The sequence below is a fragment of the Nonomuraea sp. NPDC050540 genome, from assembly GCF_044457485.1.
Taxonomy (GTDB): domain Bacteria; phylum Actinomycetota; class Actinomycetes; order Streptosporangiales; family Streptosporangiaceae; genus Nonomuraea.
This window is the reverse complement of the sequence record NZ_JBITHA010000008.1, coordinates 226,505-338,065: the sequence shown is the minus strand read 5'-3', so window position 1 is coordinate 338,065 and position 111,561 is coordinate 226,505. Positions and strand designations below refer to the sequence as shown.

The following is a 111,561-nucleotide window of genomic DNA, read 5'->3' as shown; positions in this document are numbered from 1 at the left end:
CCAGGGCTTCGCGAAGCTGCCCGTCACGTGGAATAGCGTTCGACGCTGACCGTCCTGGTCCCAGCCCGGTGCAGGACGGCGAAGGCGCCCTTGCGCAGGTGGACGTCGACACCGCTGAGCGCGGAGATCAGGTGCGGCAGCACCTTCCCGTGGCTGCAGGCGGCGGCGGGCACGGTGATGCCGTTCACCAGCGCGGGCGTCTTGTCGGCGTCCTGGTGCCGCTCGCTGAGCAGCGGATCGGTCGCGATGGCGGTGGAGAAGGCCTCCATCGTCTGCACGCAGCGCAGGCTCGGCGAGCTGAGCAGCACCTCGGGGCGGTAGGCGGGCAGCACCTGGGCGAGCGTGACCGCCTGGACGTAGCCCTCCGCCTCCAGCGGGCGCAGGTCGTCGTCGCCCTTCCAGTTCTGCCGGGATCCAGCGGCGCCATGCCGTACCAGGACAAGGGGGACGGTGCGCAGGGGCACGGCGGTCAGCGCGTGCAGGAGGCCGCCGTCCCAGGAGTAGGTGAGGCGGGTGCGCGCCTCGGCGATCGGCATCCACTCCAGGGCGTCGACCTCGTCATTCGGTACGAACGGCACTTCGTCGGCCACCTGGGCGGCCCAGTAGTCGACGCGTTTCAGCCGGCCCTTGAACAGGTATTGGATCGGCGGCAGGGCGCGGCCCAGCTGCGCGGTGATGCCCGTCTCCTCGCGCACCTCGCGGACCGCGGCGGCGATCATGTGCTCGCCGGTCTTCAGCTTGCCTTTGGGGAAGGTCCAGTCGTTGTAACGATCACGGTGGATCAGCGCCACTTCGGGGTTCTCCGCGTCGCCCCGCCACACCACGGCGCCGGCGGCCCGGAAGATCTCAGTCATCAACGGTTCTCCAGCGGCGGGTGCCGATGAGGTGGGTCTGCAGGTCTTCACCCTGGTGCCGGACCCAGGTGCCGTCGGCCTTCAGCCACCACGCGTTGGTGGTGTCGGCCATGGCCAGGTCCATCAGCTCGATGAGGTACGCCTTGTGCTGCTGCCCGGTCACCTTGACCAGGGCCTCGACCCGGCGGTCCAGGTTGCGGCGCATGAGGTCGGCGCTGCCCACCCACACCTCGGGACGGCGGCCGAGCCCGAACTCGTAGACCCGCGAGTGCTCCAGGAACCGGCCGAGGATGGAGCGTACGCGGATGTTCTCCGACAGGTCGGGGATGCCCGGACGCAGGATGCAGATGCCGCGTACCCACAGGTCCACCGGCACGCCCGCGCGCGAGGCCCGGTAGAGGGCGTCGATCAGGGGCTCGTCGACCAGCGAGTTCGTCTTGATCCGGATCCTGGCGGGGCGCCCGGCCTGCTGGTGGGCGATCTCCCGCTCGATCCTGGCCAGCAGGCCGCCACGCAGCGAGTGCGGGGCGACCAGCAGGCGGCGGTAGGCGGAGTGGTTGGAGTAGCCGGTCAGGTGGATGAACAGGTCCGTGACGTCCTCGCCGACCAGCGGGTCGGAGGTCAGGAGGCCGAAGTCCTCGTAGTGCCTGGCGGTCTTGGGGTTGTAGTTGCCGGTTCCGATGTGGCAGTAGCGGCGCAGCTCTCCGGACGGCTCCTGCCGTACGACGAGGGCGAGTTTGCAGTGGGTCTTCAGGCCCACGACGCCGTAGACCACGTGACAGCCGGCGCGCTCCAGCTTGCGGGCCCAGGAGATGTTGGCGTGCTCGTCGAAGCGGGCCTTGATCTCCACGACCACGACGACCTGCTTGCCGGCCTCGGCCGCGTCGATGAGCGCGTCAACGATGGGCGAGTCGCCGCTGGTGCGGTAGAGGGTCTGCTTGATCGCCAGGACGCGCGGGTCGGCCGCCGCCTCCTCGATGAAACGCTGCACGCTGGTGGCGAAGGAGTCGTAGGGGTGGTGCAGGAGCACGTCGCGCTCGCGCAGCACGGAGAAGACGTCGTCATCGGCGTGTACGGCTTCCGCCGGCACGAACGGCCGGTAGCTGAGCTCGCCGCGGTCCAGGTCGGCGATGGCGTGCAGGCCGGTCAGGTCGAGCGGCCCGGCGACGCGGTAGATCTCGTGCGGCGCCACGCCCAGTTCCTCGACGAGCAGGTCGAGCACCTCGGCGGTGATCGTGTCCTCGACCTCCAGCCGGACCGGCGGGCCGAAGCGGCGCTTGAGCAGTTCCTTCTCCAACGCCTGCATGAGGTTCTCGGTGACGTCCTCGTCGACGTCGAGGTCCTCGTTGCGGGTGACGCGGAAGACGTGGTGCTGGACGATCTCCATGCCCTTGAACAACTGGCCGAGATGGGCGGCGATCACATCCTCAAGCGGGACGAAGCGATCCTTCGAGGCGGTGACGAACCTCGGCAACTGGGACGGGACCTTGACCCGGGCGAAGACCGTGTGACCGTTGGTCGGATTCCGCACCACGACGGCAAGGTTGAGGCTCAGGCCGGAAATATAGGGAAAAGGGTGGGCGGGGTCCACCGCCAGCGGGGTGAGCACGGGGCGGATGCGTTCGCGGAACAGCTTGCGCAGCTCGGTGCGTTCCTCGCGGCCCAGGTCGTCCCAGCGGACGATCTCGATACCCTCGCCGGCGAGCTGCGGGCTGATCCGCTCGTGGAAGCCCGCCGCATGCCGTTTGGCCAGGTCGCCGGCGATCGTGGCGATCCGGGCCAGTTCTTCGCGGGGCTTCAGGCCGCTCTTGGTCCGCAGCAGCAGGCCGGTGGCCATACGCCGCTTGAGACCCGCCACGCGTACCCGGAAGAACTCATCCAGGTTGCTCGCGAAGATCGCGAGGAAGCGCACCCGCTCCAGAAGGGGCAGCGAGTCGTCTTCGGCCAGTTCCAGCACCCGTTGGTTGAACTGAAGCCAGCTCTCCTCACGGTTGAGGAACCGCTCCTGGGGCAAGGGCAAGTCGTTTCCTGGGTGCAACGGTTCCGCGGACATATGAGCAATATGCCCTGTTTGATTGAACAGAACGTTAACGACGTCTCAACGGCTTACTCTGACTGGTCGCCCTGGCCCAATTTGGCCGCCCGCTCCGCCAGCCGCGCCTCGCGCTGACGCAGCTTGTCCTCCCGTTCACGTGCCTTCTCCGCTTCCTTGAGCAGCCGTTCACGCTCCTTGAGCTCGCGCAGCCTGGCCTTCTCCGCCTCCTTCAGCTCGCGCTGACGGAGCTTCTCGGCCTCCTTGGCCTCGCGCTCGCGCTGCTTCTCCAGCTCGCGCAGCTCCTTCTCGCTGGCCCGCGGCGGTGCGGTGACCGCGAGATCGGCGCCCTCGCGGGTGGCGGCGGTGATGCGCGGCTGGGGGTTGAGCCCGGTCAGGCCGTTCCAGGCCAGGTTGACCAGGTGCGCGGCGACCTCCTCGCGCCCCGGCTTGCGCACGTCGAGCCACCACTGGCCGGTGAGTGCCACCATGCCGACCAGCATCTGCGCGTACATGGGGGCGAGCTTCGGGTCGTAGCCCCGGCCGGCGAACTCGTCGGCGAGCACGTCCTCCACCTGGCTGGCGATCTCGCTGATCAGGCTGGCGAACGTGCCCGTGCCCGAGGCGGCGTGGGAGTCGCGCACCAGGATGCGGAACCCCTCGCTGCTCTCCTCGATGTACTGCAGCAGCGCCAGCGCCGCCCGCTCCAGCTTGATCAGGGAGTGGGACGCCGACAGGCCCGAGGTGATCATGCCCAGGAGCTTCTGCATCTCCCGGTCCACGACGACCGCGTAGACGCCCTCCTTGCCGCCGAAGTGCTCGTACACGACCGGCTTGGAGACCTGGGCGGTGGCCGCGATCTCCTCGATAGAGGTCCCGTCGAACCCCTTCTCGGCGAAGAGCGTGCGGCTGATGCGAATCAGCTGCTCTCGGCGTTCTCTTCCTGACATGCGTCTGCGAGATCGGGGTTCGGTGGTCACATTCTCCATAATTGCAGTGCCCGCCGACACAGCGGTCGCCTCAGGCAATGCGCTTCGCCGCCAGGCGCTCGGGGGTCGGCCAGCGTACGTCGTGGACCCAGCCCAGCTTCTCGAAGATCCGGATCAGGCCGGCGCTGAGGTCGATCTGCCCCTTGAGCGCGCCGTGACGGGCGCAGGTGGGGTCCGAATGGTGCAGGTTGTGCCACGACTCGCCGAAGGACGGGATCGCCAGCCACCAGACGTTGCGCGACTTGTCGCGTACCTGGAACTCCTCCTCGCCGAACACGTGGCAGATGGAGTTGATCGACCAGGTGACGTGGTGCAGCAGGCCGATACGGACCAGCGAGCCCCAGAACAGCGCGGTCAGCGCGCCCTGCCAGGACCAGGTGAGCAGGCCGCCGAGGATACCCGGCAGGAAGATCGAGGTGACGGCCAGCGCCCCGAACCACTTGTGCAGCTTGACAACGTCGTCGTCCTTGACCAGGTCGGGGGCGAACTTCTCCCGGTTGGTCCGCTCCGCGTCGAACATCCAGCCCATGTGGGCGTAGAGCAGGCCCTTCGTCAGCGACTTGAAGCCGGGGCCGAAGCGCCACGGCGAGTGCGGGTCGCCTTCCTTGTCGGAGAACTTGTGGTGCTTGCGGTGGGTGGCCACCCAGTCGAGCACGGACATCTCGAGCGACAGGCTGCCCGCGATGCCGAGCGCGATCTTCAGCGGGCGCTTGGCCTTGAACGAGCCGTGGGTGAAGTAGCGGTGCAGGCCGACGGTGACGCCGAGGCCGGAGACGATGTAGAAGACGAAGGCGATCGCCACGTCCGTCCAGCCGAGCCCCCACCCCCACGCGAACGGCACCGCGGCCGCGATGGCGACCAGCGGCAGGCCCACCACCAGGCCGAAGGTCAGAAGCTCGACCTTGGTCCTGGGCTCCGGATCGGCGTCCGGCTTGGGACCGGGAGCGGAACGCTCGGCAACAACGGTCATGGGCTACCTCTCACGACGTGTATGGGGAGAATGTCCTGGCTACGCAAACGTAACCTACGCTGTCGTAAGTAAGGAAGCCCTAAGACTGTCTATTTACCTTCGGGAGCCGACCGATACGAGGAGTCCCGCAGGCGCAACGACGAGGGCCTTGGCGCGAGGGGCCGGAGCGGACCGACTCTGAAGCGGCACAACCCCGAGACGGTCCGTCACAACCCGGGCGACGACTATCATGGGTGCCTGCGTGTCGACGTTCGCCGCTCGATCTGGCTCTATCGCGAGATTGAAGGCTGGGCTCGGGGGTCGATGCTGGATCACGTCGCGGGTCCAGATCTCGCTATCCTTGGGTCTGATCACGAAGTTCGGTAAACGGACAAAAGCCCAATCCCGGGTCGTCTAGGGGCAAGACCGCAGATTTTGGTTCTGCTAACGGAGGTTCGAATCCTCCCCCGGGAGCAGCACTGACCAGGTTCGACGCCCCCGCGGTGGGCGGGATGAAGCATGTGTGGCACAGGCAGGTATCCTCAGCGTGTCGGGAGGGTAGCGGTGCGGTAGCCGTACCAGCAGCCCTGATCCGTCCAGCCACAGGGAGCCTCAGTCCGTGAGTGTGCCGCGCCCGGCAGCCGTCATCGTCCTCGCCGCAGGCGAGGGCACCCGGATGAAGAGCCAGACCCCGAAAGTCCTCCACGAGGTGTGCGGCCGCGCCTTGGTCGACCACATGCTCGCGGCCGCCCGCGACCTGAAACCCGAGCGGCTGATCGTCGTCATCGGCCATGCGCGCGAGCGCGTCGGCGCCCATCTCGCCGAGACCAGCCCTGACGCGCGCGCCGTCGTGCAGCGTGAGCAGCGCGGGACCGGCCACGCCGTCCGCACGGTGCTGGAGGAGACGGGCACGATCAATGGCACGGTCCTGGTCACGTACGGCGACGTGCCGCTGCTGCGCACCGAGACGCTCGCCGCGCTGCTCGCCAAGCACGCCGACGACGGCAACGCCGTCACCGTGCTGACCGCGCGGGTGCCCGACCCGACCGGGTACGGGCGGATCGTCCGCGACGAGTCCGGCGCCGTTCTGCAGATCGTCGAGCACAAGGACGCCACCGGCGACCAGCGCGCCATCGACGAGATGAACTCCGGCATCTACGCCTTCGACGGCCTCCTACTGGCCGACGCGGTCAAGCGGGTGTCGACGGACAACGCGCAGGGCGAGGAGTACCTCACCGACGTGCTGTCGATCCTGCGCGAGGACGGCCACCGCGTCGGCGCGCACGTCGCCGCCGACTACGTCGAGGTCGAGGGCGTCAACGACCGCGTGCAGCTGGCGTTCGTGCGCAAGGTGCTCAACCAGCGCGTGCTCGAATCCCACATGCGCGGCGGCGTCACCGTCGTCGACCCCGCCTCCACCTGGGTCGACGTCCAGGTACGGCTGGCGCCCGACACCGTGATCCACCCCGGGACCCAACTCCACGGCGAGACCGTCGTGGGGGAGGGCGCCGAGATCGGCCCGGCCACCACGCTCACCGACACCACCGTCGGCCCCGGCGCCGTCGTGCGCAACGCGGTCTGCGACAGCGCCGAGATCGGCCCCGACGCCAGCGTCGGCCCGTACGCCTACCTGCGCCCCGGCACCGTCCTCGGCCGCAAGTCCAAGGCCGGGACGTTCGTGGAGATGAAGAACACCCAGGTCGGCGAACGTTCCAAGGTGCCGCACCTGTCGTACGCGGGCGATGCCACGATCGGCGACGACGTGAACATCGGCGCAGCGGTGATCTTCGTCAACTACGACGGCGTGAACAAACATCGCACCACCGTGCGCGACGGCGCGTTCGTGGGGTGTGACAGCATGCTCGTCGCCCCGGTGACGGTCGGAGACGGCGCCTACACGGCTGCCGGGTCCGTCATCGACGGCGACGTGCCACCCGGAGCGATCGGGGTGGCGAGAGCGCGGCAGCGCAACATCGAGAAATGGGTCTTGCGCAGGCGCGCGGGCACGAAATCGGCCGCGGCCGCCGAAAGGGCGCTGGCCGAGCAAGAGCAGCGGGAGAGTGGCACGTGACCAGCATCAAGCAGCCAGGTGAGAAAGAGCTGATGCTCTTCTCCGGCCGGGCCTACCCGGAGCTGGCAGAGGAAGTGGCCAACAACGTCGGCGTGTCGCTCACCCCGACCAAGCTCCACGACTTCGCCAACGGCGAGATCTACGCCCGCTACCTGGAGTCGGTACGCGGCTGCGACGCCTTCGTCATCCAGAGCCACACCGCGCCCATCAACAAGTGGATCATGGAACAGCTCATCATGGTCGACGCGCTGAAGCGGGCCTCCGCCAAGCGCATCACCGTGGTCATGCCGTTCTTCGGCTACGCCCGCCAGGACAAGAAGGGCCGCGGCCGCGAGCCGATCACCGCCCGCCTGATGGCCGACATGTTCAAGACCGCGGGCGCCGACCGGCTGATGTCGATCGACCTGCACACCTCGCAGATCCAGGGCTTCTTCGACGGCCCGGTGGACCACCTGTTCGCCATGCCCGTCCTTGAGCGCTACCTCAAGGACAAGCTCGACCTGGAGAACACCACGATCGTCTCGCCCGACACGGGCCGCGTGCGGCTGTCGGAGCGCTGGGCGGACACGCTCGGCACCCCGATGGCCTTCATCCACAAGCGCCGCGACCTCGACGTGGCCAACCAGGTGAAGGTCAACGAGGTGGTCGGCAAGGTGCGCGGCCGTACCTGTGTGCTGATCGACGACATGATCGACACGGCCGGCACCATCTGCAAGGCCGCCGACGCCCTCTACGAGCAGGGGGCCACCGACGTGATCGTGGCGGCCACCCACGCCGTCTTCTCCGACCCGGCCGTCGACCGGCTGAAGAACTCGCGCATCTCCGAGGTCATCGTGACCAACACGCTGCCGCTGCGCGAGCACCAGCTCTTCGACAAGCTGACCGTGCTGTCCATCGCCCCGCTGATCGCCCGCGCGATCACCGAGGTCTTCAGCGACGGCAGCGTCACGAGCCTGTTCGAGGGCGACTCCTAGGCACGGCAGGTGAGGTCGGCTGCGGGCAGGACGCCGTCGCGGAAGTAGGTGTTGACCGCCTCCTCCACGCAGGCGTTCCGCAGCCGGCCCAGGATCCCGTGCATGCGCACGTCCCGCAGCGTGACCAGCCGCGAGCCCGACATGGCCCGCCGCAGCGCCACCCCTTCCTGGTAGACGGTCCTGGTGTCCTGCGTGGCCTGCACGATCAGCGCGGGCACGTCGTTGCGCACCACGGTCCGCGGCTCCAGCGGCGTCCGCCAGAAGGCGCACGCCGTGATGTTGTTCGCATAGGCCCCGAACACCGGCTGCGTGGCCCGGCTGCGCCGGATGTCGCGCCAGTGCCGTTCCGGATTCCGCGGCGCGGCCGTGTCACCGCAGATCACCGCCCCCTGGCTGGAGAGGTCCTGCGGCTCGCCGTTGAGGTGCAGGCGCAGTTCCTGGTCGAAGTCAGCCGTCGGCTGGACGGGCTTGCCCTCGGCCGCGTCGGCGATCTGCCGGACCCGCGCCGCCAGGTGGCCGTTGTAGCGGGCGTCCTGCAGCAGCGTGAACAGCGTCATCGGCAGGAACCGCGCGTCCAGCCGGTGCGTGCCGATCCGGATGGGCGACCTGGCCGCCTGCCTGACCAGGCCCTCGACCCGGGCCCTCACCTGCGCGCCGGTCGTGCCGAGGCCGTAGTCGGCGTCGCGGGCCGCGGTCCAGGCGGCCCAGTCGTCGAGCGCGGCCTCGTTGACCGGCCCCTGCTTCCTGATCGACTCGGCCATGTAGGAAGCGGGATCGACCGCGCTGTCCAGCACGATCCGGTCGGCGCGCCGCGGGAACATCTGCGTGTAGACCGCGCCGAGGTAGGTGCCGTAGGAGAAGCCCAGGTAGGAGGTCTTGGCCTCGCCGAGGGCGCCGCGGATGACGTCCATGTCGCGCGCGGTGTTGCGGGTGGTGATGTGGGCGATCCGGTCACCCTCCTTCTGTTCGCACCGCCGCGCGAGATCTTCCTGAGTCCGTACGGCGTCGCGGAAGTCCCGCCTGGTGAGCCCGGCCGACCAGAGCATGTGCCCGACGGGCCAGTCGCAGTCGATCGCCGCGCTGCGCCCGACGCCCCGCGGGTCCATGCCGATCAGGTCGTAGCGTGAGGCGACCTCGGGGGTCAGGCCGCCGCGCACGTACAGCATGAAGTGCAGTCCCGCCCCGCCCGGCCCGCCGGGGTTGGAGAGCATGATCCCGCGCCGCCGCGCGGTGTCGCTCGCCTTGATCCTGGAGATCGCGATCTTGAGGGTACGGCCCTGCGGCGCGGAGTAGTCCAAAGGCACCTCGACCTGGGCGCACTGGGCGCCCGCCTGGTCCAGGGCGGTGTCTGCGCAGGCGGTCCACGTGACCTCCTGCCCGTAGAAGCGGCCGAGGGTGTCGTCGGCGTGGGAGACGCCGGTCAGCGTCCCGGTTCCCACCGCGAGCGCGGCGAGCACAGCAGCTACCCGTTTCATTCATCGTCCTCAGATAGGGGATTTCGGGCACGCCGATGCCGGCCTCGCGCACCCTGAAGGAACATGAGCAACCGTAGTTGACTAATTTCGCCTTAGTCAACCTCAGTTGCTAATGCCGCGCACGATCGCGTCGGTGAGCGCCCTCGCCTCCCTCGCGGGCGAGAACAGCGTGGGGCAGGCCAGCCAGGTGGCCGCGGTGCCGTTGGCCGAGGTGATGATCGCGAGCGCCGCGGTGTCCGGGCTGACGCCGGGCCGCAGCTCGGCGGTGCTCAGCAGCCCGGACAGCTGCCGCCGCCAGCCCTCCATGACGACCTGCTTGTCGTGCAGGCCCTTCTCCAGCTCGGGCACGCCCTCGGCGCTGCGCATCGACAGCGCGTAGACCTGGCGGAACGTCGTGTCCTCCTCCAGTGCGGTGAAGAACGCCACGAGGAAGCCGCCGACCCGCTCGACGGGCGGTTCCGGGCCGTCGAGCCTGCTCCAGACGGGCGTCGCCGACTCGGCCCACAGCTCGTTGATCGCCGCCAGGCAGAGCGTGGCCTTGTCGGTGAAGTGGTGGTAGAGGGCGCCGCGGGTGAGTCCCGCCCGCGCGGCGATGCCGTTCAGCGTCGCCGTCGCGAAGCCGCGTTCGGCGAACTCCGCCAGGGCCGCGACCAGCAGGGATCGGCGGGTTTCCGCGGCCTCCTCGGCGGTTCTGCGCATGACGCCCAGATTCTCATACGTGTCGGCATGTATGCTCGCTCTAATGATACGTGCTGACATGTATGTAAAGGGGCCACGATGCTGCAGTTCCGCGACGTCAAGGTGTTCGACGGGGAGAAGCTCCTCCCGTCCACGCACGTCACCATCGACGAGGGCCTGATCGCCGCGATCGGGCCGGTCGAGGCGCCGGGAGCGGTTGTCGTCGAGGGCCGCGGCGCGACGCTGCTGCCCGGCCTGATCGACGCGCACGCCCACGTCTTCCCCGGCGACCTGGAGCAGGCCGCGGCGTTCGGGGTCACGACCGTGCTCGACATGATGGCCGACCCCGTCGGGATCGCGAAGCTCCGCGGCGCCCGCGACGGGGCGGACCTGCGCACGGCCGGCACCGCGGCCACGGTCCCCGCCGGCTATGGCTGGTACCTCGTCGAGATGGGGCTCCTGCCGCCCTTCCCCACGCTCACCGGACCCGAGCAGGCGGCCGCCTTCGTCGCCGACAGAATCGCCGAGGGGTCCGACTACCTCAAGATCATGCTCGACGACGGCTCGACCGCGGGACTGCCGACCCCGACGCTGACCGGCGAGACCCTGCGCGCGCTCGTCGCCGCCGCGCACGACCACGGCGCCCTGGCCGTCGTCCACGCGCTGAACGCCGGCTCCGCCCGGCTGGCCGCCGAGGCCGGGGCCGACGTGCTCGGGCACCTGTTCGTGGACGCGCCGGACCCCGAGCTCGCCCATGAACTGGCCGACCGGGGGACCGTGGTCATCCCTACGCTGGCCGTACTGGGAGAGCTGTTCGGCGAGCCGCGCGGCGGGCGGCTCGCCGCGGACCCCCGCGTCGCGCCCCACCTGGGCGAAGGGGCGCGGCGGATGCTCACCATGGGGCCCGTGCCGCTCGGCGAGGGCGCGCGGCACGACGTCACCGTGGCCACGCGTACCCTGGCGCGGCTGCTCGACGCCGGCGTCACCGTGCTGGCGGGCTCGGACGCCTCCAACGTCGGAACCGCCCACGGAGCCACACTCCACGACGAACTACGCCGGCTCGTGGCGGCGGGGATGACCCCGGGCCGGGCCCTGACCGCCGCCACCGCGGCGCCCGCCCGCTGCTTCGGCCTCGCCGACCGGGGCAGGATCGCGCCGGGGTTCCGCGCCGACCTGCTCCTGGTCGACGGCGACCCGACGGCCGACATCGACCGCACCCTCGACATCCTCGGCGTCTGGCGCGGCGGCAGGCGGCTGATGCGGGGCCCGGATGCGGGTAGGCTGTGAGGGTTGCGCTCGTAACGCCTCCCGCTAGGGCGGGTCAGGGGGAGCGCAGAGAAACTCCGCCAACGTGCATCCCTAGGAGATGTCGTGTCTGAAGTACGTATCGCCGCTGAGGCTCGCACCGAGTTCGGCAAGGGCGCCGCCCGCAAGATCCGCCGCGCCGACAAGGTGCCCGCCGTCCTCTACGGCCACGGCATCGACCCCAAGCACCTCACGCTGCCCGGCCACGAGGTCCTGCTCGCCCTGCGCACCGCCAACGTCCTGATCCACCTCAAGGGCGACGGCGTCGACGAGCTGGCCCTGCCCAAGGGCGTCCAGCGCGACCCGATCAGGGGCTTCGTCGAGCACCTCGACCTGCTCCTGGTCAAGCGCGGCGAGAAGGTCACCGTCGAGATCCCCGTCACCACCGTCGGTGACGTCGACTCCGAGGGCATCCTCGACCAGCAGCTCATGAGCATCGGCGTCGAGGCCGAGGCCACCCACATCCCCACCGGCATCGAGGTCGACGTCGAGGGCTTCGCGGTCGGTCGCGTCGTCACCGCCGCCGACCTGGTCGTGCCGCAGGGCTCCTCGCTGGCCGCCGACCCGGAGACCGTCGTCCTCCAGGTCATCGCCAAGCCGACCGAGACCGCCGACGAGGACGAGGCCGCCGAGGGCGAGACCGCCGCCGTCACCGAGGCCGCCGAGGGCGAGAGCGCCGAGTAACACCCACGTTCACCGCACGGGGCGGCCGGGATCATCCGGCTGCCCCGTCGTGGTGTTCTCGTAGAGTTACGGCAGGCCGCCACGTGAGCAAGGAGTCGCTTTGGACCGCTGGCTGATCGTCGGGCTGGGCAACCCCGGCGACGAATACGCGGGAAACCGGCACAACGCCGGATTCATGGTGCTCGACGAGCTGGCCGCCCGCGCGGGGGGCAAGTTCAAGGCGCACAAGAGCCGCTCCGCCGTCCTGGAGACGCGGCCGGCGATCCTGGCCAAGCCCCTCACCTACATGAACCTCTCCGGCGGCCCCGCCAAACTCCTGGCCGACTTCTACAAGGTCGCCCCCGAGCGGATGATCGTCGTGCACGACGAGCTGGACGTCCCCTACGGGGCGCTGCGCGCAAAGCTGGGCGGCGGCGACAACGGCCACAACGGGCTCAAGTCCATCACCAAGGTCTTCGGCACCCGCGACTACCTGCGGGTCCGCTTCGGCATCGGCCGCCCGCCCGGCCGCATGGACCCGGCCGCGTACGTGCTCAAGGACTTCGCCACCGCCGAGCGCAAGGACCTCGCCTTCCTCGTCGACCGCGCCGCTGACGTGGTGGAGTCGCTCATGGAACGCGGCCTCGACGTCACCCAGAACGAGTTCCACCGGTCAGACCTCAACATTTCCGGCCCTCCACGCTGATCACCACGTAAGGCCGTTCGCGATCCGGCCGACGTTGCCCGCCGCTACTATCTGGTGACCATTCGTTGACGGTCGGTCACGGGGAGGCGCGGCGTGAGCAAGGGCGAGGTGCTGATGGCCGTCGTCCGTGCGCATCCTGAGCTCGTCTGGCAGGCCGCCCCCGGCGTGCCCGGCTGGGTCCGCGCCTACCGGGTACGGGCCCTGGTGGCCGATCTGGGCGGCGCGGGCGCGGGCGCGGCGCTGGCCTTCTTCGCCCGCTTCGGCGAGCTGACCCCCTACGCCGCGCCGTACCTGCTGCTGAGCGCGGCCCTGCCGCTGGCCTGGGTCTGCGCGAACGCGCTCAACCGCGCCTACGAGCCGCGCATGTTCGGCGTCGGGCCCGAGGAGTTCCAGCGCGTCGTGCGCTGCGGCCTCGCGCTGACCGCCGCCACCGCCATCGTCGCCTACCTCACCAAGACCGACGTCGCGCGCGGCTACGTCGTGCTCGCCCTGCCCCTCACCACCCTGCTCACCCTCATCTTCCGGTACTGCTTGCGCCGCGCCCTGCACCGGCGCAGAGCGCGTGGCGAGTGCATGCGCCGCGTCGTCGCCGTCGGGCACCGCGCCTCGATCGCCGAGCTCGTCGAGCGCTTCCGGCGCGAGCGCTACCACGGCATGGAGGTGGTGGCCGCCTGCCTGCCCGAGGACGCGCCGGGCGACGACGTGGCGGGGGTGCCGGTGGCGGGCGGGTTCAGTGACGCGCCGCTCGTGGTGGAGCAGTCGGGGGCCGACTCCGTCGCCGTGCTCGCCTGCCCCGAGATGGACGGCGTGGCCCTGCGGCGGCTGGCCTGGCGGCTGGAGCGCACCCACACCGAACTGGTCGTCGCGCCCGCGCTCATGGAGGTCGCCGGGCCGCGCACCACCATCCGCCCGGCGGCCGGGCTGGCATTGCTGCACGTCGAGCATCCGGAGCTGGCAGGGGCGAGGCAACTGGTGAAGAACGTCTTCGACCGGGTCGTGGCCGCCTCGCTGCTGGTGGCGCTGTCGCCGTTGCTGGCAGGGCTGGCGGTGGCCGTACGGGCGAGCAGTTCCGGGCCCGCGCTGTTCAGGCAGACGCGCGTCGGCCGCGACGGCACGCTGTTCACGATCGTGAAGTTCCGCACCATGCGGCTGGGCGCCGAGCACCAGAAGCTCACGCTCGTCAGCGACGCCGACGGAGTGCTGTTCAAGGTGCGCAACGACCCGCGCGTGACCTCGCTGGGCGCGCTGATGCGTCGGCACTCGCTCGACGAGTTGCCGCAGCTGATCAACGTGGTGTGCGGGCACATGTCGCTCGTCGGCCCTCGCCCGCCGCTGCCCGAGGAGGTCGAGCGCTACGGCGACGACGTCCGGCGGCGGCTGCTGGTGCGACCGGGGCTGACGGGGCTGTGGCAGGTGAGCGGCAGGTCTGATCTGTCGTGGGAGGAATCCGTCCGCCTCGACCTGCGTTACGTTGAGAACTGGTCCCTCATGCTGGATCTCCAGATCCTGTGGAAGACTTGGTCGGCCGTCGCCCGCGGGCAAGGAGCTTACTGATGACGATTCGCGACGACCACGCCCTCGCCTCCGATCTCGCCGACGAGGCGGGACGGCGGCTGCTGGAGATCCGCGAGCGCGAAGGGTTCGGCGAGGCGCCGGCGCTGCGCAAAGCCGGTGACCGGGGCGCCCACCTCTATCTGATGGAGGCGCTGGCGCGGCTGCGGCCGAGCGACGGCGTGCTGTCGGAGGAGGCCACGCGCGAGGAGCGGGAGGACCCGCGCAGGCAGCGTACCGAGCGGGTGTGGATCGTCGACCCGCTCGACGGCACCCGCGAGTTCGCCGAGGAGGGCCGCGCCGACTGGGCCGTCCACGTGGCGCTGTGGGAGCGCGGGGCGCTGGCCGCGGGCGCGGTGGCGCTGCCCGCGCAGGGGCGCACGCTCACCACCGGTGAGCCGCCGAAGCTGCCCGCCTATGACAAGGGCAGGTTCAGGATCGCCGTCAGCCGTACCAGGCCGCCGGAGTTCGTGCAAAGACTTGCCTATCTCGTCGGGGCCGATCTGGTGCCCATCGGCTCGGCCGGAGCGAAGATCTCCGCGGTGCTCACCGGAGACGTCGAGGCCTACGTTCACGCAGGCGGACAGTACGAGTGGGACTCCGCCGCGCCGGTCGCCGTCGCCCAGGCCGCGGGCGCCCACGCCAGCCGGATCGACGGCTCGAAGCTGACCTACAACCAGGTCGACCCCTCACTACCGGATATCCTTGTTTCCCTACCTGAGCTGGCGCCAACGTTGCTCGCCGGAATTCGGGACCTGCACCGCTGACACCACGCCGGAGGAAGCCCCATGCTCCAGCGCGACTACACCACGTCGCAGCTAGACGTTCTCGAGGCCGAGGCCATTCACATCATGCGTGAAGTGGCCGCCGAGTTCGAGCGTCCCTGTTTGCTCTTCTCCGGCGGCAAAGACTCGATCGTCATGCTCCGCATCGCCGAGAAGGCCTTCTGGCCCGCGCCACTGCCCTTCCCGCTGATGCACGTCGACACCGGGCACAACTTCGACGAGGTCATCGAGTACCGCGACCGCAGGGCCGCCGAACTCGGCGCCCGCCTGGTCGTCGCCAGCGTGCAGGCGTCGATCGACGCCGGCCGGGTCAGCGAGGAGACCGGGCGGCGCGCCTCGCGCAACCGCCTGCAGACCACGACGCTGCTCGACGCGATCGAGGAGCACGAGTTCGACGCGGTCTTCGGCGGTGCCCGCCGCGACGAGGAGAAGGCCAGGGCTAAGGAGCGCGTCTTCTCCTTCCGCGACGACTTCGGCCAGTGGGACCCCAAGAACCAGCGCCCCGAGCTGTGGAACCTCTACAACTCCCGCATCCGCAAGGGCGAGCACATCCGGGTCTTCCCGCTGTCCAACTGGACCGAGCTCGACATCTGGGACTACATCCGCCGCGAGGGCATCGAGATCCCCTCGATCTACTACGCCCACACCCGCAAGGTGTTCGAGCGTGACGGCATGCTGCTGCCCGACGCGCCCGTCGTGTCGCGCGGAGAGGACGAGCCGCTGTTCGAGGCCGTCGTGCGCTATCGCACCGTCGGCGACATGACCTGCACCGGCGCCGTCCAGTCGGCCGCCGCCACGGTCGAGGAAATCATCGAGGAGATCGCGGCCACCCGCATCACCGAGCGCGGCGCCACCAGGGCCGACGACCGCGCCTCAGAAGCCGCAATGGAAGACCGCAAGCGCGAGGGCTACTTCTAAGATGGACATTCTTCGTTTCGCCACCGCCGGCTCCGTCGATGACGGAAAGTCCACCCTCATCGGGCGCCTGCTCTTCGACTCCAAAGCGATCTTCGAGGACCAGCTGGAGGCGGTCGAGCGCACCTCGCGCGACCGCGGCACCGAGTACACCGACCTGTCGCTGCTCACCGACGGCCTGCGGGCCGAGCGCGAGCAGGGCATCACCATCGACGTCGCCTACCGCTACTTCGCGACCCCGCGGCGCAAGTTCATCATCGCCGACACCCCGGGCCACATCCAGTACACCCGGAACATGGTCACCGGCGCCTCCACCGCCGACCTGGCCATCATCCTCATCGACGCCCGCAAGGGCGTGCTGGAGCAGTCGCGCCGCCACGCGTTCCTGACCACGCTGCTGCGGGTGCCGCACCTGGTGCTCGCGGTCAACAAGATGGACCTGGTCGACTACTCGGAGGAGCGCTTCGAGGAGATCCGCGAGGAGTTCACCTCCTTCGCCTCCAAGCTCAACGTGGCCGACCTGACCTTCATCCCGATCTCCGCGCTCCACGGCGACAACGTGGTGTCCCGTTCGGAGAGCATGCCCTGGTACCACGGCAGCTCGCTTCTCCACCACCTGGAGAACGTGCACATCGCCTCCGACCGGAACCTGGTCGACGTGCGCTTCCCGGTCCAGTACGTCATCCGGCCGCACAAGACCGAGTTCCACGACTACCGCGGCTACGCGGGCCAGGTGGCCGGCGGCGTCCTGAAGCCGGGCGACGAAGTGCTCCACCTGCCCTCCGGCCTGACCAGCAGGATCGCCTCCATCGACACCTACGACGGGCCCGTCGAGGAGGCGTTCCCGCCCATGTCGGTGACGCTGCGCCTGGAAGACGAGATCGACATCTCGCGCGGCGACATGATCTGCCGGCCCAACAACCAGCCGAGCGCCGCGCAGGAACTGGAGGCGATGGTCTGCTGGATGACCGACGCCACCAAGCTCGCGCCCCGCTCCAAGCTGGTCATCAAGCACACCACCCGCACCGCGCGGGCGATGGTGCGCGAGCTGCACTACCGGCTCGACGTCAACACGCTCCACCGCGACGAGACCGCGACCGGGCTCGGCCTGAACGAGATCGGGCGGGTGTCACTGCGGGTGACGCAGCCGCTGTTCGTGGACGACTACGCGCGCAACCGGGCGACCGGCGGCTTCATCCTGGTCGACGAGACCACCAACACCACGGTAGGCGCCGGCATGGTCATCGAATCCCGCTGACCCCGGTCACCTCCGTCTGCGCCTGAGCAGGCCGTACGCGGTGCGGAGGGCGGCGATTCCGGCCGCCCCCACCGCGCCGACCAGGGGTTCGCGTTCCTCCAGGGCGCTCGGCCCCACGTCCGGCAGGGCGGGGCCGGGCTCCCCGGCCCGTGCCGCCTCCAGTTGCGCCGCGAACGCCAGTCCCAGGAACAGCGCGATCGAGCTCAGGAACGCCCACAGCAGCAGCGCCATCACCGTGGTCAGCGGGCCGTAGGTGCTGCCGAACGTGCCGCTCCTGTCGGTGTAGAGGGCCAGGGCGAGCGTGAACGAGGTCCACAACACCAGCGTCACCAGCGCCCCGAACGCCAGCCACGTGTGGCCGGGCTGCCGCCGCCTGGGCGCCGCCCGGAACAGCACCGACGTGGACACCAGCGCCAGCAGGAACCCCACCGGCCAGCGCACCACGTCGAACGCCAGATGTTGCCCGGCGCTCCAGTCCCACACCTGTGCCAGCGCGCCACCGATGGCCGCGCCGCCGACCATGGCCACGAAGCCGGTCACCATGAGGGCGCCGGCGGTCAGGGCCAGGATGACGGCTCTGCCGTACTTGCGGGGGAAGGGTCTGTCGCGCTCCATGCCGTAGATGCGGTTGGCGCCGCGCTCGACCTGCGCCATCGTGGACGTGAGCGAGATCAGTGAGGTGGCCAGGCCGAGCCACAGGGCCAGCGCGTCGCGCCGCGAGCCGCCGCCGAGGACGTCGATGACCGAGGCGCCCCCTTCACCCGGCGCGAGGCGGCTGAGGGAGAGCTGGAGGACCTGGCCGAGTTGTTCCTGGTGGGTGACGGAGCTGAGGCCGACCAGGGCGATGGCGCCCGGGATGATCGACAGGCACATCTGGAACGCCAGGGCTCTGGAGTGGCTCATGCCGTCGCCGTACCGGAACCGGACGAACGAGTCATGGGCCAGGCGGCGCATGCCGTACTCGCGCAGGGTGGTCCACGCATGATCGGCGGAAAGCTCCATCGTGCGTGTTTGGGGTACTAATGTCGCGGATCCCACGCCGCACAGCTAACCACCGTGGGGGAGTCCTCGGCGACTTCGAACGTCAGGTAGATCATTTGGGCTTTCGGTGACTGCGCGATTACTCCGCGCTACTGTCTCCCACGTTCCGTATTCACGAGGTTAGGTCCCTGTCCGTGACTGACCGTTCGCCCGCCCCCGGGGTGATCTTCCTGGGCGGCCTTGGCCGCAGTGGCACCACGCTGCTGGAGCGGTTGCTCGGCGAGTCGCCGGGCGTGACCGCGCTGGGCGAGGTGGCCCATCTGTGGGCCAGAGGGGTGCTCGCGGGGGAGCCGTGCGGGTGCGGGGCGGGGTTCGCGGCGTGCGACTTCTGGCGGCGGGTGGGGGAGCGGGCGTTCGGCGGATGGTCGCCGATGCTGGCCGAGCGGGTCCTGGGGCTGCGCGACCGCGTCGACCGGACCAGGCGCATTCCGCGCATGGGGCATCGCGACCTTGACGAGTACGTGCGCGCCTACCGCCGCGTCTACACGGCCGCGGCCTCGGTGGCCGGGTCCCGGCTGGTGATCGACTCCAGCAAGCACGCCTCGCTGGCGTGGTGCCTGGCCGCTGGGGGCGTGGACGTGCACGTCGTCCAGGTGGTGCGCGACCCGCGGGCGGTGGCCCATTCGTGGCGGCGCGGCGTCGAACGTCCCGAGGACGGGCGGCCCATGACCCGCTGGGGCCCGATCCGCACCTCCCTTCACTGGACCGCCCAGAACCTCGCGCTCGACCTGCTGGCGCGGCGCGGGGTGCCGCTCACCCGGGTCCGCTACGAAGACCTGCTCGCCGACCCGCGCGCGACCCTCACCGGCCTCGCCTCCCGCCTCGGCCTCGACCCTGTCTTCCCGCACCTGGACGGCTCGCTCGCGACCCTGGGTCCGGCCCATACGGCGTCGGGCAACCCGATGCGGTTCACCATCGGCCCGGTCAGGCTGATCCGGGACGACGCGTGGAACACCGGCCTGCCCCGCCGCCACCGCGCCCTGGTCGCAGCCCTGACCAAACCCCTCATGCGCCGGTACGGCTACCGCCCCGGAGGCGCTGAGTCCGGCGATCTGAACGGCGGCGTCCCGATGCGGGGCGGGGAGGAGGCGGCGTGAGCGCGTCCATCGGCGTGGTGATCCCCACCCGGGGCAACCGGCCCGAGCAGTTGCGGGCGGCGACCAAAGCGGCTCTCGACCAGGTGTACCCCGGAACCATCGACCTGGTCATCGTGGTCGACGGGGCGTCACCGGAGAAGGTGGCGGAACAGGTGGCCGACGTGATCGCGCCCCGCGATGCCACGGCCGGGCACCACCGGGTCCGCGTGCTGCCCAACCGGCTCAGCCCCGGCCTGCCCGGCGCCCGCAACACCGGCATCGCCGCCTGCGACACCGACCTGATCGCCTTCTGCGACGACGACGACATGTGGCTGCCCGGCAAGCTCGCCGCCCAGGCACGCCGGTTGGAGCCGGGGGCCGAGTTCGCCTCCTGCGCCATCGAGATCGCGTACGGCTCCCGCCGCGTACCCCGGCTCGCCGGAACCGACCGCGTCACCAAGGCCGACCTGATCCGGTCGCGGATGGTGATGGTGCACAGCTCGACGTTCCTGTTCCGGCGCGGGGCGCTGTGGGTCGACGAGAGCGCACCCGGCGGCCAGAACGAGGACTGGGACCTCGCCCTGCGCGCCGCCGGGCGGCAGCCGATCGTCCACGTCGACCGGCCGCTCGTCCGGGTCGCCTGGGGCGCCTCCCACTACGTCGCCCGCTGGGCCGACCGCATCGCCGGGCTGGAGTGGATGCTCGCCCGGCACCCCGAACTGGCCGTGGATCCGCGCGGCGCGGCGCGGATCTACGGTCAACTCGCCTTCCACAACGCCGCACTGGGGCGGCGCCGGGAGGCTGGACGCTGGGCGCTGCGTACCTTCGCCGCCCGGATCGGCGAGCCACGCGCACCGATCGCGCTCGCCGTGGCCGCCGGGCTGATCCCGGCCTCGGCGGTCCTATCCCTGCTGCACCATCGGGGGCACGGCATTTGACCACCCGAGATCTCACCCACCCCACCTCCCCGGACCCCGGTCCCCCGGAGCCAACCCCGACTGCCTCAACCCCCGGCCTGGATCTCGCGGACGTGCGCCCTCCCACACTTCCCCGCCAACGCACCGAACATCCACCACCCATCCCCCAGACGGCCCCCCAGCACCCCGTTAGCGACCCGCCTACAGCTCGGGTCGACTCCCTGCGGCCCGTCGGCGATCTGTCCACGGCTCAGGCAGATTCCCCGCGGCCCGCCGGCGGCCCGCCCACGGCCCAGGCCGACTCTCAGTGGCCCGCTGGCGACTTGCCTGCGGCTCAGGCCGACTCCCTGCGGCCCGCGGGCGATCTGTCCACGGCTCAGGCCGACTCCCTGCGGCCCGCGGGCGACCTGCCCACGGCTCAGGGCGATCCCCGGCGTCCCGCCGGCGGGAGTGTCCACGATCCGGTCGTCCCGGTGGCCCGTGCCGTGAACACGGGGCTCGGTGGCGACGGCCCTCACCCGGGCACCGCCCCCCACCCGAGCGCCCCCCACACGGGCGACGGGGCCCGTGGTGGGGATGTGGCTTCGGGGGGTGGCAGGCATCGGGGTGGTCCGCATGTGGTTCCGAGGGTGGGCCGGGGTGGTCAGGAGATGCCCGTCGGGGCGTTGGAGGTGCTTCGGCGGGTCAAGGGAAGCGAGAGCGCGCGGCCGTACGAGAGGGAACGGCATGTCTGCACGCCCTCCACGGCCGACAGGGCCGGGCGGGTGGTCGTCGGTGGGGTGGCGGTTGATCCGCTGACCGAGCGGCAGGTCGTGGAGCGGGTGGCGGCCGAGCTGGCGGCCGGGCGGGGCGGGCACATCATCACCCCGAATGTGGACATCTGCCGAACTGTCGCCAAGGACGAGGCGCTGCGTCGGCTCGTGCGTGAGGCCGAGGTCGTGGTGGCCGACGGGATGCCGCTCGTGTGGGCGTCGCGGCTCATCGGCGTGGCGTTGCCCGAACGGGTGACCGGGGCGGATCTGATCTGGTCGCTCAGCAAGATGGCGGCGCGGAAGGGGTTCTCGATCTACCTGCTGGGCGGGCCGCCAGGCGTGGCACGCCAGGCGGGGGAAGAGCTCAGTAGCTGCCATCCCCGGTTGAACGTCTGCGGGTACGATGCGCCGCCGTTCGACTTCGACGTGACCGCTCAAGGACGGGCCGGGGTGCGGGCGCGGGTGGTGGCGGCCGGGCCGAAGCTGGTGTTCGTGGGCCTCGGCTTTCCCAAGCAGGATCTGCTGATCGAGGAACTGCGGCCGGAACTGCCCGGCGCGTGGTTCGTGGGCTGCGGGTCGGCGATCGCGTTCGCGGCGGGAACGGTTCACCGTGCGCCGGACTGGATGCAGAGCCTGGGCCTGGAGTGGCTCTACCGGCTGACGAGCGAACCGGGACGGCTGGCGAAGCGGTACCTGGTGGACGACCTGCCCTTCGCCGCCCGGTTGCTGGGTGGATGCCTGGTCCACTACCTCAGGCGCCGCGCGAGGTGAAGTGACGGACGCGGCTCATCTCCTCGGAGGTGAGGCCGCGGGTGGCGTTGTGGAGGGCTTGGCGGGAGTTCATGGGGCGGTACGCGGTCCTGGACAGACCCGTCCAGGCGAAGCCCCGCTCGGCGGTGCCCTCCGTGAGGCAGGCGCGGGTGATGCGGTGTCCGGCGGCCGGGGTCCAGGTCAGGTTGGCGTAGGAGTACAGGGCGCGGAAGCCGTTCACGGGGTCGGCGGCCAGTTTGTCGTAGGAGACCTGGAGGACGTCCGGGGTCTTGTCGAGGACGGCCCGGGTGACCCGCCACAGGGCGGCGGCCTTGGCCAGGTGGTCCTGGGAGCCGATCAGGGGGCGTAGGTCCTCCACCTCGGGGTGGTCGCGGACCAGTAGTGGCTGTTCGAGCAGTTCGTGGAAGTAGACGGTCCAGCTGAGCCGCCGCCAGCTGGCCGCGAACGCGACCGGGTCGCGGACGAGCGCGATGACCCGGCAGCCGAGCCTCCTGGCGAACCAGCCGGCCGACAGCACGGCGAACGGGTCGTCCAGCAGCGCGCGTCTGCCGGTCAGGCGGCCGTGGGTGAAGGCGGCGCCGTACCGGATCATTCTGGCCAGGTCGTACGGCGAGTGGTTCGCGCGCAGCTCGGCCAGGAACCGGTAGCGCAGGCGGACGGTGTCGCGGAAGGCGGGCAGCCAGTCGGCGGCGTTGTCATCGCAGATGTACTGGAACCGGTGGGTAACGCTGGCGCGCAGCACACCGGGGGAGCGGCCGGGCGGGTGCTGCGGGTTGAGCGGCTCGTTGACATAGACGAGTTCGCCGGAGGCGGCCAGCATCTTGCCGACCCAGCTCGTCCCACTGCGAGGCAGCCCGGTGACCAGGATCGGAGTCATGCGGCGGCCCACAGAGCGGCAGGGGGCAGCCCGGTGCTCGGGCTCGGAGTCATGTGGAGTCCCGCGGGGCGGCAGGGGGCAGTCCGGTGCTCGGGCTCGGAGTCATGTGGAGTCCCGCGGGGCGGCTCGGGGTGGTCCGGGGATGGGGTTCGGAGTCATGTGGTGGCCCAGGTTCGGGGGCGTAGGGCGGTCAGGCTGTGGCGGCCGAAGGGGTGCAGGCCGTAGCGGCGGTGGAGTTGCCAGAGCGGGAGCAGGTTCTTGACGATCACACCGCCGGACCAGCCGAGCACCGCGCCGACGGCCCCGTGTGACGGGATCAACGCCAGGTCGAGCGCGAGCGTGCAGGCGACGGCGGCGACCAGGTTGAGGAGGCTTGAGGTGGTGTGTCCGGCGGCGGTGAGCACCACGTCGACCATGCCGCACGCGGTGGCCAGCATCATCGTCGCCGACAGGATCAGCGCCACGGGTACGGCCGCGCCGTACTCCTGGCCGAAGATCCGCAGCAGCCACGGCGCGATGGCCGCGTAACCGAGCCAGACGGGCCAGGTCAGCAGCACCAGCCACATGGTCGTGGCCTGGTAGAGCTCGCGGGCGCGCACCAGGTCGCCGCGGGCGAGCGCCTGGATGAGCCGGGGCTGCGCGGCCTGGGCGAGGCCCTGGTTGGCGAGCTGGCCGATGACCTTGAACCGGGTGGCGGCGGTGTAGACGGCGGCGGGGGCGGGCCCGGCCAGCGCCGCGACGACCACGATGTCGAGCCGCTGGAAGATCGCCTGGATGGCGCCGGCCGCCGACCGCGGCGCGGTGTAGCGCCACAGGTCGTGCCCGGTCCCGGGCAGGTAGGGGGTGCGCGGCAGCCGCCCGCGCAGGCTGAACCCCGCCAGCGCCAGCACCACCGGGTACGGCACCGCCCAAGCCGCCAGCAACCACCCTTCCGGCGAGCCTCCTGCCCAGCCCGCCGGCAACCACCCCTCCGGCAACCACCCTCCCGCCGAGCCTCCCGCCCAGCCCGCCAGGGCTGATCCTTCCGGTGAGTCCCCGGCCAAGGCGTCTGGTGAACCCGTGGGCAACCACCCGCGTGTCCACGCCAGGCAGACCGCGGCCACGAGGACGAGCTGGGCGACCGGCAGCAGGATGCCGTCGTACAGGACGGTCGGCCGCATCACGCCGAACCCGCGCGTGGCCGCCAGCAGGATGTCCGCGGCCACCATGACGGGCAGGACCAGCGCGACCATCCCCAGCTGTGGATAAAGAAGAGCACCGGCGACCGACGCCAGCACCACCCCCGGCACCAACGCCGCCCTGACATATCCGGAAATGCCGCGATATTCAAAGGTCTTCGCCCGCGCGATGAAGAAGATCAGCCCGTTGCCCGCGTCCAGCTTGGCCACCCCGGCGACCATCAGCGCCAGCGCCACCGCGGTGAAGAACGACCCGGCCACCGACACCTCGAAGGCCCTGGTCACCAGCACCACGAGCACGAACTGCGCCACCGCTCCCGCGGCCGCCCCGGTGAGTCCCGCCACGCCGCCCCTGGCCACCCGGCGCAGCGACGCCCGCCGTACCCCGGTCACCGGCGCCATGACGGATCACCGCCCAGCCATCGCACGAGCTGCTGGTCGTAGACCTCGAAGTGGTCGCGCAATGTCTGCCGCAGCGACTCCGCGACCGGTTTGGGGAGCGGACGCCCGTTGTGCCGCTCGAACACAGGATCGCCCAGGCGCGGGACTCCCAGGAACTCCAGCACCCGGTCATAGATCCGCTCGGGCGTGTGGAAGAACCGGTGGCTGTCGATCACCAGGATGCGCTCCTGCCCGAACAGCGGCTCCAGCCGGTCGAGCTGCTCGGCGTAGCGGCCGCGGGCAAGGTAGGCGTGGTGGCGGTGGGAGTGGTGGACGGCCTCCGGCCGGCCGCGCAGCAGTTCCTCGGCGCCGGCCAGCCGTTTGTCCTCCAGCTCCACCGCGTACTCGAAGTGCGACTCCGTCTCGAACCCGCGTGCCAGCTCGTGCGCGTGAGCCGAGCAGGCCCGTTCCACGGGGTCGCGCACGAGCACGATCAGCTTCACCTCCGGCAGGTCTCGGGCGATGCGCTCACCGGCCAGCGGATGGAACAGGTAGTACGGCGACGACTCGAACGCCAGCGGCCGGTGCCCGTGCTTGCGCGCCAGCAGCGCCGCGCCCACCTTCAGCGGAAAGTGGCCCTGGTACCAGGACAGGCCGCGCGCGTAGTCGACGTCGAAGTAGTGCACGCCCTTGTGCAGCACCGGCTTGAGCAGCAGCGGATGCTGCGCCAGCGCGCGGTAGAGCGAGGTGGTGCCGCACCGCTGCGCGCCGACGATGAGAAACGACGGCAGGATCCGCCCGGCCGAGGTGAATCTGCCCGTGGTCCGCGAGACGGCGAGCACCGATTGCTTCATCGCGTTCATGTGAGCAGCTCCTGGGAGTCGACGAGCGGGTTGAGCCAGGTGCTCGGCGGGCCGAGCGGCTCGTGGCCGTCGGCGGCGTGCCGGTCGGCCAGCGCGATCAGGTAGAACAGGGCGGTCTGCCTGGCGACGGCGGAGCTCAGCCCGAGCGGCGCCAGCACGCCGACGGCCTGGGCCAGGCAGGCGCGGGCGGCGGTGGGCGCGTCCATCCTGCGCAGCGCGCGCTGGAAGAGGTGGTGAAGCGCGTCGAAGCCGTACGGCACGCCGATCGAGTACCGCTCCCAGTCCCAGACCAGCAGGCGGCCGTCGGCCGACGGGCAGATGTTCCACGGTGAGAGGTCGCCGTGCCAGGCGTGCTCGGCGCCGCCGGTGGCGGCGATCTCCTTGACCGCCCGCGCCAGCAACGTCGCCGGCACCCGGCCCCGGCCGGTGACCGGCAGCGGTGACAGCGCCAGCACCGACAGGTCGCGCCAGCGGGCGTGGTGGAGGACGGTCGGCGGCTGGATCGTCTTCAGCGGCAGGTCGGCCAGCCGCTGGAGCGCGGCGGCCTCGTTGGCGATCAGTTCCTGGGCACGTGGGGTATCGCCGATCTTGACGAAGGCGATCCGCCCGGACTCGGTGTGCGCCTCCAGGATCGGCTTGCGGTTGGCGCGCCTGGCCGGCCGTACGTGCAGGACGGTCTCGACCCGGACGCCGAAGACCTCGCTGAGGTACTCCGAGATCGACCCCTCGACCGCGACCATCACCTTGGGCCCGAGTGCGGCGTGCCACCACCGGCGCGGCGCCAGTCGCCGGGGCAGCAGCGCGTGCGGCAGCAGACTGTACGGCTGAGGCGACCCGTGACCGGGAAACAGCACCCTGACGGTCTGGCCCAGATAGCGCAGCCGGATCTTCGCGTCGTTCATGTCGTGTTCCTCCACAGGAGGGCGAAGGAGATGAGGTAGAGGCTGAGCGGCGTGACCAGGCCGTCGTAGACGAACATGTAGAACAGCACCAGCAGCATCACCAGCACCCCGGCCAGCCCGACGGGGCTGCGGTCGCGCCAGTGACGGCGCACCGCGCCGGCGAAGAAGGCCACGTAGAGGACGGCGCCGGTGACGCCCTGGGTGATGAGCAGCAGCCAGAGCTGCCCGTCGCTGCCCAGCGGCGGATGGCCGCAGCCGGCGCACCAGTCGGTCTTGCCGGTGGTGATCGTGCGGTGGTTGCCGGTGGCGTTGCGGGTGTTGCCGAAGCCGATCACCGGGGAGTGGGCGGCGGCCTCGATCGTCGCCGAGACGGTGAACGCCCGGATGTCGTTGGAATGCGGGTTGTCGAGGCGTTGAATGACCAGCGGGGCCAGTGGGCTCAGCGCGAAGACCAGCGCGCCGGCGGCGGCGATCGCGCAGACGGTGAGCCTCGTCCGGCCGCCGACCCGGACCACGAGGTAGAGGGCGGCCAGGCCGAGGCCGATCCACAGGCCGCGGTTGAGCGAGTACACGACGGGGACGGCGGCCAGGCAGATCAGCACCACGGCCGCCGCCTTGCGGTGCCGCCCGCCGTACACCCACCAGCCGACCACGAACCAGACCAGCAGGATCGACAGGTTGCTGCCCCAGGCGTTGGCCCATTCGAAGGGGGCCTCGGGGCGGGGCAGGCCGTAGCCGAGCACCTTCTGCGTCTGGGCGGCGGTGGGGTGGATGAGGTTCTGCACGAAGGAGTTGTCGGCGATCCAGCCGGGCAGCACGAGCTCGACCGGTGAGGTGTAGGCGAACTTCGGGAACAGGACGCCGAGCAGCCCGCCGGCCACCGTCCAGACGAACAGCACGCCCAGCATCCGCACCAGCCGCAGCTGCGACAGCTCCTGTTTCGTGAGGTTTCCCAGGTAGAGGACGACGACGAACAGGGAGGCGTAGAGCGCGAACCGCATGCCGTAGCCGATCAGCCGCCCGGGCCCGAGGCCGCCGTAGGTGCCGGGCGGCGCCTCGGCCAGCGCCAGCCCGCTGACCAGGTAGCCGGCCAGCAGCAGTACCCACAGCCCCGCGCCGCGCGGCAGCCTGATGGGCCGGCGCCGCCACAGGATGACCGCCATCGGCACCGCCATCACCACGACCGACAGGCCGCCGAAACCCAGGGCCCACCACACGGGGTAGCCGACGAGGAGCGCGGCGATCGGCCACGCCGGATCCTTCACGGCTTGGCGCCCGGGGTGTCGGTGACGGCGGGCATGGGGGTGGTCTCGGGCTCGGGCGCGGGCGCGGGGACGACGAGCTTGTCGAGGGTCTGCGACAGCTTCGGCAGCGCCCTGGACTTCTCCGGCGGTGCCGGGAGGTCGCCCGTGCAGGTCACAGCGCCGATGATCGGCACGTCGTGCCTGCTCAGATGGCGTACGGCCGCCGCGACGTCCGCGGCCGCGGCCTTGCGCAACGTGATCAGGAGGATCGCCGCGTCGGTCTTGGCCAGGTCGCCCACGTCCTCGCCGCTGAGCACCGACAGCCGGGCACGGGCGGACAGCGGGGCGGCCAGGGCGTGCGCGCCGGGACCGGGCGGGACCACCCTGACCAGCAGCCGCTTGCCGGGGCATGCCGCGACCACCGAGGAGGCCAGGTCGTGGAGCGTGCCCTTGTCCAGGACCTTGACCTGATCGGACAGGTCGGCCAGGACGGCGACCCCGGTCAGCCGCTCGACGTCGGCGGCGCGGCGCAGCCGGGTGTCGAGCCGGTCGCGGCCGTAGGCGGCGGCGGAACCAGTCAGCAGGCCGAGCATGAGGCCGGCGCCGAGATACAGCGGCAGGCTGGGCGCGCTGGGCGCGGTCGGCGTGGCCGCCTCGCTGATCACCGTGCCCGGTGTGATGGCCACCGTCTTCAGGCTGTCGTACTTCATCGTCAGGCTGAGGGCCTGCCGGTTGAGCACGGTCTGCCGGTGGGTGGCGACGGCGTGGCCGGCGGTGCCCCTGCGCAGCTTGGTCACCTGCTCGGCGGTGTCGCCGAGGGCGGAGTTGACCTGTTTGAGCTTGGCCAGGAGCGCCTTCTGCTGGGCGGCGAGCGCGGTCTGCGCGGATTCGGTGCGATGGGTCAGGTACGCCTGGCCGTAGGCCCGCGACTGCGCGACGGCTGTCCGCGGGTCCGCCGCGGTGACCGCGATCGCCAGCACCGACGAGTTGGGCGGCACGCTCACCTCGGCCGGCTCGGCCACCGGGATCCTGAGCGCCGTCGCCGTCATGGCCGCCACGACGGCCGACTGCGCGATCCGCGCCTCGGTGTCGAGGTTGAGCGCCTCGCGCTGGCGGCTGGTGACCTGGTTGTTCTGCTCCTGGACGCCGACCGGGGCGACCAGCACCTCGGTGGTCGCGGTGTAGGCGGGTGGCAGGAGCCTCCAGAGGCCGAGCGCGGCGGCGACCGCGGCCAGCATGCAGCCGGCGAAGAGCAGCTTGCGCCTGCGGAGCAGCGACAGGTGCTCCGCCAGGTCCGTGCCGGAGCTACGGGCCTGGACGGCCGGCGGCGGGCTCATGGAAGTGTTTACCCCGTGCTTCCGATCGGCGACTCTGCGTCACTATAGGGCGCGCGGATATTGCCCCGTTTGAATACGGAAGATTTTCTCCGGTACGGCTCCGCCATCCGCCCGGAAATGTCCCAAGATAATAGGGAAATGCCACTCAAAATCGGGCGAAAGGAATTGGCGGCGGAGTGTATTCCGCGGTGACTGATCGGCGCTCTCGGCAAGCTCGGTTCCCCGAGTGTACCTGCGATTTCCCGCGCATCGAACCACCTCAGCCGTGGAAAGCCGGGAAGGTGGCACTGGCTGAAAGTGTCGCCCAGCCGTGGCAAAGTTGCAACGTTGTTTTACCCCGGGGTGGGGGTCCCGGGAGGAAGGACAAAGGGGTCGACGTGTTTCAACGGGGAATTCTTACTAAAAGCCGAAAAATCGGAATGAGGGTGCTGCTGATCGGCGCCCTCCTGCCGGTCGCGGCCTGCAGCGGCGCCGAGGGCGTACGCGATCCGGGCCCGGCCGACGCCGCCCTGGTCGACGGAAGACTGGGCATCGAAAGGTCGCCGGCCTGCGCGGTCACGGCCAAGCTCATCCCGTCGTGCGGCGCCTGGTGGGGCATGGCGCCCGAGATCTTCACCGGGCTGCCGGTCGGCAGGGCCGTACACAGGGCGGAGGAGCGGATGGGCGCGACCGCCGACATCGTGCACGTCTACCACCGGGGGAAGGAGTTGTTCCCCACGGACAAGGAGATCGAGCTCGCCCGAGACCCCCTCCAACCACGCATGCTGCTCATCAACTGGAAGCCCTCGTTCGAGCACACGTGGGCCGAGATCGCCGACGGCGCGCTCGACCGCCGGATCGACCGGCTGGCGGCGCACGTCCGCGACACGTTCCCTGAGCGCTTCTTCCTCACGATCCACCACGAACCGGAGAACGACGTCGTGCCCTCGGCGGGCTCCGGCATGCAGGCGGCCGACTACGCCGCCATGTACCGGCACGTGGTGCTCCGGCTGCGGGAGAAGGGCGTGAAGAACGCCATCACCGTCATGACCTACATGGGCGCGCCCAACTGGGCCGCCAAGTCCTGGTTCCAGAACCTGTACCCGGGTGACGACGTCGTCGACTGGGTCGCCATGGACCCCTACGCCGACGACAACGTCCGCGACCTGGCCGGGCTGGTCAACAAGACCCGCAAGGACTACCCCGGCTGGCCGGGCTTCTACCGCTGGATGCAGTGGCGCTTTCCCGGCAAACCCATCATGGTCGCCGAATGGGGCGTCTTCGAGCGCTGGAGCGACCGCGCGTTCAAACGCGCCTTCTACGAGTCGGTCCGGGCCCAGATCAAGCACTATCCGCAGATCAGGGCGCTGGTCTACTTCGACTCCCCGAAGGCGCCGCGCGGCGACACGCGCTTCGACACCACGGCGGAGGGCCGCCGTGCCTTCACCGACCTGGCCCGCGACCCCTACTTCCGCTCCACCCGGGTTCCGCGCCCCTGAACGTCAGCGGATCCAGCGCCCGGCGCGCAGAGTGTCCAGCACCCGCGACACCGCCGCCTCGATCGAGAGGTGCGTGGTGTCGATCGCGAGGTCGGCGTCCTCGGGCTCCTCGTACGGATCGGAGACGCCGGTGAACGACGGGATGGCGCCGGAGCGGGCCTTGGCGTACAGGCCCTTGCGGTCGCGCCGCTCGCACTCCTCCAGCGGCGTGGCCACGTGGACCAGCAGGAAGTCCGCCCCGACCCCCTCCACCATGGCCCGCACCTCGTCCCGGGTCCGTGCGTAGGGGGCGATCGGGGCGCAGATGGCCAGGCCGCCGTGCCGCGCGGTCTCGGCGGCGACGAAGCCGATGCGCCGGATGTTGAGGTCGCGGTCCTCCTTGGAGAACGTCAGCCCCTTCGACAGCAGGTGCCGCACCACGTCCCCGTCGAGGTAGGTGATCGTCCTGCCGCCCTCTTCGAGCAGCGCGTCACGCAGCCCGCGGGCGATCGTGGACTTGCCCGAACCGGACAGACCAGTGAAGAACACCACCAGCCCGCGCCGGTGCGGCGGCCCGGGGATCTTCACGGGCTCCGGGCCGGCGAGGTGCTCGGTGGCTCCGTAGGCGGCGGCGACGTGCTCGCGTAGTTCGAGGTCGAGCTCGGGTTCCTCGCGCGGCGCGAGTGGCACGGGGACGACGAGGGTGTCCTCGGGGAGCTGGTTCTTGGCCTTGAGCGCGGCTCGGACGACGGCCGGGCCGGCTTCGCCGTACGCGAGAGGAAGAAGGAGGATGCGCGCGCCGAGCTCCTTGGCGGTGGCGACGACCTCGCCGAGGTCGTCGAGGGGGCCGCGCATCGTGACCGCGAGCGTCTCGCGCCCGCCCAGCTCGGCGCGGACCTGCTCAGGGGTACGGCGCAGCCGCGCGAACGGCCCGTGCTCCGGCGGGTTGAGGCTCCTGAGCGGCCCGGTGGCGCCCTGCCCGGTCACGGTGACCACGGCCAGCGGCAGGCCTTCGGGGTCGAGGAGGGTGACCTCGTCGCCGGGTCCTGCCTGCTCGGGCAGGTGGAGTGCCACCGGCGCGGGCCACGGCGTGCCGTCGGCCAAGGTGCCGCGCTCCTCGACGGAGTGCAGGTCGTCGTGCCCGAGAAAGCCCTTGAGCGGCTCGAAGGCCCCTGAAAGGAGAAGTTCGAGATCGGCGAGTTCGCGCTCGTCTGGGGTGAACTCCACGTATTCCATCCCAAGTGAATCGGTAGGAAGGAACTCTAGCGTGCGGCAGGCATAGCGGGACCGTGCATGCGGCGTCTTAGGGGTGACCCATTGGAGGTGAACGTGGACGAACCAGCCTTCCGCGAGTTCGTCGCGGCGCGGTCTCCCGCCCTGATGCGGCTGGCGTTCCTGCTGACCGGCGGTGACCAGCACGCGGCGGAGGACCTGGTGCAGATCGCGCTGTCGAAACTCGCGGGGAAATGGCGGCGGGTGAGCACGCCCGAGGCATATATACGCCAGGTCATGTACCGCCAGCAGGTGAGCTGGTGGCGGGCGGCGGGACGGCGGCCGGAGGTGGTGCGCCCGGCGGTCCCCGACCTGGCGGAGGCGGACTCCACCCACCAGAGCGAACTGCGCATGGTCTTACGCGGCGCGCTGGCCAGGCTGACCCCGCGGCAGCGGACGGTCCTGGTGCTGCGCTACTTCGAGGACCTGCCCGACCACGAGGTGGCCAAGGTACTGGGCTGCTCGGTCGGGACCGTGCGGAGCACCGCACACCGATCGCTGGCCAAGTTGCGGGAGCTCTTCCCGGAGCTGGAGGTAGTGGGATGACGAATCAGTTGCGCGAGGTGATGGGCGAGTGGGCCGACGAGGTCCAGGTGCCGCACGACCTGGCCGACCGGGCGCTACGGCGGCGTGCCCGGCGGCCCTGGGTCTACGGCGCGCTGGCGGTGGGGGTCGCGGCGGCGCTGGCCGTGGCGGCGACGATCGTGACCAGAGAGGGAGACATCGTGATCAGGCCCGCGACCGAGGTGACGTTGCCCGCCAGGCCGTCACCGGCGCCGACGGACGTGCGGGCGGACGTGGACAACGTCCCGCCCAGGAACATGATCGCGGCGGGGAATTACGCGATCTCCTCATATTTCGTGTACTCGACGGAGAAACTGGGCGGCCGGTGGGAGCGGCGCCGCCATACCTGGTGGCTGCTGAACCCCCGGACCGGCACCTATGAGAAGACGCCCTACGCGTGGCTGGACGTGGCGCCGGGCCTGCAGGTGGCCGCCGTGCTCGAAGGCGAGGTGATGGGGCGCAGGATCGGCATACTCGACCTGAACACCGGGCAGTTCCTGACCTGGATCGAGCTGGACCAGGACGTCATCGGCCTGAAATGGTCACCCGACGGCACGAAGCTGCTGGCCACCGCCTACGCCGAGTACCCCATGCGATGGAAGCGGGTCGGCCCCAACTCCGAGGAGCACCTCCCGACGACCCGCACCGGCTTCTACGTCGTGGACGTGCCGACCAAAGAGGTGGCGTTCCGCCCCATGCCCAACGACGAGAACCTCCTTCCCGCCGGCTCACAGAACTTCAACTGGAGCCAGGACGGCACGCTGGTCTGGGAGGGCCGCGGCGGAGAGCCGAGCCGCGTGTATTTCACCCCGGACGGACGCGAGCACGAAGCGCCCCCTGAGAAGTACTCCAGCGCGCGCGTCACACCGCTGTCGCCCAACGGCACCCTGCTCCTCGGCCGGGACGGCCTGCCCACCTCGATCACCGAGAAGGCGACCGGCCGCGTCGTCGGCAGGCAGCAGGCGCTGCAACTCCACGCGTGGGCCGACGACGAGAGCGTCCTCGCCCTGGCATGCGCCGGCGAATGCGACAACGAGTTTCATTCGGCGCTGATGCTGATAGGCGTGGACGGCTCGGTGAAGCGGCAGCTCAGCGGCTATCAGGACAAGACGAAGGAGGACCCCTGGGTCGGGGTGCTGACGCCTAGATGAGCCGGGCGAAGTGGTTCTGGGGTTTGCGGATGACCATCGTCACCTCGTCGTGAGAGGACGGGAGGCGGCCGCGCGTGAGTTTGTCCACGAGCGCGACGGCCGCACTCCCGATCCGGCCCATGGCAGGCCCGGTGGTCGCCGTCTGGTCGTCGGTGATCATCAGGCCGCGGGTGAGGCAGAAGGCGTGCATGCCGTCGCGCGAGGTGATCGGCTCGTACACGGCCGGCAGCGGCCCCGGAGTGCCCTCGGCGACCAGCCGCTTCCAGAGCAGCGACCGCAGCCATGACGGAACGGCCCGATCGCACCACCCATAGGCGGAACGCCGATCGCGCATCCTGAGCAGCACCAGCCCGCCCGGTCGTAGAGCCTGGAGCATGCGGTCGAGAACCAGCTCGGCATGCTGGATCCGCTCCAGCAGAAACGTCAGCTGGATCACGTCGAACGACCGCGGCGGCATCGGCACCGACCGCATGTCACCCAGCGCCCACGAGGCCAGGTCCTGCCGCCCCTCGACGACCGCCCGGACAGCGGGCAGTTCCTCATCGACCCCCGTGACCCTGGTCTCCATGCGCTCCAGAAGGAGCGGCTCGTCACGCGCGCATCCGGCGATGAGAATGTCGAGCCGCCGCCCCAGCTGCTCGGTCCACTGCTCGCGGATCCGCTGACCAAACAGGTCGCCCCGCAGAGCGACCGCACGCACCTCTGACATGTCACCAACAGTAATCAACCGATCGCTCTTAGTTGCGCATTTCTCCACTCTTCCCAGCCCCCTTTCCCCCGCACCCCCAGTTCGTCCGCTTCCACCACCCCCGCACCAAACCTCCCGCCCACTCCCTCCCGTCCTGCGCCAAAGCTCCCGCGCGGTGCCCGCCCCACGCGCCTCTGTCCGCGCCTTGCTTCGCACCTGTCCGCTACGTCAGACCATCTCCGTGCGTCTTTGCCGCCCCTCGCTCTGGTCCGTTGTGGCGGGTCGCTCCTATGCGTGTCTCCCGCGCCTCGCCTCACACCGGTCCGTTGCGGCAGACTGCCCCTCCGTCGTGTCTCGTTCCGCGCCCATCCGTTACGGCAAGCCGCCCCCACGCCCCCCGCCGCCATGGGCGCGCCTCCGTGCAAGGTCGCCCGGCAGTCGGACAAACGCGCCGCCGCGACGGCGCCTGTTTCACCACCCGCACGGAAGCCATGAACCGGGACCGAGCGGAACCACGAACCGGACCCGAGCGGAACCGTGAGCCGGACCCGAGGGAACCGTGAGCCGGGATCGGGCGGAAACCGTGAATCGGGACCGACTCGTAACGCGGCAAGTAGGGATAAATCTGGTGAAATGTCGGAGTGGAGACGCTGAAGGACCTCCTTGACGGCGTGGCGGCCGGACAACTGCCCGCTCCCGACGGAGCCGTGGACCTCCTCCCGCAACCCACCACCCGAGATCTGGGCATCATCGCCTTCACCGCCCACACCGTGGTCTTCGCCGACCTCCACCCCATCTGGCTGCGCGCCCGCCTGCCGGAAGGCGACCTGTCGGCGCCGCTGAACCCACCCTTCCTTCGCGCCCTGGAACGCAAGACCGGCCGCCGCGTGGACGGCCTGGACATGCTCCTCCTCGCCCAGCCCCTGCCCGGCCCCCCGTCGGCCGCCCTGGCCGAGGTCACGAGCCGCGCTCACCCGAGGGTCGCGCGAGCCCACCGCCACCGCGACGGCGTACGCGCGTGGGGATGCGAGGGCGGCCTCCTCGTCCTGGGCCGAGGCGTCGCGGGCCGCTGGGAGGCCGCCGTGGAGATCGCCCCCGAACACCGGGGCAAGGGCCTGGGCCGCACCTTGGCCACCGCCGCCCGCCACCTGACCCCGGAACCCGTATGGGCCCAGGTGGCCCCGGGCAACGCCGCCAGCGTCCGCGCCTTCCTCGCCGCCGGCTTCCTCCCCATGGGCTCAGAAGCCCTCCTCCCCCCACCCGATTAACCCACCCCCGTCGCCGCTCGGGTCAACGGCTGGTCCTTCGCGGTGACTTGCCGAGTGGGTCGCCGCCCAGATCCGGCTGCTTCGGCACAGCGCGCCACCTGGGCACAGCGCGCCGCCTGGGTGCCGGGGCGCAGCAGCGCCGCCTGGGCGCCGGGGCCGCGCGGGTGGTGAACGGGCGCCGTTACGGAGGTGCGTCTGTCCGACTGCCGGGCGACCTTGCACGGACGCTCGCCCATGTCGGTGGGAGGCGGGTGTGTGGCGCAGCCGTAAGGGATGGGCCGGGCGCGCGGGATGTGCGGCGGGCAAGGGGCGGAGAGGCAGAACGCACGGAATGTGCAGCCACCGTTGAGACGGGGAGAGGGGAGACGGGGAGACGGGGAGACGACGAGGAGACGGGGACGGCGGAGAAGACGGAAGGCGGGGGACGAGGGGACGGGGCGTGGGGGATGGGTGTGGGGGCGGACAGTAGGGTGGGGGTGACCCCCGCGACCGATACAGGCCGGGGGTAGTCGTGTTGCCCCGGGCTGGGGCGATCATGTTGCGTGGGGCTGTGGATGAGTCTTTCCGGACTGCTTGACCTTGTTGCCGCCGATCCCAAGTTGACCGCCGCTCTCGAGGAGGGCGGCGATGTCGCGCTGGTCGCGCCCGCGGCCATGCGTCCGTTCGGGGTGGCCGCGCTGGTCGGCCATGACCGGCGGACGGTGCTGGCCGTCACGGCGACCGGGCGGGAGGCCGAGGATCTGGCGGCGGCGCTCACGAGCCTGATCGAGCCCGGCACCGTCGCCGTCTTCCCCGCCTGGGAGACGCTGCCGCACGAACGGCTCTCGCCGCGCAGCGACACCGTGGGCCAGCGGCTGGCGGTGCTCAGGAGGCTGGCGCATCCGGTGCGCGGTGACGTCTCGGCCGGGCCGCTCAGTGTGATCGTGGCGCCGGTGCGCGCCCTTCTGCAGCCCATCGTGAAGGGGCTCGGCGATCTGGAGCCGATCCGGCTGCGGGCGGGCGACGACGCCGATCTCGACGACGTGGTCGACCGGCTGGTCACCAACGGCTACCACCGCGTGGACATGGTGGAGCGGCGCGGTGAGGTGGCGGTGCGCGGCGGGCTGCTGGACGTGTTCCCGCCGACGGAGGAGCATCCGCTGCGGCTGGAGTTCTGGGGCGACACGGTCGAGGAGATCCGCTGGTTCAAGGTGGCCGACCAGCGTTCGCTGGAGGCGGCGGAGGACGGGTTGTTCGCGCCGCCGTGCCGGGAACTGCTGCTGACGCCCGAGGTGCGGGAGCGGGCCAGGGCGCTGGGGGAGGAGCATCCTTCGCTGGCGGAGGTGCTCGACCAGCTGGCCGAGGGTCTGCCGGTGGAGGGGATGGAGGCGTTCGCGCCGGTGCTGGCGGGGGAGATGGACCTGCTGGTCGATCATCTTCCGGCGCGGTCGGCGGTGTTCGTGTGTGATCCGGAGCGGATCCGCGGGCGGGCCGAGGAGCTCGTGCGGACTTCTCAGGAGTTTCTCGAGGCGTCGTGGATCAACGCGGCGGCCGGTGGCGAGGCGCCCATCGATCTCGGCGCCGCCGCCTTCAGGACGCTGGACGACGTGCGCGGGCACGCCGGCGCGCTGGGGCAGCCGTGGTGGACGCTGGCGCCGTTCGGGTCCGGGGTGGAGCTGGACGCGCACGACTCGGAGGCGTATCGGGGCGACACGGCGCGGGCGCTGGCCGACATCAAGGGCTGGCTGGCGGAGGACAAGGCGGTCGTGCTGCTCAGCGAGGGCATGGGCTCGGCCGAGCGCATGGTCGAACTGCTCAAGGGCGTGGACGTTCCAGCCCGTCTGCAGAAATATCTGGACAAGGCGCCGGAGCCCAAGGTCGTCCACGTCACCACCGGCCTCATCGAGCACGGCTTCGTCACCAAGGACCTCGCCGTCCTCACCCACCTCGACCTCGTCGGGCAGAAGGCCTCCACCAAGGACATGCGCCGCCTGCCCAGCCGCCGGCGCAACATGGTCGACCCGCTCCAGCTCAAGGTCGGCGACCACGTGGTGCACGAGCAGCACGGCGTCGGCCGCTACATCGAGATGGTCCAGCGCACGGTCCAGGGGGCGACCAGGGAGTACCTGGTCATCGAGTACGCCAAGGGCGACCGCCTCTACGTGCCCACCGACCAGCTCGACGAGGTCACCAGGTACGTGGGCGGCGAGGCCCCCACGCTCAACCGCATGGGCGGCGCCGACTGGGGCAAGGCCAAGGCCAAGGCCAAGAAGGCCGTCAAGGAGATCGCCGGCGAGCTGATCAGGCTCTACAGCGCCCGCATGGCCAGTCCGGGCCACGCCTTCGCCGGCGACTCGCCGTGGCAGCGCGAGATGGAGGACGCCTTCCCGTACGCCGAGACCGGCGACCAGCTGGAGGCCATCGACGAGGTCAAGCGCGACATGGAGCGCGGCGTCCCCATGGACCGCCTCATCTGCGGCGACGTCGGCTACGGCAAGACGGAGATCGCGGTGCGCGCGGCCTTCAAGGCGGTGCAGGACGGCAAGCAGGTCGCGGTGCTGGTGCCCACGACGCTGCTGGTGCAGCAGCACATGTCGACGTTCACCGAGCGGTTCTCCAGCTTCCCGGTCTCGCTCAAGCCGGTCTCCCGCTTCCAGACCGACGGCGAGGTCAAGGGCACGCTGGAGGGGTTGCGCTCGGGCGCGGTGGACATCGTCATCGGCACCCACCGCCTGCTCAGCCCCGAGGTGCGCTTCAAGGATCTCGGCCTGATCATCATCGACGAGGAGCAGCGCTTCGGCGTCGAGCACAAAGAGGCCATGAAGCACCTGCGCACGCAGGTGGACGTGCTGGCGATGTCGGCCACGCCGATCCCGCGCACGCTGGAGATGGGCCTGACCGGCATCCGCGAGATGTCCACGATCCTGACCCCGCCGGAGGAACGGCACCCGATCCTCACCTTCGTCGGCCCCTACGACGAGAAGCAGCTCACCGCCGCGATCCGCCGCGAGCTCATGCGCGACGGCCAGATCTTCTTCGTGCACAACCGGGTGGCCTCCATCAACCGGGTGGCCGCGCGGGTCAAGGAGCTCGTGCCCGAGGCGCGCGTCGCTGTCGCGCACGGCCAGATGAACGAGCACCAGCTTGAGAAGATCATGGTGGGCTTCTGGGAGCGCGAGTACGACGTGCTCGTGTGCACCACGATCGTCGAGTCCGGACTCGACGTGCCCAACGCCAACACGCTCATCGTCGACCGGGCGGACAACTACGGCCTGTCCCAGCTCCACCAGTTGCGCGGACGCGTGGGCCGGGGCCGCGAGCGCGGCTACGCCTACTTCCTGTATCCGCCGGAGAAGCCGCTCACCGAGACCGCGCACGAGCGCCTGGCCACGATCGCCCAGCACACCGAGATGGGCGCCGGCATGTATGTCGCGATGAAGGACCTGGAGATCCGCGGCGCGGGCAACGTGCTGGGGGCCGAGCAGTCGGGGTTCATCGCCGGGGTGGGCTTCGATCTCTATGTCCGGTTGATGGCGGAAGCCGTACAGGAGCAGAAGGCGAAGCTGTCGGGGCAGCAGGTCGTGCAGGAGCAGCACGACGTGAAGGTCGAGCTGCCGATCAACGCGCACATCCCGCACGACTACGTCACCTCGGAGCGGCTGCGGCTGGAGGCCTACAAGCGGGTCGCCGCGATCGCCTCCGACCTCGGCATCGACGAGGTGCGCGCCGAGCTCACCGACCGGTACGGCAAGCCGCCCGTGCAGGTCGAGAACCTCCTGGCGGTGGCACGCTTCCGGCTCAGGGCCCGTCAGGCGGGGCTCACGGACGTGACGCTGCAGGGGCAGAACGTCAAGTTCGGCCCGGTCGTGCTGAAGGAGTCGCAGCAGGTACGCCTGGACCGGTTGTACAAGAGCGCCATCTACAAGCAGGCGGCGGAGACGCTCCTGGTGCCGATGCCGAAGACCAAGCCGGTGGGCGGGCAGCCTCTTCGCGACCTGGACCTGCTCAAATGGTGCGGGGATCTGGTCGAGGCGATGTTCCTGGAGCCCGCACGGGTAAGCTAGCGCCGGTTTTTGTCGGAAAGGATGCACGTGAAGTCGATTCGAGTGGCCGTGGCCGCCGCCGCGGTGGGTGTCGCGCTGACCGCCTGCTCCAGCCCGGTCGAGGCGGGCGCCGCCGCCGTCGTCGGTGGGGAGCGCATCGCGGCGAAGGACCTCAACTCCGAGGTCCAGCAGTATGAGAAGGCGCTGACCGCGGCGCGGCTGGACGCGAGCGCGCTTCAGGTGCCGCTCAACCAGTTCGTCCTGTTCCGGATGACGAACGAGGCGGTGTACCGCCAGCTCGCGCAGAGGTACAAGGTCCAGGTCAGCGAGTCGGAGATCGACACCGCGCTGAAGGACCCGGGCCAGCAGCAGACTCCGGCGATGAACCTGCTGTCGAAGGGCGTGCCCCCGGGCGACGCCCGCGACTACCTGCGCGGCGAGCTGTCGATCCAGAAGATCCTCCAGCAGCTCGGCGGCGCCCAGAACCAGCAGGCGATCGAGAAGCTCCGTTCGGAGTTCACCACCGTCAAGGTCACCTACAGCCCGCGCTACGGCCAGCTGAACACGCAGCCGACGCAGGAGAACCCGTCGATGTTCGTCGACACGGGCCGCTTCGGCAAGCTCACGCCCACCCAGCAGCCCCAGCAGCAGCAACAGCAGCCGCAGGGCTGAGCATGCCGCTCATCGTCGTCACCACCTCGCCCAGGGTCGCTCCCGGCCTGCTCAGCCACCAGGCGTGGCAGGCGCTGCGCTCGGGCGAGGTGCTGACCGCCTCGGCCGCCCACCCGCAGCTGCCCTACCTCGCCGAGGCGGGCGTCGAGGTCACGGTCGGCCCGCAGAATCCGGCCGAGCTGGTACGGCGGGCCGCCGCCGCCACGCTCGTCTGGCTGGCCATGGACGACGAGGACTTCCTGCGCGCGGCCGGGCACGCCGCCCTGGCGCTGGACGAGCCGCCGGTGATCGAGATCGTGCCCGGCTCCTACGACCTGCCGGGCGCCCGGATGCTCGACCTGGTCGGCGTGATGGACCGGTTGCGCGTGGAATGCCCCTGGGATCGCAAGCAGACGCACGAGACGCTGGTGCCGTACCTGCTGGAGGAGGCCTACGAGGTCCTGGAGACGATCGAGCACGGCGACTACCCGGCGCTGCGTGAGGAACTCGGGGACCTGCTGCTGCAGGTGGTGTTCCACGCGCGGGTGGCCGAGTCGTTCGACATCGACGACGTCGCGGAGGGCATCGTCGAGAAGTTGGTCAGGCGGCACCCGCACGTGTTCGGCAGCGTCAGGGCGGAGACCGCCGACGAGGTGAACGACAACTGGGAGGCCATCAAGGCCGCCGAGCGGGCCGAGAAGGGCACCGAGTCGATCCTGGACGGCGTCCCGATGGGCCAGCCGTCGCTGTCGCTGGCCGCCCAGCTCGTCCGTCGGGCCGAACGGTCCGGCGCACCCGAGGCGCTGGCGCAGGCGGTGGGTCAGGGGGTGGCCCGCGAGCTGTTCGACCTGGTACGCCGGGCGCAGGAGGCCGGCCTCGACCCGGAGGCGGAGCTGCGCGGGGCGGCCCGCGACTACCGCGAGCGCGTGCGCAACTGGGAAACGCGCACCACCTGAGCACCGGCGTGATCCGCGCCCGACTAAACCCAAGTGGCGGGATATGTCGGGAGATGTCAGGATCGTTCGGGGTTTACGGGGGGAGTAGCGAATGGCTGAGGTGCGCCGCCTGAGATCGGGCGAACCTCGTGAAGTGGCGGGATACCGCCTGATCGGCGTGCTCGGCGACGGCGGGCAGGGCTCGGTGTACCTGGGGGAGGACGCCGAGCGGGGCCAGGTCGCGGTGAAGGTGCTGCACGCCCGGCTGGTCAACGACCGCCGCGCGGTACGCCGGTTCCTGGCCGAGGCGGAGACCGCGGAGAAGGTCGCCGGGCACGGCACGGCCCGGATCATCGAGGCCGGGGTCCTGGACGACCGGCCGTACCTGATCAGCGAGTTCGTGGACGGCCCGTCGCTCCAGCAGTACGTGGCCCAGAACGGGCCGATGAGCGGCGAGGCGCTCACGGGCCTGGCCGTCGCCACCGCGCGGTCGCTGGCCGCCATCCACGAGGCGCAGATCGTGCACCGCGACTTCAAGCCGAACAACGTGCTCATCGGCCCCGACGGGCCGCGGGTGATCGACTTCGGCGTCGCGCGTACTCCCGAGTCGGCCACGACCGCCACCAGCTCCGTCGTCGGCACGCCCGGCTACATGGCGCCCGAGCAGATCTCCGGCGAGAGCGTGACACCGGCCTCGGACATGTTCGCCTGGGCCTCCACCATGGCCTACGCCGCCACCGGCACGTCGTTGTTCGGCGGCGACTCGATCCCGGCGGTCATGCACCGCATCCTCAACGCCTCTCCCGACCTGTCGGGCATCGAGGAGCCGCTGCGCTCGGTGCTCACCTCCTGCCTGGCGAAGGTCCCCGCCCACCGGCCCGGCGCGGCCGAGGTGCTCAAGACCCTGACGAGGCGTACGGAGGAGACCAGGCCCGCGGTACGGCGGGTCAGGCGGCGCAGGCGGCGGATGGCGGTGGCCGGTCTGGCCCTCGTGGTGATGTTCGGCGGCGCGATCGGGCTGACGATGCGCGGCGGCGGGGTGACCATGGGCGACGACGGGGCGGCCTCCTCGGCGGACGGCGGCCCGCGCATTACGGCGTTCGGCGACAGCGATGACCAGATCACCAAGATCGCGCTCGGCTCCCTGGGCGACGGGAGCCTGGTGGCGGCGGCCAACGAGAGCAGCAAGCGCATCGAGCTGTGGGAACCCGACAGCGGCGAGATCATCAACTCCGTCGCGATGGGCGCCGGGGACATCGGCTCGCTGGCCTTCACCAAGATCGGCACCAGGCAGTCCATCGTGTGGTCGGCGGCCGACGGCGCGGTCCGCGTGTGGCAGCCCGGACGGGGCAACGCCGTCGAGACGATCAGGGCGTGCCGGGGCGGGGGCCGTTCGGCGATGTCCGTCGTGCCCTCGCAGAAAGGCGCCTCCGCGTACGTGAGCTGCGCCGACGGCCGCATGCAGGCCTGGGACCTGGCCAGCGGCAAGCAGTCGAGCCTGTGGCGGGTGGGCCAGTCGGTCCACGACGTGGCCTGGGCGGGCGCCGGCACGAACGTGTTCGCGATCATGAGCAAGGGGATCCTGCAGCGCATCGACCCGTGGAGCAGCACCAAGGTCAAGCCCAGGGCGGTCGTCGAGCCGGGGTCGCCCGCCTCCGGCATCGAGGCGGCCGACGGGCTGGTCGCGGTCCGCGTCGAGGGGGTCGGCGTGAAGATCTACGACCAAGAGGGGCAGCGGCAGCGGTGCACCGTGAAGGTCCCCTCCAAGGGGGCTTCCCCGGCCATGCCCATCGACGACTTCGCGCTGACCAAGGGCGCGCTGGTCACCGGCATCGACGGGCTGAGCGTCTGGGATCCGCGCACGTGCAGGCGGGTCAGGGATCTGCCCGCGTCGAGCGGGCGCGCCACCGCCCTGGCGATCGGTCAGTTCAACGGCAGGAAGTCCGTGGTGGTGGCCAAACCTGACGAGGAGATGGCGGTTTGGGACCTTGTGGGGTGGTAGCCGTACCGGCTGGTAGACCTCGATAGGCTCTGGGAGCGAACTGCCCTTTCGACTCTAGGAGCTTTGACGTGGCTACCATCGAGGTCGTCTACGCCCGCGAGATCCTCGACTCTCGTGGTAACCCCACCGTCGAGGTCGAGGTGGTGCTCGACGACGGCAGCACCGGCCGCGCGGCGGTGCCCAGCGGCGCGTCCACCGGTCAGTTCGAGGCCGTCGAGCTGCGTGACGGCGGCGAGCGCTACCTCGGCAAGGGCGTCGAGAAGGCCGTGCTCGCGGTCACCGACGAGATCTTCGACGAGGTGCACGGGGTCGAGGCCGAGGACCAGCGGATCGTCGACCAGATCATGATCGACCTGGACGGCACGCCCAACAAGTCCAAGCTGGGCGCCAACGCCATCCTGGGCGTCTCGCTGGCCGTGGCCAAGGCCGCCGCCGAAAGCGCCGAACTGCCGCTCTTCCGCTACGTGGGCGGCCCCAACGCGCACGTGCTGCCCGTCCCGATGATGAACATCCTCAACGGCGGCGCCCACGCCGACACCAACGTGGACATCCAGGAGTTCATGATCGCCCCGATCGGCGCGTCGAGCTTCAAAGAGGCCGTGCGCATGGGCACCGAGGTCTACCACGCGCTCAAGGGCGTGCTGAAGGAGAAGGGCTACGCCACCGGCCTGGGCGACGAGGGCGGCTTCGCCCCCAGCCTGCCCTCCAACCGCGACGCGCTCGACCTCATCCTGGTCGCGATCGAGAAGGCCGGCTACACGCCCGGCGAGGACATCGGGCTCGCGCTCGACGTGGCCGCCTCCGAGTTCCACAAGGACGGCGTCTACACCATCGACGGCAAGGGCCTGTCGGCCACCGAGCTGATCGCCTTCTACGAGGACCTGGTCGCCAACTACCCGCTGGTCTCCATCGAGGACCCGCTGAACGAGGAGGACTGGGAGGGCTGGAAGGCCATCACCACCGCCCTCGGCGACAAGGTGCAGCTCGTCGGCGACGATCTGTTCGTGACCAACCCCGAGCGCCTGGAGCGCGGCATCCGCGAGGGCTCCGCCAACGCGCTGCTGGTCAAGGTCAACCAGATCGGCACCCTGTCCGAGACCCTCGACGCGGTCGACCTGGCCCACCGCAACGGCTACAAGTGCATGATGAGCCACCGCTCAGGCGAGACCGAGGACACCACCATCGCCGACCTCGCCGTCGCCGTGAACTGCGGCCAGATCAAGACCGGCGCGCCCGCCCGCTCCGACCGGGTCGCCAAGTACAACCAGCTGCTGCGCATCGAGGAGCTCCTCGACGACGCCGCCCGTTACGCGGGTCGCGCGGCTTTCCCGCGCTTCCAGCGCTAGTTTCGGGTACGGCCGGCGTCCACGGCGGACGCCGGCCCTACCAGCACAGCCCGGGAGGGACGCATTGGCGAAGAGACCACAGCTGACCGGACGGGCCGCCATCCTCGCGGTGGTGGTGTGCGCGATCGCGATGAGCCTGGCCTATCCGGTGCGCGAGTACATCGCCAACCGGCGCAACATCGCCGAGCTCGAGGAACAGAAGGCCCAGGTCGAGGCCGAGCGGCAGGCACTGGCCGAGGAGTCCAGGCGGATCAGCGACCCCAACTGGGCCAAGCGCACCGCCAAGGAGCGGCTGCACTACTGCGGCCCCGGCGAGAAGTGCTACGTGGTGACGCGGCCGGACGCGAGCCCGCAGAAGGTGGCGGCGCAGGAGCAGGCGGACCTGCCGCCGTGGTACCAGACGTTGTGGGAGTCGATCGAGGCCGCCGACACCGGCAAGGGGCAGAAGGCGCCCACAGGGGAGAAGACGGTTAAGGATCAGAGTGGAAAGTAGCGACATCGAGGCGGTCACCCGGCAGCTCGGCCGCCCGCCGAGGGGCGTGCGCTCGGTGGCGCACCGCTGTCCCTGCGGCAACCCCGACGTGGTGGAGACCGCGCCGCGGCTGCCCGACGGCACGCCGTTCCCCACGCTCTACTACCTGACCTGCCCCAAGGCGACCTCCGCCATCGGCACGCTCGAAGGCTCCGGCCTGATGCGCGAGATGCAGGCGAGGCTGGCGGAGGACCCCGAGCTGGCCGCCGCCTACCAGGCCGCCCACGAGGACTACATCGCCCGGCGTGACAAGGCCGCCGAGGACGAGGACATGGAGCCGCTGCCGCGCGACATACAGAGCACGGGCGGGATGCCGCTGCGGGTCAAGTGCCTGCACGCGCTGGTCGCGCACGAGCTGGCGGTCCCCGGCGGCAACCCGTTCGGCGAAGAGGCGCTCGACGCGCTCGGCGAGTGGTGGAAGGACGGCCCGTGCGTATGAGCACGCGCGTGGCCGCCGTCGACTGCGGCACCAACTCGGTGCGCCTGCTGATCGCGGACGTGGCCGGAGACTCGCTGCGCGACCTCGAACGGCTGATGGAGATCGTTCGCCTGGGCGAGGACGTCGACCGGACCGGCCGGCTGGCCCCGCAGGCGCTGCGGCGCACGTTCGCCGCCATGCGCCGTTACCGCGAGCTGATCGACCACCACGCCGCCGAGGAGACGCGGGTGGTGGCCACGAGCGCCACGCGGGACGCGGCCAACCGGCAGGAGTTCGCCGAGGGCGTGCGCGAGATCTTCGGCGTCGATCCCGAGGTGGTCACCGGGGACGAGGAGGCCACGCTGTCCTTCACCGGCGCGACCAGGGGCCTGGCCGGGCTCTCGCCGGAGGCGGGGGCGCGGCCGCCGTACCTGGTGCTGGACATCGGGGGCGGGTCGACGGAGTTCGTGGTGGGCGGTGACCGGGTCGAGGGGGCGATCTCGGTCGACGTCGGCAGCGTACGGCTGACCGAGCGTTACATCAGGAACGATCCGCCGACGGCCGCCGAACTCGAATCCGCGGTGGCCGATATCGAGGCGGCGCTGGATCGGGTGACGGAATCTGTACCGGTTCAGAAGGCGCGGACTTTGGTCGGCCTCGCGGGTTCGGTGACAACGCTCGCCGGTATGGCCCTCGACCTGCCGACATATGACTCGGATAAAATTCACCACTCCCGGATTTCCACCGAACAGGTTCACGAAGTAACCCGCAGACTTCTTTCGATGACGCATGGTGATCGTCTTGCCGTGCCGGTGATGCACCCCGGCAGGGCCGATGTCATCGGGGCCGGCGCGCTGATACTGGATCGTGTCCTGAGGCGGTTCGCATTTTCGCAGGTCATCGTCTCGGAGCACGACATCCTCGACGGAATTGCGTGGTCGGTCGCCCGATAAGGTCGCGAAATCGGTACGTTACCGGGCTTGATTCGTATTGTGACTGCAATCTGATCTGTGCTTAAGTAAGGAAGCTTTACGGGGGCTTTGCCATATTGTCGTGCACAGATAGTGGCGACGTGGCGACCGTTCCCGAGCGCATCTAGTTCCTCACGGAATGGAGCACTCTCAGATGAAGTCCACTGTGTTGGCACGGAGGGTGGCGGCGCTCGGCGCCACCACCGCCGTGCTGGCCGCCATGGTGTCGGGTCTTATGGCCACCCCGGCATCCGCGGCCTCGACCGCCTCGGCGAGCAAGGCCACCACGGCCGGCGCCAAGGTGACCTCCTCCAAGGCCAAGGTGTCGGTTTTGACGCCCAAGGCCAACCCTCGTTCCTACGAGGGTGCCTGTCCTGTTCAGGTCGATGTCACGTCCCGCATCAAGGTTTCCTCGTCCAAGGGCGCCAAGGTCTCGTACCGGTGGCTGCACGGCGACGGCTCCAAGAGCGGCGTGAAGACCGTCAAGGTCGGCAAGGGCACCAAGTACATCAACGTCAAGACGAGCATCGACTTCGACGAGGATGTCCAGGGCTGGGAGGCCCTCCAGGTCCTGAGCCCGCGGAAGGTGACGTCCCGCAAGGGTTACTTCGACGTCAACTGCCACAAGGGCCCGGTCCGCACTGACAAGGACCCGCAGGTCTGGGCGCGCGCTTGGGCGAGCCCCGACAGCTACGTCGGTTCCTGCACCCCTGGCGACAAGATCGACTTTGTTGGCCTGATCAGGGTTTCCGACCCGACCTGGGTCCGTTACCGCTGGGTCCTCAACGGTCACGTCGTCGACTACGGCAAGATCAAGGTCTGGGACGCCCGCAAGGTCTACTTCGGCTTCTCGCCGAGGTACAGCCACCGCGGCTCCGCGGTTCTGGAGATTCTCGGCCCGGACAGCACGTCCTCCAACCGCGCCTACTACAAGGTGTGGTGCAAGGACGAGGCCCCGGCCGTGAAGGTCTCGGCCTCGAACGTGTCCGCGGTCACCAACCAGACCGCCTGCAGGGTCGACGCTTCCGGCACGGTCAGCTCCACCGGCCGCGCCCGCGTCGAGTACTCGTGGTCGGTCAACGGCAGCACCGTTTACCGTGGCACCGCCTACTTCGGCTACCACGGCGGTTCTGAGCGAGTCTCGCTGCCGGACCACGCCCTGACGGGTGCCGCGCGCGACGGTGGCGTCATCACGTTGTCGGTCTCCGGGCCGAACAACAGCGACTCCTCCGCCGACCGCTACGTGGGCTGCTTGTCGACCCCCGCGCCGACGCCGACGCCCACGGACAGCAAGACCCCTGAGGCTCCGAAGCTCTGACGCTGAGCGAGAACCAGGATTGATCTGAGGCCGGACGGCGCCCACCGTGGCGCCGTCCGGTTTCTTCTTGCCACTATTACGCATTGCACAGTAGTGTGCATCGCGTGGATAACAGCCAGCTCCTCAAGGGCGTGCTGGACCTGGCCGTGCTCGCCGTGCTCGGCGAGCGCGACGGATACGGCTACGACGTCGTGCGCAGGCTCAGGGACGCCGGGCTCGACGAGGTCGGCGACGCCTCCGTGTACGGCACGCTGCGCCGCCTGTTCAAGGCCGGCGCGCTCAACTCCTACGTGGTCGCCTCCGACGAGGGCCCGCACCGCAAGTACTACGGGCTGAACGAGGTAGGCCGCGGCATGTACGCGGCGCAGGCCAAGACCTGGACCACCTTCTCCGCCACGATGGCGAACCTGCTCACGGAGGGGAGCGCACGATGACCCCGGCCCAGTACGCGCAAGCCGTACGCGAGGCTCTGGCCGATCACCCCGATCGGGACGAGCTCCTCGAAGACCTCGACGACCACCTCGCGGAGATCGCGGAGGAGTCGGAACTGCCGCTCGAAGAGCGGCTCGGCCCGCCCGGGGCCTACGCGGAGGAGCTCGTGGCCGCCTACGGGGGCCGCCCGCAGAGCCCGCGCGAGCGCCGCAGGTTCGCCCCCGCGCTGGCGTGGCTGCGCCGCCAGTCGGCCTACCAGGAGGTCGTCGCCTTCATGCCGCAGCTGCGGCCGGGGTGGTGGGTCCTGCGCGGCTACGCGGCCGCGATGGGCGCGGTCTCGGTGATCGGGCCCGTGCGGCTCGTGCCGGGCAACCCGGTGGACCTCCTGCTGGTGATCGGGGCGATCCTCGGCTCCATCTGGTACGGCAGGCACGCCTCCGGCCGGGTCCTGCGCGGCTTCACCATCGCGGCCAACGCCCTGGTCGCCCTCGTGATCCTCGGCGGCCTGGCGACCGCGTCGACCTGGAGCTCCCGGGACGAGCACCTGGCGTACACGATGAACAGGCCGGTGGAGATGGAGCCAGCCGCTTTCGGTGACACCGTCTACAACATCAAGCCCTACGCCAAGGACGGCACCCCGCTGTCCGACGTCCTGCTCTACGACCAGGACGGCCAGCCGATCACCACCAGCCCCGACCAATTCGGCTACCGCGTGGACCGCAGCTGTGGCGAGCCGGTGCTCAACCGCTTCCCGCTGCCGCTGGTCGAGGACCCGGACGTCCAGCTCGACGAGCCGGGCGGCCAGGCCTCGGCCCCGCCGACGACGCGCCCGTGCGCGGCCTTCAGAACGCCGGAGCCGAGCGCGGCCCTCAGCACGCCCGAGCCGGGCGTGACCGCGTCCGAGGCGCCGCGCTCGCCGGAGAAGCCGTCGGAGTCCGCCAAGAGCGAGCCGAGCCCGTCAGAGTCGCCCACGGGCACCTCCAGCCCCTCCAGGACCCGCTGAAGGGCCGCCCGATCACCGCTGATCGGGCACCATCGGTGTCATGAGCTTCGTACCTCCTGGCACCGGCTGGCCCGGCGACCCGGCCACCGCCGAGACGCCGGTCGCCCGCGATCCCGCGGACGTGCGCCGCCTCGCCGCCACCAGCAGCACCCTCACGGAGCTCGCCGCCAGGCAGTCGGTCTGCCGTGCGTGCCCCCGTCTGGTGGCCTGGCGGGAGGAAGTCGCCGAGGTGCGGCGGCGCGCGTTCGCGACCGAGACGTACTGGGGGCGCCCGATCGCCGGGTGGGGCGCCTCCGAGCCGCGCGTGCTGCTGGTGGGGCTGGCGCCGGCGGCCCACGGGGGCAACAGGACGGGGCGCATCTTCACGGGGGACCGCAGCGGCGACTGGTTGTTCGCCTCGCTGTATCGGGTGGGGCTGGCCGTACAGGAGACCAGCACGCACGCGGGCGACGGGCAGGAGCTCGTCGGCGCGCGGATGATGGCGGCGGTGCGCTGCGCCCCGCCGGAGAACAAGCCGACGACGGGGGAGCGGGACGCCTGCTTCCCCTGGCTGGCCCGTGAGATGGCGCTGTGCGCGCCGAGCGTGCGGGTCGTGGTGGCGCTGGGGGGATTCGCCTGGCAGGCGATGTGGCCGGCGTTGCGCGAGGCCGGATACGAGCTGCCGCGCCCCCGGCCGGCGTTCGGGCACGGCGTCGAGGTGAAGGTCTCACATGGCGAGACGCCGGTCACGCTGCTCGGGACTTATCACCCCAGCCAGCAGAACACCTTCACCGGCAGGGTCACCGCGGAAATGCTGGACGACGTCTTCGGCAGGGCCCGCGAACTGTCGGTGTGACGCGCGCCATGCCCAGGGGATTGGCGTTTTCCCGCGCCCCCGGCGTAAGCTTGTGAATGCTTTCACAAGCATTCCACGAGGGATGGGGCTTCAAGATGAACAAGCACATCTTGATTGTCGGCGGCGGATACGTCGGCCTGTACACCGCGCTTCGGCTGCAGCGCAAGTTCCGCAGGGAGCTGCGCGACGGCAGCGTGCGCGTCTCGATCATCGACCCCAACTCCTACATGACCTACCAGCCGTTCCTCCCCGAGGCCGCCGCGGGAAACCTCTCGCCCCGGCACGTGGTCGCCCCGCTGCGGCGGGTGCTGCCCAAGGTGCGCATACTCAACGGGCGGGTCACCAAGGTCGACCACGGCGAGCGCACCGTCACCTTCGAGCCTCCGGAGGGCGCGCCCCGCGAGATCGCCTACGACGTCATCGTCATGGCCGCCGGCTCGATCTCGCGCACGCTCCCGATCCCCGGCCTGACCGACATCGGCATCGGCTTCAAGACCGTCGGCGAGGCCATCGCGCTGCGCAACCGCGTCCTGCACCTGCTGGACGTGGCCGAGTCGAGCGAGGACCCCGAGGTACGCCGCCGCGCGCTCACCTTCGTCGTGGTCGGCGCCGGCTTCGCCGGGGTGGAGGCCCTGGCCGAGCTGGAGGACATGGCCAAGCACTCCACCCGCTACTACCGCAACATCAAGGCCGCCGACATTCGCTGGGTGCTCGTCGAGGCGACCGCCCGGGTGCTGCCCGAGGTCGGCCCCGAGATGGGCAAGTGGACGCTGGAGCAGCTGCGCGAGCGCGGCATCGAGGTGAAGCTGGAGACCCGCCTGGAGTCCTGCGAGGACGGCCACGTGGTGCTCTCGGACGGCACCGAGTTCGACGCCGAGACGCTCGTGTGGACGGCCGGCGTCAAGCCCAGCCCGATCGTGGCCGAAGGCGGGCTCCCGGTCGACGAACGCGGCCGGATCAAGACCACCACGATGCTCACGGTCGCCGGCGTCCGTGACGCCTTCGCCGCCGGTGACTCCGCCGGCGTGCCCGACGTGACCAACCCGGGCGAGTACTGCGCGCCCAACGCCCAGCACGCGGTGCGCCAGGCCAAGGTTCTGGCCGACAACGTCGTCCGCAGCCTGCGCGGGCAGGAACTGGTCGAATACCGCCACAAGTACGTCGGATCGGTCGCCGGACTCGGCCTTCACCAGGGTGTCGCCAACGTCTACGGGGTCAAGCTTCGCGGATTCCCTGCATGGTTCATGCACCGCACCTACCATCTGTCCCGGGTGCCCACGCTGAACCGCAAGGTCCGCGTCGTCGTCGACTGGACTCTCGCGCTCTTCTTCAAGCGCGAGACGATCTCGCTGGGCGAGATGGAGCACCCGCGTGACGGGTTCAGGGCCGCGGTGGCGACCATGCGCCGCTAAGGCGTGATCGAGAAGGAGATCCTGGGTTGGGGCTCTCAGCGGTGACCGTGCTCGGCGTCGACAGGCCCGGCGTGATCGCGGCGGTGACAGGGGCGCTCGCCGAGTGCGGAGCGAACATCCAGGACTCCACGATGACCCTCCTGGGCGGTCACGTGGCGATGATGCTGCTCGTCTCGGGCGAGCTCGACACCAGGGAGCTGACCCGTCACCTGTCGCAGCCCGAGCTGGTGGTGATGGTCTCGGCGGTCGAGGCCAGGCGCGACTTCGGCTGCCCCGGCACCGGCATCGGCTACGTCCTGACCGTCCACGGCCCCGACCGGCCGGGCATCATCTCGGCCGTCAGCGCCGTGCTCGCCTCGGTCGGCGGCAACATCACGGGCATGAGCACCCGCCTCACCGGCCGCCTCTACGTGCTCATCGCCGACGTCGACCTGCCCGCCGAGGTGGACGTGGCCGGGCTCATGCGCCGCCTGGCCGCCGTGGGCTCCGGGCTCGACTCGGAGATCACCTTCCGTCCCATGGAACCGGATCTGCTGTGAAGACGGGGATTCCAGCGCCGCCCACCCACCACAGGAGGCCACTGTGCCGGTCCGTGCCGCGTTTCCGACCCGCCGGGGTGTGTGGTGATCGTCGGCGAGGGTGCGGTCAGGGAGATCCTGCGGGCGCCGCACCCGACCTTGTCGCGTACGGCGGAGCCGGTCGAACCGGCCGATCCCGCCGTGCTGAACGCGGCCGGAGACCTGCTGGCCACGCTCCGTAAGGAGCCTTCCGGCGCCGGCCTGGCCGCCCCGCAGATCGGGCTCTCCTGGCGCATCATCGCCTTCGACGCCCGCCGCCACCCGCGCAGCCGTTCGGCCGCGGGCGAGACCGTACTGGTCAATCCGAGGCTGACCGAGGCCTCCCGATGGGAGGACGGCCGCGAGGGCTGCGCCTCGATAGCGGGTCTGACAGGCGACGTTTCCCGCGCGACCCGCATCGTGGTCGAGGGCGTCCTGCCGGGTTCGGGGGAGTTCGTCACCATCGAAGCGGATGCCTTCGAAGCCCGGTGTATTCAGCACCAACTGGACCATCTGGACGGTCTGCTGTTCCTGGACAGAGTGCCCGGAGTGCTATCACTTCACCGCAGACCTCACAGTTGTGACGCCTGATACAAAGTTGTGCTCCTCGGAGGCATGGTCCCTTTCGTATGATTGCGGCGCCCCCGTAGCCCAATGGCAGAGGCAAACCCCTTAAAAGGGTTGTAGTGCGGGTTCGAATCCCGCCGGGGGCACCGCCCATTTCTACCCTCTGACCTGCAAAGACACGTCGGGTGAATTCTCTGTGTAATTAAGAACTCCCATATACGTAAGCGCCGCGCTTCGTCAGCGTCAGCGGGGTGCGTACCCGGGAGGCCCGCTCCTCGGCGTCCGCCGGGTCGACGAAGCGGGCCACGAGGTAGTCGCGCACCGCCGCCCGGTCGCCGAGCGTGACCAACGGGGCGTCCCACGACTCGACCTCCACCCGCTCGAAGACCTCGCCCACGAGAGCGGGCGCCTGCTCGGCGTCGAACGTGGTCGCCGCGGGCCGCCAGACCCCGGCCAGTTCCGGGGAGTCGGCGCGGCTGGGGGTGACGGCCACGAACAGCCCGCCCGGCCGCAGAACCCGCCGCGCCTCGCGGATGGCGAGGAGCGGGTCGGGGAGGTGGTAGAGCATGTTCACCGCCGTGACAGCGTCGAAACTCCCGTCACGGAACGGCAGCGCCGCCGCCTCACCCAGAACCCGGGGCGCCGGATGCGCGCGCAGCATGGTCATCGATCCGTCCAGGCCGACGACCTGGGGCGACTCGGCCCTCAGGTTCCCGTCGCCGCAGCCGACGTCCAGCACTCTGGCGAACGGGCGCAGGCGCTCGGCCAGCCGTACGTAGAGGGCGCGGGCGGCGGGCGAGCGGGAGCCCAGCGCGAACCTGCGCGGGTTGACGTCGTAGTCACGCGGAACGCTCACGACCTCCAGTGAACCCGGGAACTCCGCCCGCCCTCCACTCGTTATTGAAATCTCGAAAGCACATAGATCCGAGCGGGAGTTGACCTCTGCGACGCTCGGTCCCTTAGGCTGACCGCACTGGTCGCAGCGTGGAGGCAGCGATGCAAAGCAAGAACCCCGTCTTCAGCAAGTCCCGAAGTACCCAAGGGCAAGGTTGGGCAGGCCCGTCGGCGACGCCGCAGGACCTGCAGGACATGTACAACCAGCCGTCGTACGCTCCGCCGGCCAGCCCCGCATACCGGACGATGACCCTCGATGACGTGGTCATCCGCGGCTTCATCACGCTCGGTGTGCTGGTCGCGTCCGCGGGCGCCGCGTGGATCCTCGAGGTGCCCATCGCGGTGGCGGTGGTCTCGGCGATCATCGCGCTGGTCCTCGGCCTGGTCGCCTCGTTCAAGCAGAGCACCAACCCGGCGCTCATCCTGGGCTACGCGGTCTTCGAGGGTGTGTTCCTGGGCGCGCTCAGCAGCATCTTCGAGCAGCGTTTCCCGGGCATCGTGCTCAACGCCGTGATCGGCACCATGATGGCCTTCCTGGGCGTCCTGGCCGTCTACACGTTGCGCATCGTCCGGGTCACCCCGAAGCTGGTCAGGTTCGTCGTCGCCGCGGCGATCGGCGCGCTCGGCCTCATCCTGGTCAACTGGATCGCCGCGTTCTTCATGCCTGGCGGCCTCGGCCTGCGCACCGACAGCCCGATCGGCATCATCTTCAGCGGCGCGATGATCCTGCTCGGCTGCTTCTTCCTCCTGCTCGACTTCGACTCCATCGAGCAGGGCGTCAAGCAGGGCGCCCCGGAGAAGTTCGCGTGGCAGTGCGTCTTCGGGCTGACGCTGAGCCTCGTCTGGATCTACCTCGAGGTGCTCCGCTTCATGAGCTACTTCAGCGGCGACGACTGATCGACCAGGTCACAGCCGATCATTGAAGGCCCCGCCACCCGGCGGGGCCTTCTCTGTGTGCGACCGCGAAGTCACAAAACGCTTCCGATTTGGGGGTTGCACTTCACGACCTCGTGTTGCAGTGTCAAGCAAAGGACCCGAATCCGTGGAGGTGCCCATGTCCTTGAACCACTCACCGGAGACGCAAACAAAGCTCATCGCCAGGGTCCCGTCGATAACGGGGCGCGAACTCCCAGAGTGGTTCCAAGCGATCGACAACGGCCCGGCTTTCCTCAGGTGCGACGAGCGGGCCAACTGGCTCGCCGACGAGCACGGGCTGACCCACGGCTACGCCGCCGCGATCGTGTTCGAGCACGAGCGGCACCGCCGTAACCGGATGGGCTTCATCTAGAGAGCCCGAACCCCAACCTTCGCGCCCGTGCCACCGGTACGGGCGCGCGCACGTGGCCACGCGCGATCATGTACCCATGGACCTGAACAAGGCACGCGACTTTCTCCGCGACCACCACCACGCCGTCCTCCTCACCCGGCACCGCGACGGGCGCCCGCAGATGTCCCCGGTGACCGTGGGCGTGGACGCGGACGGGCACGCCGTCGTCAGCACCCGCGAGACCGCCGCCAAGACCCGCAACATGCGCCGCGACCCCAACGTCGCCCTGTGCGTGTTCTCGGACGGCTTCTACGGCGACTGGGTCCAGATCGAGGGCCAGGCGGAGATCATCTCGCTACCGGACGCGATGGACCACCTGATCACCTATTACCGCGACATCTCCGGCGAACACCCCGACTGGGACGACTACCGCTCCGCCATGATCCGCGACCAACGCGTGGTCGCCCGCATAACCCTGACCAAAGCCGGCCCAGACACCCACGGCTGACCCCACCGGGCAGCCACCTCACACCCGGGGGCCGGCCCGCGACTCAGGCCCGGCGTCGGCCTTGACGCGTGCGGTTGGCCGGTGCTGCGCGCAGGGCCGGGCGGCGCGGGGTGATCAGGACCGCAGACGCCGGGTCACGAGGCCGTCGGTGTCGGGATACGTGGGCCGTTGCGGTGGGGACCACGTGCGACGTGAGAAGCGACCCCCACGATCGGCGCCCGCCGGCGGCGGCGGGTGGCGTGGGGGTGGCTTCGCCGTAATGGATCCAAAGGCCTGTAACAGATCAAAGGACCGCAACGGATCCGAAAACCATCTAGGAGAGGCGCTCCAGGAGCATGGCCATGCCCTGGCCGCCGCCGACGCACATGGTTTCGAGGCCGATGGACCTGTCGTGGTGTTGGAGGCTGTTGATCAGGGTGGAGGTGATGCGGGCGCCGGTCATGCCGAACGGGTGGCCGACCGCGATGGCGCCGCCGTTGACGTTGAGGCGGTCCAGGTCGATGCCGAGGTCCTGGTACGAAGGGATCACCTGGGCCGCGAACGCCTCGTTGATCTCGACCAGGTCCACGTCCTCGATGGCCATCCCGGCGCGCGACAGCGCCATCTTGGACGCCTCCACCGGCCCCAGGCCCATGATCTCCGGGGACAGGCCCGTGACGCCCGTGGAGACGATGCGGGCCAGCGGGGTGATGCCCAGCTCGGCGGCCTTGGTGTCGCTCATGACGATCACCGCGGCGGCGCCGTCGTTGAGGGGGCAGCAGTTGCCCGCGGTCACGGTGCCGTCGGGGCGGAAGACGGGCTTGAGGCCCGAGACCGCCTCGTAGGTGGTGCCGGCGCGCGGGCCGTCGTCCTTGCCGACCACGCTGCCGTCGGGGAGGGTGACGGGCGTGATGTCCTTCTGCCAGAAGCCGTCGGCCAGCGCCTTCTCGGCGAGGTTCTGGGAGCGGACCCCGAACTCGTCCTGTTCGCGGCGGCTGATGCCCTTGAGCTGGGCGAGGTTCTCGGCGGTCTGGCCCATGGCGATGTAGATGTCCGGGACCGTGCCGTGGTGGCGCGGGTCCTCCCAGGTCTGGCCGCCGGCGGCGAACGTGGCGGTCCTGGCGCGGGCCTGGTCGAAGATCGAGTTTTCGAGCTTGGGCCGGGGCTGCTCGGTGTCCTGGGGCCACGGCACCGAGTCGGAGTTGCCGTTGACGAAGCGCGATACCGTCTCGACTCCCGCCGAGACGAACACGTCGCCCTCGCCCGCCTTGATCGCGTGGAAGGCCATCCGGGTGGTCTGGAGCGAGGAGGAGCAGTAGCGCGTGATGGTGGTGCCGGGCACGGTGTCCAGGCCGAGCATCACCGACACGACGCGGGCCATGTTGAAGCCCTGCTCGCCGCCGGGCAGACCGCAGCCCAGCATGATGTCGTCGATCGTGGCCGGGTCAAGCTGCGGCACCTTGGCCAGCGCCGCCTTGATCATCTGCACGGTCAGGTCGTCGGGACGGATGTCCTTCAACGACCCTTTGAAGGCACGGCCGATCGGCGAGCGTGCGGTCGCGACGATGACAGCCTCAGGCATGGGAGCCCCTCCTCGGTTGGCATTCCCCAGAACTATATTTCAGTCGGGATCGCCTCTCAGCAGAGGGCCTTGGCGGCGATGCCGAACAGGTCGGCGGTGGAGGCCTTCTCGGTGCCGGGGTTCAGCGAGAGCGTCATCGTGGCGCCGTCGTCGGTGGTGAAGCTGAAGGTCAGGTAACCGATCAGCTCGCCGCTGTGCCCCCATGCCGCCTTGCCGCAGGGCAGCGGGTACTTCTGCAGGCCCAGGCCGTAGCCGAACCCGGCCTTGGTGTCCTCGGTGGTCCGCATCGCCGCCAGCGACTTCGCGCTGGTGAGCTTGCCGGCCAGCAGCGCCTTGGTGAAGCGGTTGAGGTCGCGGGTGGTGGAGATCATCTCGCCGGCCGCGCCGTCCAGGGACGGGTTCATCCTGGTCGCGTCGACCATCTTTCCGTCCACGGGCTCGTAACCGCGAGCGTGCGGGTACGGCACGCCCGGCCGGTCACCGGGCACCGACGTCTGCGTCAGCCCGAGCGGCCGCAGGATCCGCCGCTCCACCTCCTTGCCATAGGGCCGGCCGGTCACCTTCTCGATGATCATCCCGGCGACCACGTAGTTGGTGTTGGAGTACGACCAGGCTTTGCCCGGCCCCGTGTGTTCCCCCCTGTCCGCCACCTTCAGCAGTTCGGCCGGCGTGTAGTGCCGGAACCGGTCCTTGCCGCGCCAGCGGTTGGTGGAGTACCCGGCCTCGTGCATGTAGTCGTAAAGGCCGCTGGTGTGGTTGAGCACCTGCCGTACCGTGGCGGCGCCCTTGACCTGCTCGCCCAGGTACGTGGAGACCGGCGCGTCCAGCCGGACCTTGCCCTCGTCCACGAGCTGCATGATCACGGTGGCGGCGAACGTCTTGGTGACGCTCCCGATGCGGAAATGCCCGTCCGCCCTGGCCCGTGCCGGCGATCCGAGGCTTCGGGTACCCGCCGCGGCCGTCCAGCCGCCCGCCTTGTTCTCCACCCGGATCAGCGCGGCGGTCGCCTTCTTGTCGGTGACCAGCTTGTCCAGCATGCCCTGGACCTGGTCGGCCGGAGTGGCGGCGGTGAGGGCGAGAGCGGCGATCAACAGTGTCTTCATGACCCGGAACGCTACGAGCGGGCGGGCCGCGCTCCCATGAGGTGCGCCATCCGGTTCACCTGGGGGAAACCACACCTCTTGCGGTTTTTCTGCTTCTATGCAGATAATGTGTCAACGCAGAAACTTCTTGGGAGAAGGTAACCATGGCCACCGAGATCCAGGCCGTCATCCAGCGCAGCCAGGACGCGTGGAACCGCGGCGACGGCGCCGCCTACGGCGCGTGCTTCACCGCGGACGCCACCGATGTCACCTTCGTCGGCACCGTCTACCACGGCGGCACCGAGATCGGCCGCGCCCACCAGGTCCTGTTCGACAGCTTCCTCAAGGGCACCCGGCTGAACGTCGAGATCGTCGAGACCCGGACGTACGGCGACGACGTGGCCGTGGTCGTCACCCGCGGCGAGGTGGGCAGGGGGCGTCCCAAGAAGCTGGGCAAGCTCGCCACGTACACACTCGTGCGCGAAGGCGACGGCGAGTGGCGGATCGCGGCCGTGCAGAAGACCCGGCGCAAGCCGCTGATGGAGGCCGTGTCCTTCAGGTTCCAGCCCGCCAGCCGCCCGCGTTGAGCGGGGACGTCAGTTGCCGCAGGCCCGGGTGATGACCTGGAGCGAGCCGGTGGTCTCCGAGCGGATCTTCTGGATGGCGGCCGGAACGTCGGTGACCTCGGTCTCCTGGTAGGAGCGGGCCAGGGCGCTCAGGGCGTCGTTGAGCGTGGCGTTGCCGGACTTGACGCCGATGTTCTTCAGCCGCTCCGCCGCCGCGTCCACGGCCTTGTCCAGTTCGGGGGGATTGCCCGCCAGGCCGGGGATCTTCGACAGGAGGTCGTCGGCGACCTTGGTCGCCTCGTCGCAGGCCTCCGTCGCGTTGAGGATGGCTCCTGCCTCCTGGATGGTGCCGCAGCCAGAGGCGAGAACGACCGCGACGAGAACGGCCGGGAGTCGTCTCATGCGTGCGACCCTACCCAACCGGTGTGGGGGCCGGTCCCGGAACCGGCCCTGGGGGCGCTATCCGTACATGCCGGGCGCGTTGGGGGTGCCGTCGTTGACGCCGTGCAGGGCGCCCTTCTCATCGCGCCACATGCGCCAGCCCTCCTGGCTGCCGGTGAACCACGACGGCGGGGCGGACGAGCCGGGGACGCGCTTGCCCGCCGCCAGGTCGTACTCGCAGACCGCGGCCACCGAGTAGAAGCCCGGCGCCTGCCCGCGCAGGGGCAGCGGCTTGGGGTCGGTGACGCAGAAGCTCCAGCCGGTCTCGTCCTCGATCGGCAGGGGCTTGCCCGAGGCCAGGTCGTAGGCGGTGCCCTTGGTGTTGTGCTTGAGGAAACCGAGCTTGTCCATGCGGTCGGGGAAGGCCAGCCACCAGCCGGAGCCGGGCACCTGGGTGGCGGTGATCTGGCCGACGACGCGGCCGCTGTCGGAGTCGAGGCGGGCGAATCCGCCATAGGCGCCCTGCTGGTCGACCGGGCGGACGACGGGGGCGAAGCCGGGGTTGCCGCTCGGGTAGACGCGGACGACCGAGGGCCGCATCCAGTTGATGGTGCCGTCGCCGATCCGCATGGAGAACAGCCCGAACGTGGAGACCTTCTTGGTGCGCGGGTCGGTGTAGGGGGCGATGTAGCCGGTGAGGTTGTCGCCGGTGGCGCCGAAGGCCCAGCCGCCCGACATGTCGATGCCGGGGCCGAGCGCCTGCTCCAAAGGCTGCTGCCACTGGAGCTTGCCGGTCTTGAGCTCGTAGGACTCGATCATGGGGTTGGCCGCGAGCCTGAGCAGCAGGACCCGGTTGGCGTCCGACCACTCGACCTCGGCGAGGCCGGGCAGTTTCCACATGGTCTTGCCGGTGCCCGGTTCGAGCACGACGACGCGGGCGCCGCTCAGCGCGGTGTGCTCCGACAGGCAGATGTACGGCCCGCAGCGCTGCGGCCCGAACGTCGAGTGCACGGGCCTGGCCCACTTCTGCTGGCCGGTGCGCCCGTCGCGGGCGATGAGGGTGGCGTTCCAGCGGGACTTCTTGGCCGGGTCGAGCGCGACGACCACGGGGCGGCCGTCGGCGGCGGGCACGATCGCGGGGGCGGAGACGCCCATGCCGGGCAGGCGTCCGGCCATCGTGGCCGGGTACTGCCACAGCTTCTTGCCGGACCTCTGGTCGAGTGCGACGGTCTCGAGGTTGCCGTCGGGCTTCATGGAGGTGGTCGTGACGACGCCCGCTGCGGCGGCCATCCGGCTGACGGCGTTGACGTCGGTGTTGTGCCACGTGGGGAATTCGGCGGTGGCCGCGTCGCTGCCGGAACAGCCGGCGGCGGCGAGTACGGCGAGGGCGAGGGCCGGTTTCGTGAGAGGTCGGAGCACGAGGCTATCCATCTCCAGTGGGGACGGGGCGTGGCGGCTCGGCCTCGGAGGGTGACCGGGGTCAGGCGTCGTTGAGCAGCTCTCCCAGTCGCCGGCGGAACAACGTCACCCACTTTCCGTAGGGGCCGGTCGCCCGCCCGGCGACCCGGGTCGCGCTGACCTCGGTTCCGGGTTCCTCCGCGGCCGTGGCCGCCGCAAGGTAGATCGGTTGCAGTCCTTCGCCACGGACGGGTCGCGGCTCGGGCCACAACGCCAACGCAGCGCATACAGAAGGTAGCACCGCGTAAGCGGCCTGGGCGTAACCTCGGTCAGATGGATGGAAACGATCCGGTCCGAACATTTCGCCCGGGTTTGTTGCGAATTCTGGGCCGAGGATGTCGGCGAAGGCGACCGTCCTGCCGCCCGCCTCGACCACGGCCACCGTCTGCGCGGCGGCCAGCTGGCGGCTCCACCGCCGGGTGACCCAGCGCAACGGCTGCGCCAGCGGGCGTACGGTCCCCAGGTCCGGGCAGGTCCCCACGACCACCTCCGCCCCCGCCTCCCGCAGCCGGCGCACCGCCTTGGACAGATGCCGCACCGCCACCGCGGGCGGCGTCTGGGTGGTGACGTCGTTGGCGCCCACGAAGACGATCGCGATCTCGGGCCGCACCCGCAGCGCCTGGTCCACCTGCTCGCCCAGATCGGCGGAGGGCGCCCCGGAACGGCCGAAGACGTCGAGCCGCACCGGGCGCTCGGCCACGGCGGCCAGGCCATGGGCGAGCAGCACCCCCGGCGTCGTGGCCGGATCGGTCATGCCGAGCCCGACGGAGGTCGAGTCGCCGAGCATGACGAGCCGCACGGGCTCGCCGGAGAAGTCCCCGTACACGCCGTCGGACGGCGGGCCCTCCATGCCGTGCGGACGGCCGATCACCTTGCGCGCGACCAGGCTCTCCGCCATGAGAAGGCCGTAGGCCGTGGCTCCCAGGGCCGTCAGCCCGCCGCCTCCGAGCGCGGCAGCGGCTGCGATCTTCCGCGCCGCCCGCGCCACCCCCGGTGTCCAGATCACGTAGCGTGCCCCCCTCGACCCCACTGGCGGTAGCGTTTGTCTGAAACTAGCCGAGCGCCCGCCACCCCCTGGGGATCTCGGCGCCTGGCAAGCTGACCAAGCTTCGGTAAAGAAGGTGAACACCTCGGTGCGCGTTTACGATTCCCTGGTCGAGCTCATGGGGAACACCCCGCTCGTCCGGCTGCACAAGGTATCCGCGGGACTGCCTGCCCAGGTGCTCGCCAAGGTCGAGTACTTCAACCCCGGCGGATCGGTCAAGGACCGCATCGCCGTACGCATGATCGAGGCCGCCGAGCAGTCGGGAGCGCTGCGGCCCGGCGGCACGATCGTGGAGCCGACCTCGGGCAACACCGGCGTCGGCCTGGCCATCGTGGCCCAGACCAAGGGCTACCGGTGCGTCTTCGTGGTCCCCGACAAGGTCGCCCAGGACAAGATCGCCGTGCTGCGCGCCTACGGCGCCGACGTCGTGGTCTGCCCGACGGCCGTCTCGCCCGACCACCCCGAGTCCTACTACTCGGTCTCCGACCGGCTGGCCAGGGAGATTCCCAACGCCTGGAAGCCCGACCAGTACTCCAACGAGAACAACCCCGACTCCCACTACCACTCCACGGGGCCGGAGCTGTGGGAGCAGACCGACGGCCGGATCACCCACTTCGTGGCGGGCGTGGGCACGGGCGGCACGATCAGCGGCACGGGCCGCTACCTCAAGGAGGTCTCCGGCGGCCGGGTGAAGATCATCGGCGCCGACCCCGAGGGCTCGGTGTACTCCGGTGGGTCGGGTCGGCCGTACCTGGTGGAAGGGGTGGGCGAGGACATCTGGCCGGCCACCTACGACACCACGATCTGCGACGAGATCATCGCGGTCTCCGACAAGGATTCCTTCAACATGACCCGCCGCCTGGCCCGCGAGGAGGGGCTGCTGGTGGGCGGTTCGTGCGGGATGGCGGTGGTGGCGGCGCTGCGCGTGGCCGCCAAGGCCGCTCCGACGGACATCGTCGCCGTGCTGCTGCCCGACGGCGGGCGCGGCTACCTGTCGAAGATCTTCAACGACGACTGGATGGCCGACTACGGCTTCCTGACGACCTCCTCCGACGAGGGGCTGGTGGCCGACGTGCTGGCCCGCAAGGGAGCGGGGCTGCCGGAGTTCGTGCACGTGCACCCGCACGAGTCGGTCGGCGAGGCGATCGCGATCATGCGCGAGTACTCGGTGTCACAGCTGCCGGTCATGAAGGAGGAGCCGCCGGTCATGGCGGCCGAGGTGGTCGGCTCGATCGTGGAGCGCGACCTGCTGGAGGCGCTCTACCGGGGGCGGCTCAAGGCCGAGGACCCGATCGCCGAGCATATGTCGCAGCCGCTGCCCACGATCGGCGGCGGCGAGCCGGTGGCGCGGGCGGTCGAGGCGCTGGAGAAGGCGGACGCCGCGGTGGTCCTGGAGGACGGCAAGCCCGCCGGGCTGCTCACCCGGCAGGACCTGCTCGCCTTCCTGGCCAACTCCGCGCACTAGGGCTTCTTGATCGATTCGATCACGGCGCCGAGGCCGTCGGCGCCGTGCCCTTCCCGGTCCGTGCGCGCGAACAGCTCCTTCAGCGCCGCCGGCATGGAGGTCTCCAGCCCGGCTTCGCGGAAGGCGTGCAGGGCGTGCTCCATGCCGACGGCCTGCATGTGCAGGCTGTTCTCCGCGCCCGGGTAGACGCCGGCGTCGATCTCCTCGCTGAGGATCTTCAGATAGCCCATCGGCCCGTCGCCCGCCACCGAGCCCACGAGCCCCTGGAAGAAGGGCACGCTGTCGGCCGCCTTCACCCCGGCGCTGCCGAGGAGCGCGGCGGAGTACATGTACGCGGTCAGCGTGGACCAGAACACGTACAGCTGCGACTGGTAGTACATCATCGCCAAGCCCTCGTCCGCGCCCACGTGGACCACCTCGCCCAGCGCCGCGAGCGTCGCGGTGTGCCGGTCGAGCACCTCGCGCGGCCCGCTGTAGAAGGCGAAGGAGCCCGGCTCGCCGATGCCGGGCGGCGGCACCATGATCCCCGCCGTGATCAGCACACCGCCGCGCTCCGCCACCCACGCCGCGGCCTCCCGCAGCTTGGCCGGGGTGTCGGAGCTGAGGTTGACCAGCACCTTGCCGTCGAGGTCCACGCCGTCGAGGCTGTCGTACATCGCCTGGTACTCGAGCTGGCTGATCACCATGAGGTCGCCGGTGGGCCGCTCGGCCCGCTTGGCGCCGAGCGCCACCAGAGGATCGGCTTTGGCGGCCGTCCGGTTCCACACGGTCACCTCGAAGCCGGCCTTGAGAAACGTCCGCGCCATCTGGGCGCCCATCGGCCCGAGGCCGATCACTGTCACCTGAGTCGTCATGGCTTCACCCTGCGAGAGGCCGCTACGGAATCTCCACGGACCCGCTACGGGTTTAATCGGTACGTGGTGAGATTCGGGGTGCTGGGACCGCTCGCGGTGTGGGCCGACGACGATGAGCCGCTGCACGTGGCCGAGCCCAAGGTGCGCGCGCTCCTGGCCGATCTGCTCGTGCACGGGGGCCGCCCGGTCTCGGCGGACCGGCTGATCGACGACCTGTGGGGCGAGCGCCCCTCGCGCAACCCGACCGGCACCCTGCAGGCCCGCGTCTCGCAGCTCAGGCGAGCCCTGGGCGATCCCGGCCTGGTCGTGCGCGGACCCGGCGGCTACCGGATCGTGGCCGAATGGGTCGACGCGGCCCGGTTCGAGGAACTGCTCGCCCGCCGCGCCGTCCCGCCGCACGAACGCGCGGCCGAGCTGGGCCGGGCGCTGGCGTTGTGGCGCGGCCCCGCCTACGCCGACATGGCCGACCTCGACTTCGCCAGGCCCGCGATCGCGCGACTGGAAGAGCTGCGCCTGGCCGCCGTCGAAGAGCTGTCCGAGGTACGGCTGGCCCTCGGCGAGCCGGTCGAGGTGGCCGGCCTGGTGGCCGAGCACCCTCTGCGCGAGCGGCTGAGAGCCGTCCACATGCGCGCCCTCTACCGCCAGGGCCGCCAGAGCGAGGCCCTGGCCACGTATGCCGACCTGCGCGAGAGGCTGGCCGGAGAGCTGGGCCTCGACCCGTCGCCGGAGCTGGCCGAGCTCCACACCAAGATCCTCCGCCAGGACCCCGAGCTGCGCCTGAAGCCGGTGCGCCAAGGCCCGAGCTGCGCCCGGAGACGGTGGGCCAGGACCCCGGGCCGCGCCCGGAGATCGTGCGCGGCGACCCCGGGTCCGAGGCCCGTGACGACCGCTCCGCGCCGGCGCGCCTGCCCGCCGCCCTGGCCCCGCTGGTCGGCAGGGACGACCAGCTCGCCGAGGTCGTCGCCCGGCTCGGGCGCGACCGGCTGGTCACGCTGACCGGCCCCGGCGGCGTGGGCAAGACCAGCCTCGCCCTGGAGGTGGCCCGCCGCCGCACCGAGCGGGTGTACCTCGCCGAGCTCACCGGTACCACCCACCCGGCCGACGTGCTGGCGGCGGTGGCCGGGGTGCGCGACGACTCCTCGCAGCCGCTGGAGCCGCGGATCGCGCGGGCGCTGAGCGGCAGGCGGGCGCTGCTCGTGCTGGACAACTGCGAGCATCTGGTCGAGCCGGTGGCCCGGCTGGCCGCGACCCTGCTGAAGGCCGCGCCGGAACTGCGCGTGCTGGCCACGAGCCAGGAGCCGCTGGGCGTGACCGGCGAGCGCGTCCACGTGGTGCCGCCGCTGGCCGAGGACGACGCGGTGGCCCTGTTCGCGGCGCGGGCCGGCATCGAGCCGGGCCCGGCGGTACGCACGATCTGCCGCAGGCTGGACGGCATCCCGCTGGCGCTGGAACTGGCCGCGACGCGGGTCCGGGCGCTCGGGGCCGATGAGCTGGCCAGACGGCTGGACGACCGGTTCCGGTTGCTCAACACCGGGATGCGGGACGCGCCCGCGCGCCAGCGGACGCTCCGGGCGATGATCGACTGGAGCTGGGATCTGTTGTCGGAGCCGGAGCGGCTGGTGTTGCGGCGGCTGGCCGTACACGCTGACGGGTGCACGCTGGAGGCGGCGGAGCAGGTGTGCGCCGAGCCGGGCCACGACGTGCTCGACCTGCTGGCCAGGCTGGTCGACCGCTCGCTGGTCACGGCGGGGCCGCGGTTCCGGCTGCTGGAGTCGGTGGCGGCCTATGGGGTGGAGCGGCTGCGGGAGGCCGGTGAGTACGAGCTGGTCAGGGAACGGCACGCGCGCTACTACACGGCGCTGGCCGAGCGCGCCGACCTGCGCGGGCACGGCCAGCGCGGCTGCCTGAAACGCCTCGACCAGGAGAGCGGCAACCTGCGGCTGGCGCTCGAAGGGCCGGAGCCGCTGCGGCTGGTGAACGCGATGGCCTGGTACTGGTTCCTGCGCGGGCGGCTGGGCGAGGCGCGCAGGTCGCTGGCCTACGCGCTGACCAGGGGCGGGCCATCGGGGCAGAGCGCGATGGCGGCCATGTGGCTGGCCGGGTTCACCAAGGTGATCGGCGAGCCGGCGGAGGCGGTGCCGTACGCGGACCTGGATCCGCTGGGGCGGGCCCTGCACGACTGGTTCCTCAGCCATGTGGCCTGGGCCTACGGCGGCTTCTCCGTCCACGACGACCAGGTGGAGAAGGCGCTGACGGCGTTCGGCGCGATGGGGGAGCGCTGGGGCGTGGCCGCGGCGCTCGCGCTGCGGGCCAGGCTGGCGGTGGGCCGCGGCGACCTGGCGGCCATGGAGCGTGACGGCGCCCGCAGCCTGGAGATCTTCGGTGAGCTCGGCGACCGCTGGGGTCAGGCCGAGGCCATGGACGCGCTCGACCTGGCGGCCGAGATCCGCGGCGACTACGCGCGGGCCGCCGGGCTGCGCGAGGAGCAGCTGCGCCTGGCGGGGGAGCTGGGCATCGCCTCGCCGTTCAAGCTCTCCGGGCTGGGCCGTCTGGCGCTGCTGGAGGGCGACTACGCGCGCGCCGACGACTACCACGAGCGGGCCCGCGCGCTGGCGGTCGAGCAGTCGGTCAAGTCCGCGGAGGAACACGCCGTGATCGGGCTGGCGATCAGCGCGCGCCGCCAGGGCCGCTTCGCCGATGCCGAGGACCATCTGCTGCCGTGGTTCGCCTGGCTGCGGCAGGTCGGCGGCACGCCGGGCATCGCGTTCGCGCTGGCCGAGCTGGGCTTCGCCGCCGAGCAGCGGGGCGACGCCGAGACCGCGCTGGCCCGGCAGGAGGAGGGCTACGCGGCCGCCGTCTCCACCGGCGACCCGCGCGCGGTCGCGCTGGCGCTCGAAGGGCTGGCGGGCGCGCTCTCGCTGGCCGGTCGCGCCGAGGAGGCCGCCCGCCACCTGGGTACGGCCGCCGCCATGAGGAAGTCGGTGGGCGCCCCGCTGCCCGACGGCGAGCGGCTCGACGTCGACCGGATCACCGCCCGCGTCAGGACGAGCCTGGACGCCGGGGCCTTCACCGAGGCCTTCCGCTCAGGCGAGCGGGAACTCGGCGATCACCTCCCAGTAGCCCTCGGGCGTGGGACCGGCGAAGAGCCTGCCGCCCAGGGCCTCCACCCGCTCGGCCATGCCGACCAGGCCGAAGCCGCCACCCAGCCGGGCCACCCTGGGGTCTGAGGCCGACCCGAAGTTACGTACCCGCAGCCGCACCAGATTGGGGAAGGCGCGCAGGTCCGCCTCGACCCAGGCCGCGCCGGGCGCGTGCCTGCGCACGTTCGTCAGCGCCTCCTGCAGCACGCGGTGCAGGGTGGTGACGACCTCGGGCGGCAGCGTACCGTCGCCGACGCCCTGGCCGATCTCGAAGGCCACCTTCGGCCCGCTGGCGGAGAAGCGCTCGGTCAGCAGGCGCAGGTCGGCCAGTGTGGTGCCGGGCCTGCGCTCCGCCTCGTCCTCCGCGCGCAGCACGCCGACCAGGCGGCGCATCGACGTCAGCGCCTCCGCCCCGGCTCCGGCGATCGCGTCGAGGGCGGGCACCACGGCCTCCGGCTTCATCTCGGCGACGGTCTTGGCGGCCTGGGCCTGGACGACGATGCCGGTGATGTGGTGGGCGACCAGGTCGTGGAGCTCTCTGGCCAGTTCCAGGCGTTCGGCGCGGCGTACCGAGAAGACGGCTTCCGAGCGGCGTTCCTGCTGGAAGCGGAGGTAGCCGCCCACGCCCGCCGCCAGCGACCAGCCGGCGAACAGCAGGAACGAGAAGGCCAGGCCCGCGTTCTGGTAGTCGCGGCCGGCGGCTTCCGCCAGCAGGACGACCAGGGCGACCAGGGCGAAGACGGCGGCCTTGCGCACAGGCTGGATGTGGCGCAGCACGCCGATCGTGAGGATGAGCACCGCGCCGGACTCCGCCATGCCGGGCACGCCGTCGTAGTCGGTGGCGCTGATGATCGTGGAGGTGACGAAGCTGAAGGCCAGCAAGAAGGTGAAGCCCTCGACCCGGCGCTTGTGCCGGGCCAGCACGGCGGCGATGCCGGCGATGCCGCAGAAGGGCACCAGCCACTGGGGTCCGCCGACGCTGGCGGCGGCCGCCACGTCGATCATCAGCATCAGGCCCAGCCAGCCGATCATGGCGATTTCGCTGAGTCTGCGGATCCAGTAGACGAAGCGCTTGGTGTCCCCCACGGCATCGAGCCTAAGCCGGAAGTCGGAGCACCCGTATCAACCGTTCGGCCGAGTGGCGACGCCGCAGACCAGACCTTCAGCGGAGGTGGAAGGGGTGGGTCGTCACCGATGCTGGATATGTCGGAAGGGAGACGGGGAAATGGTCGTCATCGGATTCGTGTTGCTGGGTGTGGGACTGGTCGTGGGTGTACTGCTCGCGCTGGCCGACCCCGTGATGCTCTCCAGGATCAACGGAGAGCCCGCCGAGGGCGGCAGCGGCCGCCACATCCACGCGCCGCGTGCGGTGCACGAGGGTGAGGTGGTTCAGCTGCCGAGCCGTACCGGCGACCGGCGCCAGCCCAAGGCGGCCTGAGACAGGGCTCGCGGCGGCGGGCATGGCGCCGGCGAGCCTTGGGGGAGGGATCGGCCCGCGAGACCGTTGGGGGACGGAATCGCGGGCCGGTTCCGTTACCGTGGCGGGTATGAGCAACGGATTCGAAACGCTGGCGATCCACGCAGGTCAGGAGCCCGACCCGCTGACCGGCGCGGTCGTCCCGCCGATCTACGCGACGTCCACCTACAAGCAGGACGGCGTGGGCGGACTGCGCTCGGGCTATGAGTACAGCCGCTCGGCCAACCCGACCAGGACCGCGCTCGAAGAGGCGCTGGCCGCGGTCGAGGCCGGCGCGCGGGGGCTCGCGTTCGCCTCCGGCCTGGCCGCGGAGGACACCGTGCTGCGCACCGTGTGCCGGCCGAACGACCACGTCATCATCCCGAACGACGCCTACGGCGGCACCTACCGCCTGTTCGCCAAGGTCAACGAGCGCTGGGGGCTGCGCTACGACCCGGTGCCGCTGGGGAACCTGGACGCCGTCGCCGGGGCCATGACGCAGAAGACGAAGATCGTCTGGGTGGAGACGCCGACGAACCCGCTGCTGGGCATCGCCGACATCGCCGGGCTCGCCGAGCTGGCCCACGAGAACGACGCGCTGCTGGTCGTGGACAACACCTTCGCCTCGCCGTACCTGCAGCGGCCGCTTGAGCTGGGGGCCGACATCGTCGTGCACTCCACGACCAAGTACGTGGGCGGCCACTCCGACGTGGTCGGCGGCGCGCTGGTGGCGCGTTCGAAGGAGCTGGGCGACGAGCTGGCCTACCACCAGAACGCCATGGGCGCGGTGGCCGGGCCGTTCGACGCGTGGCTGACGCTGCGCGGGCTCAAGACGCTGGGCGTGCGGATGGACCGCCACTGCGACAACGCCGAGCGGGTGGTCGACCTGCTGCTGGCGCACCCGAAGGTGACCCAGGTGCTCTACCCGGGCCTGGGCGAGCACCCCGGCCACGAGGTGGCGGCCAAGCAGATGAAGCGCTTCGGCGGCATGGTGTCGTTCCGCGTGGCGGGGGGCGAGGAGGCCGCCGTGGAGGTGTGCAACCGCGCCGAGCTGTTCACACTGGGGGAGTCGCTCGGCGGGGTCGAGTCGCTGATCGAGCACCCGGGCAGGATGACCCACGCGTCGGCGGCGGGCTCGCCGCTGGAGGTCCCGGCCGACCTGGTGCGGTTGTCGGTGGGCATCGAGACGGTCGACGACCTGCTCGCCGACCTCACCCGGGCACTCGGCTAGGACGGCACGACCATCAGGAACAGGATCGCCAGCCAGATCAGCGTGACCACGCCGGCGATGGCGGCGATCCGTCCTGTCTGCACCTTCGCGTCGTCGTCCGGGGTCTCGCTGGACAACGCCTGGACGGCGGTGCGCAGGTCGCGTTCGACGAGGACGATCAGGACCGCGGCCACGATGAACAACGTCATGGACGCGGTCATGTTCCACTTGCCCAAGGTGCCGTTCCCGGCGATGACCCCGGCTCCGATGCCGAAGATCAGCACGCCCAGCGAGAGCAGGGCGTAGAGCCGGGTCGAGCGGTGGATGAACGTCAGCAACGCGGCGTTCTTGGTGCGAATTGCGCGGGGGGCGGCGTGCGTCAGCGCGGTGAGCGGCCCGACCGCGAAGATCGCGAAGGCGATGTGCAGCCAGATAAGCAGGGACATGCCGCAGAGACTAGTCCCCGGCGATCTCGGCCTGTGGCTCGACACTCTCTTCGCTCTTGCGGGAGCACCGCATGCACAGCTCGAAGGACGTCACGGTGATGACCATGATCATGATGAGCAAGACCATTGCGAACATGGCACTCCCTCCTTCCCCGAATATCCTCCGTAATGACTAGACGCCCTGGCAACGGAATAAGTTCAGCCCGGGTATCGTTGCGTACCGCCGTTTTCATCCGTTCAGGCACAAGGGGGTGCCGTCGTGGCCGTCAGGCACGTCGAGCCGTACACCGATGAGTGGCAGCGTCAGCCGCGCTGCTACGTGAAACAGGTGGTCGAAGTGCTCGACGCCGAGGTGGCCGAATGGTGGGAGGGGCCCGGCGAGCCGCGTGCGGCGACGGTCCTGGTGACCGGCGGCTCGGCGCTGGTGTGGGACGAAGAGAGCGGCTGGCGGCTCGGCCGCTTCCTCTCCGGGGCCCGTGACGAGCACACCGAGCTGGCCGATGTGCGCTATCTGGGTGGCGGTCTGCTGCCCCGGCCCGAGCGGGTTCCCGCGGCCCTGTCGGACGCGCGGCTCGGGATCGGTGCGAGCAGCGCCTGGCGGCCCTGCTACCGCTCGCACCGCAACTGCCGGGACGGGTTCGATGTCGCGCTGGACTTCTGGTCCGGCCTGGTGCGTGCCTAGTTCAGGCGGGTGTGACGGTCTGACGCCCTTCCTGGGCGGCGCACTGCGTGCAGTCGGTGTTGTTCACGTGAAGGCCGAGGATCCCGCGGGTGCAGCGGGAGAAGGGCCCTGGGGCGCGGTGGGTCGGTGACCCGCGCCAGTCCTCTCTGAGGACACTGAGCACGATCATGACGAACGTGCCGGTCGCTCCTCCGATCAAGGCGATCGGGATCATGAGGTACAAATCCATGGGTAATTATGGCAGCGGCACCCCGCCTGTCATCAATAGGTGGACATAGAAGAGGAACCGCCAGGTGATCTGGGTTGGCGGAATACAATTGACTACACTTATTGGGATAAGTGGCCGGAGCCTGCATAATTGATTTCGTAGGCCAGGTGGGTCATATCGCTGGCGTAGATCGCCACCGTGAGCCGGATCGGCCGCTCGGCCGAGTACGCCGTCCTGATCACCTCGACCACCGGCACCCCCGCCCTGCGGCCGAAGAACGGGACCTCCTGCGGCGTCGGCATCCTGGCCAGCACCACGTCGCGATGGCGGACCTGCACGTGGCCGTGGTCGGCCAGTTCGCGGATCGTGCCGCGCTCCAGGTCGACGGGTAACATCAGGCCCGTTCCCTCGGCCACGTCCAGCGGATAGAACGAGTCCTGCAGCGACCAGCTCTCCCCGTCGACCAGCCGCCGCGACAGGCGCACGACCACCACGGAACCTTCAGGGATCTGCAGGTAGGAGGCGACTTTCGGGCTCGCCTCCCGGAACTCCATGGTGAAGCCCTCCTGCGCGGGCTGGCGGCCCTGCTCCTCCACCGCGGAGGTGAAGGCGTCCTTGCCGCTCGCCGTGCGCAGGCCCTCCCTGTTCGACATGACCATGGTGAAGGTCAGCCGCGTGTTCACGTACGTGCCCAGCCCCTGCCGCGACTCCACCAGGCCCTCGTTGGCCAGGACGGCGATCGCCAGGCGGACGGTGTTGGTGGAGACGCCGAAGAGCCGCTCGAGCTCCGACTGGGACGGCAGGCGCTGACCTGGCTGAAGGGACCCGGCGGTTATCTTCTTCCGCAGGTCGTCGGCCACCTTGCGGTAGAGCGGCTCGGACATGCTCTCATTGTCCGCTTATTGGTATGAGCGGTCTAGGTCCTGGCTTTACAGCTTCGCCGCCCGGCGGGACGATTTCCTTCCGTCCCATTTCCCGAGAGGAAAGGCAGAATCAGGATGCCGGTTCCCTATAGCCAGGAATGGCTGAGGTTGCCCCTGGGTTACGTGTCGTCGGTAGCAGCCGCGGTGGAGCATGTGATGTGGTGGGACGACCCCTTCGACCCGCGGGACGCGACGATCCTGCTGGAGGGAGGCGACGCCCTGGTGTGGGACGAGGAGAGCGGGTGGCGCCGCGGCCGGTTCGTCTCGGGTGAGCGGGGTGTGCGGACGGTCCTGGCCGGGGTCCGCTACCTCGGGGGCGGGGTGCTGCCCGAGCCGGCCGAGGTGGCCGCGCTGATGGCGCGGGGCGGCGGCCGTACCAGAGTCGCCTACCGCTCCTTCCGCGACCTGCACGACGGGTTCGACGCCCGGCTGGGCCGCCACGCCCTCGTCTAGCGGGCGCGGCGCAGCCGGAGGAAGTCGCTGACCACGTACTCGCCCAGCCGTTCGGCGCTGGGCGAGAACACCCGGCCGCCGTTGCGGCGGGCGACCTCGTCGACGAACTCGCGCAGCCGGTCGTCGGCGGCCAGCATGAACACGTTGATCGTGGCCCGCCGCCTGGTCATCTTGTCGACCTCGGCCAGCGTCAGCTCCAGCGTCTCGTGGGAAGGCGGCCACTCGAAGGCCGAGCGGCCGTTGCGCATGAGGTGCGCGGTGGGCTCGCCGTCGGTGACCACGAGCACGACCGGCTCGAAGTCGGGATGGCGGTCCAGGTGCCGCCCGGCGATCAGTAGCGCGTGGTGCAGGTTCGTGCCCTGCACCATGTCCCAGTCGAGCCCGGCCAGCTCGTCCGGCTGCAGCACCCGCGCGTAGTTGGAGAAGCCGATGATCTGCACGGCGTCCTGCGGGAACTTCGAGGCCACCAGCGCCTGCAGCGCCAGCGCGGTCTGCTTGGCCGCCGCCCACGTGCCCCGCAGCGCCATCGAGTACGACAGGTCCACCAGCAGGCAGACCGCCGCCGCGGTGCGCCGCTCGGTCTCGGCGACCTCGAAGTCGTCCACGGACAACCGCAGACCTCCCGAGGTACGGCCGCCGCCGTTGCGAATGCCGTTGACCAGCGTGCGCACCACGTCGATGGGCTGCTCGTCCCCGAAGCGCCACGGCCGCGAGGACCCGGTCAGCTCGCCGGCCGAGCCCGCGTCGTGCTGCTCGTGGTCGCCGCGCCGCCCGGCGTCCAGCGAGGCGAACACGCGGCGCAGCGCGGTCTCGCCGAGCCTGCGCACCGCCTTGGGCGTCAGCTCCAGCTTCCCGCGCCGGCGCAGCAGATAGCCTTGCTCCTCCAGTTCCCGTTCGATGCGCCGCAGCGCCTCCAGGTCGTCGACGGCCGAGCGGCCGAGCGCCCGGCGTACGGCGGCCTCGTCGATGTCGTCGAGCCTGGCGCCGGGGTAGTCCTGGCGCAGTGCCGCCTCCAGCTGGGTGAGGTCGGCCAGCTCCTCCAGGGCGGTGACGGCGTCGCCCATGCCGAGCGGCTCGTCACCGGTGAGGCGTTCCGGGGTGTTCCAGGCGAGGTCGGGGCGGCGGGCGGTGAGGGCGTCGCCCAGGCGGCGCATCTGCTCGCCGAGCCCGGCCTGCTCCAGGGTCTGGTTGATGAGGCCGCCGAGTTCCTCGCGCTGGCGCGGGGTCATCGAGGCCAGCATGCGCTGCGTGGCGGCGGCCCGGCGGGCGAGGATGTCGACCAGCTCTTCCAGCGTGCGCGGTTTCTCGGGGAACATGTCCCCGTACGTGGCCATGAAGGCGTCGAAGTCGGCTTGGGTGTGCTCGCCGCGGGAGTCGCGCTCCAGCATCTCGTTGAGGGCGGCGACCATCTGGCGCACACGTTCCATGGCCGCCGGGTCGGGGTTGGCCAGCGCCTCGCGCAGCCCGCGGAACTGGGTGTCCAGCACCTCCCTGCGCAGCAGGTCGCGTAGCTCGTCGAAGGTCTGCCTGGCCGCGGCCGAGCGCCACTCGTAGGAGCTCAGCTGCTGGATGGCGCCGGCGGTGTCCTCGGGCAGGCCGTCGAGCTCGGCCTCGCGCATCCTGGCCGCGTCGGACGGGTCGGGGAACAGCTCGGCGCGCTCCTGGCCGATCGCCTTGTCCAGCAGCGCGCGGGCCCGCTCCAGGGTGCCGTCGAGCCTGCCGCTCTCGCGCAGTTCCCGGCGGCGGCGCCGTACCTCTCGGAGCATCTCGTCGAGGCCGCGGCGGTCGCGCGCGCCGGGCAGGCCGCGCTTGAGCAGGTCACGCAGCGCGTGCACGGGTGTGGAACCGGACAGGATCGCATCGCCCATCTCGTCCAACGCCGCTCGCACGTCATAAGGCGGCGCGAGGGGATCGGGGCCGTCCTGATACTCGCCATAGCGATAAGCCACGATCTCACGCTAACTCGTCTTTTGTTCTTCTGTTACGGCAAGCCGCCCCCACACCACCCGCCGCCGCCGGTTTCCGCCGATCGTGGGGGTCGCTTCTCACGTCGGACGGGGCGCCCGCCGTCACGGTCACGCGTCCCCGAAGACCTCCCACACGCTCAGCAGCTCGTTGCTCAACGGGTTGTAGTGCACCACGGCGAGGTTGCCGCCCTTGAAGACCTTGGAGAAGTCCTTGTTCGTGCAGCCCTTGGTGCCGAGGCCGTCGTCGTCGGCGTTGACGGGCCTGCCGGTCAGCCAGCCGTCGCCGCACTTGGCGGTGACCCGGTTGAAGGTCAGGCGCCAGGTGTAGGTGAGGTGGCGCGTGCCGTAGGCGACGGTGTCGGCGTCCACGCGCTTGATCACGCCCTTGGCGGTCTGGGTGTACCACTTGGCCGGCTGGAACTCGCTGATCCTGATCGCCTTCTTGCCCGAGTAGACGATCTTCACGGGGTTCGGGCCGAGCTGGAGCGTGAAGGCCAGGTCCTTGGGCGTGCAGCGGGTCTTGCCGAGGCCGTGGGCGTCCTGGGCGATGCGGCCCTCGGTCTCCTTCAGCCCGCAGGCGACGGTCAGGCGGCTGAAGCCGGCCGAGCCGTAGCCCAGCCTGAGCTCCTTGGCGCCCTTCGTGGCGGCCAGCCTGTACTTCTTGCCGTCACGGGTGGCCGTGACCGGTGTGACCCGCAGGGTGCCGGCTCCGTCGGCCCAGGCGTAGCCGTACACGGTGGTGGCGCTGGTGGTGGTGGCGGGTGTCAGCGGAGCCGCGGCGACGAGCGCGGCGATGAGCAGAGAGTGCATTGGGCGGTCCCCCGGTGTCGTGAACTACCAGGTTGGACGCGCGGGACCGCCCCGATGTTCACGTGCGGTAGACGTTCACTCCGTCAAGATCGTCCTTCGACAGCCGGCGCATGAGGTAGAGGCCCTCCAGCGCGAACTCCAGGGCCGCCGCGGCGTGACCGGGCGACTCGTCGCCGGCGCCCATGCCCAGCTTGGCCATGATCTTCGCCAGGCCGTTGACCGGGCCGATCCGGCGCAGCAGCTCCGCGGCCGGGACCAGCTCGCCCGACTCCACCTGGCTGCCCTCGGCGAACTTGTCGGTCAGCGGCGCGAGGTCGGTGCCGCCCAGGCGGTTTCTGAACGTCTCGGCCGTCGCCCGGCGCAGCAGGTGAGCCAGGATCTCGGTCTCCCTGCCCTCCTCGCTGACCTCGAACTCGACCTTGCCGCGCAGCGTCGGCACCATGCTCGGCAGGTCGCAGACGCGGGCCACCGCGTGCTCCTCGCCGGTGATGGCGGCCCTGCGCACCGCGGAGGCGGCGGCGGTCTCGGCGGCGGCGATGGAGAAGCGGGCCGAGACGCCCGAGCGGGCGTCCACCGCGGTCGACTCGCGCACGAGGCGGGTGAAGCGGGCGATCACCTCGATCAGGTGCTCGGGGATGTCGGCCCCGATGTCGGGCATCGACTCCTGGCGGATGAGCGTGAGCTCGTCCTCGACCGACTGCGGGTAGTGGGTGCGGATCTCGGCGCCGAAACGGTCCTTCAGCGGCGTGATGATCCGGCCGCGGTTGGTGTAGTCCTCGGGGTTGGCGCTGGCGATGAGCAGGATGTCCAGGGGCAGGCGCAGGTTGTAGCCGCGTACCTGGATGTCGCGCTCCTCCAGCACGTTCAGCAGCGAGACCTGGATGCGCTCGGCCAGGTCGGGCAGCTCGTTGACGGAGAAGACGCCGCGGTTGGTGCGCGGGACCAGGCCGTAGTGGACGGTCTCCGGGTCGCCCAGCGTGCGCCCCTCGGCGATCTTGATCGGGTCGACGTCGCCGATCAGGTCGCCGACCGAGGTGTCGGGCGTGGCCAGCTTCTCGCCGTAGCGCTCGTCGCGGTGCTTCCAGGCGACCGGCAGCTCGTCGCCCATCTCCCGCGCCTTGCGCTGGCACGTGGTGCAGACCGGCGCGTAGGGATGGTCGTTGATCTCGCAGCCCTCCACGACCGGGGTCCACTCGTCGAGCAGGCCGGTGACGGTGCGGATGAGCCGGGTCTTGCCCTGGCCGCGCTCGCCCAGCAGGACCAGGTCGTGCCCGGCCAGCAGAGCGCGTTCGAGGTGGGGCAGGACCGAGTCGTCGAAGCCCACGATGCCGGGAAAACGGGGCTCGCCTGCCCGCAGCTTGGTCAGCAGATTATGGCGGACCTCTGCTTTGACACTGCGATGAACGTGATCGCTCGCTCGCAGCTCGCGGAGAATTCGAGGCTGATGCACGGGAACGAGACTACGTCTCCTGCGAGCCGTTCGCATCGTGGTGAGATTTCGGATCTTGACTATTGCGTGACGGTTCGTGCGCGTGCTTGTTGCTCCAGTGGGGAGAATCGGGCCTAAGGGAACCAGCAACAGCAAGGGAGGCGAGACGCGTGGCCCTGATGACGAGCCGCTTCGCTGATGGCCTCGCCGTGGGATCCGACCTGAGCGCGACCGCCGAACGCGCTGTGGGGCAGGCCCTGTCGAGGCTTGCCGGCAAGGCCGACCTGGTCTGTTTCTTCATCTGCGGCGATGACCCCGACGACGTGGCGGAGGCCGGCCGCCGGGCCATGGCGCTCGCGCCGGACGCGCACGTGATCGGCTGCAGCGCCACCGGCGTGATCGGCGACGGTCAGGGCGTCGAACTCGCGCCGTCCGTCAGCGCCTGGGCGGCGACGCTCGACGGCGCCAGACTGACCACTTTCGCCCTGGAGACGCTGACCGCCGAAGACCGTTTCGTCGTCGTCGGCCTGCCGGAACGCGGCGCCGACGACCACGTGGCCGTCCTGATGGCCGACCCGTACACCTTTCCCACGGACGCGTTCGTCGAGCGCTCCGTGGACGTGCTCGGCAACCTGCCGATCATCGGCGGCCTCGCCAACGGAATGAGCGGCAGAGGCTCGGTCCGCCTGTTCGCCGACGGCCAGGTCTACACCGAGGGCGCCATCGGCGTGCTGATCAGCGGCCAGGTCAACGTCAGCACCGTGGTCAGCCAGGGCTGCCGTCCGATCGGCCCCACCATGGTCGTCACCCGCGCCGAGGAGAACCTGCTGCTCGAACTGGCCGGCCAGCCCGCCCTCGCCCGCCTGGAGGACATCGTCAGCGACCTCGACGAGGACGACCGCGACCTGGTCGCCTCCGGCCTGCAGATCGGCCTGGCCATGGACGAGTACGCCGAGCGCCACGAACGCGGCGACTTCCTCATCAGAGGCGTCCTCGGCATCGACCCCGACCGGGAGGCGGTCGCCATCGGCGACGTCGTCGAAGTCGGCAGAACCGTCCGCTTCCAGGTACGCGACGCCGCCACCGCCGACGAGGACCTCTACGACCTGCTCGACGCCCACCGCGAAGAGCTGGGCAAGGTCGACGGCGCGCTGCTGTTCGCCTGCAACGGCCGCGGCTCCGCCATGTTCGGCACCGCCGACCACGACGCCGTCGCCCTGCGCGACACCCTCGGCCACATCGGCATGGCCGGATTCTTCGCCGCCGGCGAGGTGGGCCCGGTCGCCGGGCACAACCACGTCCACGGCTTCACCGCCTCGGTCCTGGTCTTCTCCTCGGGCAGCCGGTGATCCTCGCGATCGACGTCGGCGGCACCAAGATGGCGGCCGCCCTGGTCGCCCCCGACGGCGCCGTACGGCGCACCCGCCGCCTGGCCACCCCGCAGGAAGCCGACGCCGAGACCCTGTGGAAGACCCTGCTCACGCTGATCGAGCCCTACGACGGCTTCAGCGGCGTCGGCGTGGGCTGCGGCGGGCCCATGGACTGGCCCTCCGGCGAGGTCTCGCCGCTCAACATCCCCGGCTGGCGCGCCTTCCCCCTCGGCGAACGGCTGGCCGCCCGCTTCCCCGGCAAGCCCGTGCGCGTCCACAACGACGCCATCTGCCTGGCCGTCGCCGAGCACTGGAAGGGCCACGGGCGCGGCAGGGCCAACATGCTGGGCATGGTCGTCTCCACCGGAGTCGGCGGCGGTCTCATCCTCGGCGACCGGCTCGTCAACGGCGGCACCGGCAACGCCGGGCACATCGGGCACGTCATCGTGGAGCCCGGCGGTCCGCCCTGCGGCTGTGGCGGCCACGGGTGCCTGGAGGCCGTCGCGCGCGGGCCGGCGCTCGTGGCGTGGGCGCAGGGGCGGGGCTGGACGCCCTCGCGGGTGGAGGGGGCGGAGCAGGCTGAGGGGGTGGAAGGGGCTGAGAGGGCGGAAGGGGCGGCTGGGCCGTACCGGGAGGATCGAGAGGCGACGGGGCAGATGCTGGCGGCCGACGCGCGCCACGGCGACCCGATCGCCCGCGCGGCCCTCGCGAGGGCCGGACAGGCGCTGGGCCTGGCGATCGCCTCCGCCACACACCTGTGCGACCTGGACGTGGTGACGATCGGCGGCGGGCTGGCGCAGTCGGGCGCGTTGCTGTTCGAGCCGCTGGAGCGGACGCTGCGCGAGCACGCGCGCATGGACTTCGCGCGCCGCCTGTCCGTCGTCCCGGCCCTGCTCGGCCAGGAGGCCGGCCTCGTGGGCGCGGCGGCGCTGCTCCTGGGCGGCGACAGGTACTGGGCGGCTTAGTCGATCGCCCATTCCCGGGCGACGCGCTCCCTTGTCTCGGCCTGTCTCTGGTGGGTCCTCCTGAAGGTCCGCGTCGCGCAGGTCAGGTCGGCCAGCGCCGCCTTGATCTCCCTGTCCAGGTACGGCCCGGCCTGAGCGGGCGAGAGCGTCGGCAGATACTCCACGCCCTCCTTCCGGATCGGGAACTCCGCGCCGGCCAGCCGGTTGCGTTCGGCGACGAACGACTCCATCAGCTGGCTGGAGATCCGGCTGGGCAGGGCCGAGCGGACCGTGTAGCCGTAGTCCTCCAGGCAGGCGGCATATTTGCGGGCGGACATCCGTGCCGGGGGGTAGCTGTCGAACTCCCGCGCCAGGGCCTGACCCAACGCCTTCTTCCGCTTCCGGTCGAGGTCGAAGCGCCCGGTGACCTGCCTGCCTGTGAGCCGCAGTACCGCCGAACCGAGGCAGACGTCGTAGGCGCGGCTGTAGGCGCGTAGCTGCGTGAGGGACAGCGCCGAGGTCAGCCGGTCGTTCGGGTCGAAGGGGAGTGCCGCGAGGCCGCCCGCCTCCTTGTCGGTGGTGTGGACGTACATGGCGAAGACCTTGAAGCCGTACGTGGCCCGGCTCCGGCGTTCCTGCTCGGGGGTGTTCTGGCTCGGCGGGCGCCGGGGGGAGTCGGCCGGGATGTACCTGAACCCCTGCTCCTTCATGCAGGCGGCCATGAGGGTCTCGCGCCGGTTCGCCACCGGCGTCGCCCCGGACTCGGGAACGGGCGCCGCGGGGCCCGCGACCATCACCGTGGCCAGCGCGAACGCCAGCGACCCCCGCACTACTCCTGCCCCCACTCCCGGTTGACGCGGGCGTGGACGGCGTTCGCCCGCGGCTGGTAGACGGGGTAGAAGTCCTTGCCGCACTCCAGGTCGTCCAGGGCGGCCCGCACCTCCTCCCGGAAGTACGGCGCCGCCTCGAAGCGGGACAGGTCGGGCATCACGTTGCCCCGCATCCGGGGCCACTGGCGGCGGCCGAGCTCCCACAACTGGTCGAGCAGCGAATTCTGGACCTGTGAGGTGATCTGGCTCGGACGCGGGTCGGCCACGGGGCGGCCCTTGGACTTCAGGCAGGCGGCATAGTCCCGCGCGCTCGCGGTCAGCTGGAAGTCCGAGTCGAGCGCGCGCTGCATCGCCGCCTCCGCGGCTACTTTGAGCTGGGCGTCGAGGTCCTCGTAGCCCGTCACCTTCCGGCCGAGCGCTTTCCCCGCCGACCAGGCGTAGCACGAGGTCTGGGCCTCGAAATAGGCCTGCGCCTGAGCGCGCGACAGGGCTTTGATGATCTCGGTGTTGGGGTGCATGCGATAGGCCGCGACGCCCCCGGGGCCGGTGTCGTCGGGGAAGACGAACCGGGCGAAGATCCGGAAACCGTGCTTCTCCCGGTCGGCCAGCATGGCCGCGTAGTCGCCCTCGGTCAGCCCGCGCTCCGCCTCCGTCACGGGGACCGGCGCTTCGAGGTCCTGGATGTAGCGGAAGCGGTGCCGCTTCATGCAGTCCGCCATCAGGCTCTCCCTGAGCTGTTTGGGCGACAGCGGCGGCCGGTGCGCGACGGACGGTACGGCGGGCAGCGTGCTTGAGGCGCTGACCAAAAGGATGGTCAGCGCGGTGGCCAGTTGCCGGAGTCCCATCGGGGCGGACACTATCTCAGCGCGTCCACAGGTTCCATCCTGGCCGCCCGCAGCGCCGGATACAGCCCGGCCATCAGGCCGACGACGGCCCCGGCCACGGGGGCGGCCAGCGCCAGCCGTACGTCCAGGAGGGGCGTCCACTCCTTGACCGCGCAGACGGCGACGATGGTCACCACCCCGAGAGAGGCGCCGATCACGCCGCCGGTCAGCCCGGTCAGCGTGGACTCCAGCAGGAACTGCGCGGCGATGTGCCGCCGGGCGGCGCCCAGCGAGCGGCGCAGGCCGATCTCGGAGACCCGCTCCATCAAGGTCACCAGCGTCACGTTGGCGATGCCGACGGCGCCGACCACGAGGGAGACCAGGCCGAGGATGAGGAAGAGGGCGTTGACGTCGTCCTGCGCCTTGTCGCGGGCCCTGATCGGGCTGGGCGGGGCGATGATGTGGAGCAGGCCGTCGTTCCCCGGGCTGAGCGCGGACGGGGCCTGGTGGGAGATGAGGTCGGCGGCGCCGAGGCTGGTGTTGATCAGGACCCGGGTCACGTCGCGCAGGCCGAACTGGCGGCCGGCGCTCGGCGGGATCATCACCGCCATCGCCAGGTTCCGCTCGCGGCGCAGCTCGCCGAGCACCCCGATGACCGTGTACGCGTGCTTGCCGATGAAGATGGCCGGCGCGCGCTTCAGGCTGCCGACGCCCAGCAGCTTGGCGGCCTGGTCGCCGATCACCGCCACCCGGTCCTGGCGCCGCACGTGCCCGGCGTCGAAGAACCGGCCGGCGACCATGCGGCCCCGGGCGGCCCGCGGCAGATCCGTGGTCGAGGCCAGGACGCTCAAGGTCTGGGCGGTCACCCGGGTGGGGTCCACCAGGTCGTTGGAGCGGACGGACAGGTTGGCGCTGTCCTTGGTCTCGGCCACGGCGGCGGCCGAGGTGACGCCGCGCAGCCTGGTCACCCGGGAGACGGCGTCCCAGCTCACCAGCGGGGCGTTCTTCTGCTCGGGCACCTCGACCGTGACGGCGGTGGCGACCAGTTCGTCGAAGCGGCCGACGATCTGGTTGCCCGCCGTGGCCGCCACGCCCAGCGTGACGACGAGCGTGGTGATGCCGAGCACCGTGCCGAGCGTGGTCAGGGCGGAGCGCACCGGCCTGGCGAGCATGCCGGCGAGCGCTTCGGTCCACAGGTCACGAATCTTCACTGAGCACCCCGTCGGTGATCCTGACCCGGCGTCCGGCGCGCCGGCTGACCTCGTTGTCGTGGGTGATGACGACGATCGTCAGGCCCTGCGCGCGCAGGTCGTCGAACAGGGCGAGCACGGCGTCGGTGTTGCGGCTGTCGAGGTTGCCGGTGGGCTCGTCGCACAGCAGCAGGGACGGGCCGCCCATGAGCGCCCTGGCGATGGCGGCGCGCTGGCGTTCGCCGCCGGACAGGCGGTCGGGCGGGAAGCCGGTCCGGTGGGAGAGTCCCACGCGGTCCAGGGCTTCGAGCGCGCGTTCCCGCCGGTTCTTGCGGGGGTGGGCGCCGTAGACCTCGGCCAGCATCACGTTCTCCACCACGCTGCGGTGCGCGAGCAGGTGGAAGGACTGGAAGACGAAGCCGATCCGGTCGCCGCGCAGCCTCGTCCGCGCCCCGTCGCGCAGGGTGGTGGTCTCGGTGCCGTCCAGCCGGTAGCTGCCCGAGGTGGGACGGTCCAGCAGGCCGAGCACGTTGAGCAGGGTCGACTTTCCGGAGCCCGACGGGCCGACGACGGCCACGTAGTCGCCCTGCCGTACGGCCACGCTGACCTCGTCGAGCGCGCGGACCGGCGGGTCGGAGGGGAACTCCTTCGAGACCAGCTCCAGCTCGATGACCGGCTCAGGCACCGCTGATCACCACCCGGTCGCCCTCCTTGAGGTCGCCGCTCACCTCGACCTGGCCGTCGGCGGTCAGCCCGGTCCGTACCTCGACCTCTCTCGTCCGGTCCGGCGCGGTCTCGACCTGCACCCGCGCCCTGCCGTCGGCGGCGGTGACGACCGCGGCGACCGGCACCACCAGCACCGGCTCGTCGGTCGCGCCCACGGTCACTTTGGCGGCGACGGCGGTCCCGGACAGGCCCTTGAGCCCCTTCATCGACTCGGGGGTGATCAGCACGGGCCGGTTGCCCTGCGGTGGCGCCTCCTCGCCGGGGACCTTGGCCTTGTCGCCGACCGCGCTGAGCGTGGCCGGATAGGTCTGACCCGAGTCGAGTTCGATGCTGGCCTTGAGCCCTTCGCGCAGCAGGCCGGCCTCGCCGGGCTCCACCGATCCCGACACCATGAACGACGAACTGGTCACGGTGGCCACCTCGTCCTCGACCATCTGGCCCGCCTTCACCTTCGCCTTGTGCACCCGCGCGGGCAGCGCGGGCAGGAACACCACCTCGCCCGGCGGGATCGACGTGCCGAACGTGCGCAGAAACTCGCTGAGCAGCGCCGACGCCGCAGCCACGTCCTTCTTCGCGTGGGCGACCTTGAGCTTGGCGGGGGAGACCTGCCGGGCGTGCCGCAGCGCCTGCTCGGCGGTGACCAACCCCTCCTGCGCGGTGCGCACGGCCGTACGCAGCTCCCGCAGGCGTTTCATGCGGGCCTGCGCGCTCTCCTCTGCGAGCCGGTCGCGCGCCCGGCGGGCGGAATCCAGCTCCGCCCCGGCGTTGGCGACCTTGAGCTCCAGCAGGCGGGTGTCGGCGCCAGGCGAGGGTGACGGCGTGGGGGCGGGCCTGTTCGCCTCGGCCAGCGCCTGCTCGGCTTCGAGCAGCTTCTCCTCGGCCGCGCGCACGGCCGAGTCGGCCGCGTCCGCCTTGGCCTGGTCCTCGGGCGTGAGCCGTCCGTCCTCCGCCTCCTCCAGCGCGCTCTCGGCCGCGCGCAGCTCGTCCTCGGCGTTGCCGAGCTTGATCTTCAGAGGCAGCACGTCGCGCCCCTGGTCGAGCGCGCGTTGTTCGAGCGCGAGCGTCTCCTTCGCCGTCTGTACGGCCTTGCGCAACGTGTCCAGCGCCTGCCGGTCGGCCAACGCGGGCCGCTGGGCCTCATAGCCGCCCTTCGCGTACAGCCGGGTGACCGCGGCGACCGTGGCCGCGTCGAACACCCCCGTCACCGGCGCGCCGAACCCGAGCCTGCGCAGCGCCCGCTGCAACTGCTCGACGTCGTCGCCCTCGGTGCCCGGGGCGACCGTGCGATGCATCGGCACCTTGCCGCGCAGCGCGAACACCGGCCGCCCGTTGACCTCCATCAGCACGCCGCCCTCGCGCAGCCTGCCCTGGCGCGGGGCCCGCGTGGCACGTTGCAGCTCGGCCGGCCCGCCGACCACCCCGGCGAGGGTGATCGGGAACGGCGAGCCGTACTCCAGGGTGCCGTTGACGGCGACGGTGCTGACGAGCGTGCGGCGCTCGACCGCCGCGGTGACGAGACTGGCCTTGGGCGGCATACGGCGGGCCGCCTCGTCGGCCGGCGAGCGCAGGCGGGTGCTCAGGAACCAGCCCGCGCCCGCGATGGCCAGGACGCCCGCCAGGACGGCGGCGAGAAGCTTCCGCGGCGACTTCATGGGAACTCCAAAGGGGCATGCTGAAGAGAGCCGGTGGCGCCGGCGGGGTTCAGAGCAGGACGTTGCGCCTGGCGCGGAACGGCAGCACCGCCGCGACCAGGGTCAGCAGGAGCACCAGCGCCCAGTGCGCGCTCTCCTGCCGGGCGACGACGACGAGCGTGAAGCTCTCGGCGAGCACCACCGTGCTGTGCAGCGTGTAGAGGGCCGCGGCGATCGACCAGCGGTGGTCGGCCGTCACGTGGCCGGCGTAGCACGCCGCCAGGAGCAGCGCGGTCTCCAGCCCGACGCGGAGCATCGCGGAAGGGGTGGCTTCGACGATGTCGCGCCAGGCTGGATCCGCGCCGGCGGCCACGGGCACCGCGGCCAGCCACCACCACGAACGGCGGTGGAGGGTTTCGCCGCGAATGGCCAACGCCACGAGGCCGAGGATCAGGAGGCCGTTGGCGACGGCCGGGGCGATCGGGCCGCCGCTGGCGTAGAGCGCGGGCGTCGACTGCCACGGCCGGTCGGCGAAGACCGGCAGCAGCGTCTCGTCCAGCCACGGCCTGGCCAGCGTGATCGCCAGCGTCTTGACGGAGAGCAGGGCGGCCAGGGGGATCGCCAGACGTACCCGGCCGAGCAGGGTGGCCAGGAACACCGCCGCGGCCACGCCCACCCACAGCGGGACGCTGCTCGCGTAGGGGATGAGCACCGCCAGGTTGAGCAGGCTGAGCACCGTCACGGCGAGGTGCAGCCCGTCCGCCCAGGCCGGGCCGTGCGCCGACTGCAGGATGCGGGTCCTGATGCCGCCCTTGACCAGCGCGGCGGCCTCGCGCAGGGGAGGCAGCGCCCGGTCGGGCTCTGCCGTGGTCAGCAGGACGTCCAGCAGTTCGTCGCCGTAGTCGGCGCGGTAGCCGTCGGGGTAGGCGCGCAGCAGTAACCGGTAGCGGCGCTCCAGCCGGCTCATGAGAAGGTCATCCCGAGCGTGCGTCTGGTGACCACCGACGCGGCCTGCTGCATGCGCAGCGCCTCCTCCTCCACCAGGCGACGGCCGTCGTCGGTGATGCGGAAGTAGCGGCGCTTGCGGCCGTTGACGACCTCTTCCTTCTCGACCACGATCACGCCGTTGTCGGTGAGGCGGTCGAGCGCGCCGTAGAGGGTGCCGACGGCGAGCTTGACGCGGTCCTGGGAGAGCTCGACGACGCGCTTGAGTATCGCGTGCCCGTGGAGCGGGCCGTCCAGGAGGGCGGCGAGTACGAAATACGTCTGCTCACTCACCGACGATCCCCTAGACATGGCTGAGAAGATACTTCGAGGCGCGAAGCATGGTCAAGGTTCCCCTTACCTCATCGCATATTCGGCGAGGAGCGTGCTGTTGATCTTCAGGTCCTTGGGGTTGTAGACCGGGTAGAAGTCCTTGCCGCACTCCAGGTCGTCGAGTGCGGCCTTGATCTCCTTCTGGAAATAGGGCTTGGCCTGGGCGGCGGTGAGTTCCGGCATGATGATCTCCCCCGAGCCGGGGTTGAACTCGACGCCCTGCTGCTTCGCGCCGATCCGGGTCGCCATGTCGTGGATCGAGTCCTGGACGGCCATGGAGATGTCGCGCGGAGCGGTCTTGGCGATGGTGTAGCCCTTGCCGCGCAGACAGTCGGCCATGGCCGAGGCGAGCCTGACCAGCAGTTGGTCTCCGTCCACCTCTCTGGCGACGATGAGGTTCTTCGCCTGGCTGAACTGCTGGAAGATGTCTGTCCTCTTCGTGATGCTCTTGCCGAGGACCTTCTTGGCCGCGAGGACGAAGCAGGTGTCGCGCGTCTTTTTGTAGGACGTGTGCTGAGCCGCGGAGAGGTCGCCGACGATCTTCGTATTGGGATCCTTGTCGACTTTGGCCTCTTCCTTGCTGATGCCGACCTCGCCCGGGTAGATGAACTCGGCGAACACCTCGAAGCCGTATTTTTCGCGATGTTTCCGCATTTCTTGGTAATCGCCGTTGTCACGCCTGATCTCGGCGGCGGTCTGCTTCTCCTCCGGCGGCACGTAGGCGACGTATTTGAAGCCCTTCTGCTTCATGCAGTCGGCCTGGATCGACTCCATCTGGAGTTGTTTGTCCGCGGTCGCCGTACCGGGGGCAGCCGAAGCCCCCGCTTTTGGCTCACCGCCCGCCTGCGTGTTCCCGCAGCCGGTCAGCACGGCCAGCGCGGCCACGGCCAGGCTCATCTTCTTGGTCATGGTCAGCTCCCGCCGCTGCCGAATTCGAGTGCCACGCGCTGCTGGATCTCCGCGTTCCTGGGTGAGTAGGCGGCGTAGAAGTCCTTGCCGCACGCCAGGTCGTCCAGCGCGACCTTGACCTCCTGGCTGAAGTACCGCCGGCCGTCCTCGACGGAGATCATGGGCATCGTGTACTGCCCGTGCTTGGCCATCTCCTCGTCCTCCGGCCGGTCGTCGTTCTTGGCCAGCGCCTTGACCTTGCCCTCGAACAGCCGCCAGCCCCAGGTGTGGAGCGTGGACGGCCGCGTGTCGGCCACGGAGTAGCCCTTGCCCTTGAGGCAGGCGCCCATCTCCGCGGCCAGCTCGACCAGCTTCGGGTCACCGTTGAGCTCGCGATCCAGGACCTTCTTGACCGTCTCGTCCATCTGGGCGAACCGGTCGTCGTCATCCTTGACGACCTTGCCGGTGACCTCCTTGATCGCCCGGGACTTGCACGCCGTCAGCTGTTTCTCGTACGCCGCCAGCTGGGCGCGTGACAGGTCCCGCATGATGGCGCTGTTCGGGCTGTCCTCCGACGACCACAGCACCTCCTCCTTCTGGTCGGGATGCGCGTAGCGGTAGAAGACCGTGAAGCCCTTCTTCGCCCGCTCCTGCTTCATCGCCGCGTAGTCGCCGAGATAGGCCCGGTCGCTCGCGGTCTCGGGCGCCTTGACCCGCGGCGCCCAGGGGACGTACCTGAAGCCCTTCTCCTTCATACAGTCGCCGACGATCGACTGGATCCGGTGCGCGTTGTCGGACGCCTTGGTGCTGCTCGCGGCCTGGGGGGCGGCAGGTGGGGCGGGCTCGGCCGCGCAACCGGCTACGAGCACGAGTGCCGCGGCGAACGTGACGGCGTACGTCATCGCACGCTTTCCCCCGTTCCCGGCGGTCGCAGCGGTCGCGGCAAGAGTTGATCTCTTGAGCATGCCGGAGACCATAGTCCGTTCAACGGAGTATCGTCAATCCAGGGCATGCCTCCGGTGCCGGAGGGGCAGGAGGGCGGTGGCCGCCGTCAGCAGTCCCAGCAGGGCCCAGTACGCCAGGTGCTGCGAGGTGGGGATCACGCCGTACTCGGGGAGCGTCAGCAGGCTCACCCCCGCGACAGTGACCGCCAGGTAGAACGCGCAGCCGGCCGCCCAGCGCAGGTCGCGGGTCAGGTGGCCGGCCACGGCCGCGGCGGCCATCAGGGCCAGCTCCAGCCCCATCCGGCTCAGGCTGATCGGCAGATTGTGCTCCTCGATCATCCAGGCGGGGCCGTTCCATGCCAGGAGCGGGATCGCCGACCACCACCACCAGGAACGCACGCGCGGGGCGCCCCCGCGCGTCGCCAACGCCAGCAGGCCGAGCACCACCAGCCCATAGGCGACGGCCACGACCCCCGGATCGCTGTCGACGAACAACGGCCGGTCCGTGAGCAGCCCCGGATAGACCGGCACCTGGGTCAGCTCCGCCACCTGCCGGCCGCCCGCGATGGCCACCGCCTTGACGCCGACGGCCGCGGTGAGGGGGATCGCGGCCCAGACCCACCCCCGCAGGACGGCCAGCACCGACAGGGCCGACAGCGCCGTCCACAACGGGATCGATCCGGCGTACGGCACCAGCGCCGCCAGATTGGCGACGGCCACGGCGGCCACGCCCAGGTGCAGCCCGTCCCGCCAGACGCTGCCACCCGCCAGGTGGATGACGCGTGCACGGATGCCACCCGCCACCAGCCCCGCCGCCTCCCTGGGTGGCGGGACGGTGCGGTCGGCGTCCGCCGACTCCATCAGCACGTCGAGCAGCTCGTCGCCGTGCGCCTGCCGGTACGGGCGCGGATAGGCCAGCAGCAGTTTGCGATAGCGGCGTTCGAGCACGCTGGCGTCCGGACGCTCCAGCGTGGCCGTCATCCGCGCGCGATCCTCAGCGCGGACACCCCGGCCCGCGCCCCCCGGCCCCGGCTCAGGCCCGAGACGACGCCCAGATCCCAACCGGCGCCCAGGCCCCAGGCTTGTACCTGGCCCGGAGACAGCCGCAGGACCAGTGCCGCCGCCTCCTGCATCCGCCTGGCCTCGGCCTCGACGAGCGTCTGGCCGTCGTCGGTGATGCGGAAGTAGCGGCGGTTGCGGCCGTTGACCGTCTCCTCGCGATCGACCGCGATCACGCCGCGCTCGTGCAGGCGCTCAAGGATGCCGTAGAGCGTGCCGACCGACGGGCGTACCCGGCCGTTGGACAGCTCCTGGATCAGCTTGCTGATCGCGTGTCCGTGGAGCGGTCCGTTGAGCAACGCGGTGAGCACGAAGAACATCGGCTCGCTGACTTCAGAGGTTCCTCTGGGCATGGGGAAGACCGTATTCCGTTCAACGGAGTGTCTGCAACGCTTGTAACGCTTCGCGGCGAGGTGTCCAAGCAGGGGGTGTTGACCGACGCGCTCCGATCGTTCAAGGGGCCGCTCGTCGCCGGTGCGGTCGTGGATCCGTCGTGGAACGACCTGGGCGGACCCGAGGGACAGCCGCTCGCGGGGAGCTAGTGCCTTTTGGGTCTTGTGTCCGGTGATGGGGAGATTAGTTTCGTTCTCACCATGACCAATACAGCCCGCGGCCTCGTGCTGCGTCTCCTCCGTGACGCCGGACCGATGCCGAGGGCGGAGCTGGCCCGCAGGACCGGGCTGTCGGCCACCACGATGACCAAGGTCGTCGGCCAGCTCATCGCGGACGGCTGCCTGGCGGAAGGCCTCGCGGGCGCGCCCCGGGTCGGGCGTCCCGCCACCGACGTGGCGTTGCTGCCGGAGGCGTTCTGGGTGGTAGGGGTGCACGCCGGGCCGGACGGGGTGCGGCTGGGGCTGCGCGACCTGCTGGGCCGGGCGGCGGGCGGCGCCGTACCGGCCTGCGGGCCCTTGGCCGAGGCGATCCACGCGCTGGTCGCCGCGTCGGGGGTGGACCCCGCGCGGGTGCTGGGCGTCGGCGTGGCCGCGCCCGACCGGCGCGTGGCCGACCGGTTCGGGGTCCCGCTCGGGCCGGGCGTCGTGACCGGACACGACGCCTGCGCCATGGCCCTGGCCGAGGCGAGGTACGGCTGCCGCGCCCGCGACCTGGTCTACGTGCACGTGGACGGCGGCGTGAGCGCGGGGGCGGTGCTCGACGGCCGCCCTTTTCGCCCGGCGGACCTGGGCCACCTCCGCGTGACGGACGACGGCCCGCCCTGCGCCTGCGGTGGCACCGGCTGCCTGGCCGCCGTGATCTCCGGACCCGCCCTGTCCGCCCGCCTGAGCGGCGGCGGAGGAGGGCAGGAGGGCTTGATGGCGGCAGTGGCGGCCGATGCCGTGCTCCGTGACGAGGTGGCCACCTGGCTCGCCACCGCCCTGGCCGCCGCCGTCACCCTGCTCGGTCCCGAGCACGTCCGGCTCGGCGGCCTGTACGCGGCCGCGCCCGAGGACCTGCTCGACCGGATACGGGCCGCCCTGCGTGACAGGACGCGCGAGCCCGTTCACCTGGACCGCTGCGGCCTCGGCCGCGACGCCGGAGTGGCCGGGGCCGCGGCGCTCGCGTTGGATCGTTTCTTCTACCGGCCGGACTAGCCGCCCGCGGGCCGCCTGGGCTGGAAGAGCCACGCGTCGAACAGCTTGTCCAGCTGCTTGCCCGACACCTTCTCGGCCAGCGCCACGAACTGCGCGGTGGTCACGTGCCCGTAGCGGTGCCCGGCGGCCCAGTCCTTGATCAGGCGGAAGAACGCGGGGTCGCCGATCTCGGTGCGCAGCGCGTGCAGCGTCATCGCGCCCCGCGTGTAGACCGACTCGTTGAACAGGTCCTTCGGCTTGGCCCTGCCGGGCGGGTAGGCCCAGATGGGGTCGGTGCTCGGGCGGGCGTAGTAGTTGTCGAAGACCGCCTGGGCGCGGGACTTGCCGCGGTGCTCCTGCCACAGCCACTCGGCGTAGGTGGCGAAGCCCTCGTTGAGCCACAGGTCGCGCCAGCGCTTGACGCTCAGGCTGTTGCCGAACCACTGGTGGGCCAGCTCGTGGGCGATGATGCCCTCGTCGGGGTCGAAGCCGCCGTACATGGGCTTGGTCTGGTTCTCCAGCGCGTAACCGGCGGGGAAGTTGTCCACCACGCCGCCCGTCGAGGAGAACGGGTAGGGGCCGAAGACCGAGCTCCAGTAGTCGGTGACCTGGCCGGAGACGGTGTAGAGCCGGTCGAGCGAGGAACGGAACCCGGGGTCGACGGCGACCAGGTTCGCGATGCCGGTGGCGGTCTTGCCCTGACGCAGCTCGAAGCGGCCCAGCGTGGCCGTGGCCAGGTAGGTGACCATCGGGTGCTTCTCGCGCCAGGAGAAGGTGGTCTTGCCGCCCGAGGTCCGCGGCTTGCCGGTCAGCTCGCCGTTGGCCAGCGCGGTCAGCCCCTGCGGGACGGTGATCTCGAAGTCGAAGCGGGCCTTGTCGGCCGGGTGGTCGTTGGCGGGGAACCAGGTCTTGGCGCCGTTGGGCTCGCAGACGACGAAGGCGCCGTCGGGAGTGGCGATCCAGCCGTACGTGCCGAGGTTGGTGGCGTCCTTGATCGGCTTCGGGCTGCCCGAGTACGTGACCTTCACCGTGAACCTGGCGCCCTTGTCCAGCGGCTGCGCGGGGATCACGGTCAGCTCGTCGCCGCTGCGAGAGTACGTCGCCTCGCGCGCGTCGACCGACACGCCGCCGATGTCGAGCCCGGACAGGTCGAGGTTGAACCGGCTCAGCCGCTGGGTGGCCCTGGCCTGGATGGCGGCTTCGCCGTTGAGGTGGAGTTTGCCGGGGTCGTAGTCGAGGCGGAGGTCGTAGTGGGCGACGTCGTACCCGCCGTTGCCGTCGAGCGGGAAATCGGCGTCGCCGATCCCCGGCGCGCCCGCGTCCCCCGCCACCGGCTGGGCCGACGTCGGGGCGGCGGCGCCGTTGGACGGCGAGCAGGCGAGCACGGCGAGAAGCGCGGTGAGCGATACCGCGATGCGCCGGGTGGACCCCATGGCCACGTCTCCCTTCGAAGCGTGACCAGAAGCCTACGATAGGTAAGAGCCTGGTTCAGGCATCCACGACGAGGGTCTTGCCCGCCTTGTCGTGCAGTGCCTGCTTACGCCCGTCGAAGAGAATCCAGCCCAGGTCCAGAAGGGCGCCGATGCAGCACAGCCAGCTCAGCACGGTCCTGACCGCCTCGCGGATGGCCACCTGGCCGACCGTGGCCTTGCCGCCGCTCTCCTGGACGACCCGCATGCCGAAGATCTTCTTGCCGACCGTCTGGCCGTTCCAGTAGGAGTGCAGCAGCCAGAAGTAGAGGAAGGCGATGACCGACTGCAGGAAGACGTGCTGCGTCGGGATGCGCTCCCAGATGCCCCGGCTGGAGTCCCAGACGTACGTCCAGCTGTTCCAGCTGAACGGTATCGAGACGATCGCGATGATGATCTCGTCCAGGATGCCCGAGAACAGTCGCCGCCAGCGCCCCGCCAGTGGTGGTGTCATGCAAGCAAGATCACCACCACCGGGTCAGGACAAACTAAAGGTTGCCCCTGAGTTCCTGCTCGCGCTCGATGGCCTCGAACAGCGCCTTGAAGTTGCCCTTTCCGAAGCCGAGCGAGCCGTGGCGCTCGATGAGCTCGAAGAAGACCGTGGGCCGGTCCTGCACGGGCTTGGTGAAGATCTGCAGCAGGTAGCCGTCCTCGTCGCGGTCCACGAGGATCTTGCGCTTCTTCAGCTCCTCGATCGGCGCCCTGACCTCGCCGATGCGCGAGCGCAGCTCGGGGTCGTCGTAGTAGGAGTCGGGAGTGTCGAGGAACTGCACGCCCGCCGCGCGCATGTTGTCCACCGTGGCCAGGATGTCGTTGGTGGCCAGCGCGATGTGCTGGACCCCGGGGCCCCCGTAGAACTCGAGGTACTCGTCGATCTGCGACTTCTTCCTGCTGATCGCGGGCTCGTTCAGCGGGAACTTGACCTTCCTGGTGCCGTCGGCGACGACCTTGGACATCAGCGCGGAGTACTCGGTGGCGATGTCGTCGCCCACGAACTCCGCCATGTTCGTGAAGCCCATCACCTCGCGGTAGAACTCCACCCACTCGTCCATCTTGCCCAGCTCGACGTTGCCGACGCAGTGGTCGATCGCCTGGAAGAACCGCTTGGCCGGAGGCGCCACCATCGGCTCGCGGGCAGCGTAGCCGGGCAGGTAGGGGCCGTTGTAGTTGGAGCAGTCGATCAGCGTGTGGCGGGTCTCGCCGTAGGTGGCGATCGCGGCGACGATCACCTTCCCGTGCTCGTCCTCCATCGTGTACGGCTCCGCCAGCCCCCGCGCCCCATGGGCGACGGCATAGGCGTACGCCGCCTCGACGTCGGGCACCTCGATGGCCAGGTCGATCACGCCGTCACCGTGTTCGGCCACGTGGCGGGCCAGGTCGTGGCCGGGCCGTACCGCGGCCCTGAACTCGAAGACGGCGCCGCCGGACTTGAGCACGTACGCCACCTCGTCCCTGCTGCCGGTCTCCGGGCCCCGGTAGGCCACCAGCTGCATTCCGAAGGCGGTCGAGTAGTAGTGGGCGGTCTGCTTGGCATTGCCCACCGCGAAGACCACGGCGTGCATGCCGTTCACCGGAAATACGTCGCTCATAGGGCTAACTGTTGAATTTGATGAGCTTACTGCGCAACAGTGACTTGTTTTGGTGGACAATCTGTCCATGGCCATCGACGAACTGGACGCCAAACTGCTCAGTCTGCTAACCGCTGAGCCGCGGCTCGGCGTCCTGGAGTGCTCGCGGCGGCTCGGCGTGGCGCGCGGGACCGTCCAGGCGCGGCTCGATCGCATGATCGCCCGGGGGGTGATCACCGGCTTCGGGCCCGACGTCTCGCCGGCCGCGCTGGGTTACGACGTCATGGCGTTCGTCACAATGGAGATTCGCCAGGTGGCCGGGCACGATCCCGTGGCGGACCGGCTCGCGCACATTCCCGAGGTGCTCGAAGTTCACACGATCACCGGCGGAAGCGATCTCATCTGCCGGGTCGTGGCGCGCACGAATGCCGACCTCCAGCGGGTTATCGACCAGATCGTGGAAGTCCAGGGTGTGCTCAGAACATCCTCCGTAATCGCGCTCGACACACCTGTCCCATACCGTGTGCTGCCCTTGGTCGCGGATGTCCCGCGTCGTGCGGCGCGGTAGACGTACCATCGGGTTCAGGGTCGAGGCACCGTTATCGATCGTTTACCCTTGACATTCGCCCAGGTCGCGAGGGCGGAGCAGAGGGCGATCGGGGGGTTGCGCGTGCGGAGTGATGGGGAGAAGGGCATGCGAAAGCGGCGGATTCTCCGCTATTTCCTAATCGCCAGTGGTGTGGGAATCGTCGTGATGATCGGGCTCTTCGGCATCGCGTGGGCGATGACTCCCATTCCCGACAGCACGCAGAAGCAGGCCACCGCACAGGGCTCCGTCATCTACTACCGCGACGGCAAGACCGAGATCGCCCGGCAGGGCGTCGACCGTAAGAACGTTCCACTCGCGAGCGTGCCCAAGCACGTACGCGACGCGGTCATCGCCATCGAGAACCGCTCCTTCTACACCGACAGCGGCGTGTCGGTGAAGGGCACCGTGCGCTCGGTCTGGTCCACCGTCACCGGCCAGCAGCTGCAGGGCGGCTCCACGATCACGCAGCAGCTCGTCCGCAACTACTACAGCGGGCTCAGCCAGGAGCGATCGGTCACCCGCAAGTTCAAAGAGATCCTCATCGCGATGAAGGTCGACCAGTCCAAGTCGAAGGAATGGGTGCTGGAGCAGTACCTCAACACGATCTACTTCGGCCGCGGCGCCAACGGCGTGCAGGCCGCCTCCCAGGCCTACTTCGGCAAGGACGTCAGCAAGATCACCGTCTCGGAGGCCGCCTACCTCGCCTCCGTCATCCAGCAGCCCAGCCGCTTCGCCGACCCCCAGGGCGGCGACCTCGACGCGGCCAAGTCCCGATGGACCTCGGTGATCAACGGCATGCGCGAGATCGGCGCGCTCACGCCCGACCAGGCGGCGGCCGAGAAGTTCCCCACGCTCAAGGCGCCGAAGAAGCCCTTCGAGTTCAAGGGCCAGAGCCAGTACATGGTCGACCAGGTACGCGCCGAGCTCAACCGGCGCGGCTACACCGACGAGGCCATCAACGGCGGCGGCCTGAAGATCGTGACCACCTTCGACAAGAAGCTCATGGACGCCGCCGCCCGAGCCGTGAAGCAGGTCGTCCCGGCCGGCACCCCGAAGAAGGTCCGCGTCGGCCTGGCCGCGGTCGAACCGTCCACCGGCGAGGTCATCGCCTTCTACGGCGGCAAGGCCTCCCAGTACAAGTACGACAACGCCTTCTCCTCCCGGGTGCAGGCGGGCTCGACCTTCAAGCCGTACACGCTGGCCGCCGCGCTCAACGACGGCATGGGCCTCTCGACGCGGGTCGACGGCAACTCGCCGATGCGCGTGGCCTCCGACCCCTCACACCCCATCCCCAACGACAGCGGGCGCTCCTACGGCAACATCAACCTGATCCGCGCCACCCAGAGCTCGGTCAACACCGCCTTCGTCGACCTCGGCCAGAAGGTCGGCCTGGACAAGGTCGCCGCCACCGCCGAGGCCATGGGCATCCCGGCCGCCCAGCTCAAGCAGCACCAGGGCGCCGCCTCGTTCCCGCTCGGCGTGGCCTCGCTCAGCGCCGTGCAGAACGCCTCCGGCTTCTCCACCTTCGCCAACGGCGGCGTACATGCCGAGGCGCACGTCATCAAGTCGGTCACCGACGCCCGCGGCAAGAAGACGACCATCAAGCCGGCCACCGCCCAGGCCATCAGCAAGGAGGCCGCCGGCGACGCCACGTACGCGATGCAGCAGGTCGTCAAGTACGGCACCGGCACCGCCGCCCGCCTCTACGACCGCCCCGTCGCCGGCAAGACCGGCACCACGGACGACTCCGGCGCGGTGTGGTTCAACGGCTTCACCGCCCAGATGGCGACCGCGGTGAACATGTTCCGCGACGACAACAAGACCGTCCAGATCCCCGGGTACGGCGTGCAGTTCGGCGGCCAGCTCCCGGCCCAGATCTGGCGGGCCTTCATGACCGAGGCGATGGCCGGCAAGCCCGTCGTGCAGTTCCCCGAGCCCACGGACTTCGGCTACGGCACCTACGACTCCGAGCCCGACGACGACCGCGGCATGCGCGACGACGACGCCCGCGATCCGGACGGCTGGCCCAACGACGACGTCACGCAGACGCCCGACCCGACGTTCGAGCCCACGGAACCCGAGCCCACGGACACCCCCAGCGACGACCCGACGCTCCCCGAGGAGCCGGAGACCGGCCCGCCCACGGGCGGCGACGGCACCGGCGCCCCCACCACGGGACCGGGCGACAACCGGGACAACACCGGCCGCCCCGCCAACGGCCGCCCCAACGGCTAGGCGCCTGGCCGCCACCAGTCGTCGTACGGCGTGACGGGAAGGGCCCGCTTGTGCCGGGTGGCGAGATAGGTCGACTCGATCTTGTCCGCCACCTCCCGCGGCACCTCGGCGCCTTCCAGGTAGTCGTCGATCTGGGCGTAGGTCAGGCCGAGCGCCACCTCGTCGGGCAGCGCGGGCCGATCGTCCTCCAGGTCGGCGGTCGGCACCTTCTCCCAGACGCTCGGCGGCGCGCCCAGCTCCTGGAGCAGTGCGGCGCCCTGGCGCTTGGTCAGCCCGGTCAGCGGGGTGAGGTCGGCGCCGCCGTCGCCGTACTTGGTGAAGAAGCCGGTCACGGCCTCGGCCGCGTGGTCGGTGCCCACGACGAGCATGCCGAGCTGCCCGGCGATCGCGAACTGGATCACCATGCGCTCGCGCGCCTTGGTGTTGCCGCGCACGAAGTCGCGCAGCGTGGGCTCGTCGCCCAGCAGTTCCCGCACGCCGAGCGCCGTCTGCGCCGCGGTGGCGTCCGCGCCCGGCTTGACGTTCACCGCGATCGAGCGGTCCGGGCGGATGAAGTCGAGGGCGATCTGCGCGTCGTGCTCGTCGGCCTGCACGCCGTAGGGCAGCCGCGCCGCGACGAAGGTGGCCGCGTGCCCTCCGGCGCGCAACTCCTCGGCGGCGAGCTGGCACAGCCGGCCGGTCAGCGTGCTGTCCTGGCCGCCGCTGACCCCGAGCACGTAGCCCTTGGCCGGGGTCGAGCGCAGGTAGTCCTTGAGGAAGTCGATCCGCCGGCGGATTTCGACTTTGGGGACGATGGTCGCCTTCACCCCGAGTTCGCGGAGAATCTGCTCCCGTAGGTTAGCCATCCCGGTACTTTAGGCCGACAGCTCGGCCCTCAGGTCCTCCGGGGTGGTCACCGGCAGCCGGCAGGCGAAGTCGCGGCAGACGTAGGCCGTGGCTCCGCCGTCGATCCCCGATCGCCCCGCCAGCAGCGGCACCTCCTCGGACGGCCCGAGCGCGATCACCAGTCCCGGCGAACCGGACAGCATGGCCTCCCGGTGCAGCGCCCGCGTGCCGGGATCGCCTGGGGCGCCGACCACGGCCACCTCCACCGGCCCGGACAGCGCCGCGGCGGCGACCGCCAGGCCCCAGCCCGCGAACCTGGCATGGCCGACGGCGAGCACGGAAACGGTGCCGAGCGCGTCGTAGGCCGCCTCGCGGTGCCGCCGGGAGCCGGTCAGCGCCGCGTACGACAGCAGAGCCCCGGCCGCCGCGAACTGCCCGGAGGGCACCGCGTTGTCCGTGGGGTCCTGCGGACGCTGGAACAGCCGCTCGGCGTCGTCCGCGGTGTCGTAGAACCCGCCCTCGCCGTCGGCGAACCGGGTGAGCACGGTCTCCAGCAGCGTCCCCGCCAGCGTGAACCAGCGGGTCTCGCCGGTCGCCGAGTAGAGGGTGAGCAGGCCCTCCGCCACGTCGGCGTAATCCTCCAGCACGCCGGCGTTGGCGCCGGCCCGTCCGTCGCGGGAGGTGCGGGTCAGCCGGTCGCCGGTGACGTGCACCTCCTCCAGCAGTACGGCCGCCGCCCGCGCCGCCGCCACCAGGTCCTCGCGCTCGAACACGACGCCGGTCTCGGCCAGCGCGGCGATGGCCAGGCCGTTCCAGGCGGCCACGACCTTGTCGTCGCGGCCGGGCCGTACCCGCAGGTCACGGGCGGCGAGCAAGCGCTCACGGACCCGCTCGTAGCGTGCGAGGTCGGCCGGGTCGCTCAGCAGCTGCAGCACCGACGTGCCGTGCTCGAACGTGCCGGTGACCTCGAACAGCTCCGCCGCCCACGCGCCGTCGCCGGCGCCGAGCACGTCCGTGAGCTCGGCGGGCGTCCAGACGTAGAACTTGCCCTCCTCGCCCTCGCTGTCGGCGTCGAGCGCGGAGGCGAACCCGCCCTCCGCGGTGCCCATCTCGCGCAGCAGCCACTCGGCGGTCTCCAGCGCCACCCTGCGGGCCAGCGGCTCGCGCGACAGGCGCCACCAGTGCGTGTAGACGCGCAGCAGCAGGGCGTTGTCGTAGAGCATCTTCTCGAAGTGCGGCACCACCCAGCCCGCGTCCACGCTGTAGCGGGCGAAGCCGCCCCCGAGCTGGTCGTAGATGCCGCCCCTGGCCATCGCCTCCAGCGTGCGCGCCGACATGTCGCGCTCGCCCGCGCGCAGCAGGAACTCCAGCACCATCGACGGCGGGAACTTGGGCGCGTCACCGAACCCGCCCCGCTCGGCGTCGAAGCCCGCGCGCAGATTCCGTACGGCCCGCTCCAGCGTGGCCGCCTCCGGCAGCGGGCCGCTGGGCAGCGAGGTGTGGGAGTTGAGCGCCTGGACCACCTTCGACCCCTGGGCCAGGACCTGCTCGCGATCGCCCGTCCAGGCCTGGTGGACGCCGAGCAGCAGCCTCTGGAAGGTGTCGCGGGGGAAGTAGGTGCCACAGTAGAAGGGGTGGCCGTCGGGCGTGGCGAACACCGTCATCGGCCAGCCGCCCTGGTGGGTCATGGCCTGGGTGGCGCTCATGTACACGGCGTCGACGTCGGGCCGTTCCTCGCGGTCGACCTTGACGCAGACGAAGTGCTCGTTCATCAACTGGGCGGTGGCTTCGTCCTCGAAGCTCTCATGCGCCATCACATGGCATCAGTGGCGGTCAAGAAGCGAGTAACCAATGGCAGGATGAGTAACCCACACTGATCAGTAGGGGTACGTCCCGCCGTCTCGCTTCTTGCATCGCCTCCTCTCCCCAAGGCCACCAGTCGACTGGATTGGCGGCGTGCTGGAGGAGGTAGGGAGAGGTCTCACTACCCAGCCGGTTCATGTGACCATCCTGTCAGAACCGAACAACTAGGTCACCGGGACGAACCGGGCGGTCCGGGACGTGCCGCCGTCGTGGGGCGTAGGTTACGGAGCGTGGATCTGGATTTCGTCAGCAGGCATGCCGGCCGCCCCGCCGCCGCCCTCACCCGCAGGGACGTGGCCCGCGCGCTGCTCGCCGTACCGTCGGGGGTGGCGCTGGTGGCCATGCCCGACCTGCGCCGCGCCCTCATGGGCGCGGCCAACCCGCTCTCCCTGCCGTTCTGGGAGTCGGCCAAGGCGATGCTCAGCTCGATCGAGTCGGGCGCGGCCACCGTCGGTGAGGTGCAGCGGTGGCTGGAGGCCACGGGCAGCGAGCCGATCCTGCTGACCCCCGGCTACTTCGTCTGGCCGGAGGAGGACGAACGCGGCCCGGTGGCGGCCGAGATGTACGACCTGATGGTCGCCTTCCTGGAGGAGCGGATCGCGGCGGGGGAGATCGACCCTGACGCGCTGGCCCGCGAGGAGCCGGAGGAGCGCCGCGCGTACGAGGACCTGCAGGAGCGGTGGCTCAACTCGCCGTTGCCCGACGGGCGGGTGCCCGGTCACGCGGTCAGCGACGAGCAGGACGAGGAGCTGTTCGCCGCCTGGGACGAGGAGGAGGCGTTCGCGCTGTCGGAGCTGCGCCGGATCGTGGCCCAGCTGCCCAAGCGGCCGGAGCTTCCCGAGGCCGACCTGGAGCGGGCGGCCGGGCGCCTGCGGGAGATCCTCGGCCTGCCCGGCTATCCGGGCAACGTGCTGCGCGCCTGCGCGGGGCTGGACGACCGGCCGCTGCCCGACGACGACGCGGACCTGTGGACGGCGGTCGCGGCCGGCATCGCCGGGCCGATCTCCGACCTGGCCGACGTCGAGGACCCGGAGGAGTTCTCCGACCTGGACGCCGAACTCGGCCACGAGGACACGGTGCTGGCCAACCTCTGCGCGATCCAGCACGCCGACTGGCTGGCCGCCGTGGCCGCCCTGGCCAGGCTGGGCCCCGGCGTACTGGCCTCGCCCGAGCGGATCGCCAGGCTCATCGCCGAGTCCGAGGACATCGACGTCGAAGGCGCGGAAGGCGACGAGGAGGAGCTCGCCACCACCGAGGGACTGTTCCTGCCGGTGGTGTTCCTGTGGGGCTACCTCGGCATCGTGGACCAGGACGACGTGCTCACGCCGCTCGGCTGGTGGGGCCTGCCGAGGGCGCTGGAGCGCGCCTGGTCACCCGCTGAGTAGGTCCTGGTACTCGGGGTGGCGCTCAATGTAGGTCTTCACGTACGGGCACACCGGCGAGACCTTCAGCCCGGTGTCGCGGCTGGCGTCGAGCGCGTGCCTGACCAGCTTGCCCGCCAGGCCCTGGCCCTCGAACTCCCGCAGCACCTCGGTGTGGGTGAGAACGATCTTCGTGGGCAGCAGCTTGTAGTCGGCGAACCCGGCGACCCGGCCGTCCACGAGGATCTCGAAGCGGCTCTCCGTCGAGTTGTCGACTATCTCGGTCGGCATCTACTCGGCTTTCTTCTCGTCGGGTACGTCGCCGTCGCGCGGCACCGTGATCCTGCCCATCTGCTTGTTCATGGACTTGATCAAGAGGTACAGGGCCGCGCCGATGGCCGCCACGACGAGGAAGCCGAGCAGGCCGGGGCTGACTTCGCCAGCTGCCAGAACTGTCACTCTTCCAGTCTGCCATCCGGGTGCGGTGGTCGGACCGGCACCCGGTCCCGTTCAGTGGCAGGCGGGGCTCGGGTCGTCGGCGTGGATGCCGGCGAACAGGTCGTCCTCCGGCAGATCGGTGTCGACCAGCGAGCGGGCCAGGTGGTAGTCCTCGGTCGGCCAGATCTCCTGCTGCAGCTCGCGCGGGCAGCTGAAGAACCAGCCGTCGGGGTCGATCTGCGTGGCGTGGGCGATGAGCGCCTGGTCGCGGATGTCGAAGTACTCGGAGCACGGCACCCGGGTGGTCACCGGCCACTTGGCGGGCCGGTCCTCCCAGCGGGAGATCCAGTCGGCGTACGGCGAGCCGATGCCGCGCTCGGTCATCGCGTCGTGCAGCGCCTCGAAGCGCTCCTTGGTGAAGCCCATCTGGTAGTAGAGCTTCAGCGGCTGCCACGGGTCGCCGGTGCCCGGGTAGCGGTCGGGGTCGCCGGCCGCCTCGAAGGCCTCGACGGAGACCCGGTTGGTCATGATGTGGTCGGGGTGCGGGTAGCCGCCGTCGTCGTCATAAGTGATGATCACGTGCGGGCGGAACTCGCGGACCGCGGCCACGAGCGGCTCGGCGGCCTTCTCCAGCGGCTGGAGGGCGAAGCAGCCGTCGGGCAGTTCCTCCTCCTCGCTCTCCGGCAGCCCCGAGTCGATGAAGCCGAGGAAACGCTGCTGGACGCCGAGGATCTCGCGCGCGCGATCCATCTCCGCCCTGCGGATCTCGGCGATGTTGGCGACCACCTCGGGACGGTCCATCTTTGGGTTGAGCACGGAACCGCGCTCGCCGCCCGTGAGAGTACAGACCAGGACCTCGACGCCTTCGCGCACGTAGCGCGCCATCGTGGCGGCGCCCTTGCTCGACTCGTCATCCGGATGGGCGTGGACGGCCATCAGCCTCAGCGGTGCACTCACGGGCTCGATGTCTCCTCAGTTGGACCGATCAGGTGCCCAGAGAGGTTAGTTTCTGCTGGGCGGTCGCGAGGGCGGGGCCCACGCGGGCGACAATTGTCTCGGATAACGCTTAGGGAGTGCAGGGAGATTCCGCCATGGCCACCAGAGATGTCGAGAACGGGCCCGTTCTCGGCACACCCGACGACTTCCCCGATCGACAGAGGCGCGGGGGCCGCATCGTTGTGCACGTGGTGATCGGGGTGCTGGTCGCCATCGTCGCTGGTGGCTGGGGCTATGTGATGTGGTCGATGACGGGCAGCGCCAGCGGTGCCAAGCCTCAGGTCATCACCTTCTCCATAGAACGCCCGGACGAGGCCGAGATCACCTTCACGGTGAGCAAGCCGGCCGACCGGATGGCCGTGTGCCGCCTGCGGGCGACCGACGTCAACCACGGAGAAGTAGGCAGCAAGGAAGTAAGAATCCCCCCAGGTGAGGGTAGTAAGCAGCTCAAGGAGCGTCTGGACACCACTGCCCAGGCCACTTCCGTCCACATCCAGTACTGCAATCTCGTATAGTGAGACATTTGGGGAAGCGTTCGAGCAGCTAACTTGTTAGCCTTTCGCAATTCGTAACCCCAAGTGAACTCAGGGCCCCCTAAGTAAGCAAGGAGATCCCGTGGCCGACTCTCGCGATGAGAACGTCACCTGGCTGACGCAGGAGGCGTACGACCGCCTGAAGGAGGAGTACGACTACCTGTCGGGCCCGGGTCGCGTCGACATCGCCAAGAAGATCGAGGCCGCTCGCGAAGAGGGCGACCTGCGGGAGAACGGCGGCTACCACGCCGCCAAGGACGAGCAGGGCAAGATAGAGGCCCGGATCTTCCATCTGCGGCAGCTGCTCGACAACGTCAGGGTGGGCGAGGCGCCCAAGACCGAGGGCGTGGTGGGCCCCGGCATGACGGTGACGATCCGCTTCGAACGCGACGATGACGAGGTGACCTTCCTCCTGGCCTCCCGTGAGGAGACCGGCGCCCCGATCGATGTCTACTCGCCCAAGTCCCCGCTGGGTGCCGCGATCAACGGCAAGAAGATCGGTGAGCGGGCCACGTACTCGCTGCCCAACGGCCGGCAGAACACGGTCGAGATCCTTGAGGCCGTGCCGTACATCGGCAATTGACGACACAGAACGACAACCTCCGCCGGGCCGTGGGCCCGGCGGATCCTCCGCATGCCTCGGGCATCCGGCAGGATCTGGCGTTTCTGGTGACCTCGCGCAGGCGCCGCGACTTAGGCCGGCTGATCCCCTTCATCGTGGTGACGCTGGTCGCGGTGCTCACCGCCGACGTGCTGCTGCTGGGCGAGTTCCAGAGCCCGCCTGAGCCCGAGGTCAAGACCGCCCAGTCGGTACGCCGCAAGCCGGCCGCGCCGCCCAAGGAGAACCTGGTGGCGCAGACCAGCCCCCAGGACCCGGGTGTGCGGCCGCTGGGCCGCCTGCACAAGCCGAACCTGTTCGTGGTCACCAAGAAGCCCTTCACGACCCCGCTGCTGGGCAAGGTGGCGAAGGTGCGCGGCATCAGGGCGCTCGAACTGGCCGACGCCGCCTCGGTCATGATCGACGGCAAGCGGGTCCAGACGCTCGGCGTGGACCCCTCGACCTTCCGCGCCTACACCCCCAAGGTCACCGCCGCCTCCGACGGCCTGTGGACCAACGTGGCGCGGGGCGACGTGGCCGTCTCCTTCGTGCTCGGCAACGACGGCGGACTCACCCTGCATCGCCAGGTGAGCGGCCCCGGCGGCCCGCTGCGGGTGGGCGCGTACGCGACGACCGGCTTCGGCGCGGTGGACGCGGTGGTCTCCAAGCAGACCGCGAGGACCCTGGGCCTGCCGCACGACAACGCGCTCATCGTCAGCGCGCCCAAGGCCAACTCGGCGAACCTGCGCAAGAAGCTGATGGGCATCCTGCCCAAGGGCACCCAGATCGCCGAGATCAACCCGGTCGGCCCGCCGCCGGTCCAGAACCTGGTCTACCAGGGGAACTCCTTCATGTCGGGTGAGCAGATCACCGTCGCGCTGAAGGCCGCCCTGTCGAAGCTGGGTCGTCCCTATGTGTGGGGAGCCGAGGGGCCGGAGACCTTCGACTGCTCGGGGCTGGTCCAGTGGGCGTACGCCCAGGCGGGCATCAGGGTTCCGCGCGTGACGCACCAGCAGTGGGTGGCGGGCCCCCAGATCCCGTACGCCCAGGCGCAGCCCGGTGACCTCATCTTCTGGCGGCACGATCCGACCAACCCGGGGTACATCTCCCACGTGGCCATCTACCTGGGCGACGGCAAGATGCTCCAGGCGCCGCGTACCGGTGACGTGGTCAAGATCTCGCCGGTGGGCATGCGCAACTTCGCGGGCGTGGTCCGCATCGCGCCCTCGGTCGCGGCCCGCGTCCGCTAGGGCGTTCTCACTCCCTTCGTTTCGGCCCGAGCGAGCTCTTGGCTACGGCCTGCAAGTGTGTAATGTTGATTACATGGAAAGCGAGATTCGCGGCTGGTTCACCGGCCGCATGCCAGAGAGCTGGTTCGCGGCTCCGCCGGAGATCGTGCTGGACCGCGAGGAGATCGCCGTGCTCGGCACGCTGCCCGACCCGCCCGCCGAGGGCGGCGAGGCGGAGCGGGCGGCGCTGATCGACGGCCTGGTCAGGCGCTTCCGCGAGGAGACGCGCGAGCGGCGGATCGAGATCGCCAGGGAGGCGGAGCGCAAGTTCCGGCAGAAGGTGTCGTGGGGCGTGGTCTGCGGCGGCGAGACCGTGATGTTCACCACGCTGTCGGTGCCGGTGATGACCCGGCTCCGGCAGCCCGAGCGGCAGGTTCTCGACACCCTCGTGGCCGCGGGCGTGGCCCGCAGCCGCAGCGACGCGCTGGCGTGGTGCGTACGCCTGGTCGGCAAGCACACCGACACGTGGCTCGCCGATCTGCGCGACGCGCTGCAGCACGTCGACCGCGTCCGCTCCTCCGGCCCGGACGTCAATTCCTAGGACTGCGCAGCGGAAACGCTCCGGCGAAAGGACTAAACCTCTTCCGCTATTGGTTTAGACCATTCGCATTGGCCTAAACCACTGATTCGAGGGTTTTCTTTAGAACCCGTTCATGTGGGTAGGCTTCCCCAATCACCAGGGCCTCTGCCTGCGACAACAGGTCTATGCCAATTGGCGAAAACCGGTCGTCGTCGTTAATGATGTTTTGGCCCTGAGAAGTGGAGGAGTCGCTGCCGTGTCCGTTTCTGTAGAAGTACCCGCCCCGACGAGCAATGCCGAATTGGTCGCCTGGGTGAACGAGATCGCCGCCCTGACCCAGCCCGATCGGATCGAGTGGTGTGACGGTTCGGAGGAGGAGTGGACCCGCCTGACCAACCTCCTCGTCGAACAGGGCACGTTCACGCGTCTGGCCAAGCGCCCCAACAGCTTCTACGCCAAGTCCGACCCCAGCGACGTCGCGCGCGTCGAGGACCGCACCTACATCTGCTCCGAGCGTGAGCAGGACGCCGGCCCCACCAACAACTGGATCGCGCCGGACGAGATGCGGGCCACCTTCGGCGAGCTGTTCAAGGGCTGCATGCGCGGCAGGACCATGTACGTCGTGCCCTTCTGCATGGGCCCGCTCGGCGGCGAGATCTCCCAGCTCGGCGTCGAGATCACCGACTCGCCCTACGTCGCGGTCTCCATGCGGATCATGACGCGGATGGGGGAGCGCGCGCTCAGGCTCATCGAGGAGCGCGCCGAGTTCGTGAAGGCCGTCCACAGCGTCGGCGCGCCGCTGGAGCCCGGCCAGGACGACGTCGCCTGGCCCTGCAGCAACACCAAGTACATCAGCCACTTCCCCGAGACCCGCGAGATCTGGTCCTACGGCTCCGGCTACGGCGGCAACGCCCTGCTGGGCAAGAAGTGCTACGCCCTGCGCATCGCCAGCGTCATGGCCCGCGACGAGGGCTGGCTGGCCGAGCACATGCTCATTCTCAAGCTCACCCCGCCCAGCGGCGAGACGCGCTACATCGCCGCCGCCTTCCCGAGCGCCTGCGGCAAGACCAACCTCGCCATGCTCCAGCCGACGATCCCCGGCTGGAAGGTCGAGACGGTCGGCGACGACATCGCCTGGATGCGCTTCGGCGCCGACGGGCAGCTGTACGCGATCAACCCCGAGGCCGGCTTCTTCGGCGTGGCCCCCGGCACCGGCGAGGTCACCAACGCCAACGCCATCAAGACGCTCTGGGGCAACAGCATCTTCACCAACGTCGCGCTCACCGACGACGGCGACGTGTGGTGGGAGGGCATGACCGACATCCCGCCCGCGCACCTGACCGACTGGAAGGGCCGCGACTGGACCCCGGACAGCGACGAGCCGGCGGCCCACCCCAACGCCCGCTTCACCACCCCTGCCTCGCAGGCGCCCACCATCGCCCCCGAGTGGCAGGACCCCAAGGGCGTGCCCATCTCGGCGATCCTGTTCGGCGGCCGCCGCGCCACCGCGGTGCCGCTGGTCACCGAATCGCTGAGCTGGCAGCACGGCGTCTTTCTCGGAGCCAACGTCGCCTCCGAGAAGACCGCCGCCGCCGAGGGCAAGGTCGGCGAGCTGCGCCACGACCCGTTCGCGATGCTCCCGTTCTGCGGCTACAACATGGGCGACTACTTCGGCCACTGGCTGAAGATCGGCCACAGGGAAGGCGCGCGGCTGCCGCGCATCTACTACGTCAACTGGTTCCGCAAGAACGCCGGCGGAAAGTTCATCTGGCCGGGCTTCGGCGAGAACAGCCGCGTGCTGAAGTGGATCGTGGACCGGCTCAACGGCGAGGCCCAGGCCGTACCGTCGGCGATCGGCCTGCTGCCCAAGGAGCTCGACACCGAGGGCCTGGAGATCGCGGAGGAGGACCTCCAGACCCTGCTGAGTGTCGACAAGGACGTCTGGCGTGAGGAGGCGGCGCAGATCCCGCCGCACTTCGAGAAGTTCGGCTCGCACCTGCCCAAGGAGCTGTGGGAGGAGTACAACGCCCTGCTCGACCGCCTCTCCTGAGCTTGTGGGGTACGGCGGCGCCCCTCTACCTTGACCAGGGATGGACATCTTCCTGTTCTTCGCCGCCTTTGCCCTGATCGCCCTGATCAGCAACCTGTCGGGCAGCGTCGCCAAGCAGCGGCTCAAGGTCGCCAACGCGACGCTCTCGCAGGCGGGGCACCGGCTGACGCACTACGAGCTCGCCTACCTGGCGGGCGGGCCGCGGCGGGCGATCAACACGGCGCTGGCCGTCCTCGCGACGGCCGGCGCCGTACGCGTCTCGCGCGGCGCCCAGGTCAGCCCGGTCCACGGCGCCACGATCTCGTCCGACCCGCTGGAGCAGGCGGTGCTCGACGCCGTGGCCATGCGGCCGGGCCACCGGGCCGCGCAGGTGCGCAAGCTGCTGGAGACGAGCCCGGCGTTCCTGGCCCTGGAGGCGCGGCTGCGCGGTCACGGGCTGCTGATGCCGGAGGGCGCGCAGGGCGTGGCCCGGCGGCGCCTGGAAGCGCTGCGGCTGGCCGCCTGGGGCGCGATGGGCTTCGAGATCGCCCTGGTGGTGCTGGCGCTCGCCGGGGTCGCGGGCAAGGACTTCGTGTTCGCCGGCGCGCTGCTGTTCGGCGGGTTCGCGGTGGTGATGGGGTTCTCCGGCCACTACAAGGAGAAGCGCAGGCTGCGCAACCTGGTCACCGGTGAGGGCAGGCGGGTGCTGGAGTCGGCGCGGCAGTACCACCCGAGGGGCCGCGGCGACACCTCCACACCGGCCCTCGCCGTCGCGATGCCGGTGGCCCTGTACGGGCTGACCGAACTGGACGACCGTGACCTGTGCGACGGACTGTCGGCCGGCGACCCGCACTCCGACTGCGGCGGCTCCTGCGGCTCCCACAGCGACTCCGGCTCCTCGACCTTCGGCGACGGCGGGTCCGGCGGGGGCGACTTCGGCGGTTCGAGCTCGGACGGCGGCGGCGGGTCGAGTGGCTCCAGTTGCGGCGGAGGCGGCGGCGGATCGAGCTGCGGATCCAGTTCCTGATCCGGGAAACTTTCGCCGGGCCGCGTGCGTCTATCGGGTACGAGCCAGAGGAGGCCGCGCATGGACCTGATCCTGTTGATCGTTTCCGTCTTCCTCGCGGTGGCGGCGGGCGCCACCGTTTCCGCGCTCAGGCGCGAACACCTCCGCATCCGTTCCACCGCCGTGAACGGCAATCTCCGCGCCCTGGGACACTACGAGCTCGCCTACCTGGCCGGCGGGCCGCGGCGGGTGGTCAACGCCGCCATCGGCCTGCTGGCCAAGTCCGGTGACCTGCGCGTCTCGCGCGGCGGCTCGTTGCACGCGGTCTCCACGCTGGCCGGCGACCCGATCGAGGAGGCGGTGCTGGCCGCCGTCGCGGCGCGGCCCGGCGGGGTCTCGGTCGCGGCCGTCAGGCACGAGGTGGGCAACGGGGCGGCCATGGACTCGCTCAAGCACCACCTGTCGGCGCTCGGGCTGGTGGTGCCGGACGGCGATCTGGCGTCGGTGCGCGCGTACCTGAAGAAGCTGGGCGCGCTGGTGATCGGGGCGCTGCTTGCCTCGATCGGGATGGCGATCTACCTGGTCTTCAGCGGGGGCGGGCTGCTCGGGGTGGTCGCGCTGGCGGTCACGGCCGGCACGTGGATCGGCGGCATCGTCGTACGCAGGCGCCACCACAAGATGCTCGGCAACGACATCACGACCGCGGGGCGCGAGCAGGTCGAGTACGCCGAGCGCCGGCACATGCCGGGCGCCTACCTCGTCACCGGCGCCGCGGTCGGCGCGGTCGCCATGCCCGTCGCCCTCTACGGCCTGGGCGAGCTGGGCGACCCGCAACTGGAGGCCGAGCTGGAGGCGCAGCGCAACTCGGCGGGCAGCGGCGCCGGGTCCTGTGCCGCGGGCAGCTGCGGCGGCGGCAGCGGGAGCGGTGACTACGGTGGCGGAAGCGACTTCGGCGGCTCGTCGGGCGGCGGTTCGGACGGCGGCGGCGGGTCGAGCTGTGGAGGCGGCGGCTGCGGCGGTGGCTGCGGCGGAGGCGGCTGAGAGGGGACGTCGGTGGCGGACTTCGAGCTGGGCGTGGGGATCGGCTGGCGATCCGAGATCGACCTGACCGTCGAGCGGATGGCGGGCGTGAGCTTCGTCGAGGTCATCGCGGAGAACATCAGGCCCGCCGCCGGACTGCCCGAGTCGCTGCGGGTACTGCGCGGGCGCGGCCTGCCCGTGGTGCCGCACGGCGTCGGGCTGGGCGTGGGCGGTGCCCAGCCGCCCGATCCCGACCGGCTGGCGCACCTGGCCGCGTGCGCGCAGGCGCTGGATTCGCCGCTGGTCAGCGAGCATCTGGCGTTCGTGCGGGCGGGCGGGGTGGAGGCCGGGCACCTGCTGCCGGTGCCGCGTACCCGGGAGGCGCTCGACGTCGTCGCCGACAACGTCCGCCGCGCGCAGGACGCGCTGCCGGTGCCGCTGGCGCTGGAGAACGTGGCGGCCATCTTCGGCTGGCCGGAGGACGAGCTGACCGACGGCGAGTTCCTGGCCGAGCTGGTGGAGCGGACCGGGGTGCACCTGCTGATCGACGTGGCCAACCTCTACACCAACCAGGTCAACCTCGGTCTGTCCGCGGTGGCGGCCCTCGACGCGCTGCCGCTGGCGCACCTGGCCTACGTGCATGTCGCCGGGGGGCACGAGCACGGGGGCATCTGGCACGACACGCACACGGCCAGCGTGCCGCAGGAGGTCCTCGACATCCTGACCGAGCTGTGCGCGCGCGTCACGCCGCCGGGCGTGCTGCTGGAGTGGGACGACGACTACCCCAGCGACGCCGCCCTCGCCGGCGAACTGGACCGCATCAGGACCGCGATGTCGCTCGGGACCGCCCACCATGCCCCCTGACCCTTTCCCCGGTACGGCCGCCGCCCCCACACCCCCGTCACCCCGTGGCCCGGACCCCGCGGAACCACCTGGACCAGAGACCGCGCGGGCGGTTGGGCGGGAGGCTGGGGAGGGGGTTGAGACGGGTTTGGGCGGGAGCGTGAGTGCGGAGGACCGGCGGCGGCTGGAAGAGGCTCAGGAGCGGGTCGTGGCGGCGCTGGTGACCGGTGCGCCGGCGCCCGAGGGGTTCGACGCCGACCGGCTCAGGGCGCAGGCCGCGAGCCTGGTGTCCAAGCGGCGCGGCGTGGTGGCCAGACTGCGTCCCGACGCCGCCCTGGCCGCCGGGGCGGACCTGGGAGCCGAGTTCGCCGCCTACGCCGCCGCCCGCACCGCCCCGCCGAAGGGCTACCGGGAGGACGCCGACGCGTTCGCCGCCTGGCTGGAGGAGCGGGGCAGGCTGCCCAAGCGGTCCAGGGGCTGGCGCGACCTCTTGCCGTGGCGGCGCGAGACATCCTAGGTTTGCGAGGTGATAGTCGACGCGCACCAGCACTTCTGGAACCTCGAGACCGGCGACTACCCCTGGCTCGCCCCGGACGCGGGAGTCCTGTACCGCACCTACGCCCCCGAGCACCTCGCCCCCGAGCTGGCGGCCACGGGAGTGCAGGCCACGGTGCTGGTCCAGGCGGCCGACTCCTCTGCGGAGACCGAGGCGATGCTGGCCCTGGCCGACGCCCACGACTTCATCGCCGGCGTCGTCGGCTGGATCCCGCTCACCGACCCCGACGAGGCCGCGAAGGCCATCGAGCGTTACGGCAGTCATCGGAAGTTTGTCGGCGTACGCCACCTGATCCACGAGGAGCCCGACCCGGACTGGCTGGTCGGGGAGTGCGTGCTGGAGTCCCTGGGCGTGCTGGCCGACAGCGGGCTCGCCTTCGACGTGGTCTCGCTGCTGCCGCGCCACCTGGAGCACGTGGTCACGCTGGCCACCCGGCACCCGGCGCTCAGGATCGTCATCGACCACCTGTCGAAGCCGCGGATCAAGGACGGCGGCTGGCAGCCGTGGGCGGAGCAGATGACCGCGGCGGCGGCCTTCCCCAACGTGTACGCGAAGGTCTCCGGGCTGGTCACCGAGGCCGACCACGCCGGCTGGACGGTCGAGGACCTGCGGCCCTACGTGGCGCACGCGGTCGAGGCGTTCGGCCCTGAGCGGCTGATGTTCGGCAGCGACTGGCCGGTGGCGCTGCTGGCCGCCGACTACCGGACCGTCTACGAGACGGCGCTGGCCCTGGTCGGGGAGGAGGGGAGAGATCAGGTGTTCGGTGGCACTGCTGGGCGTTTTTACGGGTTTAGCTGAGTTTCGGGGGGAAACTCTCTAGGCGTGGGGGGACTACGTTGTGTCGATGGGTCTTACCTGACCGTGACGCCTGTGGCTTGTCGTGACAGTGTCGGCAGGCCGTACGAGGTCACCCTTGAGCTTTGGCGGGACGGCACGCCGTACGGGATGGTGGGGGAGCGGTGCGGCTGGCTGCTCGCGCGCCTGGCGCGCGGGGTCGCGGACGCGCGCGACGGGCGCGGCGAGGCGGGGCTCTGGCCGGATCCCGACGACAGGTTTCCCGAGGACGAGCCGGAGGGTGAGCTGTTCTCCTTCCGTTACCGGACGCGGTCGGGCGCCATGGGCGGCGGTGAGCTGCGCTGTCAGCTGCGCACGATTCCGGTCTGGATGCCAGGTCAAGGCCGTCGGGGCGAGTGGCGGCTGACGCGCAGGGCCTACGTCGAGGCGTGGGGTCCCGGGGGCGTCGGCATGCGGGCCGTGCTGACTTCCGCGGAACTGGCGGTGTTCGTGGGGGTGCTGGTCACAGAGGCGGAGGGCTGCCTCGGGGGACGGGATCTCGCGAGGAATCCCGTTGAGGGGGCGGGCAACGCCTAAACGCGGTGATAATTGCCTCTTACAGGCACAGCATCGCTGGGAGGGCTCCGTGGGCCTGCGCGACCTGGTCTACCGGGTGTACGAACACCGGCTGGAGGCCAAGCTCAAGCTGTCGAAGGGCAACGGCCCCCGGCACGTAGGCGTCATCATCGACGGCAACCGCCGATGGGCCCGCTCGATGGGCCTGGAGGACGTCAGCAGAGGGCACCGTAAGGGCGCCGACAAGATCTCCGAGCTGCTCACCTGGTGCCGTGAGGCGGGGGTGGAGGTCGTGACCGTCTGGATGCTGTCCAGCGACAACCTCAACCGCCCCAAGGACGAGCTGGAGCTGCTCCTTCGCATCATCGAGGACGTGGTGCAGGAGCTGGTCGAGGAGGGCTGGCGGATCAGCCCGGTCGGCGCGCTCGATCTGTTGCCGGATAGGACGGCAAATGTCCTGAAAAACGCAAAGGAAGTCACATCACACCGTCCAGGGTTGATTGTGAACGTTGCGGTTGGGTATGGAGGAAGACGTGAGATTGCCGATGCGGTGCGCTCACTCCTCCAGGAGCAAGCAAGCAAGGGAGCCAGCATCGAGGACCTCGTCGAGGTTCTCGATGTCGAGCACATCGCCGAGCATCTCTACACTCGCGGCCAGCCCGACCCGGACCTTCTCATCCGGACCTCGGGGGAGCAGCGGCTTTCCGGGTTCATGCTCTGGCAGAGCGCTCATTCCGAGTTCTATTTCTGCGAGGCCTACTGGCCCGACTTCCGCAGGGTCGACTTCCTGCGGGCGCTGCGCGACTACGCCGCGAGACACCGTCGTTACGGTTCCTGATCCCGCATGGGGGTATCTGGTACGTAACGTTGAAAGTGACCGGCCGAAGGCCGATCACTTCGGAGGGGGCCCGCCTTTGCTGCGCAATCTGCTGAGGGGGGCCGGACCCCGGCGCCCGTCGGCGGGCGCGGGTCCGGTCCGATTCCCACCTCGTCTGCAGGGCGCCTGTCCCCATGGGCGCCCGGGGGAGAACGTGTGGCAGTGTCCTCGAGCAACCCTTCGACCAACTCCGGCAAGCGCACCTACGTGCTGGACACGTCGGTCCTTCTAGCCGACCCGGCGGCGATGACCAGATTCGCCGAGCATGAGGTCGTCCTCCCGATCGTCGTGATCACGGAGCTGGAAGGGAAGCGGAACCATCCAGAACTCGGCTACTTCGCGCGCAAGGCATTGCGTTACCTCGACGACCTGCGCGTGCAATACGGCAGGCTCGACGAGCCCATGCCCACCGGGGAAGGCACGATCAGGGTTGAACTCAACCACAGCGACCCGTCCATCCTGCCCGTAGGCTTCCGCCTCGGCGACAACGACACCCGCATTCTCACCGTGGCCCGTTCGCTGGCCGCCGAGGGACGCGACGTCGTGCTGGTCTCC

General features: G+C 70.4%; 109 protein-coding genes, 2 tRNA genes and 2 pseudogenes (2 of these 113 only partly in view). 64 read left to right on the top strand and 49 right to left on the bottom strand.

Going from position 1 to position 111,561, the window contains the following annotated elements; genetic code table 11:
* On the top strand, positions 1–49 hold the 3' end of the coding sequence (locus ACIBI5_RS28475; RefSeq protein ID WP_397251798.1) for a cytochrome P450. 1,142 nt of this gene lie to the left of the window's left edge; 49 of the gene's 1,191 nt are visible here — the last part of the coding sequence; the start codon falls outside the window, past its left edge; it ends in the stop codon at positions 47–49.
* Here ACIBI5_RS28475 and ACIBI5_RS28470 read toward each other — a convergent pair.
* The 4 genes from ACIBI5_RS28470 to ACIBI5_RS28455 all read right to left on the bottom strand — a co-directional run bounded on the left by ACIBI5_RS28470 (position 24) and on the right by ACIBI5_RS28455 (position 4,845).
* Positions 24–854, bottom strand: coding sequence for an NUDIX domain-containing protein (locus ACIBI5_RS28470; protein ID WP_397251797.1), 831 nt, complete (start codon positions 852–854; stop codon positions 24–26). The two genes, ACIBI5_RS28475 and ACIBI5_RS28470, sit on opposite strands and share 26 nt — an antisense overlap.
* Positions 847–2,907, bottom strand: coding sequence for an RNA degradosome polyphosphate kinase (locus tag ACIBI5_RS28465; RefSeq protein ID WP_397251796.1), 2,061 nt, complete (start codon positions 2,905–2,907; stop codon positions 847–849). Before ACIBI5_RS28465 ends, ACIBI5_RS28470 begins: the two co-directional genes overlap by 8 nt.
* 53 nt (positions 2,908–2,960) lie before the next feature.
* Positions 2,961–3,836, bottom strand: coding sequence for a TetR family transcriptional regulator (locus ACIBI5_RS28460; protein ID WP_397251795.1), 876 nt, complete (start codon positions 3,834–3,836; stop codon positions 2,961–2,963).
* Positions 3,837–3,906: 70 nt separating this feature from the next.
* Positions 3,907–4,845 (bottom strand): acyl-CoA desaturase, encoded by a 939-nt coding sequence (locus ACIBI5_RS28455; RefSeq protein ID WP_397251794.1) that lies wholly within the window; start codon positions 4,843–4,845, stop codon positions 3,907–3,909.
* Between the two features lie 382 nt (positions 4,846–5,227).
* Between ACIBI5_RS28455 and ACIBI5_RS28450 the strand changes: the two genes are divergently transcribed.
* The 3 genes from ACIBI5_RS28450 to ACIBI5_RS28440 all read left to right on the top strand — a co-directional run bounded on the left by ACIBI5_RS28450 (position 5,228) and on the right by ACIBI5_RS28440 (position 7,869).
* Positions 5,228–5,298, top strand: a tRNA-Gln gene (locus tag ACIBI5_RS28450).
* A gap of 145 nt (positions 5,299–5,443) precedes the next feature.
* Positions 5,444–6,895: a bifunctional UDP-N-acetylglucosamine diphosphorylase/glucosamine-1-phosphate N-acetyltransferase GlmU gene (gene glmU / locus ACIBI5_RS28445; protein ID WP_397251793.1), complete on the top strand. Its 1,452-nt coding sequence runs from the start codon at positions 5,444–5,446 to the stop codon at positions 6,893–6,895.
* Positions 6,892–7,869 carry a ribose-phosphate diphosphokinase gene (locus ACIBI5_RS28440; RefSeq protein WP_184967496.1) on the top strand — a complete coding sequence of 326 codons (978 nt, stop codon included), beginning with the start codon at positions 6,892–6,894 and terminating at the stop codon, positions 7,867–7,869. The genes glmU and ACIBI5_RS28440 overlap by 4 nt, the downstream gene beginning before the upstream one ends.
* Here ACIBI5_RS28440 and ACIBI5_RS28435 read toward each other — a convergent pair.
* Positions 7,866–9,344, bottom strand: a complete 1,479-nt coding sequence (locus tag ACIBI5_RS28435) for an alpha/beta fold hydrolase (RefSeq protein ID WP_397251792.1) — start codon at positions 9,342–9,344, stop codon at positions 7,866–7,868. The genes ACIBI5_RS28440 and ACIBI5_RS28435 overlap by 4 nt on opposite strands.
* 102 nt (positions 9,345–9,446) lie before the next feature.
* Complete coding sequence (locus ACIBI5_RS28430) at positions 9,447–10,043, bottom strand: TetR family transcriptional regulator (protein ID WP_397251791.1); 597 nt, start codon at positions 10,041–10,043, stop codon at positions 9,447–9,449.
* 78 nt (positions 10,044–10,121) lie between these two features.
* Between ACIBI5_RS28430 and ACIBI5_RS28425 the strand changes: the two genes are divergently transcribed.
* From ACIBI5_RS28425 to cysN, 7 genes are all read left to right on the top strand, one after another.
* Complete coding sequence (locus ACIBI5_RS28425) at positions 10,122–11,309, top strand: amidohydrolase family protein (protein ID WP_397251790.1); 1,188 nt, start codon at positions 10,122–10,124, stop codon at positions 11,307–11,309.
* A gap of 84 nt (positions 11,310–11,393) precedes the next feature.
* Positions 11,394–12,011 carry a 50S ribosomal protein L25/general stress protein Ctc gene (locus ACIBI5_RS28420; protein WP_397251789.1) on the top strand — a complete coding sequence of 206 codons (618 nt, stop codon included), beginning with the start codon at positions 11,394–11,396 and terminating at the stop codon, positions 12,009–12,011.
* Positions 12,012–12,111: 100 nt separating this feature from the next.
* Positions 12,112–12,696, top strand: a complete 585-nt coding sequence (gene pth / locus ACIBI5_RS28415; RefSeq protein ID WP_397251788.1) for an aminoacyl-tRNA hydrolase — start codon at positions 12,112–12,114, stop codon at positions 12,694–12,696.
* A gap of 114 nt (positions 12,697–12,810) precedes the next feature.
* Positions 12,811–14,250 (top strand): sugar transferase, encoded by a 1,440-nt coding sequence (locus ACIBI5_RS28410; protein WP_397251903.1) that lies wholly within the window; start codon positions 12,811–12,813, stop codon positions 14,248–14,250.
* Positions 14,250–15,014, top strand: a complete 765-nt coding sequence (locus tag ACIBI5_RS28405) for an inositol monophosphatase family protein (RefSeq protein ID WP_397251787.1) — start codon at positions 14,250–14,252, stop codon at positions 15,012–15,014. The genes ACIBI5_RS28410 and ACIBI5_RS28405 overlap by 1 nt, the downstream gene beginning before the upstream one ends.
* Positions 15,015–15,035: 21 nt before the next feature.
* Positions 15,036–15,950 carry a sulfate adenylyltransferase subunit CysD gene (gene cysD / locus ACIBI5_RS28400; protein WP_397251786.1) on the top strand — a complete coding sequence of 305 codons (915 nt, stop codon included), beginning with the start codon at positions 15,036–15,038 and terminating at the stop codon, positions 15,948–15,950.
* A 1-nt stretch (position 15,951) separates the two neighbouring features.
* Positions 15,952–17,205 carry a sulfate adenylyltransferase subunit CysN gene (gene cysN, locus ACIBI5_RS28395; RefSeq protein WP_397251785.1) on the top strand — a complete coding sequence of 418 codons (1,254 nt, stop codon included), beginning with the start codon at positions 15,952–15,954 and terminating at the stop codon, positions 17,203–17,205.
* Between the two features lie 6 nt (positions 17,206–17,211).
* Here cysN and ACIBI5_RS28390 read toward each other — a convergent pair whose 3' ends face one another.
* On the bottom strand, positions 17,212–18,207 hold the full coding sequence (locus tag ACIBI5_RS28390; protein WP_397251784.1) for a YihY/virulence factor BrkB family protein: 996 nt from the start codon (positions 18,205–18,207) through the stop codon (positions 17,212–17,214).
* 173 nt (positions 18,208–18,380) lie between these two features.
* Here ACIBI5_RS28390 and ACIBI5_RS28385 point away from each other — a divergent pair, with 173 nt between their 5' ends.
* From ACIBI5_RS28385 to ACIBI5_RS28375, 3 genes are all read left to right on the top strand, one after another.
* Positions 18,381–19,343 (top strand): sulfotransferase, encoded by a 963-nt coding sequence (locus tag ACIBI5_RS28385; protein WP_397251783.1) that lies wholly within the window; start codon positions 18,381–18,383, stop codon positions 19,341–19,343.
* Entirely contained in the window at positions 19,340–20,260 is a 921-nt protein-coding gene (locus ACIBI5_RS28380) for a glycosyltransferase family 2 protein (RefSeq protein WP_397251781.1), read from the top strand. The genes ACIBI5_RS28385 and ACIBI5_RS28380 overlap by 4 nt, the downstream gene beginning before the upstream one ends.
* A gap of 629 nt (positions 20,261–20,889) precedes the next feature.
* Positions 20,890–21,762, top strand: a complete 873-nt coding sequence (locus ACIBI5_RS28375) for a WecB/TagA/CpsF family glycosyltransferase (RefSeq protein ID WP_397251780.1) — start codon at positions 20,890–20,892, stop codon at positions 21,760–21,762.
* Here ACIBI5_RS28375 and ACIBI5_RS28370 read toward each other — a convergent pair.
* The 6 genes from ACIBI5_RS28370 to ACIBI5_RS28345 all read right to left on the bottom strand — a co-directional run bounded on the left by ACIBI5_RS28370 (position 21,743) and on the right by ACIBI5_RS28345 (position 28,544).
* Complete coding sequence (locus ACIBI5_RS28370) at positions 21,743–22,639, bottom strand: sulfotransferase (RefSeq protein ID WP_397251779.1); 897 nt, start codon at positions 22,637–22,639, stop codon at positions 21,743–21,745. The two genes, ACIBI5_RS28375 and ACIBI5_RS28370, sit on opposite strands and share 20 nt — an antisense overlap.
* A 155-nt stretch (positions 22,640–22,794) precedes the next feature.
* Positions 22,795–24,219 carry a lipopolysaccharide biosynthesis protein gene (locus ACIBI5_RS28365; RefSeq protein WP_397251778.1) on the bottom strand — a complete coding sequence of 475 codons (1,425 nt, stop codon included), beginning with the start codon at positions 24,217–24,219 and terminating at the stop codon, positions 22,795–22,797.
* On the bottom strand, positions 24,207–25,061 hold the full coding sequence (locus ACIBI5_RS28360; RefSeq protein ID WP_397251777.1) for a sulfotransferase family protein: 855 nt from the start codon (positions 25,059–25,061) through the stop codon (positions 24,207–24,209). The genes ACIBI5_RS28365 and ACIBI5_RS28360 overlap by 13 nt, the downstream gene beginning before the upstream one ends.
* A complete protein-coding gene (locus tag ACIBI5_RS28355) occupies positions 25,058–25,963 on the bottom strand; it encodes a hypothetical protein (RefSeq protein ID WP_397251776.1) in 906 nt (301 codons plus the stop codon). Before ACIBI5_RS28355 ends, ACIBI5_RS28360 begins: the two co-directional genes overlap by 4 nt.
* On the bottom strand, positions 25,960–27,228 hold the full coding sequence (locus tag ACIBI5_RS28350; RefSeq protein ID WP_397251775.1) for a hypothetical protein: 1,269 nt from the start codon (positions 27,226–27,228) through the stop codon (positions 25,960–25,962). Before ACIBI5_RS28350 ends, ACIBI5_RS28355 begins: the two co-directional genes overlap by 4 nt.
* Positions 27,225–28,544, bottom strand: coding sequence for a Wzz/FepE/Etk N-terminal domain-containing protein (locus ACIBI5_RS28345; protein WP_397251774.1), 1,320 nt, complete (start codon positions 28,542–28,544; stop codon positions 27,225–27,227). Before ACIBI5_RS28345 ends, ACIBI5_RS28350 begins: the two co-directional genes overlap by 4 nt.
* A 419-nt stretch (positions 28,545–28,963) precedes the next feature.
* On the opposite strand from ACIBI5_RS28345, the gene ACIBI5_RS28340 reads away from it, so the two are divergent.
* Positions 28,964–30,022 carry a glycoside hydrolase family 26 protein gene (locus tag ACIBI5_RS28340; RefSeq protein WP_397251773.1) on the top strand — a complete coding sequence of 353 codons (1,059 nt, stop codon included), beginning with the start codon at positions 28,964–28,966 and terminating at the stop codon, positions 30,020–30,022.
* A gap of 3 nt (positions 30,023–30,025) precedes the next feature.
* Here the strand turns inward: ACIBI5_RS28340 and cysC are convergent, their stop codons facing one another.
* The gene (gene cysC / locus ACIBI5_RS28335; protein WP_397251772.1) at positions 30,026–31,237 is read right to left on the bottom strand and encodes an adenylyl-sulfate kinase; all 1,212 of its coding nucleotides are present in this window, start codon (positions 31,235–31,237) and stop codon (positions 30,026–30,028) included.
* A 93-nt stretch (positions 31,238–31,330) separates the two neighbouring features.
* Between cysC and ACIBI5_RS28330 the strand changes: the two genes are divergently transcribed.
* Both ACIBI5_RS28330 and ACIBI5_RS28325 read left to right on the top strand, forming a co-directional pair.
* Positions 31,331–31,819 carry a SigE family RNA polymerase sigma factor gene (locus ACIBI5_RS28330; protein WP_397251771.1) on the top strand — a complete coding sequence of 163 codons (489 nt, stop codon included), beginning with the start codon at positions 31,331–31,333 and terminating at the stop codon, positions 31,817–31,819.
* Complete coding sequence (locus tag ACIBI5_RS28325; protein WP_397251770.1) at positions 31,816–32,988, top strand: hypothetical protein; 1,173 nt, start codon at positions 31,816–31,818, stop codon at positions 32,986–32,988. The genes ACIBI5_RS28330 and ACIBI5_RS28325 overlap by 4 nt, the downstream gene beginning before the upstream one ends.
* Here ACIBI5_RS28325 and ACIBI5_RS28320 read toward each other — a convergent pair.
* Complete coding sequence (locus ACIBI5_RS28320; protein ID WP_397251769.1) at positions 32,981–33,697, bottom strand: class I SAM-dependent methyltransferase; 717 nt, start codon at positions 33,695–33,697, stop codon at positions 32,981–32,983. The two genes, ACIBI5_RS28325 and ACIBI5_RS28320, sit on opposite strands and share 8 nt — an antisense overlap.
* 620 nt (positions 33,698–34,317) lie before the next feature.
* Here ACIBI5_RS28320 and ACIBI5_RS28315 point away from each other — a divergent pair.
* The 17 genes from ACIBI5_RS28315 to ACIBI5_RS28235 all read left to right on the top strand — a co-directional run bounded on the left by ACIBI5_RS28315 (position 34,318) and on the right by ACIBI5_RS28235 (position 52,091).
* A complete protein-coding gene (locus ACIBI5_RS28315; protein WP_397251768.1) occupies positions 34,318–34,944 on the top strand; it encodes a GNAT family N-acetyltransferase in 627 nt (208 codons plus the stop codon).
* Positions 34,945–35,498: 554 nt separating this feature from the next.
* On the top strand, positions 35,499–38,987 hold the full coding sequence (gene mfd / locus ACIBI5_RS28310) for a transcription-repair coupling factor (RefSeq protein ID WP_397251767.1): 3,489 nt from the start codon (positions 35,499–35,501) through the stop codon (positions 38,985–38,987).
* Between the two features lie 27 nt (positions 38,988–39,014).
* Positions 39,015–39,638, top strand: a complete 624-nt coding sequence (locus tag ACIBI5_RS28305; protein WP_397251766.1) for a SurA N-terminal domain-containing protein — start codon at positions 39,015–39,017, stop codon at positions 39,636–39,638.
* Positions 39,639–39,640: 2 nt separating this feature from the next.
* Complete coding sequence (locus tag ACIBI5_RS28300) at positions 39,641–40,573, top strand: MazG family protein (RefSeq protein ID WP_397251765.1); 933 nt, start codon at positions 39,641–39,643, stop codon at positions 40,571–40,573.
* Between the two features lie 91 nt (positions 40,574–40,664).
* Complete coding sequence (locus ACIBI5_RS28295) at positions 40,665–42,554, top strand: WD40 repeat domain-containing serine/threonine protein kinase (RefSeq protein WP_397251764.1); 1,890 nt, start codon at positions 40,665–40,667, stop codon at positions 42,552–42,554.
* Between the two features lie 68 nt (positions 42,555–42,622).
* Positions 42,623–43,900 carry a phosphopyruvate hydratase gene (gene eno, locus ACIBI5_RS28290; RefSeq protein WP_397251763.1) on the top strand — a complete coding sequence of 426 codons (1,278 nt, stop codon included), beginning with the start codon at positions 42,623–42,625 and terminating at the stop codon, positions 43,898–43,900.
* A 64-nt stretch (positions 43,901–43,964) separates the two neighbouring features.
* On the top strand, positions 43,965–44,393 hold the full coding sequence (locus tag ACIBI5_RS28285; protein WP_397251762.1) for a septum formation initiator family protein: 429 nt from the start codon (positions 43,965–43,967) through the stop codon (positions 44,391–44,393).
* Entirely contained in the window at positions 44,383–44,871 is a 489-nt protein-coding gene (locus ACIBI5_RS28280; protein WP_397251761.1) for a DUF501 domain-containing protein, read from the top strand. The genes ACIBI5_RS28285 and ACIBI5_RS28280 overlap by 11 nt, the downstream gene beginning before the upstream one ends.
* Positions 44,868–45,803, top strand: coding sequence for an exopolyphosphatase (locus ACIBI5_RS28275; RefSeq protein WP_397251760.1), 936 nt, complete (start codon positions 44,868–44,870; stop codon positions 45,801–45,803). Before ACIBI5_RS28280 ends, ACIBI5_RS28275 begins: the two co-directional genes overlap by 4 nt.
* Before the next feature lie 172 nt (positions 45,804–45,975).
* Positions 45,976–47,139 carry a hypothetical protein gene (locus ACIBI5_RS28270; protein ID WP_397251759.1) on the top strand — a complete coding sequence of 388 codons (1,164 nt, stop codon included), beginning with the start codon at positions 45,976–45,978 and terminating at the stop codon, positions 47,137–47,139.
* A 104-nt stretch (positions 47,140–47,243) separates the two neighbouring features.
* Entirely contained in the window at positions 47,244–47,573 is a 330-nt protein-coding gene (locus tag ACIBI5_RS28265; RefSeq protein ID WP_397251758.1) for a PadR family transcriptional regulator, read from the top strand.
* Positions 47,570–48,574: a hypothetical protein gene (locus ACIBI5_RS28260; RefSeq protein WP_397251757.1), complete on the top strand. Its 1,005-nt coding sequence runs from the start codon at positions 47,570–47,572 to the stop codon at positions 48,572–48,574. The genes ACIBI5_RS28265 and ACIBI5_RS28260 overlap by 4 nt, the downstream gene beginning before the upstream one ends.
* 40 nt (positions 48,575–48,614) lie before the next feature.
* Positions 48,615–49,409, top strand: a complete 795-nt coding sequence (locus tag ACIBI5_RS28255; RefSeq protein ID WP_397251756.1) for a uracil-DNA glycosylase — start codon at positions 48,615–48,617, stop codon at positions 49,407–49,409.
* A 95-nt stretch (positions 49,410–49,504) separates the two neighbouring features.
* Positions 49,505–50,821 (top strand): NAD(P)/FAD-dependent oxidoreductase, encoded by a 1,317-nt coding sequence (locus tag ACIBI5_RS28250; protein WP_397251755.1) that lies wholly within the window; start codon positions 49,505–49,507, stop codon positions 50,819–50,821.
* Between the two features lie 26 nt (positions 50,822–50,847).
* Positions 50,848–51,360, top strand: a complete 513-nt coding sequence (locus ACIBI5_RS28245; protein WP_397251754.1) for a glycine cleavage system protein R — start codon at positions 50,848–50,850, stop codon at positions 51,358–51,360.
* Positions 51,361–51,444: 84 nt separating this feature from the next.
* Positions 51,445–51,969, top strand: a complete 525-nt coding sequence (gene def, locus ACIBI5_RS28240) for a peptide deformylase (protein ID WP_397251753.1) — start codon at positions 51,445–51,447, stop codon at positions 51,967–51,969.
* A 49-nt stretch (positions 51,970–52,018) separates the two neighbouring features.
* Positions 52,019–52,091: transfer RNA gene (locus ACIBI5_RS28235), tRNA-Leu, on the top strand.
* A gap of 56 nt (positions 52,092–52,147) precedes the next feature.
* Here ACIBI5_RS28235 and ACIBI5_RS28230 read toward each other — a convergent pair.
* Entirely contained in the window at positions 52,148–52,801 is a 654-nt protein-coding gene (locus tag ACIBI5_RS28230; protein ID WP_397251752.1) for a class I SAM-dependent methyltransferase, read from the bottom strand.
* Between the two features lie 140 nt (positions 52,802–52,941).
* On the opposite strand from ACIBI5_RS28230, the gene ACIBI5_RS28225 reads away from it, so the two are divergent.
* From ACIBI5_RS28225 to ACIBI5_RS28215, 3 genes are all read left to right on the top strand, one after another.
* A complete protein-coding gene (locus tag ACIBI5_RS28225; protein WP_397251751.1) occupies positions 52,942–53,736 on the top strand; it encodes a Bax inhibitor-1/YccA family protein in 795 nt (264 codons plus the stop codon).
* Between the two features lie 157 nt (positions 53,737–53,893).
* Positions 53,894–54,127: a DUF4287 domain-containing protein gene (locus ACIBI5_RS28220; protein WP_184967573.1), complete on the top strand. Its 234-nt coding sequence runs from the start codon at positions 53,894–53,896 to the stop codon at positions 54,125–54,127.
* A gap of 76 nt (positions 54,128–54,203) precedes the next feature.
* Entirely contained in the window at positions 54,204–54,614 is a 411-nt protein-coding gene (locus tag ACIBI5_RS28215; protein WP_397251750.1) for a PPOX class F420-dependent oxidoreductase, read from the top strand.
* A 313-nt stretch (positions 54,615–54,927) separates the two neighbouring features.
* Here the strand turns inward: ACIBI5_RS28215 and ACIBI5_RS28210 are convergent, their stop codons facing one another.
* Together ACIBI5_RS28210 and ACIBI5_RS28205 are read right to left on the bottom strand one after the other, a co-directional pair.
* Complete coding sequence (locus ACIBI5_RS28210; protein WP_397251749.1) at positions 54,928–56,175, bottom strand: acetyl-CoA C-acetyltransferase; 1,248 nt, start codon at positions 56,173–56,175, stop codon at positions 54,928–54,930.
* Positions 56,176–56,231: 56 nt separating this feature from the next.
* Entirely contained in the window at positions 56,232–57,278 is a 1,047-nt protein-coding gene (locus ACIBI5_RS28205; RefSeq protein WP_397251748.1) for a serine hydrolase domain-containing protein, read from the bottom strand.
* A gap of 143 nt (positions 57,279–57,421) precedes the next feature.
* Here ACIBI5_RS28205 and ACIBI5_RS28200 point away from each other — a divergent pair, with 143 nt between their 5' ends.
* Positions 57,422–57,844: an SgcJ/EcaC family oxidoreductase gene (locus ACIBI5_RS28200; RefSeq protein WP_397251747.1), complete on the top strand. Its 423-nt coding sequence runs from the start codon at positions 57,422–57,424 to the stop codon at positions 57,842–57,844.
* 9 nt (positions 57,845–57,853) lie between these two features.
* On the opposite strand, the gene ACIBI5_RS28195 is transcribed toward ACIBI5_RS28200, so the two are convergent.
* From ACIBI5_RS28195 to ACIBI5_RS28185, 3 genes are all read right to left on the bottom strand, one after another.
* Positions 57,854–58,225 (bottom strand): hypothetical protein, encoded by a 372-nt coding sequence (locus ACIBI5_RS28195; RefSeq protein ID WP_397251746.1) that lies wholly within the window; start codon positions 58,223–58,225, stop codon positions 57,854–57,856.
* A 57-nt stretch (positions 58,226–58,282) separates the two neighbouring features.
* Positions 58,283–59,623 carry a PQQ-binding-like beta-propeller repeat protein gene (locus tag ACIBI5_RS28190; protein ID WP_397251745.1) on the bottom strand — a complete coding sequence of 447 codons (1,341 nt, stop codon included), beginning with the start codon at positions 59,621–59,623 and terminating at the stop codon, positions 58,283–58,285.
* A 61-nt stretch (positions 59,624–59,684) separates the two neighbouring features.
* Positions 59,685–60,668: an SGNH/GDSL hydrolase family protein gene (locus ACIBI5_RS28185; RefSeq protein WP_397251743.1), complete on the bottom strand. Its 984-nt coding sequence runs from the start codon at positions 60,666–60,668 to the stop codon at positions 59,685–59,687.
* A 127-nt stretch (positions 60,669–60,795) separates the two neighbouring features.
* Between ACIBI5_RS28185 and ACIBI5_RS28180 the strand changes: the two genes are divergently transcribed.
* Entirely contained in the window at positions 60,796–62,172 is a 1,377-nt protein-coding gene (locus ACIBI5_RS28180) for a cystathionine beta-synthase (RefSeq protein WP_397251742.1), read from the top strand.
* On the opposite strand, the gene ACIBI5_RS28175 is transcribed toward ACIBI5_RS28180, so the two are convergent.
* The gene (locus ACIBI5_RS28175; protein WP_397251741.1) at positions 62,169–63,026 is read right to left on the bottom strand and encodes an NAD(P)-dependent oxidoreductase; all 858 of its coding nucleotides are present in this window, start codon (positions 63,024–63,026) and stop codon (positions 62,169–62,171) included. The two genes, ACIBI5_RS28180 and ACIBI5_RS28175, sit on opposite strands and share 4 nt — an antisense overlap.
* 63 nt (positions 63,027–63,089) lie before the next feature.
* Here ACIBI5_RS28175 and ACIBI5_RS28170 point away from each other — a divergent pair, with 63 nt between their 5' ends.
* Positions 63,090–64,022 (top strand): BTAD domain-containing putative transcriptional regulator, encoded by a 933-nt coding sequence (locus ACIBI5_RS28170; protein ID WP_397251740.1) that lies wholly within the window; start codon positions 63,090–63,092, stop codon positions 64,020–64,022.
* 14 nt (positions 64,023–64,036) lie between these two features.
* A pseudogene (locus tag ACIBI5_RS28165) lies at positions 64,037–64,213 on the top strand (hypothetical protein); the annotation flags it as partial.
* A gap of 1,896 nt (positions 64,214–66,109) precedes the next feature.
* Here ACIBI5_RS28165 and ACIBI5_RS28160 read toward each other — a convergent pair.
* On the bottom strand, positions 66,110–67,252 hold the full coding sequence (locus tag ACIBI5_RS28160) for a sensor histidine kinase (protein WP_397251739.1): 1,143 nt from the start codon (positions 67,250–67,252) through the stop codon (positions 66,110–66,112).
* 139 nt (positions 67,253–67,391) lie between these two features.
* Here ACIBI5_RS28160 and ACIBI5_RS28155 point away from each other — a divergent pair, with 139 nt between their 5' ends.
* Together ACIBI5_RS28155 and ACIBI5_RS28150 are read left to right on the top strand one after the other, a co-directional pair.
* Positions 67,392–67,604, top strand: coding sequence for a hypothetical protein (locus ACIBI5_RS28155; RefSeq protein WP_379637629.1), 213 nt, complete (start codon positions 67,392–67,394; stop codon positions 67,602–67,604).
* Positions 67,605–67,713: 109 nt separating this feature from the next.
* Positions 67,714–68,853 (top strand): cystathionine gamma-synthase, encoded by a 1,140-nt coding sequence (locus ACIBI5_RS28150; protein ID WP_184967592.1) that lies wholly within the window; start codon positions 67,714–67,716, stop codon positions 68,851–68,853.
* Here the strand turns inward: ACIBI5_RS28150 and ACIBI5_RS28145 are convergent.
* The gene (locus tag ACIBI5_RS28145) at positions 68,850–69,278 is read right to left on the bottom strand and encodes a hypothetical protein (RefSeq protein ID WP_397251738.1); all 429 of its coding nucleotides are present in this window, start codon (positions 69,276–69,278) and stop codon (positions 68,850–68,852) included. The genes ACIBI5_RS28150 and ACIBI5_RS28145 overlap by 4 nt on opposite strands.
* Before the next feature lie 10 nt (positions 69,279–69,288).
* The gene (locus ACIBI5_RS28140) at positions 69,289–69,414 is read right to left on the bottom strand and encodes a hypothetical protein (RefSeq protein WP_397251737.1); all 126 of its coding nucleotides are present in this window, start codon (positions 69,412–69,414) and stop codon (positions 69,289–69,291) included.
* Between the two features lie 123 nt (positions 69,415–69,537).
* Between ACIBI5_RS28140 and ACIBI5_RS28135 the strand changes: the two genes are divergently transcribed.
* On the top strand, positions 69,538–69,960 hold the full coding sequence (locus ACIBI5_RS28135; protein ID WP_397251736.1) for a DUF6292 family protein: 423 nt from the start codon (positions 69,538–69,540) through the stop codon (positions 69,958–69,960).
* A gap of 1 nt (position 69,961) precedes the next feature.
* On the opposite strand, the gene ACIBI5_RS28130 is transcribed toward ACIBI5_RS28135, so the two are convergent.
* Entirely contained in the window at positions 69,962–70,189 is a 228-nt protein-coding gene (locus tag ACIBI5_RS28130) for a hypothetical protein (RefSeq protein WP_397251735.1), read from the bottom strand.
* 98 nt (positions 70,190–70,287) lie between these two features.
* Complete coding sequence (locus tag ACIBI5_RS28125) at positions 70,288–71,052, bottom strand: GntR family transcriptional regulator (RefSeq protein WP_397251733.1); 765 nt, start codon at positions 71,050–71,052, stop codon at positions 70,288–70,290.
* Between the two features lie 114 nt (positions 71,053–71,166).
* Here ACIBI5_RS28125 and ACIBI5_RS28120 point away from each other — a divergent pair, with 114 nt between their 5' ends.
* The gene (locus ACIBI5_RS28120; protein WP_397251731.1) at positions 71,167–71,544 is read left to right on the top strand and encodes a DUF6292 family protein; all 378 of its coding nucleotides are present in this window, start codon (positions 71,167–71,169) and stop codon (positions 71,542–71,544) included.
* Here the strand turns inward: ACIBI5_RS28120 and ACIBI5_RS28115 are convergent.
* The 3 genes from ACIBI5_RS28115 to ACIBI5_RS28105 all read right to left on the bottom strand — a co-directional run bounded on the left by ACIBI5_RS28115 (position 71,541) and on the right by ACIBI5_RS28105 (position 75,807).
* Complete coding sequence (locus ACIBI5_RS28115; RefSeq protein ID WP_397251902.1) at positions 71,541–73,496, bottom strand: hypothetical protein; 1,956 nt, start codon at positions 73,494–73,496, stop codon at positions 71,541–71,543. The two genes, ACIBI5_RS28120 and ACIBI5_RS28115, sit on opposite strands and share 4 nt — an antisense overlap.
* A gap of 123 nt (positions 73,497–73,619) precedes the next feature.
* Entirely contained in the window at positions 73,620–74,321 is a 702-nt protein-coding gene (locus ACIBI5_RS28110; RefSeq protein WP_397251729.1) for a hypothetical protein, read from the bottom strand.
* A gap of 58 nt (positions 74,322–74,379) precedes the next feature.
* Positions 74,380–75,807, bottom strand: coding sequence for a sigma 54-interacting transcriptional regulator (locus tag ACIBI5_RS28105; RefSeq protein WP_397251727.1), 1,428 nt, complete (start codon positions 75,805–75,807; stop codon positions 74,380–74,382).
* A 122-nt stretch (positions 75,808–75,929) separates the two neighbouring features.
* Here ACIBI5_RS28105 and ACIBI5_RS28100 point away from each other — a divergent pair, with 122 nt between their 5' ends.
* Positions 75,930–77,099: an FIST N-terminal domain-containing protein gene (locus ACIBI5_RS28100; RefSeq protein WP_397251901.1), complete on the top strand. Its 1,170-nt coding sequence runs from the start codon at positions 75,930–75,932 to the stop codon at positions 77,097–77,099.
* Positions 77,096–78,085, top strand: coding sequence for an ROK family protein (locus tag ACIBI5_RS28095; protein WP_397251724.1), 990 nt, complete (start codon positions 77,096–77,098; stop codon positions 78,083–78,085). The genes ACIBI5_RS28100 and ACIBI5_RS28095 overlap by 4 nt, the downstream gene beginning before the upstream one ends.
* On the opposite strand, the gene ACIBI5_RS28090 is transcribed toward ACIBI5_RS28095, so the two are convergent.
* The 11 genes from ACIBI5_RS28090 to ACIBI5_RS28040 form a co-directional block, all read right to left on the bottom strand.
* Positions 78,082–78,894, bottom strand: a complete 813-nt coding sequence (locus ACIBI5_RS28090; protein WP_397251722.1) for a hypothetical protein — start codon at positions 78,892–78,894, stop codon at positions 78,082–78,084. The genes ACIBI5_RS28095 and ACIBI5_RS28090 overlap by 4 nt on opposite strands.
* Positions 78,894–79,739 (bottom strand): hypothetical protein, encoded by an 846-nt coding sequence (locus ACIBI5_RS28085; protein ID WP_397251720.1) that lies wholly within the window; start codon positions 79,737–79,739, stop codon positions 78,894–78,896. The genes ACIBI5_RS28090 and ACIBI5_RS28085 overlap by 1 nt, the downstream gene beginning before the upstream one ends.
* Before the next feature lie 11 nt (positions 79,740–79,750).
* Positions 79,751–80,929, bottom strand: coding sequence for an ABC transporter permease (locus ACIBI5_RS28080; protein ID WP_397251718.1), 1,179 nt, complete (start codon positions 80,927–80,929; stop codon positions 79,751–79,753).
* On the bottom strand, positions 80,916–81,593 hold the full coding sequence (locus ACIBI5_RS28075) for an ABC transporter ATP-binding protein (protein ID WP_397251716.1): 678 nt from the start codon (positions 81,591–81,593) through the stop codon (positions 80,916–80,918). Before ACIBI5_RS28075 ends, ACIBI5_RS28080 begins: the two co-directional genes overlap by 14 nt.
* The gene (locus tag ACIBI5_RS28070) at positions 81,586–83,286 is read right to left on the bottom strand and encodes a peptidoglycan-binding protein (RefSeq protein ID WP_397251714.1); all 1,701 of its coding nucleotides are present in this window, start codon (positions 83,284–83,286) and stop codon (positions 81,586–81,588) included. Before ACIBI5_RS28070 ends, ACIBI5_RS28075 begins: the two co-directional genes overlap by 8 nt.
* A 49-nt stretch (positions 83,287–83,335) precedes the next feature.
* Positions 83,336–84,232, bottom strand: a complete 897-nt coding sequence (locus ACIBI5_RS28065; RefSeq protein ID WP_397251712.1) for a hypothetical protein — start codon at positions 84,230–84,232, stop codon at positions 83,336–83,338.
* Positions 84,229–84,561 carry a PadR family transcriptional regulator gene (locus tag ACIBI5_RS28060; protein WP_397099006.1) on the bottom strand — a complete coding sequence of 111 codons (333 nt, stop codon included), beginning with the start codon at positions 84,559–84,561 and terminating at the stop codon, positions 84,229–84,231. Before ACIBI5_RS28060 ends, ACIBI5_RS28065 begins: the two co-directional genes overlap by 4 nt.
* A 45-nt stretch (positions 84,562–84,606) precedes the next feature.
* The gene (locus ACIBI5_RS28055) at positions 84,607–85,479 is read right to left on the bottom strand and encodes a hypothetical protein (protein WP_397251710.1); all 873 of its coding nucleotides are present in this window, start codon (positions 85,477–85,479) and stop codon (positions 84,607–84,609) included.
* 14 nt (positions 85,480–85,493) lie between these two features.
* Positions 85,494–86,372: a hypothetical protein gene (locus ACIBI5_RS28050; RefSeq protein ID WP_397251709.1), complete on the bottom strand. Its 879-nt coding sequence runs from the start codon at positions 86,370–86,372 to the stop codon at positions 85,494–85,496.
* A 96-nt stretch (positions 86,373–86,468) separates the two neighbouring features.
* Positions 86,469–87,395: a hypothetical protein gene (locus tag ACIBI5_RS28045; RefSeq protein WP_397251707.1), complete on the bottom strand. Its 927-nt coding sequence runs from the start codon at positions 87,393–87,395 to the stop codon at positions 86,469–86,471.
* On the bottom strand, positions 87,392–87,826 hold the full coding sequence (locus ACIBI5_RS28040; RefSeq protein WP_397251705.1) for a PadR family transcriptional regulator: 435 nt from the start codon (positions 87,824–87,826) through the stop codon (positions 87,392–87,394). The genes ACIBI5_RS28045 and ACIBI5_RS28040 overlap by 4 nt, the downstream gene beginning before the upstream one ends.
* Positions 87,827–88,066: 240 nt before the next feature.
* Here ACIBI5_RS28040 and ACIBI5_RS28035 point away from each other — a divergent pair, with 240 nt between their 5' ends.
* Entirely contained in the window at positions 88,067–89,062 is a 996-nt protein-coding gene (locus tag ACIBI5_RS28035) for an ROK family protein (RefSeq protein WP_397251703.1), read from the top strand.
* Here the strand turns inward: ACIBI5_RS28035 and ACIBI5_RS28030 are convergent.
* From ACIBI5_RS28030 to hppD, 3 genes are read right to left on the bottom strand one after another with little or no spacing between them, the layout of a single operon-like run.
* Positions 89,059–90,474: a M1 family metallopeptidase gene (locus tag ACIBI5_RS28030; protein WP_397251701.1), complete on the bottom strand. Its 1,416-nt coding sequence runs from the start codon at positions 90,472–90,474 to the stop codon at positions 89,059–89,061. The genes ACIBI5_RS28035 and ACIBI5_RS28030 overlap by 4 nt on opposite strands.
* Before the next feature lie 55 nt (positions 90,475–90,529).
* The gene (locus ACIBI5_RS28025) at positions 90,530–90,964 is read right to left on the bottom strand and encodes an RDD family protein (protein WP_397251699.1); all 435 of its coding nucleotides are present in this window, start codon (positions 90,962–90,964) and stop codon (positions 90,530–90,532) included.
* A 34-nt stretch (positions 90,965–90,998) separates the two neighbouring features.
* Positions 90,999–92,099 (bottom strand): 4-hydroxyphenylpyruvate dioxygenase, encoded by a 1,101-nt coding sequence (gene hppD, locus ACIBI5_RS28020; protein ID WP_397251697.1) that lies wholly within the window; start codon positions 92,097–92,099, stop codon positions 90,999–91,001.
* A gap of 67 nt (positions 92,100–92,166) precedes the next feature.
* On the opposite strand from hppD, the gene ACIBI5_RS28015 reads away from it, so the two are divergent.
* On the top strand, positions 92,167–92,646 hold the full coding sequence (locus ACIBI5_RS28015) for an Lrp/AsnC family transcriptional regulator (protein WP_397251695.1): 480 nt from the start codon (positions 92,167–92,169) through the stop codon (positions 92,644–92,646).
* A 186-nt stretch (positions 92,647–92,832) separates the two neighbouring features.
* Complete coding sequence (locus ACIBI5_RS28010; protein WP_397251900.1) at positions 92,833–94,902, top strand: transglycosylase domain-containing protein; 2,070 nt, start codon at positions 92,833–92,835, stop codon at positions 94,900–94,902.
* Here the strand turns inward: ACIBI5_RS28010 and nadE are convergent.
* Both nadE and ACIBI5_RS28000 read right to left on the bottom strand, forming a co-directional pair.
* Positions 94,899–95,747 carry an ammonia-dependent NAD(+) synthetase gene (nadE, locus tag ACIBI5_RS28005; protein WP_397251693.1) on the bottom strand — a complete coding sequence of 283 codons (849 nt, stop codon included), beginning with the start codon at positions 95,745–95,747 and terminating at the stop codon, positions 94,899–94,901. The two genes, ACIBI5_RS28010 and nadE, sit on opposite strands and share 4 nt — an antisense overlap.
* Positions 95,748–95,756: 9 nt before the next feature.
* A pseudogene (locus ACIBI5_RS28000) lies at positions 95,757–97,728 on the bottom strand (thioredoxin domain-containing protein).
* A gap of 92 nt (positions 97,729–97,820) precedes the next feature.
* Between ACIBI5_RS28000 and ACIBI5_RS27995 the strand changes: the two are divergent.
* Positions 97,821–98,975, top strand: a complete 1,155-nt coding sequence (locus tag ACIBI5_RS27995; RefSeq protein ID WP_397251691.1) for a hypothetical protein — start codon at positions 97,821–97,823, stop codon at positions 98,973–98,975.
* On the opposite strand, the gene ACIBI5_RS27990 is transcribed toward ACIBI5_RS27995, so the two are convergent.
* From ACIBI5_RS27990 to mca, 3 genes are read right to left on the bottom strand one after another with little or no spacing between them, the layout of a single operon-like run.
* Positions 98,961–99,242, bottom strand: a complete 282-nt coding sequence (locus ACIBI5_RS27990) for a GNAT family N-acetyltransferase (RefSeq protein WP_397251689.1) — start codon at positions 99,240–99,242, stop codon at positions 98,961–98,963. The genes ACIBI5_RS27995 and ACIBI5_RS27990 overlap by 15 nt on opposite strands.
* Entirely contained in the window at positions 99,243–99,410 is a 168-nt protein-coding gene (locus ACIBI5_RS27985) for a hypothetical protein (protein ID WP_184967652.1), read from the bottom strand. It abuts the gene before it with no gap.
* A gap of 51 nt (positions 99,411–99,461) precedes the next feature.
* Entirely contained in the window at positions 99,462–100,346 is an 885-nt protein-coding gene (gene mca / locus ACIBI5_RS27980; RefSeq protein WP_397251687.1) for a mycothiol conjugate amidase Mca, read from the bottom strand.
* 134 nt (positions 100,347–100,480) lie between these two features.
* Here mca and ACIBI5_RS27975 point away from each other — a divergent pair, with 134 nt between their 5' ends.
* From ACIBI5_RS27975 to ACIBI5_RS27915, 13 genes are all read left to right on the top strand, one after another.
* Positions 100,481–100,900, top strand: a complete 420-nt coding sequence (locus ACIBI5_RS27975) for a DUF4307 domain-containing protein (RefSeq protein ID WP_397251684.1) — start codon at positions 100,481–100,483, stop codon at positions 100,898–100,900.
* A gap of 100 nt (positions 100,901–101,000) precedes the next feature.
* The gene (gene greA / locus ACIBI5_RS27970) at positions 101,001–101,501 is read left to right on the top strand and encodes a transcription elongation factor GreA (RefSeq protein WP_184967656.1); all 501 of its coding nucleotides are present in this window, start codon (positions 101,001–101,003) and stop codon (positions 101,499–101,501) included.
* A complete protein-coding gene (locus ACIBI5_RS27965) occupies positions 101,498–102,766 on the top strand; it encodes a C40 family peptidase (protein WP_397251681.1) in 1,269 nt (422 codons plus the stop codon). Before greA ends, ACIBI5_RS27965 begins: the two co-directional genes overlap by 4 nt.
* A 73-nt stretch (positions 102,767–102,839) precedes the next feature.
* Complete coding sequence (locus ACIBI5_RS27960) at positions 102,840–103,346, top strand: hypothetical protein (RefSeq protein WP_397251679.1); 507 nt, start codon at positions 102,840–102,842, stop codon at positions 103,344–103,346.
* 235 nt (positions 103,347–103,581) lie between these two features.
* Positions 103,582–105,375: a phosphoenolpyruvate carboxykinase (GTP) gene (locus tag ACIBI5_RS27955; protein ID WP_397251677.1), complete on the top strand. Its 1,794-nt coding sequence runs from the start codon at positions 103,582–103,584 to the stop codon at positions 105,373–105,375.
* Positions 105,376–105,415: 40 nt separating this feature from the next.
* Complete coding sequence (locus ACIBI5_RS27950; RefSeq protein WP_397251675.1) at positions 105,416–106,381, top strand: TIGR04222 domain-containing membrane protein; 966 nt, start codon at positions 105,416–105,418, stop codon at positions 106,379–106,381.
* Positions 106,382–106,441: 60 nt separating this feature from the next.
* Complete coding sequence (locus tag ACIBI5_RS27945) at positions 106,442–107,401, top strand: TIGR04222 domain-containing membrane protein (protein WP_397251673.1); 960 nt, start codon at positions 106,442–106,444, stop codon at positions 107,399–107,401.
* Positions 107,402–107,413: 12 nt separating this feature from the next.
* The gene (locus ACIBI5_RS27940; protein ID WP_397251671.1) at positions 107,414–108,244 is read left to right on the top strand and encodes a DUF692 family multinuclear iron-containing protein; all 831 of its coding nucleotides are present in this window, start codon (positions 107,414–107,416) and stop codon (positions 108,242–108,244) included.
* Between the two features lie 139 nt (positions 108,245–108,383).
* Positions 108,384–108,740: a hypothetical protein gene (locus tag ACIBI5_RS27935; protein ID WP_397251670.1), complete on the top strand. Its 357-nt coding sequence runs from the start codon at positions 108,384–108,386 to the stop codon at positions 108,738–108,740.
* A 9-nt stretch (positions 108,741–108,749) separates the two neighbouring features.
* Positions 108,750–109,577, top strand: coding sequence for an amidohydrolase family protein (locus ACIBI5_RS27930; protein ID WP_397251669.1), 828 nt, complete (start codon positions 108,750–108,752; stop codon positions 109,575–109,577).
* Positions 109,578–109,649: 72 nt separating this feature from the next.
* Positions 109,650–110,150 (top strand): hypothetical protein, encoded by a 501-nt coding sequence (locus tag ACIBI5_RS27925; RefSeq protein ID WP_397251668.1) that lies wholly within the window; start codon positions 109,650–109,652, stop codon positions 110,148–110,150.
* 49 nt (positions 110,151–110,199) lie between these two features.
* Entirely contained in the window at positions 110,200–110,967 is a 768-nt protein-coding gene (locus ACIBI5_RS27920) for an isoprenyl transferase (RefSeq protein WP_184967670.1), read from the top strand.
* A 195-nt stretch (positions 110,968–111,162) separates the two neighbouring features.
* Positions 111,163–111,561: the start of a PhoH family protein gene (locus ACIBI5_RS27915; protein ID WP_379610720.1), read on the top strand. 921 nt of this gene lie beyond the right edge of the window; the window shows 399 of its 1,320 coding nt (coding positions 1–399); its start codon is at positions 111,163–111,165; its stop codon lies beyond the right edge, outside the window.

What these genes read in the sequence shown, in the direction of transcription:
- ACIBI5_RS28215 (WP_397251750.1), top strand. Translation starts at nt 54,204, where the DNA reads ATGGACCTGAACAAGGCACGCGACTTTCTCCGCGACCACCACCACGCC.
- nadE (WP_397251693.1), bottom strand. Translation starts at nt 95,747, where the DNA reads ATGGCTAACCTACGGGAGCAGATTCTCCGCGAACTCGGGGTGAAGGCG.
- ACIBI5_RS28295 (WP_397251764.1), top strand. Translation starts at nt 40,665, where the DNA reads ATGGCTGAGGTGCGCCGCCTGAGATCGGGCGAACCTCGTGAAGTGGCG.
- ACIBI5_RS28405 (WP_397251787.1), top strand. Translation starts at nt 14,250, where the DNA reads ATGACGATTCGCGACGACCACGCCCTCGCCTCCGATCTCGCCGACGAG.
- ACIBI5_RS27975 (WP_397251684.1), top strand. Translation starts at nt 100,481, where the DNA reads ATGGCCACCAGAGATGTCGAGAACGGGCCCGTTCTCGGCACACCCGAC.
- ACIBI5_RS28345 (WP_397251774.1), bottom strand. Translation starts at nt 28,544, where the DNA reads ATGAGCCCGCCGCCGGCCGTCCAGGCCCGTAGCTCCGGCACGGACCTG.
- ACIBI5_RS28105 (WP_397251727.1), bottom strand. Translation starts at nt 75,807, where the DNA reads ATGCGAACGGCTCGCAGGAGACGTAGTCTCGTTCCCGTGCATCAGCCT.
- ACIBI5_RS28055 (WP_397251710.1), bottom strand. Translation starts at nt 85,479, where the DNA reads ATGAGCCTGGCCGTGGCCGCGCTGGCCGTGCTGACCGGCTGCGGGAAC.
- ACIBI5_RS28455 (WP_397251794.1), bottom strand. Translation starts at nt 4,845, where the DNA reads ATGACCGTTGTTGCCGAGCGTTCCGCTCCCGGTCCCAAGCCGGACGCC.
- ACIBI5_RS28030 (WP_397251701.1), bottom strand. Translation starts at nt 90,474, where the DNA reads ATGGGGTCCACCCGGCGCATCGCGGTATCGCTCACCGCGCTTCTCGCC.
- ACIBI5_RS28250 (WP_397251755.1), top strand. Translation starts at nt 49,505, where the DNA reads ATGAACAAGCACATCTTGATTGTCGGCGGCGGATACGTCGGCCTGTAC.
- cysD (WP_397251786.1), top strand. Translation starts at nt 15,036, where the DNA reads ATGCTCCAGCGCGACTACACCACGTCGCAGCTAGACGTTCTCGAGGCC.
- ACIBI5_RS28460 (WP_397251795.1), bottom strand. Translation starts at nt 3,836, where the DNA reads ATGTCAGGAAGAGAACGCCGAGAGCAGCTGATTCGCATCAGCCGCACG.
- ACIBI5_RS28025 (WP_397251699.1), bottom strand. Translation starts at nt 90,964, where the DNA reads ATGACACCACCACTGGCGGGGCGCTGGCGGCGACTGTTCTCGGGCATC.
- ACIBI5_RS28175 (WP_397251741.1), bottom strand. Translation starts at nt 63,026, where the DNA reads ATGACGACTCAGGTGACAGTGATCGGCCTCGGGCCGATGGGCGCCCAG.
- ACIBI5_RS28150 (WP_184967592.1), top strand. Translation starts at nt 67,714, where the DNA reads ATGAGCAACGGATTCGAAACGCTGGCGATCCACGCAGGTCAGGAGCCC.
- ACIBI5_RS28110 (WP_397251729.1), bottom strand. Translation starts at nt 74,321, where the DNA reads ATGCACTCTCTGCTCATCGCCGCGCTCGTCGCCGCGGCTCCGCTGACA.
- ACIBI5_RS28435 (WP_397251792.1), bottom strand. Translation starts at nt 9,344, where the DNA reads ATGAAACGGGTAGCTGCTGTGCTCGCCGCGCTCGCGGTGGGAACCGGG.
- ACIBI5_RS28065 (WP_397251712.1), bottom strand. Translation starts at nt 84,232, where the DNA reads ATGAGCCGGCTGGAGCGCCGCTACCGGTTACTGCTGCGCGCCTACCCC.
- ACIBI5_RS28120 (WP_397251731.1), top strand. Translation starts at nt 71,167, where the DNA reads ATGCCGGTTCCCTATAGCCAGGAATGGCTGAGGTTGCCCCTGGGTTAC.
- ACIBI5_RS28100 (WP_397251901.1), top strand. Translation starts at nt 75,930, where the DNA reads ATGACGAGCCGCTTCGCTGATGGCCTCGCCGTGGGATCCGACCTGAGC.
- ACIBI5_RS28130 (WP_397251735.1), bottom strand. Translation starts at nt 70,189, where the DNA reads ATGGATTTGTACCTCATGATCCCGATCGCCTTGATCGGAGGAGCGACC.
- ACIBI5_RS28140 (WP_397251737.1), bottom strand. Translation starts at nt 69,414, where the DNA reads ATGTTCGCAATGGTCTTGCTCATCATGATCATGGTCATCACCGTGACG.
- ACIBI5_RS28145 (WP_397251738.1), bottom strand. Translation starts at nt 69,278, where the DNA reads ATGTCCCTGCTTATCTGGCTGCACATCGCCTTCGCGATCTTCGCGGTC.
- ACIBI5_RS28375 (WP_397251780.1), top strand. Translation starts at nt 20,890, where the DNA reads ATGCCCGTCGGGGCGTTGGAGGTGCTTCGGCGGGTCAAGGGAAGCGAG.
- ACIBI5_RS27960 (WP_397251679.1), top strand. Translation starts at nt 102,840, where the DNA reads ATGGAAAGCGAGATTCGCGGCTGGTTCACCGGCCGCATGCCAGAGAGC.
- cysC (WP_397251772.1), bottom strand. Translation starts at nt 31,237, where the DNA reads ATGGAATACGTGGAGTTCACCCCAGACGAGCGCGAACTCGCCGATCTC.
- ACIBI5_RS28430 (WP_397251791.1), bottom strand. Translation starts at nt 10,043, where the DNA reads ATGCGCAGAACCGCCGAGGAGGCCGCGGAAACCCGCCGATCCCTGCTG.
- mfd (WP_397251767.1), top strand. Translation starts at nt 35,499, where the DNA reads ATGAGTCTTTCCGGACTGCTTGACCTTGTTGCCGCCGATCCCAAGTTG.
- ACIBI5_RS27945 (WP_397251673.1), top strand. Translation starts at nt 106,442, where the DNA reads ATGGACCTGATCCTGTTGATCGTTTCCGTCTTCCTCGCGGTGGCGGCG.
- ACIBI5_RS28365 (WP_397251778.1), bottom strand. Translation starts at nt 24,219, where the DNA reads ATGGCGCCGGTGACCGGGGTACGGCGGGCGTCGCTGCGCCGGGTGGCC.
- ACIBI5_RS28015 (WP_397251695.1), top strand. Translation starts at nt 92,167, where the DNA reads ATGGCCATCGACGAACTGGACGCCAAACTGCTCAGTCTGCTAACCGCT.
- ACIBI5_RS28220 (WP_184967573.1), top strand. Translation starts at nt 53,894, where the DNA reads ATGTCCTTGAACCACTCACCGGAGACGCAAACAAAGCTCATCGCCAGG.
- ACIBI5_RS28340 (WP_397251773.1), top strand. Translation starts at nt 28,964, where the DNA reads ATGAGGGTGCTGCTGATCGGCGCCCTCCTGCCGGTCGCGGCCTGCAGC.
- ACIBI5_RS28300 (WP_397251765.1), top strand. Translation starts at nt 39,641, where the DNA reads ATGCCGCTCATCGTCGTCACCACCTCGCCCAGGGTCGCTCCCGGCCTG.
- ACIBI5_RS28390 (WP_397251784.1), bottom strand. Translation starts at nt 18,207, where the DNA reads ATGGAGCTTTCCGCCGATCATGCGTGGACCACCCTGCGCGAGTACGGC.
- ACIBI5_RS28045 (WP_397251707.1), bottom strand. Translation starts at nt 87,395, where the DNA reads ATGACGGCCACGCTGGAGCGTCCGGACGCCAGCGTGCTCGAACGCCGC.
- ACIBI5_RS28355 (WP_397251776.1), bottom strand. Translation starts at nt 25,963, where the DNA reads ATGAACGACGCGAAGATCCGGCTGCGCTATCTGGGCCAGACCGTCAGG.
- ACIBI5_RS28200 (WP_397251747.1), top strand. Translation starts at nt 57,422, where the DNA reads ATGGCCACCGAGATCCAGGCCGTCATCCAGCGCAGCCAGGACGCGTGG.
- ACIBI5_RS28085 (WP_397251720.1), bottom strand. Translation starts at nt 79,739, where the DNA reads ATGGGACTCCGGCAACTGGCCACCGCGCTGACCATCCTTTTGGTCAGC.
- ACIBI5_RS28275 (WP_397251760.1), top strand. Translation starts at nt 44,868, where the DNA reads ATGAGCACGCGCGTGGCCGCCGTCGACTGCGGCACCAACTCGGTGCGC.
- ACIBI5_RS28195 (WP_397251746.1), bottom strand. Translation starts at nt 58,225, where the DNA reads ATGAGACGACTCCCGGCCGTTCTCGTCGCGGTCGTTCTCGCCTCTGGC.
- ACIBI5_RS28470 (WP_397251797.1), bottom strand. Translation starts at nt 854, where the DNA reads ATGACTGAGATCTTCCGGGCCGCCGGCGCCGTGGTGTGGCGGGGCGAC.
- ACIBI5_RS28410 (WP_397251903.1), top strand. Translation starts at nt 12,811, where the DNA reads ATGGCCGTCGTCCGTGCGCATCCTGAGCTCGTCTGGCAGGCCGCCCCC.
- ACIBI5_RS28050 (WP_397251709.1), bottom strand. Translation starts at nt 86,372, where the DNA reads ATGACGTACGCCGTCACGTTCGCCGCGGCACTCGTGCTCGTAGCCGGT.
- cysN (WP_397251785.1), top strand. Translation starts at nt 15,952, where the DNA reads ATGGACATTCTTCGTTTCGCCACCGCCGGCTCCGTCGATGACGGAAAG.
- ACIBI5_RS28225 (WP_397251751.1), top strand. Translation starts at nt 52,942, where the DNA reads ATGCAAAGCAAGAACCCCGTCTTCAGCAAGTCCCGAAGTACCCAAGGG.
- ACIBI5_RS28360 (WP_397251777.1), bottom strand. Translation starts at nt 25,061, where the DNA reads ATGAACGCGATGAAGCAATCGGTGCTCGCCGTCTCGCGGACCACGGGC.
- ACIBI5_RS28010 (WP_397251900.1), top strand. Translation starts at nt 92,833, where the DNA reads ATGATCGGGCTCTTCGGCATCGCGTGGGCGATGACTCCCATTCCCGAC.
- ACIBI5_RS28070 (WP_397251714.1), bottom strand. Translation starts at nt 83,286, where the DNA reads ATGAAGTCGCCGCGGAAGCTTCTCGCCGCCGTCCTGGCGGGCGTCCTG.
- ACIBI5_RS27990 (WP_397251689.1), bottom strand. Translation starts at nt 99,242, where the DNA reads ATGCCGACCGAGATAGTCGACAACTCGACGGAGAGCCGCTTCGAGATC.
- ACIBI5_RS27950 (WP_397251675.1), top strand. Translation starts at nt 105,416, where the DNA reads ATGGACATCTTCCTGTTCTTCGCCGCCTTTGCCCTGATCGCCCTGATC.
- ACIBI5_RS28210 (WP_397251749.1), bottom strand. Translation starts at nt 56,175, where the DNA reads ATGCCTGAGGCTGTCATCGTCGCGACCGCACGCTCGCCGATCGGCCGT.
- ACIBI5_RS28425 (WP_397251790.1), top strand. Translation starts at nt 10,122, where the DNA reads ATGCTGCAGTTCCGCGACGTCAAGGTGTTCGACGGGGAGAAGCTCCTC.
- ACIBI5_RS28465 (WP_397251796.1), bottom strand. Translation starts at nt 2,907, where the DNA reads ATGTCCGCGGAACCGTTGCACCCAGGAAACGACTTGCCCTTGCCCCAG.
- ACIBI5_RS28325 (WP_397251770.1), top strand. Translation starts at nt 31,816, where the DNA reads ATGACGAATCAGTTGCGCGAGGTGATGGGCGAGTGGGCCGACGAGGTC.
- ACIBI5_RS28205 (WP_397251748.1), bottom strand. Translation starts at nt 57,278, where the DNA reads ATGAAGACACTGTTGATCGCCGCTCTCGCCCTCACCGCCGCCACTCCG.
- ACIBI5_RS28260 (WP_397251757.1), top strand. Translation starts at nt 47,570, where the DNA reads ATGACCCCGGCCCAGTACGCGCAAGCCGTACGCGAGGCTCTGGCCGAT.
- ACIBI5_RS28040 (WP_397251705.1), bottom strand. Translation starts at nt 87,826, where the DNA reads ATGCCCAGAGGAACCTCTGAAGTCAGCGAGCCGATGTTCTTCGTGCTC.
- ACIBI5_RS28035 (WP_397251703.1), top strand. Translation starts at nt 88,067, where the DNA reads ATGACCAATACAGCCCGCGGCCTCGTGCTGCGTCTCCTCCGTGACGCC.
- ACIBI5_RS28270 (WP_397251759.1), top strand. Translation starts at nt 45,976, where the DNA reads ATGAAGTCCACTGTGTTGGCACGGAGGGTGGCGGCGCTCGGCGCCACC.
- ACIBI5_RS28060 (WP_397099006.1), bottom strand. Translation starts at nt 84,561, where the DNA reads ATGTCTAGGGGATCGTCGGTGAGTGAGCAGACGTATTTCGTACTCGCC.
- ACIBI5_RS28255 (WP_397251756.1), top strand. Translation starts at nt 48,615, where the DNA reads ATGAGCTTCGTACCTCCTGGCACCGGCTGGCCCGGCGACCCGGCCACC.
- ACIBI5_RS28370 (WP_397251779.1), bottom strand. Translation starts at nt 22,639, where the DNA reads ATGACTCCGATCCTGGTCACCGGGCTGCCTCGCAGTGGGACGAGCTGG.
- ACIBI5_RS28125 (WP_397251733.1), bottom strand. Translation starts at nt 71,052, where the DNA reads ATGTCCGAGCCGCTCTACCGCAAGGTGGCCGACGACCTGCGGAAGAAG.
- ACIBI5_RS28320 (WP_397251769.1), bottom strand. Translation starts at nt 33,697, where the DNA reads ATGTCAGAGGTGCGTGCGGTCGCTCTGCGGGGCGACCTGTTTGGTCAG.
- hppD (WP_397251697.1), bottom strand. Translation starts at nt 92,099, where the DNA reads ATGAGCGACGTATTTCCGGTGAACGGCATGCACGCCGTGGTCTTCGCG.
- ACIBI5_RS28155 (WP_379637629.1), top strand. Translation starts at nt 67,392, where the DNA reads ATGGTCGTCATCGGATTCGTGTTGCTGGGTGTGGGACTGGTCGTGGGT.